Source organism: Mycobacterium fragae, assembly GCF_002102185.1.
In the GTDB taxonomy this organism is placed as follows: domain Bacteria; phylum Actinomycetota; class Actinomycetes; order Mycobacteriales; family Mycobacteriaceae; genus Mycobacterium; species Mycobacterium fragae.
The window spans coordinates 167,073-278,891 of the sequence record NZ_LQOW01000024.1 but is presented as its reverse complement, the minus strand read 5'-3'; the positions used below and the strand labels follow the sequence as shown (position 1 = coordinate 278,891).

At 67.3% G+C, this 111,819-nt stretch carries 122 protein-coding genes and 1 pseudogene (2 of these 123 running past the window's edge); 70 read left to right on the top strand and 53 right to left on the bottom strand.

What is annotated here, in order from left to right:
* Positions 1–1,769 carry the 5' portion of a prolyl oligopeptidase family serine peptidase gene (locus AWC06_RS12375; protein ID WP_085197710.1) on the bottom strand. 226 nt of this gene lie to the left of the window's left edge, so the window shows 1,769 of its 1,995 coding nt (coding positions 1–1,769); it begins with the start codon at positions 1,767–1,769; the stop codon falls past the left edge of the window.
* Positions 1,769–2,608 (bottom strand): class I SAM-dependent methyltransferase, encoded by an 840-nt coding sequence (locus AWC06_RS12370; RefSeq protein ID WP_085197708.1) that lies wholly within the window; start codon positions 2,606–2,608, stop codon positions 1,769–1,771. The genes AWC06_RS12375 and AWC06_RS12370 overlap by 1 nt, the downstream gene beginning before the upstream one ends.
* A gap of 81 nt (positions 2,609–2,689) precedes the next feature.
* Between AWC06_RS12370 and adh the strand changes: the two genes are divergently transcribed.
* From adh to AWC06_RS12335, 7 genes are all read left to right on the top strand, one after another.
* Complete coding sequence (adh, locus tag AWC06_RS12365; RefSeq protein ID WP_085197706.1) at positions 2,690–4,213, top strand: aldehyde dehydrogenase; 1,524 nt, start codon at positions 2,690–2,692, stop codon at positions 4,211–4,213.
* The gene (locus AWC06_RS12360) at positions 4,213–4,701 is read left to right on the top strand and encodes a DUF779 domain-containing protein (protein WP_085197704.1); all 489 of its coding nucleotides are present in this window, start codon (positions 4,213–4,215) and stop codon (positions 4,699–4,701) included. Before adh ends, AWC06_RS12360 begins: the two co-directional genes overlap by 1 nt.
* Before the next feature lie 29 nt (positions 4,702–4,730).
* The gene (locus AWC06_RS12355) at positions 4,731–5,009 is read left to right on the top strand and encodes a putative holin (RefSeq protein WP_085197702.1); all 279 of its coding nucleotides are present in this window, start codon (positions 4,731–4,733) and stop codon (positions 5,007–5,009) included.
* 10 nt (positions 5,010–5,019) lie between these two features.
* A complete protein-coding gene (locus AWC06_RS12350) occupies positions 5,020–5,469 on the top strand; it encodes a hypothetical protein (protein WP_085197700.1) in 450 nt (149 codons plus the stop codon).
* A 65-nt stretch (positions 5,470–5,534) separates the two neighbouring features.
* Entirely contained in the window at positions 5,535–6,227 is a 693-nt protein-coding gene (locus AWC06_RS12345; RefSeq protein WP_211281956.1) for an ArsR/SmtB family transcription factor, read from the top strand.
* An 18-nt stretch (positions 6,228–6,245) separates the two neighbouring features.
* Complete coding sequence (lpdA, locus tag AWC06_RS12340) at positions 6,246–7,652, top strand: dihydrolipoyl dehydrogenase (RefSeq protein ID WP_085198090.1); 1,407 nt, start codon at positions 6,246–6,248, stop codon at positions 7,650–7,652.
* Positions 7,653–7,656: 4 nt separating this feature from the next.
* Positions 7,657–7,929, top strand: coding sequence for a hypothetical protein (locus tag AWC06_RS12335; protein ID WP_227371081.1), 273 nt, complete (start codon positions 7,657–7,659; stop codon positions 7,927–7,929).
* Here AWC06_RS12335 and AWC06_RS12330 read toward each other — a convergent pair.
* Together AWC06_RS12330 and ramB are read right to left on the bottom strand one after the other, a co-directional pair.
* Positions 7,920–8,462, bottom strand: coding sequence for a carboxymuconolactone decarboxylase family protein (locus AWC06_RS12330; RefSeq protein ID WP_085197698.1), 543 nt, complete (start codon positions 8,460–8,462; stop codon positions 7,920–7,922). The two genes, AWC06_RS12335 and AWC06_RS12330, sit on opposite strands and share 10 nt — an antisense overlap.
* Positions 8,459–9,874, bottom strand: a complete 1,416-nt coding sequence (gene ramB / locus AWC06_RS12325; RefSeq protein WP_085197696.1) for an acetate metabolism transcriptional regulator RamB — start codon at positions 9,872–9,874, stop codon at positions 8,459–8,461. Before ramB ends, AWC06_RS12330 begins: the two co-directional genes overlap by 4 nt.
* Before the next feature lie 131 nt (positions 9,875–10,005).
* Here ramB and AWC06_RS12320 point away from each other — a divergent pair, with 131 nt between their 5' ends.
* The 4 genes from AWC06_RS12320 (at position 10,006) to AWC06_RS12305 (ending at position 14,291) form a co-directional block, all read left to right on the top strand.
* Entirely contained in the window at positions 10,006–10,803 is a 798-nt protein-coding gene (locus AWC06_RS12320; RefSeq protein WP_085197695.1) for an acyl-[acyl-carrier-protein] thioesterase, read from the top strand.
* Between the two features lie 252 nt (positions 10,804–11,055).
* The gene (gene aceA, locus AWC06_RS12315) at positions 11,056–12,342 is read left to right on the top strand and encodes an isocitrate lyase (RefSeq protein ID WP_085197693.1); all 1,287 of its coding nucleotides are present in this window, start codon (positions 11,056–11,058) and stop codon (positions 12,340–12,342) included.
* Between the two features lie 152 nt (positions 12,343–12,494).
* Positions 12,495–13,346: a 3-hydroxybutyryl-CoA dehydrogenase gene (locus tag AWC06_RS12310; RefSeq protein WP_227371080.1), complete on the top strand. Its 852-nt coding sequence runs from the start codon at positions 12,495–12,497 to the stop codon at positions 13,344–13,346.
* An 84-nt stretch (positions 13,347–13,430) separates the two neighbouring features.
* Complete coding sequence (locus tag AWC06_RS12305; protein ID WP_085198085.1) at positions 13,431–14,291, top strand: cyclopropane mycolic acid synthase family methyltransferase; 861 nt, start codon at positions 13,431–13,433, stop codon at positions 14,289–14,291.
* Between the two features lie 23 nt (positions 14,292–14,314).
* Here the strand turns inward: AWC06_RS12305 and AWC06_RS12300 are convergent, their stop codons facing one another.
* On the bottom strand, positions 14,315–15,223 hold the full coding sequence (locus tag AWC06_RS12300; RefSeq protein ID WP_085197689.1) for a cyclopropane mycolic acid synthase family methyltransferase: 909 nt from the start codon (positions 15,221–15,223) through the stop codon (positions 14,315–14,317).
* Between the two features lie 156 nt (positions 15,224–15,379).
* Between AWC06_RS12300 and kasB the strand changes: the two genes are divergently transcribed.
* Together kasB and AWC06_RS12290 are read left to right on the top strand one after the other, a co-directional pair.
* Positions 15,380–16,630: a 3-oxoacyl-ACP synthase KasB gene (gene kasB / locus AWC06_RS12295; protein ID WP_085197687.1), complete on the top strand. Its 1,251-nt coding sequence runs from the start codon at positions 15,380–15,382 to the stop codon at positions 16,628–16,630.
* 83 nt (positions 16,631–16,713) lie between these two features.
* On the top strand, positions 16,714–17,595 hold the full coding sequence (locus AWC06_RS12290; protein WP_085197685.1) for a cyclopropane mycolic acid synthase family methyltransferase: 882 nt from the start codon (positions 16,714–16,716) through the stop codon (positions 17,593–17,595).
* Here AWC06_RS12290 and AWC06_RS12285 read toward each other — a convergent pair.
* Complete coding sequence (locus AWC06_RS12285; protein WP_085197683.1) at positions 17,590–18,600, bottom strand: prenyltransferase; 1,011 nt, start codon at positions 18,598–18,600, stop codon at positions 17,590–17,592. The two genes, AWC06_RS12290 and AWC06_RS12285, sit on opposite strands and share 6 nt — an antisense overlap.
* Positions 18,593–19,309 carry a TetR/AcrR family transcriptional regulator gene (locus tag AWC06_RS12280; protein ID WP_085197681.1) on the bottom strand — a complete coding sequence of 239 codons (717 nt, stop codon included), beginning with the start codon at positions 19,307–19,309 and terminating at the stop codon, positions 18,593–18,595. The genes AWC06_RS12285 and AWC06_RS12280 overlap by 8 nt, the downstream gene beginning before the upstream one ends.
* Before the next feature lie 109 nt (positions 19,310–19,418).
* On the opposite strand from AWC06_RS12280, the gene AWC06_RS12275 reads away from it, so the two are divergent.
* The 6 genes from AWC06_RS12275 (at position 19,419) to deoC (ending at position 23,405) form a co-directional block, all read left to right on the top strand.
* Positions 19,419–20,762: a DUF445 domain-containing protein gene (locus tag AWC06_RS12275; RefSeq protein WP_085197679.1), complete on the top strand. Its 1,344-nt coding sequence runs from the start codon at positions 19,419–19,421 to the stop codon at positions 20,760–20,762.
* A gap of 90 nt (positions 20,763–20,852) precedes the next feature.
* Positions 20,853–21,257 (top strand): helix-turn-helix domain-containing protein, encoded by a 405-nt coding sequence (locus tag AWC06_RS12270; protein ID WP_085197678.1) that lies wholly within the window; start codon positions 20,853–20,855, stop codon positions 21,255–21,257.
* 60 nt (positions 21,258–21,317) lie between these two features.
* On the top strand, positions 21,318–21,929 hold the full coding sequence (locus AWC06_RS12265) for a heparin-binding hemagglutinin (RefSeq protein WP_085197676.1): 612 nt from the start codon (positions 21,318–21,320) through the stop codon (positions 21,927–21,929).
* Positions 21,930–22,064: 135 nt separating this feature from the next.
* A complete protein-coding gene (locus AWC06_RS12260) occupies positions 22,065–22,286 on the top strand; it encodes a DUF2516 family protein (RefSeq protein ID WP_085198082.1) in 222 nt (73 codons plus the stop codon).
* 7 nt (positions 22,287–22,293) lie between these two features.
* Positions 22,294–22,734, top strand: coding sequence for a DUF2599 domain-containing protein (locus AWC06_RS12255; protein WP_085197674.1), 441 nt, complete (start codon positions 22,294–22,296; stop codon positions 22,732–22,734).
* Positions 22,734–23,405, top strand: a complete 672-nt coding sequence (gene deoC, locus AWC06_RS12250; RefSeq protein WP_085197673.1) for a deoxyribose-phosphate aldolase — start codon at positions 22,734–22,736, stop codon at positions 23,403–23,405. The genes AWC06_RS12255 and deoC overlap by 1 nt, the downstream gene beginning before the upstream one ends.
* Positions 23,406–23,411: 6 nt before the next feature.
* On the opposite strand, the gene AWC06_RS23805 is transcribed toward deoC, so the two are convergent.
* The 4 genes from AWC06_RS23805 to AWC06_RS12230 are packed head-to-tail and all read right to left on the bottom strand — an operon-like array spanning position 23,412 to position 26,913.
* Positions 23,412–24,587 (bottom strand): LmeA family phospholipid-binding protein, encoded by a 1,176-nt coding sequence (locus AWC06_RS23805; protein ID WP_085197671.1) that lies wholly within the window; start codon positions 24,585–24,587, stop codon positions 23,412–23,414.
* Between the two features lie 34 nt (positions 24,588–24,621).
* Positions 24,622–25,557: an LmeA family phospholipid-binding protein gene (locus tag AWC06_RS12240; protein WP_085197669.1), complete on the bottom strand. Its 936-nt coding sequence runs from the start codon at positions 25,555–25,557 to the stop codon at positions 24,622–24,624.
* Positions 25,554–26,369 (bottom strand): carbon-nitrogen hydrolase family protein, encoded by an 816-nt coding sequence (locus tag AWC06_RS12235; RefSeq protein ID WP_085197667.1) that lies wholly within the window; start codon positions 26,367–26,369, stop codon positions 25,554–25,556. The genes AWC06_RS12240 and AWC06_RS12235 overlap by 4 nt, the downstream gene beginning before the upstream one ends.
* Before the next feature lie 22 nt (positions 26,370–26,391).
* Complete coding sequence (locus AWC06_RS12230) at positions 26,392–26,913, bottom strand: DUF2505 domain-containing protein (protein WP_085197665.1); 522 nt, start codon at positions 26,911–26,913, stop codon at positions 26,392–26,394.
* 17 nt (positions 26,914–26,930) lie between these two features.
* On the opposite strand from AWC06_RS12230, the gene AWC06_RS12225 reads away from it, so the two are divergent.
* Positions 26,931–28,004, top strand: a complete 1,074-nt coding sequence (locus AWC06_RS12225; RefSeq protein WP_139820031.1) for a UDP-N-acetylmuramate dehydrogenase — start codon at positions 26,931–26,933, stop codon at positions 28,002–28,004.
* Positions 27,992–29,377: a L,D-transpeptidase gene (locus AWC06_RS12220; RefSeq protein WP_372458197.1), complete on the top strand. Its 1,386-nt coding sequence runs from the start codon at positions 27,992–27,994 to the stop codon at positions 29,375–29,377. Before AWC06_RS12225 ends, AWC06_RS12220 begins: the two co-directional genes overlap by 13 nt.
* Here the strand turns inward: AWC06_RS12220 and AWC06_RS12215 are convergent.
* Positions 29,361–30,101 (bottom strand): SDR family NAD(P)-dependent oxidoreductase, encoded by a 741-nt coding sequence (locus tag AWC06_RS12215; RefSeq protein ID WP_085197659.1) that lies wholly within the window; start codon positions 30,099–30,101, stop codon positions 29,361–29,363. The genes AWC06_RS12220 and AWC06_RS12215 overlap by 17 nt on opposite strands.
* Positions 30,102–30,276: 175 nt before the next feature.
* Between AWC06_RS12215 and AWC06_RS12210 the strand changes: the two genes are divergently transcribed.
* The 7 genes from AWC06_RS12210 (at position 30,277) to AWC06_RS12180 (ending at position 37,248) form a co-directional block, all read left to right on the top strand.
* A complete protein-coding gene (locus AWC06_RS12210; protein WP_085197657.1) occupies positions 30,277–31,563 on the top strand; it encodes an ROK family transcriptional regulator in 1,287 nt (428 codons plus the stop codon).
* 46 nt (positions 31,564–31,609) lie between these two features.
* The gene (gene mshA / locus AWC06_RS12205) at positions 31,610–32,911 is read left to right on the top strand and encodes a D-inositol-3-phosphate glycosyltransferase (RefSeq protein WP_169715340.1); all 1,302 of its coding nucleotides are present in this window, start codon (positions 31,610–31,612) and stop codon (positions 32,909–32,911) included.
* Positions 32,908–33,435 (top strand): type III secretion system chaperone family protein, encoded by a 528-nt coding sequence (locus AWC06_RS12200; protein ID WP_085198080.1) that lies wholly within the window; start codon positions 32,908–32,910, stop codon positions 33,433–33,435. Before mshA ends, AWC06_RS12200 begins: the two co-directional genes overlap by 4 nt.
* 13 nt (positions 33,436–33,448) lie before the next feature.
* Positions 33,449–34,189, top strand: coding sequence for a phosphoglyceromutase (locus AWC06_RS12195; RefSeq protein ID WP_085197655.1), 741 nt, complete (start codon positions 33,449–33,451; stop codon positions 34,187–34,189).
* A 202-nt stretch (positions 34,190–34,391) separates the two neighbouring features.
* Positions 34,392–35,624: a sensor histidine kinase gene (locus AWC06_RS12190; RefSeq protein WP_139820030.1), complete on the top strand. Its 1,233-nt coding sequence runs from the start codon at positions 34,392–34,394 to the stop codon at positions 35,622–35,624.
* Complete coding sequence (regX, locus tag AWC06_RS12185) at positions 35,624–36,307, top strand: two-component sensory transduction protein RegX (protein ID WP_085197651.1); 684 nt, start codon at positions 35,624–35,626, stop codon at positions 36,305–36,307. The genes AWC06_RS12190 and regX overlap by 1 nt, the downstream gene beginning before the upstream one ends.
* Positions 36,308–36,336: 29 nt before the next feature.
* On the top strand, positions 36,337–37,248 hold the full coding sequence (locus AWC06_RS12180) for an oxygenase MpaB family protein (RefSeq protein ID WP_085197649.1): 912 nt from the start codon (positions 36,337–36,339) through the stop codon (positions 37,246–37,248).
* Here the strand turns inward: AWC06_RS12180 and AWC06_RS12175 are convergent.
* Entirely contained in the window at positions 37,245–37,817 is a 573-nt protein-coding gene (locus tag AWC06_RS12175) for a TetR/AcrR family transcriptional regulator (RefSeq protein ID WP_085198076.1), read from the bottom strand. The genes AWC06_RS12180 and AWC06_RS12175 overlap by 4 nt on opposite strands.
* Before the next feature lie 139 nt (positions 37,818–37,956).
* Between AWC06_RS12175 and AWC06_RS12170 the strand changes: the two genes are divergently transcribed.
* Positions 37,957–39,081, top strand: coding sequence for an oxygenase MpaB family protein (locus AWC06_RS12170; protein ID WP_085197647.1), 1,125 nt, complete (start codon positions 37,957–37,959; stop codon positions 39,079–39,081).
* Here the strand turns inward: AWC06_RS12170 and AWC06_RS12165 are convergent.
* The 4 genes from AWC06_RS12165 to AWC06_RS12150 are packed head-to-tail and all read right to left on the bottom strand — an operon-like array spanning position 39,002 to position 42,715.
* Positions 39,002–39,583 carry a DUF6624 domain-containing protein gene (locus tag AWC06_RS12165; RefSeq protein WP_085197645.1) on the bottom strand — a complete coding sequence of 194 codons (582 nt, stop codon included), beginning with the start codon at positions 39,581–39,583 and terminating at the stop codon, positions 39,002–39,004. The two genes, AWC06_RS12170 and AWC06_RS12165, sit on opposite strands and share 80 nt — an antisense overlap.
* Positions 39,580–41,442 (bottom strand): GMC family oxidoreductase, encoded by a 1,863-nt coding sequence (locus AWC06_RS12160; protein WP_085197643.1) that lies wholly within the window; start codon positions 41,440–41,442, stop codon positions 39,580–39,582. Before AWC06_RS12160 ends, AWC06_RS12165 begins: the two co-directional genes overlap by 4 nt.
* Positions 41,439–41,768 (bottom strand): hypothetical protein, encoded by a 330-nt coding sequence (locus AWC06_RS12155; protein WP_085197641.1) that lies wholly within the window; start codon positions 41,766–41,768, stop codon positions 41,439–41,441. The genes AWC06_RS12160 and AWC06_RS12155 overlap by 4 nt, the downstream gene beginning before the upstream one ends.
* Positions 41,765–42,715 carry a hypothetical protein gene (locus tag AWC06_RS12150; RefSeq protein ID WP_085197639.1) on the bottom strand — a complete coding sequence of 317 codons (951 nt, stop codon included), beginning with the start codon at positions 42,713–42,715 and terminating at the stop codon, positions 41,765–41,767. Before AWC06_RS12150 ends, AWC06_RS12155 begins: the two co-directional genes overlap by 4 nt.
* A 26-nt stretch (positions 42,716–42,741) precedes the next feature.
* Between AWC06_RS12150 and AWC06_RS12145 the strand changes: the two genes are divergently transcribed.
* Positions 42,742–43,467 carry a FadR/GntR family transcriptional regulator gene (locus AWC06_RS12145; RefSeq protein WP_085197637.1) on the top strand — a complete coding sequence of 242 codons (726 nt, stop codon included), beginning with the start codon at positions 42,742–42,744 and terminating at the stop codon, positions 43,465–43,467.
* A gap of 4 nt (positions 43,468–43,471) precedes the next feature.
* Here AWC06_RS12145 and AWC06_RS12140 read toward each other — a convergent pair whose 3' ends face one another.
* Positions 43,472–44,266: a DUF3109 family protein gene (locus AWC06_RS12140; RefSeq protein ID WP_085197635.1), complete on the bottom strand. Its 795-nt coding sequence runs from the start codon at positions 44,264–44,266 to the stop codon at positions 43,472–43,474.
* Positions 44,267–44,314: 48 nt separating this feature from the next.
* Between AWC06_RS12140 and AWC06_RS12135 the strand changes: the two genes are divergently transcribed.
* The 9 genes from AWC06_RS12135 to AWC06_RS12095 all read left to right on the top strand — a co-directional run bounded on the left by AWC06_RS12135 (position 44,315) and on the right by AWC06_RS12095 (position 51,894).
* On the top strand, positions 44,315–45,337 hold the full coding sequence (locus AWC06_RS12135) for a Ppx/GppA family phosphatase (RefSeq protein WP_085197633.1): 1,023 nt from the start codon (positions 44,315–44,317) through the stop codon (positions 45,335–45,337).
* Positions 45,334–46,335, top strand: a complete 1,002-nt coding sequence (locus AWC06_RS12130) for a hypothetical protein (protein ID WP_085197631.1) — start codon at positions 45,334–45,336, stop codon at positions 46,333–46,335. Before AWC06_RS12135 ends, AWC06_RS12130 begins: the two co-directional genes overlap by 4 nt.
* A gap of 19 nt (positions 46,336–46,354) precedes the next feature.
* Positions 46,355–47,191, top strand: coding sequence for a sugar phosphate isomerase/epimerase family protein (locus AWC06_RS12125; RefSeq protein WP_085197629.1), 837 nt, complete (start codon positions 46,355–46,357; stop codon positions 47,189–47,191).
* A gap of 15 nt (positions 47,192–47,206) precedes the next feature.
* Positions 47,207–48,010, top strand: a complete 804-nt coding sequence (locus tag AWC06_RS12120; protein WP_085197627.1) for a thioesterase family protein — start codon at positions 47,207–47,209, stop codon at positions 48,008–48,010.
* Between the two features lie 87 nt (positions 48,011–48,097).
* Positions 48,098–48,973: a pyrroline-5-carboxylate reductase gene (gene proC / locus AWC06_RS12115; RefSeq protein WP_085197625.1), complete on the top strand. Its 876-nt coding sequence runs from the start codon at positions 48,098–48,100 to the stop codon at positions 48,971–48,973.
* A gap of 138 nt (positions 48,974–49,111) precedes the next feature.
* On the top strand, positions 49,112–49,375 hold the full coding sequence (locus tag AWC06_RS12110) for a helix-turn-helix domain-containing protein (RefSeq protein WP_085197623.1): 264 nt from the start codon (positions 49,112–49,114) through the stop codon (positions 49,373–49,375).
* 156 nt (positions 49,376–49,531) lie between these two features.
* Entirely contained in the window at positions 49,532–49,633 is a 102-nt protein-coding gene (locus tag AWC06_RS12105) for a 30S ribosomal protein bS22 (RefSeq protein WP_003402602.1), read from the top strand.
* A gap of 67 nt (positions 49,634–49,700) precedes the next feature.
* Positions 49,701–50,804, top strand: a complete 1,104-nt coding sequence (locus AWC06_RS12100; RefSeq protein ID WP_085197621.1) for an SDR family oxidoreductase — start codon at positions 49,701–49,703, stop codon at positions 50,802–50,804.
* 22 nt (positions 50,805–50,826) lie between these two features.
* Positions 50,827–51,894, top strand: coding sequence for a lysophospholipid acyltransferase family protein (locus AWC06_RS12095; RefSeq protein WP_085197619.1), 1,068 nt, complete (start codon positions 50,827–50,829; stop codon positions 51,892–51,894).
* Positions 51,895–51,909: 15 nt separating this feature from the next.
* Here AWC06_RS12095 and AWC06_RS12090 read toward each other — a convergent pair whose 3' ends face one another.
* The 9 genes from AWC06_RS12090 to AWC06_RS12035 form a co-directional block, all read right to left on the bottom strand.
* On the bottom strand, positions 51,910–52,782 hold the full coding sequence (locus AWC06_RS12090; RefSeq protein WP_085197617.1) for a cyclopropane mycolic acid synthase family methyltransferase: 873 nt from the start codon (positions 52,780–52,782) through the stop codon (positions 51,910–51,912).
* Entirely contained in the window at positions 52,779–53,339 is a 561-nt protein-coding gene (locus tag AWC06_RS12085) for an FAS1-like dehydratase domain-containing protein (RefSeq protein WP_085197615.1), read from the bottom strand. The genes AWC06_RS12090 and AWC06_RS12085 overlap by 4 nt, the downstream gene beginning before the upstream one ends.
* Before the next feature lie 46 nt (positions 53,340–53,385).
* Positions 53,386–54,324, bottom strand: a complete 939-nt coding sequence (locus AWC06_RS12080; protein WP_085197613.1) for an HAD family hydrolase — start codon at positions 54,322–54,324, stop codon at positions 53,386–53,388.
* A 127-nt stretch (positions 54,325–54,451) separates the two neighbouring features.
* Positions 54,452–54,874, bottom strand: coding sequence for a hypothetical protein (locus AWC06_RS12075; protein ID WP_085197611.1), 423 nt, complete (start codon positions 54,872–54,874; stop codon positions 54,452–54,454).
* Positions 54,871–57,234 (bottom strand): ADP-ribosyltransferse, encoded by a 2,364-nt coding sequence (locus AWC06_RS23415; protein ID WP_211281954.1) that lies wholly within the window; start codon positions 57,232–57,234, stop codon positions 54,871–54,873. The genes AWC06_RS12075 and AWC06_RS23415 overlap by 4 nt, the downstream gene beginning before the upstream one ends.
* 4 nt (positions 57,235–57,238) lie before the next feature.
* A complete protein-coding gene (locus AWC06_RS12050) occupies positions 57,239–57,529 on the bottom strand; it encodes a WXG100 family type VII secretion target (RefSeq protein WP_085197601.1) in 291 nt (96 codons plus the stop codon).
* On the bottom strand, positions 57,522–57,833 hold the full coding sequence (locus AWC06_RS12045) for a WXG100 family type VII secretion target (RefSeq protein WP_085197599.1): 312 nt from the start codon (positions 57,831–57,833) through the stop codon (positions 57,522–57,524). Before AWC06_RS12045 ends, AWC06_RS12050 begins: the two co-directional genes overlap by 8 nt.
* 97 nt (positions 57,834–57,930) lie before the next feature.
* Positions 57,931–58,860 carry a hypothetical protein gene (locus tag AWC06_RS12040; protein WP_227371165.1) on the bottom strand — a complete coding sequence of 310 codons (930 nt, stop codon included), beginning with the start codon at positions 58,858–58,860 and terminating at the stop codon, positions 57,931–57,933.
* Positions 58,861–58,874: 14 nt separating this feature from the next.
* A complete protein-coding gene (locus tag AWC06_RS12035) occupies positions 58,875–59,981 on the bottom strand; it encodes a DUF5632 domain-containing protein (RefSeq protein ID WP_139820028.1) in 1,107 nt (368 codons plus the stop codon).
* A gap of 816 nt (positions 59,982–60,797) precedes the next feature.
* Here AWC06_RS12035 and AWC06_RS23015 point away from each other — a divergent pair.
* Complete coding sequence (locus AWC06_RS23015) at positions 60,798–61,016, top strand: hypothetical protein (protein ID WP_139820027.1); 219 nt, start codon at positions 60,798–60,800, stop codon at positions 61,014–61,016.
* A gap of 65 nt (positions 61,017–61,081) precedes the next feature.
* Here the strand turns inward: AWC06_RS23015 and AWC06_RS12030 are convergent, their stop codons facing one another.
* The 4 genes from AWC06_RS12030 to AWC06_RS12015 all read right to left on the bottom strand — a co-directional run bounded on the left by AWC06_RS12030 (position 61,082) and on the right by AWC06_RS12015 (position 65,297).
* Positions 61,082–61,366 carry a hypothetical protein gene (locus AWC06_RS12030; protein WP_139820026.1) on the bottom strand — a complete coding sequence of 95 codons (285 nt, stop codon included), beginning with the start codon at positions 61,364–61,366 and terminating at the stop codon, positions 61,082–61,084.
* Between the two features lie 420 nt (positions 61,367–61,786).
* Entirely contained in the window at positions 61,787–62,608 is an 822-nt protein-coding gene (locus AWC06_RS12025; RefSeq protein WP_227371164.1) for a hypothetical protein, read from the bottom strand.
* Positions 62,609–62,616: 8 nt separating this feature from the next.
* Positions 62,617–64,998, bottom strand: a complete 2,382-nt coding sequence (locus AWC06_RS12020) for a putative alpha/beta hydrolase (RefSeq protein WP_085197593.1) — start codon at positions 64,996–64,998, stop codon at positions 62,617–62,619.
* Positions 64,980–65,297: a DUF2563 family protein gene (locus AWC06_RS12015; protein ID WP_372458191.1), complete on the bottom strand. Its 318-nt coding sequence runs from the start codon at positions 65,295–65,297 to the stop codon at positions 64,980–64,982. Before AWC06_RS12015 ends, AWC06_RS12020 begins: the two co-directional genes overlap by 19 nt.
* A gap of 94 nt (positions 65,298–65,391) precedes the next feature.
* On the opposite strand from AWC06_RS12015, the gene AWC06_RS12010 reads away from it, so the two are divergent.
* The 8 genes from AWC06_RS12010 to AWC06_RS11975 all read left to right on the top strand — a co-directional run bounded on the left by AWC06_RS12010 (position 65,392) and on the right by AWC06_RS11975 (position 71,979).
* Complete coding sequence (locus tag AWC06_RS12010; protein ID WP_085197591.1) at positions 65,392–65,652, top strand: glutaredoxin family protein; 261 nt, start codon at positions 65,392–65,394, stop codon at positions 65,650–65,652.
* A gap of 96 nt (positions 65,653–65,748) precedes the next feature.
* Positions 65,749–67,104, top strand: coding sequence for a glutamyl-tRNA reductase (locus AWC06_RS12005; RefSeq protein WP_085197589.1), 1,356 nt, complete (start codon positions 65,749–65,751; stop codon positions 67,102–67,104).
* A gap of 13 nt (positions 67,105–67,117) precedes the next feature.
* Positions 67,118–68,047, top strand: a complete 930-nt coding sequence (gene hemC, locus AWC06_RS12000; RefSeq protein ID WP_085198068.1) for a hydroxymethylbilane synthase — start codon at positions 67,118–67,120, stop codon at positions 68,045–68,047.
* A 23-nt stretch (positions 68,048–68,070) separates the two neighbouring features.
* On the top strand, positions 68,071–69,699 hold the full coding sequence (locus AWC06_RS11995; protein ID WP_085197587.1) for a bifunctional uroporphyrinogen-III C-methyltransferase/uroporphyrinogen-III synthase: 1,629 nt from the start codon (positions 68,071–68,073) through the stop codon (positions 69,697–69,699).
* Positions 69,700–70,680 (top strand): porphobilinogen synthase, encoded by a 981-nt coding sequence (hemB, locus tag AWC06_RS11990; RefSeq protein ID WP_085197585.1) that lies wholly within the window; start codon positions 69,700–69,702, stop codon positions 70,678–70,680.
* Positions 70,677–71,165 carry a hypothetical protein gene (locus AWC06_RS11985; RefSeq protein ID WP_308066241.1) on the top strand — a complete coding sequence of 163 codons (489 nt, stop codon included), beginning with the start codon at positions 70,677–70,679 and terminating at the stop codon, positions 71,163–71,165. Before hemB ends, AWC06_RS11985 begins: the two co-directional genes overlap by 4 nt.
* A gap of 26 nt (positions 71,166–71,191) precedes the next feature.
* Positions 71,192–71,740, top strand: coding sequence for a DUF3093 domain-containing protein (locus AWC06_RS11980; protein ID WP_085198062.1), 549 nt, complete (start codon positions 71,192–71,194; stop codon positions 71,738–71,740).
* Complete coding sequence (locus AWC06_RS11975; protein WP_085197583.1) at positions 71,737–71,979, top strand: hypothetical protein; 243 nt, start codon at positions 71,737–71,739, stop codon at positions 71,977–71,979. The genes AWC06_RS11980 and AWC06_RS11975 overlap by 4 nt, the downstream gene beginning before the upstream one ends.
* On the opposite strand, the gene AWC06_RS11970 is transcribed toward AWC06_RS11975, so the two are convergent.
* Both AWC06_RS11970 and AWC06_RS11965 read right to left on the bottom strand, forming a co-directional pair.
* Positions 71,976–74,099 carry an acyltransferase family protein gene (locus AWC06_RS11970; protein ID WP_085197581.1) on the bottom strand — a complete coding sequence of 708 codons (2,124 nt, stop codon included), beginning with the start codon at positions 74,097–74,099 and terminating at the stop codon, positions 71,976–71,978. The genes AWC06_RS11975 and AWC06_RS11970 overlap by 4 nt on opposite strands.
* A 32-nt stretch (positions 74,100–74,131) precedes the next feature.
* Positions 74,132–74,983, bottom strand: coding sequence for an alpha/beta hydrolase (locus tag AWC06_RS11965; protein WP_085197579.1), 852 nt, complete (start codon positions 74,981–74,983; stop codon positions 74,132–74,134).
* Between the two features lie 113 nt (positions 74,984–75,096).
* Between AWC06_RS11965 and AWC06_RS11960 the strand changes: the two genes are divergently transcribed.
* From AWC06_RS11960 to AWC06_RS11950, 3 genes are all read left to right on the top strand, one after another.
* On the top strand, positions 75,097–75,945 hold the full coding sequence (locus tag AWC06_RS11960) for an oxygenase MpaB family protein (protein WP_085197578.1): 849 nt from the start codon (positions 75,097–75,099) through the stop codon (positions 75,943–75,945).
* Positions 75,923–76,525 carry a TetR/AcrR family transcriptional regulator gene (locus AWC06_RS11955; protein WP_085197576.1) on the top strand — a complete coding sequence of 201 codons (603 nt, stop codon included), beginning with the start codon at positions 75,923–75,925 and terminating at the stop codon, positions 76,523–76,525. Before AWC06_RS11960 ends, AWC06_RS11955 begins: the two co-directional genes overlap by 23 nt.
* A 62-nt stretch (positions 76,526–76,587) precedes the next feature.
* Positions 76,588–78,405 (top strand): amino acid permease, encoded by a 1,818-nt coding sequence (locus AWC06_RS11950; protein ID WP_085198059.1) that lies wholly within the window; start codon positions 76,588–76,590, stop codon positions 78,403–78,405.
* 6 nt (positions 78,406–78,411) lie between these two features.
* Here AWC06_RS11950 and AWC06_RS11945 read toward each other — a convergent pair whose 3' ends face one another.
* Together AWC06_RS11945 and AWC06_RS11940 are read right to left on the bottom strand one after the other, a co-directional pair.
* Positions 78,412–79,050, bottom strand: a complete 639-nt coding sequence (locus AWC06_RS11945; RefSeq protein ID WP_085197574.1) for a class I SAM-dependent methyltransferase — start codon at positions 79,048–79,050, stop codon at positions 78,412–78,414.
* A 3-nt stretch (positions 79,051–79,053) separates the two neighbouring features.
* Positions 79,054–79,449, bottom strand: a complete 396-nt coding sequence (locus tag AWC06_RS11940) for a nitroreductase family deazaflavin-dependent oxidoreductase (protein ID WP_085197572.1) — start codon at positions 79,447–79,449, stop codon at positions 79,054–79,056.
* A gap of 11 nt (positions 79,450–79,460) precedes the next feature.
* On the opposite strand from AWC06_RS11940, the gene AWC06_RS11935 reads away from it, so the two are divergent.
* The gene (locus AWC06_RS11935; protein ID WP_085197570.1) at positions 79,461–79,856 is read left to right on the top strand and encodes a nitroreductase/quinone reductase family protein; all 396 of its coding nucleotides are present in this window, start codon (positions 79,461–79,463) and stop codon (positions 79,854–79,856) included.
* Here AWC06_RS11935 and AWC06_RS11930 read toward each other — a convergent pair.
* On the bottom strand, positions 79,843–80,709 hold the full coding sequence (locus tag AWC06_RS11930; protein ID WP_085197568.1) for a hypothetical protein: 867 nt from the start codon (positions 80,707–80,709) through the stop codon (positions 79,843–79,845). The two genes, AWC06_RS11935 and AWC06_RS11930, sit on opposite strands and share 14 nt — an antisense overlap.
* 97 nt (positions 80,710–80,806) lie before the next feature.
* Here AWC06_RS11930 and hemL point away from each other — a divergent pair, with 97 nt between their 5' ends.
* The 7 genes from hemL to AWC06_RS11895 are packed head-to-tail and all read left to right on the top strand — an operon-like array spanning position 80,807 to position 87,956.
* On the top strand, positions 80,807–82,111 hold the full coding sequence (hemL, locus tag AWC06_RS11925) for a glutamate-1-semialdehyde 2,1-aminomutase (RefSeq protein WP_372458190.1): 1,305 nt from the start codon (positions 80,807–80,809) through the stop codon (positions 82,109–82,111).
* Positions 82,111–82,719, top strand: coding sequence for a histidine phosphatase family protein (locus tag AWC06_RS11920; protein ID WP_085197565.1), 609 nt, complete (start codon positions 82,111–82,113; stop codon positions 82,717–82,719). Before hemL ends, AWC06_RS11920 begins: the two co-directional genes overlap by 1 nt.
* A gap of 2 nt (positions 82,720–82,721) precedes the next feature.
* Positions 82,722–83,339, top strand: coding sequence for a TlpA disulfide reductase family protein (locus AWC06_RS11915; RefSeq protein WP_085197563.1), 618 nt, complete (start codon positions 82,722–82,724; stop codon positions 83,337–83,339).
* On the top strand, positions 83,336–84,094 hold the full coding sequence (locus tag AWC06_RS11910; protein WP_085197561.1) for a cytochrome c biogenesis CcdA family protein: 759 nt from the start codon (positions 83,336–83,338) through the stop codon (positions 84,092–84,094). Before AWC06_RS11915 ends, AWC06_RS11910 begins: the two co-directional genes overlap by 4 nt.
* On the top strand, positions 84,094–85,665 hold the full coding sequence (gene resB / locus AWC06_RS11905) for a cytochrome c biogenesis protein ResB (protein WP_139820025.1): 1,572 nt from the start codon (positions 84,094–84,096) through the stop codon (positions 85,663–85,665). Before AWC06_RS11910 ends, resB begins: the two co-directional genes overlap by 1 nt.
* Entirely contained in the window at positions 85,662–86,630 is a 969-nt protein-coding gene (gene ccsB / locus AWC06_RS11900) for a c-type cytochrome biogenesis protein CcsB (RefSeq protein WP_085197559.1), read from the top strand. Before resB ends, ccsB begins: the two co-directional genes overlap by 4 nt.
* A 33-nt stretch (positions 86,631–86,663) precedes the next feature.
* Complete coding sequence (locus tag AWC06_RS11895; protein ID WP_085198054.1) at positions 86,664–87,956, top strand: MinD/ParA family ATP-binding protein; 1,293 nt, start codon at positions 86,664–86,666, stop codon at positions 87,954–87,956.
* On the opposite strand, the gene AWC06_RS23010 is transcribed toward AWC06_RS11895, so the two are convergent.
* A complete protein-coding gene (locus tag AWC06_RS23010) occupies positions 87,949–88,113 on the bottom strand; it encodes a hypothetical protein (protein WP_139820024.1) in 165 nt (54 codons plus the stop codon). The two genes, AWC06_RS11895 and AWC06_RS23010, sit on opposite strands and share 8 nt — an antisense overlap.
* 47 nt (positions 88,114–88,160) lie before the next feature.
* Between AWC06_RS23010 and AWC06_RS11890 the strand changes: the two genes are divergently transcribed.
* Together AWC06_RS11890 and AWC06_RS11885 are read left to right on the top strand one after the other, a co-directional pair.
* Positions 88,161–88,481 (top strand): DUF4229 domain-containing protein, encoded by a 321-nt coding sequence (locus tag AWC06_RS11890; RefSeq protein ID WP_085197557.1) that lies wholly within the window; start codon positions 88,161–88,163, stop codon positions 88,479–88,481.
* 117 nt (positions 88,482–88,598) lie between these two features.
* On the top strand, positions 88,599–88,943 hold the full coding sequence (locus AWC06_RS11885; RefSeq protein WP_085197555.1) for an ester cyclase: 345 nt from the start codon (positions 88,599–88,601) through the stop codon (positions 88,941–88,943).
* Here AWC06_RS11885 and AWC06_RS11880 read toward each other — a convergent pair.
* Entirely contained in the window at positions 88,932–89,804 is an 873-nt protein-coding gene (locus AWC06_RS11880; RefSeq protein ID WP_085197554.1) for a 1,4-dihydroxy-2-naphthoate polyprenyltransferase, read from the bottom strand. The two genes, AWC06_RS11885 and AWC06_RS11880, sit on opposite strands and share 12 nt — an antisense overlap.
* A gap of 37 nt (positions 89,805–89,841) precedes the next feature.
* Between AWC06_RS11880 and AWC06_RS11875 the strand changes: the two genes are divergently transcribed.
* Both AWC06_RS11875 and AWC06_RS11870 read left to right on the top strand, forming a co-directional pair.
* A complete protein-coding gene (locus tag AWC06_RS11875) occupies positions 89,842–90,618 on the top strand; it encodes an S-methyl-5'-thioadenosine phosphorylase (protein WP_085197552.1) in 777 nt (258 codons plus the stop codon).
* Entirely contained in the window at positions 90,615–91,649 is a 1,035-nt protein-coding gene (locus AWC06_RS11870; protein ID WP_085197550.1) for an NAD-dependent epimerase/dehydratase family protein, read from the top strand. The genes AWC06_RS11875 and AWC06_RS11870 overlap by 4 nt, the downstream gene beginning before the upstream one ends.
* Here the strand turns inward: AWC06_RS11870 and AWC06_RS23615 are convergent.
* Positions 91,646–93,143 (bottom strand): annotated as a pseudogene (locus AWC06_RS23615) (DUF7937 domain-containing protein). The gene AWC06_RS11870 and the pseudogene AWC06_RS23615 overlap by 4 nt on opposite strands.
* Positions 93,144–93,339: 196 nt before the next feature.
* Here AWC06_RS23615 and AWC06_RS11860 point away from each other — a divergent pair.
* The 3 genes from AWC06_RS11860 to AWC06_RS11850 are packed head-to-tail and all read left to right on the top strand — an operon-like array spanning position 93,340 to position 96,599.
* Positions 93,340–95,235 carry a DUF7159 family protein gene (locus AWC06_RS11860; protein WP_085197548.1) on the top strand — a complete coding sequence of 632 codons (1,896 nt, stop codon included), beginning with the start codon at positions 93,340–93,342 and terminating at the stop codon, positions 95,233–95,235.
* A gap of 45 nt (positions 95,236–95,280) precedes the next feature.
* Positions 95,281–95,937 carry a glycosyltransferase family 2 protein gene (locus AWC06_RS11855; protein ID WP_085197546.1) on the top strand — a complete coding sequence of 219 codons (657 nt, stop codon included), beginning with the start codon at positions 95,281–95,283 and terminating at the stop codon, positions 95,935–95,937.
* Complete coding sequence (locus AWC06_RS11850; RefSeq protein ID WP_085197544.1) at positions 95,934–96,599, top strand: TIGR04282 family arsenosugar biosynthesis glycosyltransferase; 666 nt, start codon at positions 95,934–95,936, stop codon at positions 96,597–96,599. Before AWC06_RS11855 ends, AWC06_RS11850 begins: the two co-directional genes overlap by 4 nt.
* Here AWC06_RS11850 and AWC06_RS11845 read toward each other — a convergent pair whose 3' ends face one another.
* The 14 genes from AWC06_RS11845 to AWC06_RS11780 form a co-directional block, all read right to left on the bottom strand.
* Positions 96,600–97,952, bottom strand: a complete 1,353-nt coding sequence (locus AWC06_RS11845) for a hypothetical protein (protein WP_085197542.1) — start codon at positions 97,950–97,952, stop codon at positions 96,600–96,602. It abuts the gene before it with no gap.
* An 11-nt stretch (positions 97,953–97,963) separates the two neighbouring features.
* A complete protein-coding gene (locus AWC06_RS11840) occupies positions 97,964–98,890 on the bottom strand; it encodes an HTTM domain-containing protein (RefSeq protein WP_085197540.1) in 927 nt (308 codons plus the stop codon).
* Positions 98,887–99,402 carry a hypothetical protein gene (locus tag AWC06_RS11835; RefSeq protein ID WP_085197538.1) on the bottom strand — a complete coding sequence of 172 codons (516 nt, stop codon included), beginning with the start codon at positions 99,400–99,402 and terminating at the stop codon, positions 98,887–98,889. Before AWC06_RS11835 ends, AWC06_RS11840 begins: the two co-directional genes overlap by 4 nt.
* 46 nt (positions 99,403–99,448) lie before the next feature.
* Positions 99,449–100,528 carry an o-succinylbenzoate--CoA ligase gene (gene menE / locus AWC06_RS11830; RefSeq protein ID WP_211281960.1) on the bottom strand — a complete coding sequence of 360 codons (1,080 nt, stop codon included), beginning with the start codon at positions 100,526–100,528 and terminating at the stop codon, positions 99,449–99,451.
* Positions 100,529–100,587: 59 nt separating this feature from the next.
* Positions 100,588–100,887: a DUF3349 domain-containing protein gene (locus AWC06_RS11825; protein WP_085197536.1), complete on the bottom strand. Its 300-nt coding sequence runs from the start codon at positions 100,885–100,887 to the stop codon at positions 100,588–100,590.
* Positions 100,888–100,947: 60 nt separating this feature from the next.
* Positions 100,948–101,232: a hypothetical protein gene (locus tag AWC06_RS11820; protein ID WP_085197534.1), complete on the bottom strand. Its 285-nt coding sequence runs from the start codon at positions 101,230–101,232 to the stop codon at positions 100,948–100,950.
* Positions 101,229–102,455 carry an inorganic phosphate transporter gene (locus tag AWC06_RS11815; protein WP_085197532.1) on the bottom strand — a complete coding sequence of 409 codons (1,227 nt, stop codon included), beginning with the start codon at positions 102,453–102,455 and terminating at the stop codon, positions 101,229–101,231. The genes AWC06_RS11820 and AWC06_RS11815 overlap by 4 nt, the downstream gene beginning before the upstream one ends.
* 95 nt (positions 102,456–102,550) lie before the next feature.
* Positions 102,551–102,958 (bottom strand): VOC family protein, encoded by a 408-nt coding sequence (locus AWC06_RS11810; RefSeq protein ID WP_085197530.1) that lies wholly within the window; start codon positions 102,956–102,958, stop codon positions 102,551–102,553.
* 13 nt (positions 102,959–102,971) lie between these two features.
* Positions 102,972–103,865 (bottom strand): SDR family oxidoreductase, encoded by an 894-nt coding sequence (locus tag AWC06_RS11805; protein WP_085197528.1) that lies wholly within the window; start codon positions 103,863–103,865, stop codon positions 102,972–102,974.
* 33 nt (positions 103,866–103,898) lie between these two features.
* Positions 103,899–104,801, bottom strand: coding sequence for a 1,4-dihydroxy-2-naphthoyl-CoA synthase (locus AWC06_RS11800; RefSeq protein ID WP_085197526.1), 903 nt, complete (start codon positions 104,799–104,801; stop codon positions 103,899–103,901).
* Entirely contained in the window at positions 104,798–105,490 is a 693-nt protein-coding gene (locus AWC06_RS11795) for a hypothetical protein (protein ID WP_085197524.1), read from the bottom strand. The genes AWC06_RS11800 and AWC06_RS11795 overlap by 4 nt, the downstream gene beginning before the upstream one ends.
* A 4-nt stretch (positions 105,491–105,494) precedes the next feature.
* Positions 105,495–105,944, bottom strand: a complete 450-nt coding sequence (locus AWC06_RS11790; protein ID WP_227371032.1) for a nitroreductase family deazaflavin-dependent oxidoreductase — start codon at positions 105,942–105,944, stop codon at positions 105,495–105,497.
* A 98-nt stretch (positions 105,945–106,042) separates the two neighbouring features.
* Complete coding sequence (fadD8, locus tag AWC06_RS11785) at positions 106,043–107,644, bottom strand: fatty-acid--CoA ligase FadD8 (protein ID WP_085197522.1); 1,602 nt, start codon at positions 107,642–107,644, stop codon at positions 106,043–106,045.
* A 55-nt stretch (positions 107,645–107,699) separates the two neighbouring features.
* Positions 107,700–108,107: a YciI family protein gene (locus AWC06_RS11780; RefSeq protein WP_085197520.1), complete on the bottom strand. Its 408-nt coding sequence runs from the start codon at positions 108,105–108,107 to the stop codon at positions 107,700–107,702.
* A 97-nt stretch (positions 108,108–108,204) separates the two neighbouring features.
* Between AWC06_RS11780 and AWC06_RS11775 the strand changes: the two genes are divergently transcribed.
* The 4 genes in view from AWC06_RS11775 to AWC06_RS11760 are tightly spaced (at most 54 nt apart) and all read left to right on the top strand, a layout consistent with a single transcriptional unit that may run on beyond the window.
* Positions 108,205–109,809: an amidohydrolase gene (locus tag AWC06_RS11775; RefSeq protein ID WP_085197518.1), complete on the top strand. Its 1,605-nt coding sequence runs from the start codon at positions 108,205–108,207 to the stop codon at positions 109,807–109,809.
* Positions 109,806–110,765: an o-succinylbenzoate synthase gene (locus AWC06_RS11770; protein WP_085197516.1), complete on the top strand. Its 960-nt coding sequence runs from the start codon at positions 109,806–109,808 to the stop codon at positions 110,763–110,765. The genes AWC06_RS11775 and AWC06_RS11770 overlap by 4 nt, the downstream gene beginning before the upstream one ends.
* Positions 110,766–110,819: 54 nt before the next feature.
* A complete protein-coding gene (locus AWC06_RS11765) occupies positions 110,820–111,782 on the top strand; it encodes a GlxA family transcriptional regulator (RefSeq protein ID WP_085197514.1) in 963 nt (320 codons plus the stop codon).
* A gap of 14 nt (positions 111,783–111,796) precedes the next feature.
* Positions 111,797–111,819, top strand: partial view of a DJ-1/PfpI family protein gene (locus tag AWC06_RS11760; protein ID WP_085197512.1) — the 5' end (the start) only. It continues 709 nt past the right edge of the window; 23 of the gene's 732 nt are visible here — the first part of the coding sequence; the start codon lies at positions 111,797–111,799; the stop codon falls past the right edge of the window.

Genomic DNA, 111,819 nt, shown 5'->3' with positions numbered 1-111,819 from the left:
GAAATATTGTGATACGGCGAGTATTCGGAGATGAACTCCCAGTCGGCGGGATCATCGGGATCGCCGTACTCGGCCACCCAGGACGCGCCCGCCAGCAGCAGATGGAACCGGCGCATGTCCAGCAGCGGCACCTGGCAGACCAGTGCGCCGAACAGCTGCGGGTAGCGGGTCAGCATGATACCCATCAGCAGGCCCCCGTTGCTGCCGCCGATCGCGCCCAGCTGCGGCACGGTGGTAATGCCGCGGTCCACCAAATCCATTGCCACCGCGGCGAAGTCTTCGGCGACCAGGTGCCGGCCGGCGCGCATCGCCTGGGTGTGCCAGCGCGGCCCGTACTCGCCGCCACCGCGGATATTGGCCAGCGCATAGGTGCCGCCGCGCGCCAGCCACAACCGGCCCAGCAACCCGTCGTAACCGGGGGTGCGGGACACCTCGAAACCGCCGTAGCCGCCCAGCAGCGTCGCCCCGGTGGCATTCGGTGGGCGCACCACGAAGTAGGGGATCGAGGTGCCGTCCTTCGACGTGGCGAAATATTGTGCGACGGTGATGTTTTCGGCGTCGAAGAACGCCGGCGCGGACTTGATCTGGTGCAGCGGCCCGTCCGCGGCCCCGTGCAGCAGCCGCGACGGTGTGTCGAATCCGCTGGAATCAAGGAAGATCTCGTCGCCGGCGTCATCGGTGGCGACGATGACCGTGTTGGTGTTGGCCGGTACGTCGGTGATCGGTTGACGCTGCCAGCTGCCCGGGGTGACGATCTCGACGCGGCTGGCCACGTCGGCCAGCGTGACGACGACCAGCCGGTCACGCGTCCAGGCGTACTGATGCAGGCTGGTGTGCTCGTCGGGCTCGAACACCACGCGCAACTGTGCTGCGCCGCCAAGGAACTCGTCGTAGTCGGCGGCCAACAGCGACCCCGCGGCATACGAAGCGCCGCCGGTGGACCAGTCGGTGCGCAGCTCGATCAGCAGCCATTGCCGATGCGCCGACACCGTCGCGTCGGTGGGGGCCTCGATGCGGACCAGCTCGTGGCCGCGCAGTTCGTAGACCTCGTCGTTGAAGAAGTCGACGGCGCGCCGCAGCAGCGTGCGCTCGAAACCGGGCGTGCGGTCTGCGGACGCCACCGCGACCACGTCGCCGGCCGAGCCGGCGAAGACTGTCACCGCGTCGGCCAGCGGCGTTCCCCGGCGCCACCGCTTGACTATCCGCGGGTAGCCGGACTCGGTCAGCGAGTCGGCGCCGAAGTCGGTGCCGATCAGCAGAGTGTCCGGATCGGCCCAGCTGTAGTACGACTTGGCCTCCGGCAGCGCGAACCCGCCGTCGACGAATTCACGTGTGCCCATGTCGAATTCACGCATGATGGCCGCATCGGAGCCGCCTCGGGAGAGCCCGATCAGGGCGCGCGTGTAGTCGGGCTCGATGACGTTGGCGCCCGCCCATACCCAGGACTCGTCGTCGGCGCGACTCAGCGCGTCGACGTCGATCAGCACGTCCCAGTCGGGGCTTTCGGCGCGGTAGCTGTCCAGTGTGGTGCGCCGCCACAGCCCGCGCGGGTTGTCGGCGTCGCGCCAGAAGTTGTAGAGGTAGTCGCCGCGGCGGCGCACGTAGGGGATTCGGGTATCGGTGTCCAGCACCTCGAGCGCCTCGGCGCGCATTGCCTCGAAGTCGTCGCCGCCAAACTCCGCCACCGTCGGCTCATTGCGGGCGCGCACCCAGTTCAGCGCCTCGTCGCCGGTGACGTCCTCCAGCCACAGATACGGGTCGTCGGGCATCAGGAGACCCTGGTGGCGACGGCCATCCAGGGGAGTTCCAGCGCCCCGTCGCGTTCAAAGGGCGCGAGCGAAGGATCGAGGGTGTCGCGAATGGCCGTGACCTGGTCGCGGTCTAGCGAGCCGACCAGTTCTGCCACGGGTCCTGCGACAGCAGTGTTGTAGGCCCAGTAGTCGTCGGGTCCGTCGAAACGCATTGTGCCGGTGAGCTCTTCGACAATGACATCCGCGAAGCTGCCAGCCGCGAGGGCGCGATTGCTTTCCGGCGTGGCGAGCGAGAAGAGACCACCCGGAGCGAAGGCGTCACCCGGCGGTGGGAGGCCATTCTGGAGCAGCGCCAACACGAGCTGGAAAATCCACGGGTTGCGGTCGGGCGGTCCCCACGTCGCGTACGCGCACCGGCCGCCCTGCCGCAGCACCCGTCGGATCTCTGCGATTGCTCGCTGCTGCTCAGGCATGAGCATCAGCCCGAAACGCGAAATGACCCCGTCGACACTGCTGTCGGGCAGGTCGATCTGCTGCGCGTCGAGAACGCGGTACTCGATATTGTCGAGCCCCAGCTCGCCGCCCCTCCGGCGGGCCGCTTCCACCATCGCAGGGGCGAAGTCGCTCAGGATGAGGTGGCCGGTCGAACCGAGTAAGGCGGCGGCGAGAAAGCCGGTCTCGCCAGGACCCGCCGCCAGCTCCAACATGGTCTGACCCGGCTGCGGGTCGACCTGCTCGACGAGCCACTCCGACACCGACCGCACGCTTTCGAAGAGCCGGTCTCGATACCTGTCCCAGGCCGGCGCAACCGCGCTCCAGTGACGCAGGGCCTCCTCGGTCGAATTGATCTCGGGCATCCTCACCTCCGGGCCTGACTCTACGGCTGGCGCCAGCGGTAGTGTGAGTTGTGTCACGCAAAGTAACGAGGAGCTGATTCGATGACCGTCTACGCACGTCCGGGGTCGGCGGGGGCGCTGATGTCGTATGAGTCCCGGTACGAGAACTTCATTGGGGGCGAGTGGGTGGCGCCCGCGCACGGCCGGTATTTCGAGAACCCGACGCCGGTGACCGGGCAGACGTACTGCGAGGTGGCGCGCTCCGACGAGGCCGACATCGACAAGGCGCTCGACGCCGCGCATGCCGCCGCACCGGCGTGGGGCAAGACCGCCCCTGCCGAGCGGGCCGTGATCCTCAACAAGATCGCCGACCGCATCGAGCAGAACCTGGAGTCGCTGGCACTGGCCGAAGCCTGGGACAACGGCAAACCGATCCGCGAGGCGCTCAACGCAGATCTCCCTTTGGCGGTGGACCATTTCCGGTATTTCGCCGGCGCGATCCGCGCCCAGGAGGGGTCGCTGTCGCAGATCGACGAGGACACCGTCGCCTACCACTTCCACGAGCCGTTGGGCGTTGTCGGGCAGATCATTCCGTGGAACTTCCCGATCCTGATGGCCACCTGGAAGCTGGCGCCGGCGTTGGCCGCCGGCAACGCGGCGGTGCTCAAGCCCGCCGAGCAGACCCCGGTGTCGGTGCTGTACCTGATGAGCCTGATCGGTGACCTGCTGCCGGCCGGAGTGGTCAACGTAGTCAACGGATTCGGCGCCGAGGCCGGCAAGCCGCTGGCGTCGAGCAACCGCATCGCCAAGGTCGCGTTCACCGGGGAGACCACCACCGGGCGGCTGATCATGCAGTACGCGTCGCAGAACCTGATCCCGGTCACCCTGGAACTCGGTGGCAAGAGCCCCAACATCTTCTTCTCCGATGTGATGGCCGCCCACGACGACTTCCAGGACAAGGCGCTGGAGGGGTTCACGATGTTCGCCCTCAACCAGGGCGAGGTGTGCACCTGCCCGTCGCGCAGCCTGATCCAGGCCGACATCTACGACGAGTTCCTGGAACTGGCGGCCATCCGCACCAAGGCGGTGCGCCAGGGCGACCCGCTGGACACCGAGACCATGATCGGCTCGCAGGCCTCCAACGACCAGCTCGAAAAGGTGTTGTCCTACATCGAGATCGGCAAGAGTGAGGGCGCCAAGATCGTCACCGGCGGCGAGCGCGCCGAGCTCGGGGGCGACCTGTCCGGCGGCTACTACGTGCAGCCGACGATCTTCACCGGCAACAACAAGATGCGGATCTTCCAGGAGGAGATCTTCGGGCCGGTCGTGGCCGTCGCGTCGTTCAAGGACTACGACGACGCCATCTCGATCGCCAACGACACCCTCTACGGGCTGGGGGCTGGGGTGTGGAGCCGCGACGGCAACACGGCCTACCGGGCCGGCCGCGACATCCAGGCCGGCCGGGTGTGGGTCAACTGCTATCACGTCTATCCCGCGCACGCGGCGTTCGGCGGGTACAAGCAGTCCGGTATCGGCCGGGAGAACCACAAGATGATGCTCGACCACTACCAGCAGACCAAGAACCTGATGGTGTCCTACAGCAACAAGGCGCTCGGGTTCTTCTGATGATTCCCCGGGTGCTGATCACCGCCGACGCGGCGAAGCTGCTCGGGCAGCTGACCGAGCAGCACGGCCCGGTGATGTTCCATCAATCCGGCGGCTGCTGCGACGGGTCGTCGCCGATGTGTTATCCGCTGGGGGACTTCATCGTCGGCGACCGCGATGTATTGCTCGGCGTGCTCGACGTCGGTGATGGTGTGCCGGTGTGGATTTCGGGGCCGCAGTTCGAGGCGTGGAAGCACACCCAGCTGGTCATCGACGTGGTGCCCGGCCGCGGCGGCGGGTTCAGCCTGGAGGCACCCGAAGGGATGCGGTTTTTGAGCCGCGGGCGGGCGTTCAGCGACGCCGAGAACACCGAGCTGGCGGGCACGCCGGTGATCACCGGCGCCGACTACGCCCGCGGCGAGCGCCCGGCGCAGCGCGCACCGGTGGTCGTCGAAGCAGTGGAAGCTTGCCCGATACCGGCGAGGCACGCCGAGCGCTTGCCACGGTAGACCGCAGTACCGCAGTAAGGTCGTAAGGCGTGATTCCACTGCCGCGGACCTGGCTGCTGACCAGCGCGATGCTGGTCGGAACCGCGGTCGGGCTGGTGGCGGGAACCGCGGCGACGCTGCTGGTTCACGCCCGCGTCCGCCCCGACGTCGTCATCGCGCTGGTGGTCGGAATCCCCAGTGCCATCGGTCTGCTGGTGATTTTGCTGTCCCGACGTCGATGGGTAACGGCGCTGGGCGCGTTCATCTTGGCGTTGTCGCCGGGATGGTTCGGCGTGCTCGCCGTTATCGAGGTGATGACCCCTGCCTGAGGAGGACCGCGTGGACACCTCATCGCTGCCGAAGACCGAGCCGTACACGCCGACCTTCAACACCGGCGCGCACCGCAAACCCGAGCCCGACGAATCCGAACCCCTATCGATCACCGTGCCCGGCCGGTACCACTACGTGAAGTGGTGGCAATTCGTTCTGATGATCCTCGCGGTGTGGGTGCCGGCGGCGGCGATCGGTCCGGGCCTGTTCTATTGGTGGACGCAGGACCACTCACTGCACAAGACCGCGGTTGTCTTCGTTGTCTTCGTCTATGTCGTGGTGTGTACCGTCGCCGGTTTGATGCTGGCGATGGTGCCGGACCGGCCGCTGGTCTCCGCGCTGGGGATCGCGATGATGTCGGCGGTGTTCGCATCCGTTGCCGCGGCCGCCCCGTTCTACGGCGCCTTCTATTGCGACCACACCTCCGGCCCGTGTCTGATGGGCATCATCCCGCACTGACCTGCGTCGACGTGGCCGGGGAAGCTTTGATTCGGGCCCAAATATCGTTGTGAGAGGCTGTCGGGGTGAGCGACGTCTCGACCCCCGAACGCGACTTCGGCTCGGTCGCGAATCTGATCGGGGATCCGGCGCGCGCGGCGATGCTGGCGGCGTTGGCCGACGGGCGGGCGCTGCCCGCGACCGAATTGGCCAGGCGCGCCGACGTGCACCCCGCCACCGCCTCCACGCACCTGCGCCGCCTGGTCGAGGGCGGGTTGATCCGGGTACGGGCTCAAGGCCGGCACCGCTACCACGAGATCGTCAACCCGGAAGTCGCCGCGGTGCTGGAGGCCATCGCCCACGTCGCCCCGGGTGCTCCGGTGCGCTCGCTGGATGAGCCGCGCGCCACCACCGGGCTGGCTGAAGCGCGGACCTGCTACGACCACCTGGCCGGGCGCCGCGGCGTGCAATTGCGCGACCGTCTGCTGGCCACCCGCGCCCTCCGCCGCCTCGACGACCGGGACCACGAGCTCACCGACCGCGGGCAACGCCTGCTCGTCACGCTGGGCATCGAGCTGGCATCGGTGCGGGCGAGCCGACGGGTGTTCGCCCGGTGCTGCGTCGACTGGACCGATCGCCGGTTCCACCTGGCCGGGGCCCTGCCGGCGGCGATCACGTCGGCGTTCATCGCCCGCGGCTGGCTCACCCGGGGGCCGGGCCGCAGCCTTCGCGTCGCCGACGACTACGACGACAACCTTGAGAAATGGCTGGCCACATAACCAACTAGGGTGGGCAACGTGACTTCCCACTATGACGTCGTCGTCCTCGGAGCCGGCCCCGGCGGATATGTGGCGGCCATCCGCGCCGCCCAATTGGGACTCAATACCGCGGTCGTCGAACCCAAATACTGGGGCGGAGTCTGCCTCAACGTCGGTTGCATCCCGTCCAAGTCGTTGCTGCGCAACGCCGAGCTCGCCCACATCTTCACCAAGGAAGCAAAAACCTTCGGCATCAGCGGCGAGGCGACATTCGACTACGGCATCGCATTTGACCGCAGCCGCAAGGTGGCCGAGGGCCGGGTCGCCGGTGTGCATTTCCTGATGAAGAAGAACAAGATCACCGAGATTCACGGCTACGGCAGGTTCACCGACGCCAACACGCTCGACGTGGAGCTCAACGACGGCGGCACTGAAAACCCTGTGACGGTCACGTTCGACAACGCGATCATCGCCACAGGCAGCAGCACCCGGCTGGTCCCGGGCACGTCGCTGAGCCAGAACGTCGTGACGTATGAAGAGCTGATCCTGTCCCGCGAGTTGCCGGAGTCGATCATCATCGCCGGCGCGGGCGCCATCGGCATGGAATTCGGTTATGTCCTGGCCAACTACGGCGTCGACGTGACCATCGTCGAATTCCTGCCGCGGGCCCTGCCCAACGAAGACGCCGAGGTGTCCAAGGAGATCGAAAAGCAGTTCAAGAAGCTCGGTGTCAAGTTGCTCACCGGAACAGAGTGCGCGGGGATTTCCGACGACGGTTCCAAGGTGACGGTCACGGTCAAGAAGAGCGGCGAGTCCCAGGAGCTCAAGACCGATAAAGTCTTGCAGGCCATCGGATTTGCGCCTAACGTCGACGGCTACGGGCTGGACCGGGCCGGGGTGGCGCTGACCGACCGCAAAGCCATCGGCATCGACGACTACATGCGCACCAATGTGAGCCACATCTACGCGATCGGCGATGTCACCGGGTTGCTGCAGCTGGCGCACGTCGCCGAGGCCCAGGGGGTGGTCGCGGCCGAAACCATCGCCGGCGCAGAGACTTTGGCGCTCGGGGACTACCGCATGTTGCCGCGCGCGACGTTCTGCCAACCGCAGGTGGCCAGTTTCGGGCTGACCGAGGAGCAAGCCCGCGACGAGGGCTACGACGTGAAGGTGGCCAAGTTCCCGTTCACCGCCAACGGCAAGGCGCACGGCCTCGGCGATCCCAGCGGTTTCGTCAAGCTGGTTGCCGATGCCAAGCACGGCGAATTGCTGGGCGGACACCTGATCGGCCACGACGTCTCCGAGCTGCTGCCGGAGCTCACGCTGGCCCAGAAGTGGGATCTGACCGCAAATGAGCTGGCGCGCAACGTCCATACTCACCCGACGATGTCGGAGGCGCTGCAGGAGTGCTTCCACGGCCTGACCGGGCACATGATCAACTTCTGACATTGTGCGCACCGAAACCGTGATGGGTGTGGTCGGCGGGGTGATCGCCGGCTATGTCCTGTGGCTGCTGGCGTATTCGATCGGAAAGGCCACCAGCACGTTGAGCGTGTGGGGCCCGGTTGTGCTCGTCCTTTCGGCGGCGCTCACGCTGTGGGCGATGCTATATGGACGGCGGCTGCTGGAGCGGCGCAACTACACGTTGGCGTCGTTTGTGTTTGCGCTGCCGGCCGTTCCGGTTCTGCTGAGTGTGCTGGTGCTGGTCGACAGCTACCTGTGATCCGGGTGGTCCAGCGGAATGTCTAGGGCCGACATCGTTGCGGCCAGACCATCGTATTGCCCTGCCAGCATGCAGAATTCGATCAGCTGACGACGATGTAGGTGACTCGACAGCTGCTGCCAAGTGTCGGCGCTGATCGTCCGGTCGTTGACGAATTCGTCGGTGGCACGCAGTAGCGCCTGCTGCCGGTCGGTGAGCCTGTCGGACGCCTCGGGCCAGGCGAAGATCGCCTGCTGCATCTGCTCGTCGAGTCCGGCACGGCGCGCCAACCAACGGTGGTGCTGCAGTTCGTATTCGCACTGACGCAAGTGCGCCACCCGCAAAATCACGAGTTCGGTGTCTATCCGCGGCAGCCGGCCGCGCAGCAATCTGCTGCTGAATAACAGCCAGGTCCAGAACAACAACTGCCGCTGACCCAGCGTGGTGAACAGATGCATCTCCGGCGCCCGGACCGTGCGCGCACCGGCCTTGGCCAAGACCCAGTTGACCGGCCCCAGCTCGCGGAATCCGCCGGACGGAATCCGCGTGCTCACGGCTGCTTCACCAGATAGGGCGAGACCGTGCTGCGATGCTCGTTGAGGTCGAGTGCGCGGCCCAACGCCGGGAACGCCCGCTGTGGGCAGTTGTCGCGTTCGCAGACCCGGCAGCCCGCGCCGATCGGTGTGGCGTTATCCCCCGACAAGTCCAGTCCTTCCGAGTAGACGAGCCGGTGGGCGTGCCGGAGTTCGCAGCCCAGCCCGATCGCGAAGGTTTTACCGGGCTGACCATACCGTGATGCCCGTCGCTCAACGGTGCGGGCCACCCACATGTAGTTCCGCCCGTCGGGCATCTGGGCGATCTGCACGAGAATCTTGCCGGGATTGGCGAAGGTCTCGTAGACGTTCCACAGCGGGCAGGTGCCGCCGCTGGACGAGAAATGAAAACCGGTGGCGGACTGGCGTTTTGACATGTTCCCGGCCCGGTCGACACGGATGAACGAAAACGGCACGCCCCGCATCGACGGCCGCTGCAACGTGGAGAGCCGGTGCCCGATGGTTTCGTAGCTCACCGAGTAGAACGCCGAGAGCCGCTCGATGTCGTAGCGGAAGTTTTCGGCCATGTCGTGGAACTGCCGATACGGCAGAACCGCGGCGGCGGCGAAGTAGTTGGCCAGCCCCAGCCGGGCCAGGGTGCGCGACTCGTCAGAAGTGAACTTGCCCTCGGTGACCATGCGGTCGATCAGCTCGCCGAATTCCAGATACGCCAGTTCGGCGGCCATCTTGAACACCTGCTGACCCGACGAGAGGTGAGTGCTGATCTCCAGCGTCTTGGTTTCCGGGTCGTAGCGGTGCAACACGGTGTCACCGAGGTCGATGCGTTTGTTGATGTGTACGCCATGCACCTCGGTGAGGCGCCGGGCGATCTCCCCGGCCAAATCGCCGCGATGCAGCCGCATGCGGGTGGTCAGGTCCTCGGCGGCGGTGTCCAGCTCGTGCAGGTAGTTCTGGCGCTGGTAGAAGTAGTCGCGCACCTCCTCGTGCGGCATCGTGAGCAGGCCCGTGCCGCTGCCGTCGGAGTAGCGCTCCTCGGTGGCGGCGGCCAACTGGGCGGTGGTGAGCCGGTAGCGGCGATGCAGGTTGACCATGGCGCGGGCCAGCTTCGGGTGAGCGTTGACCATTTCGGCGACCTCGGGCAGGTCGACGTCGATGTCCAGGTCGCGGTCCATGGTCACCTCCCGCAGCTCGGCGACCAGCCGGGTGTCGTCTTGGGAGGCGAAGAACGTCGCATCGACGCCGAAGACCTCGGTGATCCGCAGTAGCACGGCCACCGTCAGCGGGCGGACGTCGTGCTCGATCTGGTTGAGGTAGCTCGGTGAGATCTCCAGCATCTGCGCCAGCGCGGCCTGGCTGAATCCGCGCTCGCTGCGCAGCTGCCGAACACGGGACCCGACGAACGTTTTGGGCACCCGGCCAGCGTACCCGTGTTGCGAAGGACAGGTTCGCAGAGTTGGCATGGCGTGCTCGATTGGCGCCTCGGCAAGCTCTTTTGGCATGATCCCCCCGGGGGCGGGTGGATCAACAACCGGGGAGTGGAGTCGTGAGCCTGGACAAGACAATGATGCCGGTGCCTGACGGCCACCCCGACGTCTTCGATCGGGAATGGCCGCTGCGGGTGGCGGACATCGACCGCGAAGGCCGGCTGCGTTTCGATGCGGCCACCCGCCACATCCAGGACATCGGCCAGGATCACTTGCGCGAGTTGGGGTTTGAAGAGACCCATCCGCTCTGGATTGTCCGGCGCACGATGATCGATCTGATCCGCCCGGTTGAATTCCAGGACATGCTGCGGATGCGCCGGTGGTGTTCGGGCACGTCGAACCGGTGGTGTGAGATGCGGGTGCGCATAGATGGGAAGCGCGGGCGCGGCCTAGTCGAGTCCGAGGCCTTCTGGATCAACATCAACAGGGAGACTCAGGGCCCGGCGCGGATCGCCGACGACTTCATCGAGGGCCTGCGACGCACGACGAATGTCGACCGGCTGCGGTGGAAGGCGTATTTGACCGCCGGTGATCGCGAGGACGCCACGGAAATCCACGAATTCCCGGTCCGAGTCACCGACATCGACCTGTTCGACCACATGAACAACTCCGTCTACTGGAGCGTGATCGAGGACTATCTGGCGGCGCACCCGGAAATCATGAAGGTGCCGCTGCGGGTGACCATCGAGCACGACGCCCCGGTGGCGCTGGGCGACAAGCTGGAGATCATCTCGCACATCCACCCGCCCGGCTCCACCGACCAATTCGGTCCTGGCCTGGCCGATCGCACTGTTACAACGCTCACATATGCCGTCGGCAACGAGACCAAGGCGGTCGCGTCGATCTTCGAGCTATAGCAAAACTGTAGCCTCCGCAAACACCCCTGCTGACCTGCGCAATTGGGTTACCGTCGGGTAACTTCTGAACCGGTTCAGCTGCGGCCTAACTTCGCAGACTTTGCAAAATCGGGCTAACCCATAGCCAAACTTGGCAAGTGAAACGGCTGGACCTGCGCAGCTAAGCTGTGCCATGGTCGGATTAGCAGACCAGTGAAGTTGCTGCGGGGTTGGCAAGATCCGCGGCGACGAAGAATTTGAAGGAGCACCTGAATGTCGACCGTCGGCACGCCGAAAAGCGCTGAGCAAATCCAGCATGACTGGGACACCAACCCGCGGTGGAAGGACGTCACCCGCACCTACACCGCCGAGGACGTGGTGGCTTTGCAGGGCAGCGTGGTCGAGGAGAACACGCTGGCTCGCCGCGGCGCCGAGGTGCTGTGGGAGCAGCTGCACGACCTGGAGTACATCAACGCGCTGGGCGCGCTGACCGGCAACATGGCGGTCCAGCAGGTGCGCGCCGGCCTGAAGGCCATCTACCTGTCCGGTTGGCAGGTTGCCGGTGACGCGAACCTGTCCGGCCACACCTACCCGGACCAGAGCCTGTATCCGGCCAACTCGGTGCCGCAGGTGGTGCGCCGGATCAACAACGCGCTGCTGCGGGCCGACCAGATCGCCAAGGTCGAGGGCGACACCTCGGTGAAGAACTGGCTGGCGCCGATCGTCGCCGATGGCGAGGCCGGCTTCGGCGGGGCGCTCAACGTCTTCGAATTGCAGAAGGCGATGATCGCGGCCGGTGTTGCCGGCTCGCACTGGGAGGACCAGCTGGCGTCGGAGAAGAAGTGCGGCCACCTGGGCGGCAAGGTGCTGATCCCGACCCAGCAGCACATCCGCACGCTGACCTCGGCCCGGTTGGCCGCCGACGTGTGCGACGTGCCGACCGTCGTCATCGCGCGCACCGATGCGGAGGCCGCGACGTTGATCACCTCCGACGTCGACGAGCGCGACCAGCCGTTCATCACCGGCGAGCGGACCAAGGAAGGCTTCTACCGGGTCAAGAACGGCCTCGAGCCGTGCATCGCGCGGGCCAAGGCCTACGCGCCGTACGCCGACCTGATCTGGATGGAGACCGGCACGCCCGACCTCGAGCTGGCCCGGAAGTTCTCTGAGGCGGTGAAGGCCTCCTACCCCGACCAGATGCTGGCGTACAACTGCTCGCCGTCGTTCAACTGGAAGAAGCATCTCGACGACGCGACCATCGCCAAGTTCCAAAAAGAGCTTGCCTCAATGGGATTCAAGTTCCAGTTCATCACGCTGGCCGGCTTCCACGCGCTGAACTACTCGATGTTCGACCTGGCCTACGGCTATGCCCGCAACCAGATGAGCGCCTACGTGGAGCTGCAGGAGCGCGAGTTCGCGGCCGAGGAGCGCGGTTACACCGCGACCAAGCACCAGCGCGAGGTCGGCGCCGGTTACTTCGACCGCATCGCGACCACCGTGGACCCGACATCGTCGACGACCGCTCTGACCGGCTCGACCGAAGAGGGCCAGTTCCACTGATGACGAGCGGGCTTTGGCCCGCGAGGAGGAGGTGGAACCGAAGGCTTGAGCCACTGATGTAGCGTCAAGCCCCGGCCAACGTGTAACCATGGCGATTTTCCGGCCGATTTTTCGCCCTGAGTGCACGCTCGGCGCGCAGTGGGAAGGGAACAGTGATCGAACGAGTAGGGGTCATCGGGGCCGGCCAGATGGGTGCCGGCATCGCCGAAGTATCGGCCCGCGCAGGCGTCGACGTGCTGGTCTACGAGACCACCGAGGCGCTGACCACCGCCGGCCGCAATCGGATCGTCAAATCCGTCGAACGCGGTGTGAGCGCTGGCAAGATCACCGAGCGCGAGCGCGACGCCGCCGTCGCCAAGCTGAAGTTCACCACCGACCTCGGCGACCTCGCCGACCGGCAGCTGGTGATCGAGGCCGTGATCGAGGACGAGGACGTCAAAACCGGCATCTTCGCCGAACTCGACCGCGTGATCGCCGACCCGGACGCCGTCCTGGCGTCCAACACGTCGAGCATTCCGATCATGAAGTTGGCCGCCGCCACCAAGCACCCGGAACGGGTGCTGGGCTTGCACTTCTTCAATCCGGTTCCGGTGTTGCCACTGGTGGAGTTGGTCAGCACGCTGGTCACCGACGACGCCGCGGCCGCTCGCACCGAGGAATTCGCCAGCTCAGTGCTGAGAAAACAAGTGGTGCGGTGTTCGGACCGGTCCGGCTTCGTGGTGAACGCGTTGCTCGTGCCCTACCTGTTGTCGGCGATCCGGATGGTCGAATCCGGTTTTGCCACGGTCGAAGATGTCGACAAAGCGGTTGTTGCCGGACTGTCGCATCCGATGGGGCCGCTGCGACTATCCGATCTGGTCGGCCTCGATACTTTGAAGCTGATCGCGGACAAGATGTTTCAGGAGTTCAAGGATCCTCAATACGGCGCGCCGCCGCTTTTGCTGCGGATGGTGGAGGCTGGTTTGCTGGGCAAGAAATCAGGTAAGGGCTTCTACTCCTATTGAGACCTGCCTCCCGGAGGGCGGGTCTCGGCTGCGGTATGGTGCTACCCGGACAACCGGGGGATGGGCCTGGACAGGTAAGTGATGGTGGCTGAATTACGACCGTTCTACGAAGAGTCGCAATCGATTTACGACCTTTCCGACGAGTTCTTCTCCCTATTCCTCGACCCGGCCATGGTCTACACCTGCGCGTACTTCGCGCGCGATGACATGACGCTGGCGGAGGCCCAGACCGCCAAGCTGGATCTGGCGCTGGACAAGCTGAACCTCGAGCCGGGGATGACGCTGCTCGACGTCGGCTGCGGCTGGGGCGGCGCGCTGGTCAGGGCCGTGGAGAAGTACGACGTCAATGTCATCGGCATCACGCTCAGCCGCAACCAGTACCAGTACAGCAAGGCCAAGCTGGCGAGCATCCCGACCAACCGCACGGCGGAGGCGCGTCTGCAGGGGTGGGAAGAATTCGACGAGAAAGTCGACCGGATCGTCACCATCGAGGCCTTCGACGCATTCAAGAAAGAGCGCTACGCCGCATTCTTCGAACGCGCCTACGACATCATGCCCGGCGACGGCCGGATGCTATTGCACAGCCTTTATACGCATCCATGGACTTATTGGTCCGAGCATGGCGTCCCGGTAACGATGAGCGATTTGCGGTTCATGCGATTCATCGCAGAGGAAATCTTCCCCGGCGGCCAAATGCCGGCCAAAGAAGACATCCTCGGGTATTCGCAAGCTGCCGGGTTCTCGGTGGAACAAATCCAAGAACTGCGCCCGCACTATGCCCGAACCCTGGACACCTGGGCGGCCAATCTGGAAGCCAATCGTGACCGCGCCATCGCCGTCCAGTCCGAAGCCGTTTACGACCGCTATATGCGGTACCTGGTCGGCTGTGCCGACTTCTTCCGCCGGGGGATCACCGAAGTCGCCCAGTTCACGATGACCAAGTAGAGGACCAAGTAACGGCTCAAGCGTTACGCGGCCGATTTTTCCATCGTGAATTGGCAGACGTTGGTGTAGCCGTCGCGGAAGAGCTCGCGACAACCGGTCAGGTACTTGATGAAGGTCTCGTACATCTGCTCGCCCTTGAGCTCAATCGCTTGCTCCTTGTGCGCTTCCAGGCCCTTGGCCCAGGTATCCAGCGTGCGCACGTAGTTCTTTCCAATGAAGTGGTGGCGGGTGATGTCGAAACCAGCCTCTGTGGCGTACTTGTCGACGATGTCGACCTGTGGCAAGCGGCCACCGGGGTAGATCTCCTTGCGGATGAAGCTGATGAACCGCATCAGCGACATCGTCCTTTTGAGCCCGAGCTTTTCGCCTTCTTCGGCACTGGGCACGACGATCGTATGCAGCAGCATGACGCCGTCGTCGGGCATCACGTTGTAGCACATCTTGAAAAAGTCGGAGTAGCGCTCATAGGTGCCGACGCCGTCCGCGAAATGCTCGAAGGCGCCCAGCGACACGATGCGGTCCACCGGTTCGTCGAACTCCTCCCAGCCCTGCAGCCGAACCTCTTTGCGCCGCGGGCTGTCCATTTCGTCGAACTTTTGCCGGCAGTGCGCCAACTGGTTCTCGCTGAGCGTCAGCCCGATCACGTTGACGTCGTACTTCTCGATCGCATGCCGCATGGTCGAGCCCCAGCCGCAACCGATGTCGAGCAGCGTCATGCCGGGCTTTAACCCAAGCTTGCCTAGCGCCAGCTCACGTTTGGCGTACTGCGCCTCTTCCAGCGTCGTGGCGCCCTCTTCCCAGTACGCGCAGCTGTATGTCATCGAAGGGTCGAGCCAGAGTTTGAAGAATTCATTCGACCGGTCGTAGTGCGACTGGATGTGGTCGACATCTGGCTTCAGTTCGGCGTTCCCCGCGTCTTTCACCCCACTCATAGCCGCCGACCTTATACGCCCGTTCTGACCGCTGCAATTGGCTCGCTCTGTTAGTTTGCGGCAGCCACATCGGGCCGGGTTTAGGCTTGATCGGTACCCGATTTTGGGTAATTGGCGGTGGGAAGGGCCATCGAGGGAAAGGGATAAAGCAACGCTATGGCGGCGCTCTCGACCGGAAATGGTTTTCCCAATGTGGTTGTCACCGGCGTCGCGATGACGACAGCGCTCGCCACGGACGCGGACAGCACCTGGAAGAAGCTGGTGGACGGGCAGAGCGGCATCCGCAAGCTCGACGACCCCTTCGTCGAACGGTTCGACGCCCCGGTTCGCATCGGCGGACATCTGCTCGAGGACTTCGACTCCGAGCTGACGCGGGTCGAGCTGCGCCGAATGATGTTTCTGCAGAAGATCTCCGTCGTGCTTGGCCGCCGAGTATGGGCGAACGCCGGCTCACCCGAGATCGACCCTCACCGGTTGATGGTGTCCATCGGCACTGGGATGGGCTCCACCGAGGAAATGGTCGTCGGCTACGACGACATCCGCGAGCGCGGCATGAAGGCCGTGAACCCGGTGGGTGTGCTGATGATGATGCCCAACTCGGGCGCCGCGTGGGTCGGGCTTGAACACCAGGCCAGGGCCGGGGTCATCACCCCCGTGTCGGCCTGCGCCTCCGGGGCCGAGGCCATCGCTCGAGCCTGGCAGCAGATCGTGCTGGGCGAGGCGGACATCGCGATCTGCGGTGGCGTCGAGACCAGGATCGAGGCGGTGCCCATTGCGGCGTTCGCGCGGATGGGCATCCTGTCGACGAATAATGACGACCCTGCGGGTGCGTGCCGGCCCTTCGACAAGGATCGCGACGGCTTTGTGTTCGGCGAAGCGGGAGCGCTATTGGTCGTCGAGACGGAGGAGCACGCGAAGTCCCGCGGCGCCACCATCCTGGCCCGGCTGATGGGTGCGGCCATCACCTCGGACGGGTACCACATTGTGGCCCCGGACCCGAATGGTGTGCGGGCCGGTCATGCGATGACCCGGGCGATCCAGCTTGCCGGTCTGAGTGCTACCGACATCGACCACGTCAACGCCCACGCCACCGGCACGGTCGTCGGCGATTTGGCCGAAGCGCAGGCGATCAACATCGCATTGGGCTCCCACCGGCCGGCGGTCTACGCACCGAAGGCGGCGCTTGGCCATTCGATCGGTGCGGTCGGCGCCGTGGAGTCGATTCTGACTGTGTTGGCGCTGCGCGACGGCGTCGTCCCGCCGACGCTGAACCTGCGCAACCTCGATCCGGAAATCGACCTGGATGTGGTGGCCGGGGAGCCGCGTGCGGGTGACTACCGGTACGCGATCAACAATTCGTTCGGTTTCGGCGGCCACAACGTCGCCCTGGTCTTCGGAAGATATTGATCACCACGCCGGTTTTGTGCCGGTATTGCCGGGTACCCCCGCATAGGATTCGATGTTGACCCTATGTCAGTAGGGAGACCGAGATGACCGATAGCATGTCGCGCTCGAAATTGCGGCCTTACTTCGAGGATGTTCAAGCGCATTACGACATGTCGGATGAGTTCTTCGGGCTTTTCCAGGACCAGTCCAGGACATACAGTTGCGCATTCTTCGAACGCGAGGACATGACACTCGCGGAGGCGCAGATCGCCAAGATCGACCTGAACCTGTCCAAGCTGGATCTACAGCCGGGCATGACACTGCTCGACATCGGCTGCGGTTGGGGTTCGGCGATGAAGCGCGCGGTCGAGAAATACGACGTCAACGTCATCGGACTGACGTTGAGCAAGAATCAATGCGTCTACAGCCAGCATCTACTCGACGAGATCGACACCCGCCGTACCCGAGAAGTCCTTCTTCACGGGTGGGAGGAGTTCGACGAGCCGGTTGACCGCATCGTCAGCATCGAGGCGTTCGAGGCATTCGGAAAGCCGCGCTATGGGCCGTTTTTCGAGATGGCCCACCGTGTTCTTCCCAGCGATGGCCGAATGGTATTGCAGACGATATTTTCTCATCCGCCCAGCTATTGGAAGAAGCACGGTATCCCCATAACGATGAGCGATCTGCGGTTTATGCGCTTCGTCAGCCGGGAGATATTCCCGGGCGGCGAGATGCCATCCGACGAAGACGTGCTCGAGTTTTCCCGCGGCGCCGGGTTTTCGGTGCAGGAAATTCAAAATATCAGCCCGCATTACGTGCGGACTCTCGATACCTGGGCGGCGAATCTATTCTCCAACCGTGAACACGCGATCGCCGTACAGTCCGAAGAGGTCTATGACCGGTACATGCGGTACCTGACGGGATGCGCCGACTTCTTCCGCCGCGGCATCACCGAGGTCGCTCAGTTCACCCTGACCAAGTCATAGGGCGTGCAGCACGGCTCCGATCGCCAGGCCGACCACCAGCAGGGCGCCGGCGAGGCGCACGTGCACGAAGGCGATGGCGGCGTACCACAACGGCCACACCGGGAAGTCCGCCGGCGGCTCGTCGGGCGGCGGGCGGCGGAAATACGGCCACACCTTCACCAGTCGGGGCAGTGCCCCGGCGACGAGTAACGCCGGCCACGGCATCGCTGCGGCCGCCACCGCGGCCACGACCAGCACGTAGAACCCGACCATCATGGCCAGCGTCGCCGCGCGGGCGCGGGCTTCCCCGAAGATCACCGGCAGCGTGCGGATACCCAGCGGCTCGTCGTAGGGGATCTTGTCGATGTGCTTACCCATCAACACCGTGGTGCAGAGCAGCCCATAGGGCAACGACGCCAGCAGGATGTCCCAGCCGACTGTGCCGACCGCCGAGTAGTAGGTGCCGCAGACCATCAGCGGACCCCACACCACGAACACATCGGGCTCGCCGAGACCACGCTTCTTCAGCCGAATCGGCGGCGCCGTGTACGCGACGCTCAGCACGAACCCCGACACCGCGAACGCCACCACCGGCCAGCCGCGCGCCCACGTCAGCACGATCAGGATCGCCAGGTCGGCCAGGTTCACCGCGGCAATCGCGATGAGCAGGGTCCGGCGGCTGACCAGACCCGACAACACTGGGTGCGGGGCGTACAGCGCGCGCGGATAGTTCGCGCTGTCGGTGCCGGTCTGCGTGTCGTAGAGGTCGTTCATCAGGTTATTGGCGATGTGCGCCAACGTGATTCCGGCGATCGCCAGCACCAGCCAGCGCCAATCCAGCCCGCGCCGGCCGACCGCCAGCAGCGCGGCGACCAGGCCGGCGAACAGCGTCATCGGCAGCACCGCGGCGCGAGTGACGACGAGCCAGCGGGTTACGGCGTCGACCGGTCCGTCCGGCGGCGGGTTGGTGGTCCGCAGGGCGTAGACCCACGAACTCACCCGGGAGCGCACTGTCACATCAGCCATGTCGAGACCCCTGCGGCAGTGGCGGCACGATCGGCGGTGGGTGCGGCTGCCCGCGGAACTTCTCCAGCGATCCGCCGACCTCGACGATCCCGCACAGCGCGCTCCAGCTCTGCATCGTCAGGTAGTCGATCAGCTCGTCGGCGCTCATCCGCGGGTCAAGCAGCCACGAGTGGGTGGCCAGCTGGACGCCGCCGACGATCATGTACGCCCACGGCTCCACGCCGCCGAGGTCCATTCCGACCTCGCGCATACGGCGGCGCAGCATCACCGCGAGCATGCGGGCAATGATCCGCTCGGAGTCGGCGATCACTTTGCTCTTGCTTGCCGAGCTGTTCGCCATCACGAACCGGTACGGCTCGGGTTCGGCCGCCACGGTCTCTACGTACACCCGGATGATCTCGCGGGTCAGATCGAAGCCGTCGAGGTTCGACGACAGTGCCGACGCCATGTTGGGGATCAGCGTTTGCTGCGCGAACCGCATCATCACCGCGGTGGTCAGGTCGTTCTTGTCCACGAAGTAGCGGTAGAGCACCGTCTTGGAGACGCCGATCTCGTGGGCGATCTCGTCCATACTGACAAAGCGGCCACGGCGCCGGATCGCCTCGATGGTCCCGTCGATCAGCTCGTTGCGGCGTTCCACCTTGTGCTGGTGCCAACGCCGCTTGCGGCCATCGGTTTTGATCGTCCCGGCGGGGACCTGGTGTGCCACTATCGCGGATTCCCATTCATCAGACGTCCCCGATACTACGTGCTTGCCCGCGCCCCGCAGCTGGGCCGGTAACACTTAACTACCCAATTTCATAGCGGATGATGGTGGGGTGGCACACAGACTCCCGGGCCCGCCGGTGCCGCCGCCCGCGGTGACGCACCGGACTCGCGTGTCCTTCGCGGAATCGTTCGCGGGGGCCGACCCGGTGGCCGACGCCGAGCGGCGCCGGGGACTGCGCCGGATGAAAGTGGTGGCGTTGGGTTTCCTGGTCGGCGCCACCGGGGTCTTTCTGGGCTGTCGATGGCTGCAGGCGGGCGGCGCGGCCGCCGCCTGGGTGGGCTACGTCAGGGCCGCCGCGGAGGCGGGCATGGTCGGTGCGTTGGCGGACTGGTTCGCCGTGACGGCGCTGTTCAAGTATCCGCTGGGCATACCGATCCCGCACACCGCGATCATCAAACGCAAGAAGGACCAGCTCGGCGAGGGCCTGGGAACCTTTGTGCGGGAAAACTTTCTGTCACCGCCCGTGGTGGAGACCAAGCTGCGTGACGCGCAGATACCGGGCCGGCTGGGCAAGTGGTTGTCGGAGACGGCGCACGCCGAGCGGGTGGCGGCCGAGACGGCCACCGTGTTGCGAGTGTTGGTGGAACTGCTTCGCGACGAGGACGTCCAGCACGTCATCGACCGGATGATCGTGCGGCGCATCGCCGAGCCGCAGTGGGGCCCGCCCGTGGGTCGGGTGCTGGCCACCCTGCTCGCGGAGAACCGGCAGGAGGCGCTGATCCAGTTGCTGGCCGACCGGGCGTTTCAGTGGTCGCTGAACGCCGGGGAGGTCATCCAGCGGGTCGTCGAGCGTGATTCGCCGAGCTGGTCGCCGCGGTTCATCGACCACCTGGTCGGCGACCGCATTCACCGCGAGCTGATGGACTTCACCGACAAGGTGCGCCGCAACCCGGATCACGAGCTGCGCCGGTCGGCGACCCGCTTCCTGTTTGAGTTCGCCTACGACCTGCAGCATGACGAGGCGACGATCGCGCGCGCGGAGGCGGTCAAGGAGCAGCTGATGGCTCGCGAGGAGATCACCAATGCCGCGGCGACGGCGTGGGCGACGCTCAAACGCCTGGTGCTCGAGGGGGTGGACGACCCGTCCAGCGCGCTGCGCACTCGAATTGCCGACACCGTGATCCGAATTGGCGAATCCCTGCGCGACGACGCCGATCTGCGCGACAAGGTGGACAACTGGATCGTGCGGGCCGCCCAGCACCTGGTTGGGCAGTACGGGGTGGAGATCACCGCGATCATCACCGACACCATCGAGCGCTGGGACGCCGAGGAGGCCAGCCGGCGCATCGAGCTGCATGTCGGCCGGGACTTGCAGTTCATCCGGATCAACGGCACCGTGGTGGGATCGCTCGCCGGCCTGGTCATCTACACCGTCGCGCAGCTGCTGTTCTGAGAGCCCTGCTAACTAGCGCTTGCAAAAGTTAGCACTAGGTCGTACTGTGGTGCGCGTTGCACCGAACTAGCCGATTTCAAGGAGTCACCCATGCCGCAGGACGAGAAGCTTGCCGCCGTGGTGTCTACCGCGGCGTCGGACATCGGCAGCTTCATCAGGGCGCAGCGTGAGGCGGCGCAAGTGTCGGTGCGACAGTTGGCGGAAAAGGCCGGTGTCAGCAATCCGTACCTCAGCCAGATCGAGCGCGGGTTGCGTAAACCGTCCGCCGACGTGCTCAATCAGATCGCCAAGGCGTTGCGAGTCTCTGCCGAAGTGCTCTATGTGCGGGCCGGGATTCTTGAGCCCGGCGTGACCAGCGAGGTCCGCGACGCCATCATCACCGACACGGCGATCACCGAGCGGCAGAAGCAGGTGCTTCTGGACATCTACACGTCCTTCGTCCAACAGAACGAACAACGGAACGTAGAAGCCCGTGAGGAGACGAAGCCTGCTTAAGCACTCGTGACATTGAGCAATACCAACAAGGCCGAAACATCATCCACGAAAGGAAACACCATGGCCGACAACCCGACCATCGATGACCTGAAGGCCCCGCTGCTTGCCGCGCTGGGCGCTGCCGACTTGGCCCTGGCCACGGTCAACGACCTGCTCGCCGAGCTGCGCGAGCGGGCCGAGGAGACCCGCACCGACACCCGCAGCCGGGTCGAGGAGAGCCGCGCTCGCCTGGCCAAGCGCCGCGAAGAGCTGCCCGAGCAACTGCGCGAGCAGCTGCGCGAGCTGCGCGAGCGGTTCACCGCCGACGAGCTGCGCACCGCCGCCGAGGGCTATGTCGAGGCGGCCACCAGCCGCTACAACGAGCTGGTCGAGCGAGGCGAGATCGCCCTGGAGCGGCTGCGCAGCCAGGCCGGCTTCGAGGACGCGTCGGCGCGGGCCGAGGGCTACGTGGATCAGGCGGTCGAGTTGACCCAGGAGGCGCTGGGCACCGTCGCGTCGCAGACCCGCGCGGTCGGCGAGCGCGCCGCCAAGCTGGTCGGTATCGAGCTGCCGGCTAAGAAGCAGCCCGCCAAGGCCAAGAAGGCCCCGGCCAAGAAGTCGGCGGCCAAGAAGACCGCGGCCAAGAAGGCTCCGGCCAAGAAGGCCCCGGCCAAGAAGGTCACCCAGAAGTAAGCAGTTCGACCCCCAACTCGACTCCGAGTCGTCCGTCCGGGCGGCTCGGAGTCGACGTTTTCCCCGCCGCCCGCTTACGCTTGCAGCGTGAACCTCGTCAATAACGTCGTGTTCGTCTTGCAGTTCGTGGTGGCGATGACGACCCTCTACGCGTTCGTCCATGCGGCGATGCAGCGGCCGGACGCCTACACAGCCGCCGACAAGATGACCAAGCCGGTGTGGTTGGTGATCCTCGGCTTCGGGACGCTGCTGGCATTGGTGCTCAGCGTGCTAGGGGCGGCGATGGCGGCCTGCGCGGCCGGCGTTTACCTGCTCGACGTTCGCCCCAAGCTGCTCGAGATTGAAGGCAAGTCCTAACAGCGGTATGCGAGCCCTGATCCTGCCCGCTGTGCTGGCAGCGGCGCTCGTCGCGTTGTTGGGCGCCGCTCCCGTGGCCGCGGATCCGGGGGTCGCAGGACCGAAATCGCCGTCGTACTCGCCGCCGTTCGTCGATCACACCGAATGGGCGCAGTGGGGCCGGCTGCCCAGCCTGCGGGTGTACCCGACGGCGTCCGGGCGCGCGGCCGCGCGCCAGCTCGGTGCGCCAGGCGCCGACGCCGATGAGGCATGGGCCGAGGTGCTGACCCTGGCGCCCGACGCCGGCACGCCCGGCATGCGCGAGCAGTTCCTCTGCCACTGGCAGCTGGCCGAAATCGCGGAGCCCGGCAAGCTCAGCTGGAACCTCGAGCCGTGGCGGCCGGTCGTCGACGCCGCCACGATGGTCGGTTCCGGATGTAACCCCGGCGGTTCCGAAGAGAATTTCTAGTGCCGGGCCGACCGACCCGCGAACAACTGGCTGCCCTCGTCGACCACACCCTGCTCGAACCGGAGGCCACTGCCGCCGAGATCGCCGCCGTCGCGGCCGAAGCCGCCGAGCTCGGCGTCCACGCCGTCTGCGTCTCCCCGTCGATGGTTGCCGCCGCGACCAATGCGGGGGTGCGGGTCGCCGCCGTCGCCGGGTTCCCGTCGGGTAAGCACCTACCGGAGGTGAAGGCGCGAGAAGCGGCGCTGGCCGTCGCGTCCGGCGCCAGCGAGATCGACATGGTCATCGACGTCGGTGCCGCGCTGGCGGGCGACATCGACGCGGTGCGTTCAGACATTGCGGCGGTGCGCGCCGCCGTACCCGCCGCGGTGCTCAAAGTGATCGTCGAGTCGGCGGTGCTGCTCAGCCTCGCCGACGAGCACACTCTGGCCGAGGTGTGCCGCGCCGCCGAGGACGCCGGCGCGGATTTCGTGAAGACCTCCACGGGTTTTCATCCCGCGGGCGGGGCATCGGTGAGCGCGGTCGCGATCATGGCCGACACCGTCGGCGGACGGCTCGGGGTCAAGGCCAGCGGCGGGATTCGCACAGCGGCCGTCGCGCTCGAGATGCTCGACGCCGGAGCCACCCGGCTGGGGTTGTCCGGCACCCGGGCCGTGCTCGACGGCCTGGGGTAGACCTCGTCAGAGGTTGGCGAAACAGGGGTTCTGGTTATTGCCGCTGCTGGCCGGGATCGTGGCGTTGTTGCTCGAGAACGTCGCCTGGACACCGTTGTCGGTGACCTTGAACGTGTCGGCGTGCAGGCCCAGCGGGTAGTGCCTGGTCGCTTTCTCCATGAGGTCGTCCAGGTGTTTTTGCGCCGACTCCGTCGAGATGTCGTCGCCCAGCGCGTTCAACTTGACCAGCTGCAGGGACAGCCCGTTGTTGACGATCTGCGGCTTGACCGTCGCGCTGCTCAGCACGCCCTTGAGCTCAACGGTCCCGTCGCCGGTGTTGGTGGTGACGCTTCTGCTGACAAAGCCGCCGAGCACCGGGATGGCGTCCCGGATCGACTCCTTGATGCCATCCGAGGACCAGTTGACGGTGCCGTTGATCGAGCCGATCGTGCCGTTGGAGTCGCTGGTCTTGTTCAGCTTCACGTCGTGTAGCGAGAACGTCACCTGCATGCCCTTGGCCTTGCGCACCTGATTCCCCGCGGTCTGGACGGAGATGTTGGTGTAGTGCTTGGTCACGTACTGCCACAGCACCGGTGGCGCCGGGTCGAAGGACACGCTGGCGCTGTCCTGCACTTCGCACTGCACCGCGTCGGTCACCTTGCTGTCGGCGACGTGGCGGGTGTACAGCTCGGCGCCGATCAGCCCGGCGAGCACTAGCAGCACGACGACGACCAGGATCAACGCGAGCGACATCCAGTTGCGGGAGAAACCGCGTTTGGTTTTCGCCGGGGCCTCCTTCGACTCGGACGGCGTGGACAGCCGCGTGGTGGCCGACTCCTGCGCGGGCGGCGGCGGGCCGGGCTGACGCGGCTGCGGGTTGGGCGGCAGGCCCGGCTGCTGCGGCGGGCCGGGCTGGTGCGGCGAACGACCCGGCGGCGGACCCGGATGCGCCTGGGGGCCCGGCCGGTACGGCGGCTGGCCCGGCGGGGGCCCTGGGGGCGGCGGACGGCCCGGCTGGGGCGCCCGCGGAACCTCGCGGGTGGGCTGCTCCGGCGGACGGCCGCGCTGGGGGAACTGACGAGTCGGTGACTCGGACGGCGCCGCACTGGGGCGCGGGGGCGCCGGCCTGTTCGGGTCGGCCGGTCGAGGCGGGCGAGCCCCGTGCGACGGGTCGCCCCCCGGAGGCCCTTGCGGATTCGTCACCAGCGCGATTGTGCCTTATCGGTTTGGCCGGGCGCTAGAGCTTCGCAAAGCAGGGGTCGTCCTGCGCCGACGGGATCGGGGCGTTACGCGTCGAAAAGTGTGCTACCACACCGTCATCGGTGACCTGCACGCTGTCGGCATGAATTCCCAGCGGGAAGTCCTTGGTGAGCGTCGAGGCGAAGATGTCCAGCGCCGACTGGGCCGTCTCGTGCGGTATCGGGGCCCCCATCGCGGTGACCTTGGTGACCTGCAGCGCCAGCCCGTTGTCGGCGACCTGCGGCTTGACCGTGACGCTGCCCAGGCCCAGCGCGCCGCTGAGTTCGACGGTGCCGGCACTGGGGTTGGTGGTGACGGTGTTGACCAGGCCGCCCACGAACGGAACCGCATGCTGCACGGTTTCTTTGATGCCCTCCGACGTCCAGGTGACGCCGGCGTCCAGCGCGCCGATGGTGCCCTTCGAGTTGGCGCTGCCGTGCAGGTCGACGTTGTCGACGTTGATGTCGGCCTTCATGCCCTTGGCGCTGCGCAACTGGTTGCCCGCGGTGTGGATCTTGATGTCCCCGTAATGCCCGCGTAGGTGCTGCAGCAGAAACGGGCTGGGGCCGAAGGACACGCTGACCTTGTCCTGCACCACGCATTCGGTGGCCGCGGCCACGACGTCGTCGGCGCGGTGCCGGGCGTAGAGTTCGGCTCCCACCAGGCCGGCGCACAGCAGCGCCACCACGATGACGAGAACCAGGGTGACGGATACCGCGTCGAGGCGGCGTTTGGTTTTCACTGGTGTGGTTTCCACGGGTGCGGCCACGTCCTGTGCGGGCGCAGGGTGGGGCTGCTCCGGCAGGTCCGTTGTGGGGGCTTCGGTAGGCGGTACGGGCTCGGTCGGCGTCGCAGGCTCGGCCGGCTGACTCTCGCTACCCGGACGAGCCCATACCGATGGCTCCTCGCCGGGTGGACCCTGCGGATTCGTCACCCGGGCGATTCTGCCTTATCCACATGAGCGAAAGCTGAGTGGTTGCGCAGCACCGCAATGGTGTCGCGGGCCGCGGCGACGCGCTCGAGATCGATGTCGGCGGTCAACAGCTGGGGGTCGGCTCCGGCGGCGGCAACCACCTCACCGAACGGCGAGACGACGAGGCTGCCGCCGACACCCGTCGGCCCCTTCGACGCCACCGGTTCGCCGGGATAGGCCTGCCCCGCCGCGGCGATGTAGCTGGTGGAGTCGAGCGCCCGAGCGCGGGCCAAAAGCGTCCACTGCTCGAGCTTCCCGGGCCCCGATGCCCACGACGCGCACACCGCGATCAGCTGGGCGCCGCGGCGCGCCAGAGTGGTGAACAGCTCCGGGAAGCGGACGTCGTAGCAGGTGGACAACCCCACCCCGACACCGTCGACGGTGATCACCACCGGCTCGCGTCCGGGTGCGACCGTGCGTGATTCGGTGAAGCCGAACGCGTCGTAGAGGTGGATCTTGTCGTAGTGGGCGTCGATGTCGGGGCCGGTCGCGAGCAGCGTGTTGGTGACGCGCCCGTCGTCGGCCGGGGTGAACATGCCGGCGATGACGGTGATGCCGGCGTCGGCGGCGATCCCGCGCACCCCGTCGGCCCACGGCCCGTCGACCGGCTCGGCGATCGGAGCCAGCGGCACCCCGAACCGGCACATGGTCGCTTCCGGGAACATCACCAGCGTCGCGCCGGCGTCGGCGGCCCGACCCGCATACTCCCGCACCAGCTCGAGGTTGTCGGCCGGGTCGGTGCCACTGAGGATCTGCGCCACCGCAATCCGCATGCCCGCCAGCCTAAAGCTTCGGTCACGCGTTCTCGGTGATCCACATGGTGGTGAAACGCTGTTCGGCGATCAGCAATTCGACCAGTTGGCTGCCGATGAAGTTCTCCAACTTGCCGCCGACCAGCGGAACGCGCACCTCGACTGTGGCCCGGAAGTTCAGCCGGGCGCCGCCCGACTCCACCGGCTCCAGCACCGCGGTGCCGGTCAGCGTCGCCGGTGCGTCCAGGATCGACCCGCTGACGGTGGCCGCGGCGGTGCCGTCGGCGGACGGCTCCCAGCGCTCCTCGCGGCGGATACACAGGTCCCCCCGGTGGAATTGGCTGACCAGGCCCGGCAGTCGATCACTGTGCAGCACCTGCGTGGTGATCACGTCGATACTGCCGTCATCCCCGGTCGGGCCGCCGAGCACCATCGAGTCCAGCGTCGCCTCATCGGCACCCGAAACGGCCAGTCGCTCCAGCCAATACGTCTCTTCGCTGAATGCCCGAAGCACCTCTTCGACGGTGGCCCCATAGTCGGTGGACATGTCGAATGAACGCGGCATAGCAGGTCAGGCTACCGTTGCGGCCTGTGGTGGGACCGCTATTCGCCGGTGCGCGCGTCGATGAAGACGTGCCGCTGGCGCCGCTGACCACATTGCGGGTCGGCCCGGTCGCCTCGCGGGTCATCACGTGCACCAGCACCGAACAAGTGGTCACGACGCTAAGGCAGCTCGACGGCCAGCGTTGCCGGCCGCTGCTGGTGTTGGCCGGCGGCTCCAATCTGGTGATCGCCGACACGCTCAGCGACCTGACCGTGGTGCGGCTGGCCACCACGAACATCAGCGTCGACGGCAACATCGTGCGGGTCGAGGCCGGCGCAGTGTGGGACGACGTCGTGACGGCGGCCATCGAGCATGGGTTGGGCGGGCTGGAGTGTCTCTCAGGCATTCCCGGGTCGGCCGGCGCCACCCCGGTGCAGAACGTCGGCGCCTACGGCGTCGAGGTGGCCGACACCATCACCCGCGTACGTTTGCTGGACCGGCGCACCGGCGCGGTGAACTGGATACCGCCCAGCAAACTGTATTTCGGATACCGCAGCAGTGTGCTCAAACACTCCGAGGAGGCCGTCGTCCTGGAAGTGGAGTTCGCGCTGGACGCTTCGGGTCGCAGCGCCCCGCTGCGATACGGCGAGCTGATCACCGCGCTGGACGCTGCAGCCGGTGACCGCACCGACCCCGCGGTTGTTCGGGAGGCGGTGCTGGGCCTGCGCACCCGCAAGGGCATGGTGCTCGACCCGGCCGACCATGACACCTGGAGTGTTGGATCGTTTTTCACCAATCCCGTTGTGGCACCGGAATTTTACGAGCGGCTGGCGCAGCGCGCCGAGCGGCCTGTGCCGCACTATCCGGCGCCGGCCGGCGTCAAGCTGGCCGCCGGATGGCTGGTTGAGCAAGCCGGTTTCGGCAAGGGTTATCCAGACCTCGACGCCGCCCGATGCCGACTGTCCACCAAGCATGCGCTTGCTTTGACGAACCGCGGCGGCGCCACCGCCGCGGACGTGGTGTCGCTGGCGCGCACCGTGCGCGACGGGGTCCGCGATGTGTTTGGCATCACACTTACACCCGAACCGGTGCTGGTCGGCTGCGTACTCTAGCTGCGGCTGCGCGGGACAGGTCGTTTTCGCCGGTATCTTGTTGTGTCGTGGACACTTCGCGCGACCTGTCGCCGATCAACCGGCGCCGGGCATTGACGGCCCTCGCCGTGGGGATCCTCGCGCCGAACGTGCTGGCCGCCTGCTTCGGGGGATCGAGCAAACAAGCCGCGAAGCCGAAGGAGCCGTCGGGGCCCAAGCTGATGTTCCAGCCGGCGCCGGGCACCGCGGCCGCCAAGAACATCGTGCCCACGGCACCGGTCAGCGTCGAGGTGCGCGACGGCTGGTTCCAGCGGGTTGCGTTGACGAATTCCGCCGGCAAGGTGGTGCGCGGTGCGCTCAATCGGGATCGCACCGTCTACAGCATCACCGAACCGCTCGGCTACGACGCGACCTACACCTGGAGCGGATCGGTGGTGGGCCACGACGGCAAGACGGTTCCGGTGGCGGGCAAGCTCAGCACCGTCACGCCCACCAAGACCATCGACGGTGGTTTCCAGCTGGCCGATGGGCAGACCGTCGGCGTCGCGGCGCCGATCATCATCCAGTTCGACGCACCGATCAGCGACAAGGCCGCCGTCGAGCGGGCGCTGAAGGTCACCACCGACCCGCCCGTCGAGGGCAGCTGGGCGTGGCTGCCCGACGAGGCTCAAGGCGCCCGCGTGCACTACCGCACCCGCGAGTACTACCCGGCAGGCACCAAGGTCAAAGTCGAGGCCAAGCTGTACGGAGTGGCGTTCGGCGACGGCGCCTACGGCGCACAGGACATGAGCCTGCACTTCGATGTCGGGCGCCGCCAGGTGGTCAAGGCCGAGATCTCCTCGCACCGCATCCAGGTGGTCCGCGACGAGGGCGTGATCATGGACTTCCCGTGCAGCTACGGCGAGGGCGACCAGGCGCGCAACGTCACCCGCAACGGCATCCACGTGGTCAGCGAGAAATACGCCGACTTCTACATGTCCAACCCCGCCGCCGGTTACAGCAACATCCACGAGCGCTGGGCCGTGCGCATTTCCAACAACGGTGAATTCATCCACGCCAACCCGGCAAGTGCTGGCGCGCAAGGCAATAGCAACGTCACCAACGGTTGTGTGAACCTGTCGACGGCCGACGCCCAGCAGTACTTCAACAGCGCGATCTACGGCGACCCGGTCGAGGTGACCGGCAGCCGGATCGAGTTGTCCTACGCCGACGGCGACATCTGGGACTGGGCGGTGGACTGGGACACCTGGGTGTCGATGTCGGCGCTGCCGCCGCCCAACGGGACCAAGCCCTCGCCGGCGTCGATGCCGCGCAGCGCGCCCGCCACCCCGAGCAACGCGCCGACGTTGTCGGGCACCCCGACCACGACGACGCGGCCTAGACCCGGCGGCTAGCGGTGGCCTGATCGCGCGGCCGGATGACGATCTGGTCGAGGTTGACGTGCGGCGGCCTGGACGCCACGAACCCGATCACCTCCGCGATGTCCTCGGCCACCAGCGGCGTCATGCCCGCATAGACGGCGTCGGCGCGTTGCTGGTCGCCGCCGAACCGGACCAAGGAGAACTCGGTTTCGACTGCCCCCGGCGCAATCTCGGTGAGCCGCACCGGTTTTCCAAGCAGCTCGCCGCGCAGGGTGCGATGCAGCGCCCCTTGTGCGTGTTTGGCCGAGGTGTAGCCCGAGCCGCCGTCGTACACCTCCAACGCCGCCACTGAGGTGATGGTGACGATCAGCCCGTCGCCGGATTCGATCAGCTTGGGCAGTAGCGCCCGGGTCACCCGCAGGGTGCCCAGCACATTGGTCTCCCACATCCAGCGCCAGTGCTCCAGGTCGGCGTCGGCCACCGACTCCAGCCCCTTGGCGCCGCCGGCGTTGTTGACCAGCACATCTACCCGCTCCAGCCCACGTGCCAGCTCGTCCACCGCTGTGTCGTCGGTCACATCGGCGACCACCGCGGTGCCGCCGATCTCGTCGGCCAGCGCGGCGATCCGCTCTGCCCGGCGCGCCACCGCAACCAAGTGAAAGCCTTGGGCGGCAAGGATTTTCGCGGTCGCCTCGCCGATTCCGGAGCTGGCGCCGGTGACCACGGCGACTCTTTTGCTCGTTTGCGCTGCTTTCATCGGCTCAACTCTATAAGCGTGCTAAATTCCTCTCGTGTACTCCAGTGCCCTGTTCGGGTGTGCGTCCGCGTGTCTGTTCGCGGACTGCGCGTGTTGTTGCTGCGCAACTAGCCGCGCCTGACGCATTGCCAGGTGTGGCCATGGCCCGCCAGCAAAACTCGAACTAAGGACACTCATGCGCACGTCTACTCTCACCTCCCACAGCCACAAGCGCCCGTTGCCGGCGCGCCCCAACGTGCTGCCGCCGTCGCTTCAGCTGCCGGAGGCCGCCGCCGCGTCGGTCTTCCGGGCGGTGCGGCTGCGCGGCCCGATCGGCCGCGACGTCATCGCACAGGCCACCTCGCTGTCCATCGCGACGGTCAACCGCCAAGTCATCGCCCTGCTGGAGGCCGGCCTGCTGCGGGAGCGCGCCGATCTGGCCGTCGCGGGGGCGATCGGGCGTCCGCGGGTGCCCGTGGAGGTCAACCACGAGCCGTTTCTGACGCTGGGCATCCACATCGGGGCGCGAACCACCAGCATCGTGGCCACCGACCTGTTCGGCCGCACGCTCGACGCCGTCGAAACTCCGACACCGCGCAGCGGTCAGGGGCCGGCGCTGGCGTCGCTGGCCGACGGCGCCCGCCGCTACCTGAGGCGCTGGCACCGGCGGCGGCCGTTGTGGGTCGGGGTGGCGATCGGCGGGGTGGTCGACGGCGGCACCGGGCACGTCGACCATGCGCGGCTGGGCTGGCGGGAGGCGCCGGTGGGGCCGGTGCTGGCCGACGCGCTGGGCCTGCCGGTGTCGGTGGCGTCCCACGTCGACGCGATGGCCGGGGCCGAGTTGCTGCTGGGGATGCGCCGCTTTGCGCCCAACGTACCGACCAGCCTGTACGTCTACGCCCGCGAGACGGTGGGCTATGCGCTGATGATCGGCGGGCGGGTGCATACCCCGGCCAGCGGGCCGGGGACCATCGCCAACCTGCCCGCGAGCTCGGAGCTGCTCGGCGGCTCCGGACAGCTGGAGTCCACCGTGAGCGACGAGGCCGTGTTGGCCGCGGCGCGCCGGCTGCGCATCCTGCCTGCGCGCAGGGGTGCGCAGGCGGCTGCGATCACCGAGCTGCTGAAGTTGGCGCGCGGCGGCAACGCACAGGCCAAGGAGCTGCTCGCCGAGCGGGCCCGGGTGCTTGGTGAAGCGGTGGCCTTGCTGCGCGATCTGCTCAACCCCGACGACCTGGTGGTCGGGGGGCAGGCGTTCACCGAGTACCCGGAGGGCATGGAGCACGTGGAGGCGGCGTTCGCCGCCCGTTCGGTGCTGCCGCCGCGCGACATCCGGATCACGGCATTCGGCAATCGGGTGCAAGAGGCCGGGGCGGGCATCGTGTCGCTGGGCGGGCTGTACGCCGACCCGCTCGGTGCCATGCGCCGCACCCACGGGGCCCCGTCGGTGGCCACGCTGCAAGTCGCCGACGAGACACCCGCCTGACCTGCGTTGTCGGGGGAGGGTCGGAGGGCCCTGCAAAGATGACGATGTGGCCCACACTGATCTTGCTTGGCTGGACACTTCCGCGCTGACCCAGCCGCGCCGCGTGGCGGTGCTTTCGGTGCACACCTCGCCGCTTGCCCAGCCGGGCATCGGGGACGCCGGCGGGATGAACGTCTACGTGCTGCAGACCGCATTGCATCTGGCTCGCCGCGGGGTCGAGGTGGAGATCTTCACCCGGGCCACCGCGTCCACCGATCCGCCGATCGTGCGGGTGGCGCCCGGTGTGCTGGTGCGCAACGTGGTGGCCGGGCCGTTCGAAGGCCTGGACAAATACGACCTGCCCACCCAGCTGTGCGCCTTCGCCGCCGGGGTGCTGCGCGCCGAGGCCGCGCACGAACCCGGCTACTACGACATCGTGCACTCGCACTATTGGTTGTCCGGGCAGGTCGGCTGGCTGGCCCGGGACCGCTGGGCGGTGCCGCTGGTGCACACCGCGCACACGCTGGCCGCGGTGAAGAACGCGGCGCTGGCCGACGGTGACACACCCGAACCGCCGCTGCGCACGGTCGGTGAGCAGCAGGTGGTCGACGAGGCGGACCGGTTGATCGTCAACACCGAAGACGAAGCCGCACAACTGGTTTCGCTGCATCAAGCCGACCCGGCCCGGATCGACGTAGCCCATCCCGGTGTCGACCTGGACGTGTTCCGCCCCGGTGATCGCGGCGCCGCCCGGACTGCGTTGGGGCTACCGCTGGACGAGCGGGTGGTGGCGTTCGTCGGCCGGATCCAGCCGCTGAAGGGGCCTGACATCCTGCTGCGCGCGGCGGCCAAACTGCAGCGGGTGCGCATCGTGGTCGCCGGCGGCCCGTCGGGCAGCGGCCTGGTCGCCCCGGACGGTTTGGTTCGGTTGGCCGAGGAACTGGGTATCGCTGAGCGGGTGACGTTCCTGCCGCCTCAGGACCGCGAGGATCTGGCCCGCCTCTTTCAGGCTGCCGACCTGGTGGCGGTGCCCAGCTATTCGGAGTCGTTCGGTCTGGTCGCGGTGGAGGCGCAGGCGTGCGGGACGCCGGTGGTGGCCGCCGCCGTCGGCGGGCTGCCGGTGGCGGTGCGTCACGGCGTCAGCGGCACCCTGGTGTCCGGTCACGACGTCGACCAGTGGGCACGAGCCATCGACGAGCAGTTGCGACACGGCGCCGGGCCGCGGGCCTGGGCGATGAGCCGCTCGGCCGTCGAGCACGCGGCGAGGTTCTCCTGGGACAACACCGTCGACGCGTTGCTGGCCAGCTATCGGCGCGCGATCAGCGAGTTCAGCGCTCGTGGCCCGGTGCGCGATGTGGCGTGGGCATGACCACCGCGGCTGACGACGTGCAGCAGGTGATCGAGGATGCGCTGAACGCCAGCCACCTCACCTACTCGCGGCACGAGGGCGCCCACGGCGGGCTGCCGGGGCTGATCGTCGAGCTGCCGGGCGAACGCAAGCTCAAGACCAACACCATCCTCAGCATCGGCGAGCACTCGGTGCGCGTCGAGGCGTTCGTGTGTCGCAAGCCCGACGAGAACCACGAGGGCGTCTACCGCTTTCTGCTGAAGCGCAACCGCCGGCTGTACGGGGTTGCCTACACGTTGGACAACGTCGGCGACATCTACCTGGTGGGCCGAATGTCGTTGGCCTCGGTGACGCATGAGGAGATCGACCGGGTGCTCGGACAGGTGCTCGAAGCGGTGGATGCCGACTTCAACACGTTGCTGGAGTTGGGTTTTCGCTCGTCGATCCAAAAGGAGTGGGACTGGCGGGTGTCACGCGGCGAATCGCTGAAGAACCTGCAGGCGTTCGCGCATTTGATCGACGACGAGGACTCAGGCCGCGCGTGAGAGACTTTCCGGCATGGCCACGCTGGTGTTGCTCCGCCACGGCGAGAGCGAATGGAACGCGCTGAATCTGTTCACCGGCTGGGTCGACGTCGACCTGACCGACAAGGGGCGGGCCGAGGCGGTGCGCAGCGGCGAGCTGATGGTCGAGCACAATCTGCTGCCCGACGTGGTGTACACCTCGCTGCTGCGGCGAGCCATCACCACCGCACACCTGGCGCTGGACACCGCCGACCGGCTGTGGATCCCCGTGCGGCGCAGCTGGCGGCTCAACGAACGCCACTACGGCGCGCTGCAGGGCCTGGACAAGGCCGAGACCAAGGCCCGCTACGGCGACGAGCAGTTCATGGCGTGGCGGCGCAGCTATGACACTCCGCCGCCCCCGATCGAGAAGGGCAGCCAGTTCAGCCAGGACACCGACCAGCGCTATGCCGACATCGGCGGCGGTCCGCTGACCGAGTGCCTGGCCGACGTGGTGGCCCGGTTCCTGCCGTATTACACCGACGTGATCGTGCCGGACCTGCGGGTCGGCAAGACCGTGCTGATCGCTGCGCACGGCAACTCGCTGCGCGCCCTGGTCAAGTACCTGGACGGCATGTCCGACGAGGAAGTGGTCGGGCTGAACATCCCGACCGGGATCCCGCTGCGCTACGACTTGGACGCCGACCTGCGGCCCACGGTCGTCGGCGGCAGCTATCTCGATCCGGAGGCCGCCGCCGCGGGCGCGGCGGCGGTGGCCAGCCAAGGCGCCCGCTAAGGCGCCGAGGCCGCCGAGCGTGCAACCATGGCGAAAAGTCGGCGGAATTTTCGCCGTGAGTACACGCTCGCCGCATAAGGTGGAGTGTGCTGGGCGAATTCCACGTGAACTGTCGGCGAATACCTGTCTCGCGACGTGTGACATGTCCGATTTCGGCCTCGTGCTGCTGGGTCCGCGTTCACCCGATTTGTAGGATTTTTATGTGACTGTGTTCTCGGCCGTGTTGCTGGCCGGGGTGTTGAGCGTGTTGGCCTTGGCCGTCGGTGTCGCCGTCGGCGCGCGGCTGGCACCGCGGGTCGTCGAACGACGGCAGCGGGTGGCCGCCGAATGGGCCGGAATCACCGTCGCGCAGATGCTGGAACGCATCGTCGCGCTGACGCCGCTGGGCACGGCAGTGGTGGACAAGCACCGCGACGTGGTCTATCTCAACGACCGAGCCACCGAGCTCGGCCTGGTGCGCTCCCGACAGCTCGACGACGAGGCCTGGAAGGCCGCTCAGCAGGCGCTGGACAGCGGCGAGGATGTCGAATTCGACCTGTTGCCGGGCAAGCGGGCGGGGCCGGGTCGGTCGGAGTTGTCGGTGCACGGGCAGGCGCGGCTGCTGAGCGAGGAGGACCGCCGGTTCGCCGTCGTGTTCGTCTACGACCAGTCCGAGTACGCCCGCATGGAGGCGACCAGGCGCGATTTCGTGGCCAACGTCAGCCACGAGCTCAAGACGCCGGTTGGCGCGATGGCCGTGCTGGCCGAGGCGCTGCTGGCCTCGGCGGAGGACCCCGAGACGGTGCGCCGCTTCGGCGAGAAGGTGCTCGTCGAGGCCAACCGGCTGGGCGACATGGTCGGCGAGCTGATCGAGCTGTCCCGGTTGCAGGGCGCCGAGCGGCTACCCAACTTGGGTGCCGTCGACGTGGATACCGTTGTCTCCGAGGCGATTTCGCGGCACAAAGTGGCTGCCGACAACGCGGATATCGAGGTCCGCACCGACCGGCCGAGCGGCTTGCGGGTGCTCGGCGAGCAGAGCTTGCTGGTCACCGCGTTGGCCAACCTGGTGTCAAACGCCATCGCCTACTCGCCGCGCGGGTCGCTGGTCACGATCAGCCGCCGTCGCTGCGGCGCGCTCATCGAGATCGCCGTCACCGACCGCGGCATCGGGATCGCCCGCAAAGACCAGGAGCGGGTGTTCGAGCGGTTCTTCCGCGCCGACAAGGCGCGCTCCCGGGCCACCGGCGGTACCGGGCTGGGCCTGGCCATCGTCAAGCATGTGGCGGCCAATCACAACGGCAACATCCGATTGTGGAGCCAGCCCGGTACCGGGTCGACGTTCACGTTGTCGATCCCGGCGTATCAGGACAACGGCGAAGCGGCCGACCAAGCGCCGGAACGCGAGGCCCGGCCCCTTCGATCATTAGCACCCCGAGGAGAGGAAGAATCACGCTGATGACCAGTGTGCTGATCGTGGAAGACGAGGAGTCGCTGGCCGATCCGCTGGCGTTTCTACTGCGTAAGGAAGGCTTCGAGGCCACCGTGGTGACCGACGGGGCTTCGGCGCTGGCCGAGTTCGACCGGGCCGGCGCAGACATTGTGCTGCTCGACCTGATGCTGCCGGGCATGTCCGGCACCGATGTGTGCAAGCAGCTGCGGGCCCGTTCCAGCGTGCCGGTGATCATGGTCACCGCGCGCGACAGCGAAATCGACAAGGTCGTGGGCCTGGAGCTGGGCGCCGATGACTATGTGACCAAGCCGTATTCGGCGCGCGAGTTGATTGCCAGGATCCGGGCGGTGCTGCGCCGCGGCGGTGACGACGATTCTGAAATCGCCGACGGCGTGCTGGAATCCGGGCCGGTACGAATGGACGTCGAGCGCCACGTCGTCTCGGTCAACGGTGAGCCGATTACGTTGCCGCTCAAGGAATTCGATCTACTGGAATACCTGATGCGCAACACCGGGCGGGTGCTGACTCGCGGGCAGCTCATCGACCGGGTGTGGGGCGCCGACTACGTCGGCGACACCAAGACGCTCGACGTGCACGTGAAGCGGCTGCGCTCCAAAATCGAGGCCGACCCGGCCAACCCGACACATCTGGTGACCGTGCGCGGCCTAGGCTACAAACTGGAGAGCTGACCACGCCCGTAGCTGCTCGAGGCTGAATCATGGACGGCCAAGGGGACATTCGAGCCGACGGGCAATTGCACCTCGGGCCCCACTCGCTGCACTGGCGGTGGGCCGGCGACATGCGAATCGCATTCGAGGGCGGCACCGCGGGCCTGTTACAGACCATGCACCCCGCGATCGGGTATGCGCTGATCGAGCACTCCAACTTCTTCGACGATCCCGTCGACCGGGTATTCCGTTCGCTGCCAGGGATACTCGGGACCGTCTACGACGGCCCACAGGCGGACGCCACCGGCAGACAAGTCCGCGACTTCCACCGCGACATCAAGGGCGTCCAGCCGGATGGAACGCGCTATCACGCCCTCAACCCCGAGACGTACTGGTGGGCGCACGCCACTTTCCAACGGATGGTGGAGCGCGTCGCCGAGCATTGGGATGGTTACCCGCTGAGTGACGCCGACCGTGACCGGCTCTACCGCGAGGGCAGTGAATGGTATCGCCGTTACGGCATGACCGAATCCGTTCTGCCCGCTGACCGTGCCGAGTTCGACGCGCAATGGGTTCGTTACTGCGAGGAGGTCCTCGAGCCGAACCCGGCGTCGGATTACCTCATCGAATTCATCAACCGCAGAACGATTCCCGACATGAGCACGTCGCCGTTCTTTCCAGCGCCACCGGCGCTCAAGCCGATCGCGAACCGGTTGCTGCCCACCTGGCCGGTGCGGGCGCTACTGGCGCCGCCCATGCGACTGGTCATCTTCGGCGGGTTGCCCGCAGGCGTGCGGGAACGTTTCGCGATCTCGTGGACGACATACGACGAACGCGCCTACACCGCCGTGCGCGCCGCTATCCGCTCGGCGTGGCCGTATGTGCCCGCGTCGCTGAAATGGCACTACACCGCCCGCAAGGGGTGGCTTCGCGAGACGGGGAAGTTGCCGCGGCGGTTCTAGTACTGGCCCGACTCGCTGTGTAGGCGGAAGTACCCGATGATGAGTGCGGTGAGCTCACCGAGGAATTCGTCGCGTCCGATCGGCGGTCGGTCCAGTAGGTAGCGGGTGGTCAGATGCTCGACGGTCCGCACCAGCAGCCAGATCGTGGTCTGTGCATGACGGACCGGCAGCGAGCGCAGCCGGAGGTGGGCCGCCGCCAATTCGCCGACGCGGTCTTCGAACGCGGTGATTTTGTTCCCGAGTCCCAACCGCGGCGTCTGCTCGATCAGGGCCCGTAGCAGCCCCGGCTCCTCTTCCATCGCTTCCAGGAGAATGTCGAGGGTAGCGTAAATGCGCTGGGGCTCTTCGGGTTCGCCGATGTGCGCTGAGAGGTGGGCGGTGACGCGCTCGGCGATGTGGTCGGTGTAGCGATCGATCACGGCGGCAATGATCGTTTCTTTGTTCGGGAAGTACTGGTAGAGCGATCCTGGGCTGATACCGGCGGCTTCGGCGATGTGGTTGGTTGTCGCGTCGCCATAGCCCCGTTCGATCAACACCGTTTTCGCCGCGTCGAGGATCCGCTTGACCATCAAACGCGAGCGCTGTTGCTGGGGGACGCGCCCAGGAGCAACGGGGCCGCTGGTAGAGCGTGCCATCAGAACGCGAATTGAATGCGAGTATTTACTTGCGTCGTGATGAAATCATCCTCGTATACGAAAGGCCGGAATCATGGCGATTCTGCAAAATCCCGCGGCAGTGATTTTCGACAGGATCTTCGCGCAGGCGGTGCGGAGCCGATTTTTCCAAGGTCTCGATTTTGCGGAGCCCAAGGGCGATCAAGGATGGTTCGGCCCGGATAGCGCGGTTTGGTACGTGCACTCGCACATGCCGCTGGTGGCGCTGGGTCTGTTCTCCTCGGCGACGATGGAACAGCTTGACCCCTCGACGATTTCCGGCGGCTATCACCACTCGCGCGCGGTGAAACGCGACGGCGAGGGCAATCCGACCTTCGCCATCGACCCCGAAGGAGCTGCCGTTCGGTTCGGCCACTCGCTGGCGTTCTTTCTCGGTGTGGCCTACGGTCCCACCGACACCGCGGAGAAGTGCGTGCGCATCGTGCGGGCCATGCACGGAACGGTGCACGGGGTGAGCGCGTTGACCGGAATGCGTTACGACGCGCGCGATCCCGAGCTGCTGCGGTGGAACTACGCCAACGTCGTCTGGGGGTTGGCCACCGCGCACGAGCGTTACCATTTCGCGCCGCTTCGTGGCGCCGAACTGGACCGCTACTATCGCGAGTTCACCAGGGTGGGCTACGCCCTGGGTGGGACCGACCTACCGGCCAGCAAGGCTGAGGTGCTCGAGGTCCTCGACGCTTGGGTGCCGAAGCTCGCGATGTTGCCGGCGGTCTCGCGAGCGCTCTGGCCGAACAACCGTCACGCCATACCGGTCTGGCAGTGGCCGCCCCACGCACTGCTCAACTGGATCATCCGCGACATGCAACCGCGATGGGCGCGCAACCTGTACATGCATACCCGGCCCGACCCGCTGACCCTGTGGTCCACCCGGCAGGCGTTGAAGGTGATGCTCAACAGCGCACACCTGTTGCCCGGACCGTTACCCGAATTCCGCCAGGCGCAGGCACGGGTCACCGGGGTACCCCTGCAGCCAATTCGCTTCGATCCAGACAAGATTGCCGCGGAATCCAAGCTGAGTCGCGGCGCCATCGAGCGGCTGGCGGACGGCGAGCCTGCTCAACCCGTGCGACGAAGGTCTACCAGCCCACGCGGCGACGCCACTTTTCGTATTCCGCGCGATGCTCGGCGGGATCTCCCGGCGGCCGTTCGCCGTTAGTGACGGCTCGCTGACGCTGGTGCGCAATCGCTTCGGCCAACGGGCCGAGCCCGACGCTCGCGCGCCGAAGGTCAACGTCCTCAGGATCGCTGATGGGACTCGGCGACAGATGTCCATCGTCGTCCCACTCGAATTGAGTTCCGTAGAGCTGTACCCGACCTTCTAGACACCTGATCCGATCGGTGAGCATCGCGAGCTGCTTAGGGTCGGCTTCGCCGGCGGCGACCGCAGCTTGCAGCAATTCGCGGCAGCGCCGCTGGAAATCGGGCCGGCTGATGGCATGTTGCGCGATGCGAAACGCCGCGTCGGCGCCGTCGGCGCCAACCTGGGCAACGGCGGGCCAACCACCTTCGAGCAGTTGCGCCAGCCGATCGGCGTTGCGGTTGTGGACCTCCTCCATCTCCGGGTGATAGCCGTCGAACAACGAACCATCGGCGGCGAGGCGAGCGCTAACCGAATCGTCCTCGCCGATCATCGCCAAGAGCTCGTCTCGTAATGTCATGCGGCAGCGACGATCTCGTCAGCCACTGCCTGCGCCAGCCCCATGATCGACACTTGTGGGTTGACCTCCGGACAGCTGGGCAGGATCGACGCGTCGGCAACCCAAACGCCGTCAACGCCGCGCAGCCGGCCGCTACCGTCGACTGGACAGCGCTGCTCGTCAGCGCCGGCCGCCGCCGTGCCCGTCGGGTGAAAAGCGGCCAGGTGCAAGGCTTTCGGGTCGGTGCGACGTAGCACCTCCTGCAGTGCGGGCTGCGACGTCACCGTCGTCCCGGCCGGCAACCCGGTGAGCACCTCGACCGCGCCGGCGGCGAACAGCAACCGGCCCATCGCTTCCAGAGCCGTCATGATCTTGGCGGTGTCCGCCGGGGTGATGTCGTAACGCAGCAGCGTCTCGCCGCGCACCGAATGCACCTGGCCGACGCCCTGGTCGGCCACCATTGCACCGAACGTCGCCACCTGCGGGGCCCGGTCCAGCCAGCCGAGCAGCTCGTCGCCGTAGCCGGGAAACACCATCGACCCCATGCCCGGTGGCGTCGACGTCGCCTCGATCAGCACGCCGTGCGACGCGTGCAACTCGTCGACGGCCGCGCTCTGCAGCACGCCATGCCAGGCCGTGATGTCCTCCTCGAAGCGTCCGGCCAGGATGGCCGCCGGATGCAACGCGAGGTTGCGGCCGAGCCGCGGATGGTCGCCAAGACCGCTGCGCCGCAACAATCCCGGGGTCTCGGTGGCACCGGCCGCGACCACCACCGTATCGGCCAGCACGTCCACCGCTGTGCGGTCTGGCCGGCGGGCGCGCACCCCTCGGGCACGACCGCCGGCGTGCAGCACCCGCTCGACGCGAGCGTTCGAGATGATCCGCGCGCCGGCCGCGCAGGCCTGCGGCAGCGCGTTGAGGTGCACGCCGAACTTGGCGTTGCGCGGGCAGCCGATCGCGCATTGGCAACAGCCGTCGCATCCCGGTGCGTTGCGCGGGATCGGCGCCGACTGCCAGCCCAGCGCCGCGGCGCCCTCGAGCAGCAGCCGCCCGTTACGGCCCATGATGTCCAGCGGCACCGGCGCCACCTGCAGCGTGCGCTCGACGTCGTCGAGGTGTCCGCCCAAGCGGTCCGGATCGGCCAATTCCAAACCGAATTCGTCGCGCCAGCGCCGCTGCACGGCCTGCGGCGGCCGGTAGCAGGTGCCGGAGTTGACGACCGTGGTGCCCCCGACGGCTCGGCCGATCGGTAGCACCACCGCCGGGCGCCCCAGCGCGACGGTCGCGCCGGCGCCGCGGTACAGCCCGGCGTACCGGTCAATCGGATGCGTGCTGCGGAACTCGTCGACCGTCCAGCGCCGTCCCTCCTCCAGCACGACGGTGTCCAGGCCGGCGCGCGCCAGCGTCCGGGCCGTCATCGCGCCGCCGGCCCCGGAGCCGACGACCACCGCATCGGCCTGTACGACCGATGGGCTGTCCATAGCCGAGATCACGGTCAGCGCCGCGTCGGGGCGGGCCACGTCGTGCTCCCGAGCACGCGCAAAAAGCTCCGCCGCGTAGCTGTCGGCGCCATTGGCCAGCAGCACAATGGCCTTCAACCCCTCGACCGCCGCACCGACCTCCGGGCCGAGTCCACCGACCCGGCGCAGCACCGCCGCTCGCGCATCGGGCTCCAGCCTCGACATCGACCGGCCGGTGGTGAGATAGCTTGCGGCCGCGAGCGATAACAGCCCGGCGCGCAGCGCCAGCCGCGACATCGCCGGCAACCGGGCGACATAGCGGTCGACCCGCTCGACCAGCTGAGCCGCCGACGGGCCGCCGCGCTCCTCGGGGAGCAGCGCGGCGCCGAACGAGGCGGCGGCCCGCTGGGCAACGCTCATAGCAGGCGCCCGAGCCGCCGGCCGAGCTTGATGAAGAACGGATACGTCGCGAAAATGGCGCCCGCCGCGGCGTGCATCGGCCAGCGCAACTCATCGGTCTTCACGCCGAAAACGCCGCTGTTCCACATGAAGTCGCGCCCATTGTGGGCGCGAAACGGGCGCCACAGCAGACCCAGGCCCGGCACGTTGTTGTAGAGCCCGAACGATCCGCCGAAGAACACTCCGAGGGTGGCGGCCTCGGCGACATCACGCTGCTCGTCGGGCAGGGCGGTCTCGATGAGGACGCCGGAGGCAACCAGCATCGGCGGATCGAGCAGAAAACTCATGACGGAATCCCTTCTGTAACAGGCGGTGCCGCGGCACCGCGTAAACCGACCTCGGCGTGACCGCAGCCCAGCACCGACCACCGCCTGTCGCCGACCTCGACATGAATGTCGGCCTGCTCAGTGTTTGTGCACACCGCGGTGGCGCCGTCGGGATCGGTGTATCCCAGGCTCACACACCGTTTTTCGGGCTGGTCGACGCGGATCAACACATCCCGACGACCGATATGCCCCTCAAGCTGCCAGTGTCGCAAGCCCAGCGTGGTCCGCATCCGCAGCGATGGCAAACCGCCTGCGGGCCAATCCTTTCCGTCGAGGCGGAACCGGACGAACGCCATCGGCGCAAGCCTGCGCAGTCCGGGCGAGTGCGATACCGCGGTGACCACCTCAAGCACGTCGCCGCTGCCGAGGTCGGCGTGAATCCAGCCCCACCGTTTGGCATTGCCGCGCCCGTAGATGTGGGCCACCCCGCCCCGCCACCCGTCCAGACGGTGGACGCTCTCGCCGACCGATACCGAACCGCTGAAATCGGCCGTGGGAGCCAGCACCACCTGCGCGCCGGGCAGCAGCTCGCGCTCCCACGCCGCCCGCGGGAAGGTCCACAGCGGTGTACCGGTGTCCTTCCAACGCAAATCCCAGGACAGCGACCCGGCCTGACCGGCAAGCTCTTCCAGCGCGATGCGCGTGTCGGCGGTACGAAACCAAACCGGCCCGTCGGCGCGCTCGACTGGCTCTGGGCCGAAGCGTTCGGTGCGCGGCGGTCCGTCGGCCGGAAACCAGGTCACCCAGCCGTGCCCGTAGGCGGCCCCGGACGTCGCCGCCACCGTTTCGTAATGCACCCACAGCCCGGCCCGCGTCACCGGGTCGGACAGGGTCGCGTACCACACCTCGAGGCGCCCGGCCTGACCGCGCCAGCGCGGCGCGGCGGCCGTCCGCAGTTCCTCGTCCATGGCCGTCCACTATATTGGTTGAGCCAATGAACCAGTCAAGTCCGCTTTCGCCGCCAGACCGCCAACGGCTGGACGAGCAGATCGCCGCGTCGATCGCCGACGCGATCCTCGACGGCGCGTTCGCGCCCGGGTCGACGCTGCCGCCCGAGCGGGAACTCGCCGAGCAGCTAGGCGTCAACCGCACGTCGCTGCGGCAGGGTTTGGCCCGCTTGCAGCACATGGGCCTGATCGAGGCCCGGCACGGCAGCGGCAACGTGGTCCGCGACCCGGAAGGCCTCACCCATCCCGCCGTGGTCGAGGCCCTGGTCCACCGGCTGGGTCCCGACTTCCTCGTCGAGCTGCTCGAGCTGCGGGCGGCGTTCGGCTCGTTCATCGGCCGGCTGGCCGCTGAGCGTGCCGCGCCCGACGACGCCGGGGCGCTACAGGCGGCCCTGGACGCAGTGCGCGCGGCGGAAACGCCCGAGGCACGCCAGGAGGCCGACCTTGCCTTCTTCCGGGTGCTGGTCCATGCCACCCGCAACCGCGCGCTGGGCTTGCTGTACCGCTGGGTCGAGCACGCGTTCGGCGGTCGCGAGCACGAACTGACCGCCGCCTATCAGGACGCCGACGCGGTGGTAAGCGAGCTGGCGGCGATCGCAGCGGCCGTCTCAGCGCACGACGCACCGACGGCCGCCGCAACGGTCGAGGCATACCTGCGGGCCAGCGCGATGCGCATGGTCGACTCCTACAAGGAAGCCCACCCGCAGGACTGACCGCCTACTCGGCCGCTCGCGTGGCCGGGTGGACCGCGATGAGCCCTAAGGCGCTGCGCCGCTTGCACATTGCCGCCAGCTCGGCGTAGGCCTTCTCGCCGAGCAGCTCGGTCAGTTCGGCGGAAAGGCTCACCCACACCGGCTCGGCGCCGACGTGCGCGGCCGGATCACCGCTGCAATACCAGTGCAGGTCGGCACCGCCGGGCCCCCAGCCGCGACGATCGTATTCGGTCAGCGTGGTCTTGAGGATTTCCGTGCCGTCCGGGCGGGTCACCCATTCCTGGCTGCGCCGGATCGGCAACTGCCAGCAGACGTCGGGCTTCATCGTCAACGGGTGCACACCCAGCCGAAGCGCGGCGGTGTGCAGCGCGCAGCCCGGCCCGGCCTTGAACCCGGGCCTGTTCAAGAAAATGCAGGCGCTCTTGTGTTTGCGGGTGCGCCAGGCCTTCTCGCCGTCGTGCTCGTCGCGTTCCAGATAGCCCTTGGCGCCCAAGCCCTTCTCGCGAAACTGCCAGTCGTCGTCGGTCAGCTTGGACACCGCGTCGTCCAACCGGGCGCGGTCCTCGTCGTCGCACAGAAACGCTCCGTGCGAACAACACCCGTCGTGCGGACGTCCGGCCACGGTGCCCTGGCAGGCCGGTGTGCCGAACACGCACGTCCAGCGTGACAGCAGCCACGTCAGGTCGGCCGCGATCAGATGTTCGGGATTGTCCGGGTCATAGAACTCGACCCACTCACGAGCAAAATCCAATTCAACTTCGCCGGGGTGGTCGGGCTGAGAACTTGCCACAGTTGTCACGGTAGTCCAATCATTGGTTCACGCGGCTCACCCGTTAGGTTGTGTTTCGTGCGGCTAGGCGTGCTCGACGTGGGCAGTAACACGGTCCATCTGTTGGTGGTGGACGCGCATCGCGGCGGGCACCCGACGCCGATGAGTTCGACGAAGTCGACGCTGCGGCTGTCGGAGGCCACCGACAGCTCGGGCAAGATCACCCGCCGCGGCGCCGACAAGCTGATTTCGACCATCGAAGAGTTCCGCAAGATCGCGGTCAGCTCGGGCTGCGCCGAACTGATGGCGTTCGCGACCTCCGCGGTGCGCGACGCGGAGAACTCCGAGGACGTGTTGGCCCGGGTGCGCAAGGAAACCGGCGTCGAGCTGCAGGTGCTGCGCGGGGTCGACGAGTCGCGGCTGACATTCCTGGCGGTACGGCGCTGGTACGGGTGGAGCGCAGGCCGGATCATCAACCTCGACATCGGCGGCGGCTCGCTGGAGCTGTCCAACGGGGTGGACGAGGAACCCGAAGTCGCGTTGTCGCTGCCCCTGGGCGCCGGGCGGCTCACCCGCGAATGGCTGCAAGACGATCCGCCCGGCCGGCGCCGGGTGGCTATGCTGCGTGATTGGTTGGACGCCGAACTCGCCGACGCCAGCGTCGCGCTGCTGGAAGCCGGCAGCCCCGACCTTGCGGTGGCGACGTCGAAGACGTTCCGTTCGCTGGCGCGCCTCACCGGTGCGGCGCCCTCGGCTGCGGGACCGCGGGTGAAGAGGACACTGACCGCCAGTGGCCTCAGACAACTCATATCTTTTATCTCTAGGATGACGACTGCTGATCGCGCAGAACTGGAAGGAGTGAGCGCCGAGCGGGCGCCGCAGATCGTGGCGGGAGCTCTGGTGGCGGAGGCAACTATGCGAGCGCTCTCGATTGAAACGGTGGACATTTGCCCGTGGGCGCTGCGCGAGGGTCTGATTCTGCGCAAACTCGACAGCGAAGCCGACGGAACGGCCCTTGTGGAGACGTCCGTACGGGATGCTGGTAGCAGCCAGCGAGTTGATCGGATTGCGGTTGACCGATCGAGAGGCGGCACACCATGACTGGACCACAGGACAGCACGAATACCCGGCCCATTTCGGTGGCCGAGTTGTTGGCCAAGAACGGCACCATCGGTGCGCCCCCGCCGGTCACCGGGCGCCGTCGCCGTCGCCGCGGCAACGACGACGCCGTGACTGTCGCCGAGCTGACCGGTGAGATCCCCGTCATCGAGGACGACGCCGAACACGACGAGACCGAGCAGCGCGGCCCGGGCACACGGCCCCGTCTCGCCAACGGGGCGGCCCGGATCGACGAAGCCGAAGTCGATGAGCCGCAGGGCAAGACGCCGTACTGGGCCGAGCCGGGTCCGCGGTGGCCGCAGTCCCCGCCGCCTCGCGTGCGCGATACCCGCCCCGAGCGCAGTCCTTTCCCACTACCGACGCGCAACTCCGTGCGGCCCGACGCCCGTGACCCGGCCGACCGGCCGGCGCCGCGATCCGGTGCCGAGGGCATGAACCCGGACCCGCTGGAGGACTACGCCGGCATGCCGGTCGACGTGATGGACACCGACGTGCGGGACGCCGAGCCGGTCGCTGAGGATTCCGCCTACGTGCGCTCCTACCTGGGTGCGCCGGAGGGTCGGGCGCCGCGGGCCGAGCCCGATGACGTCGCGGACCTGGCCGATATCGAGGACGAGGACTACCGGGACGACGAGGACTACGCGGCCGACGATGACGCCGAGGATTTCCACGATGACGTCGATGACGTCGAGCACTTCGAGGAGTGGCCGAGTCGCACCGAAATCATGCTGCGCGGCGGTGCCGTTGTCCTGCAGTCGTTTCTGGCGGTCGCGTTCGGCGCCTTGCTGTTCATCGCGTTCGACCAGCTGTGGCGATGGAACAACATCGTGGCGTTGGTGCTCTCGGTGCTCGTCATCCTCGGACTGGTGGTCGGGGTGCGGGTGGTCCGCAGGACCGAGGACATCGGCAGCACGCTGACCGCGGTCGCGGTGGGGGCACTGGTCACGCTGGGGCCGTTGGCGTTGTCGCAATCGGGCTAGCCGCCGGCCAGAAATCCGCGTGCGCCCAGCAATCAAGGTCGGTCTGTCGACGGCCTCGGTCTACCCGATGAGGACCGAGGCCGCTTTCGAGTTCGCGGCCCGGCTGGGCTACGACGGCGTCGAGCTGATGGTGTGGGGCGAGTCGGTCAGCCAGGACATCAACGCCGTCAAGAAGCTCTCGCAGCGTTACCGGGTGCCGGTGCTGTCGGTGCATGCGCCGTGCCTGCTGATCTCGCAGCGGGTGTGGGGCGCGAACCCGATTCCCAAGCTGGAGCGCAGCGTGCGCGCCGCCGAACAGTTGGGCGCGCAGACCGTCGTCGTGCATCCGCCGTTTCGCTGGCAGCGCCGCTACGCCGAGGGGTTCACCGAGCAGGTCGCCGAGCTGGAAGCAGCCAGCGAGGTGCTGGTGGCCGTGGAGAACATGTTCCCGTTTCGGGCCGACCGCTTCTTCCGACAGGCCAGCGAGCGGATGCGCAGGCGCGGCGGCGGCCCAGGCCCGGCGATCTCGGCGTTCGCGCCGTCCTATGACCCGCTGGACGGCAAGCACGCGCACTACACGCTGGACTTGTCGCACACCGCGACCGCGGGCACCGACGCGCTGGAGATGGCGCGGCGGATGGGCTCGGGCCTGGTGCACCTGCACTTGTGCGACGGCAGCGGGCTGCCCGCCGACGAGCATCTGGCGCCGGGGCGCGGTACCCAGCCGGTAGTGGAGGTGTGCGAGATGCTGGCCGGCAGCGACTTTGCCGGCCACGTCGTGCTGGAGGTGTCGACGTCGGGAGCGCGTTCGGCGTACGAGCGCGAGTCCATGCTGGTCGAGTCGTTGCAGTTCGCCCGCGCGCATCTATTGCGCTGAGCGCCAAGGAAATCCATGAACGCGTTATTCACCGATGCGATGCGGCTGCGCGAGGTCGGCCCCGGCGTCTTTGACGGCGAGCTGGACAAGCACTGGACCATCGGGCCCAAGGTGCACGGTGGGGCGATGCTGGCGTTGTGCGCCAACGCCGCCCGCACGGCCCTCGGGCAACCGGGCGTGCAGCCGGTGGCGGTGTCGGGCAACTACCTGTGGGCGCCCGATCCCGGGCCGATGCGGCTGGTGACGTCGATCCGCAAGCGCGGGCGGCGGATCGGCGTCGTCGACGTCGAGCTCAACCAGGGCGAGCGCACCGCCGTGCACGCCGTGATCACCCTCGGCGAGCCCGAGCACAAAGTGGCGCCACTGCTGTCGGCCAATCCGGTGGTGGACCTGATGGCGCCCGAGCCGCCCGCCGACGTCGCGCCGATCGGCCCCGGCCATCGGCTGGCGGGGCTGGTGCACCTGGCCGACGGCTGCGATGTGCGGCCACTGGTCTCGACGCTGGAGCCCACCGACGGCCGGCCGCCGGTGATCCAGATGTGGGTCCGGCCCCGCGGCACCGCGCCCGACGTGCTGTTCGCGCTGATGTGCGGCGATGTGTCGGCGCCGGTGAGCTTCGCCGTCGACCGCACCGGCTGGGCGCCGACCGTGCAGCTCACTGCCTACCTGCGCGGGCTTCCGGCCGACGGTTGGCTGAGGGTGGTCTGCACCTGCATGCAGATCGGGCAGGACTGGTTCGACGAGGACCACACCGTGGTCGACTGCGAGGGCCGCATCGTCGTACAGAGCCGTCAGCTGGCGATGGTGCCCGCTACCTAACCGGGCCGTCTGCGGGCGACCCGCTACGCCCGGCTGCGCCCGCGCTTGCGATCGCCCGTGGGCCGTCCATCTGCCATGCTTTGACGCATGGCCAGAATCGCGATCGTCGGCGGCGGCAGCATCGGCGAAGCTCTGTTGTCGGGCCTGCTGCGGTCCGGGCGCCGGGTCAAGGACCTGGTGGTGGCCGAACGGCTGCCCGACCGCGCCCGCTACCTCGCCGAGACGTATTCGGTGCTGGTGACCTCGCTGAGAGACGCCGTCGAGAATGCGACGTTCGTCATCGTCGCGGTGAAGCCCTCCGACGTCGAGTCGGTCATCGGGGAGATCGCCCAAACGGCCGCCGAGGCCGGTGACGACAGCCCGGAGCAGGTGTTCATCACCGTCGCGGCCGGGGTCACCACCGGCTACCTGGAATCCAAGCTGCCGGCCGGAACGCCGGTCGTGCGGGTGATGCCGAACGCGCCGGCCCTGGTCGGCGCCGGAGTCAGCGCGCTGGCCAAGGGCCGCTTCGTCACGCCCGAGCAGCTCAAGGAGGTGGGCGCGCTGTTCGACAGCGTCGGTGGCGTGCTGAGCGTGCCCGAGGCGCAGCTGGACGCGGTGACGGCGGTGTCCGGCTCCGGCCCGGCGTATTTCTTCCTGATGGTCGAGGCGTTGGTGGACGCCGCCGTGGGCGTCGGGTTGAGCCGCCCGGTGGCCACCGATCTGGTTGCGCAGACCATGGCCGGGTCGGCGGCGATGTTGCTGGAACGGATGGAGCAGGACCGTGCACCGGCCGGCGAGGCAGCCCCCGACCTGTCGGTGGACACCACCGCGGCGCGGTTGCGCGCGACGGTCACATCGCCCGGGGGGACGACCGCCGCCGCGCTGCGTGAGCTGGAACGACGGGGTTTTCGGGCGGCGGTCGACGAGGCGGTCCGAGCGGCAAAAACCCGGTCTGAACAGCTGAGAATTACATCAGAGTAATATACAAATTTTCCCTTATTTGCCCCCACCCGTCGCAGTAACCCCACTAGTCCCGCTATTCTCCAAGTGGTATGCACCTGTGGGTGCCAGCGGAGGGGAAGCCGCTGGGACTGCAGGAGCCTGACTGATTGGGTTGCGATGACGTCTATGAACGGGCCATCGGCACGGGATTCAGCTGGCGGTAAATCGGCACGGGACACGGGCGCCGCTGACGGCCAGCAGCCCAGGACGCAATTCCTCACCGTGGCGGAAGTGGCGGCGCTGATGCGGGTCAGCAAGATGACGGTCTACCGGTTGGTTCACAACGGTGAGCTGCCCGCAGTCCGAGTCGGGCGATCCTTCCGGGTGCACGCCAAGGCCGTGCACGACATGCTGGAGAGCTCTTACTTCGACGCGGGTTAGCGAGCGGCACCTCGACGTGACGCCCGGGCGCGACGGTCACCCCAACGTGACGTTCGCCGACTCGTCGCGGGCGCATACCGGCCGTTGGGTAGAGTGTGCGGGTTATTGCACATACCGGCCACGGCGGAGTCGGTTCGCCACACAGATAGCGGAGTTATGGGTTCAGTAATCAAGAAGCGGCGCAAACGGATGTCGAAGAAGAAGCACCGCAAGCTACTTCGCCGTACCCGGGTGCAGCGCAGGAAGCTCGGAAAGTAAACTCCGCCGACGCCGGACGTAGTTAGCTGGAAATGCTGCAGTAGCTTAAGGCCGTTAGGCTATCGGGGTGGATTCGTCGGGCGGTCAATCGGGTGGCACGGGCAGTGACGCCGTGCATTACCCCAAAGTCGTGCTGGTCACCGGCGCGTGTCGGTTCCTGGGCGGTTACCTGACGGCCCGGCTGGCGCAGAACCCGATGATCAACCGGGTTATTGCGGTGGACGCGATCGCGCCGAGCAAGGACATGCTGCGGCGGATGGGCCGTGCCGAATTCGTCCGCGCCGATATCCGCAACCCGTTTATCGCCAAGGTGATTCGAAACGGCGACGTCGACACCGTCGTGCATGCGGCGGCGGCGTCGTACGCGCCGCGCTCCGGTGGCGGTGCCGCGTTGAAGGAAATCAACGTGATGGGCGCGATGCAGCTGTTCGCAGCCTGCCAGAAGGCGCCGTCGGTGCGCCGGGTGGTGCTCAAGTCCACCTCTGAGGTCTACGGCTCCAGTCCGCACGATCCGGTGATGTTCACCGAGGACAGCACCAGCCGTCGTCCCTTTCGCGACGGCTTCCCCAAAGACAGCCTCGACATCGAGGGCTATGCCCGCGGGTTGGGCCGGCGCCGACCCGACGTCGTCGTGACCATTCTGCGGTTAGCCAACATGATCGGTCCGGCGATGGAGACCACGTTGTCGCGGTATCTGGCTGGGCCTTTGGTGCCGAAGGTGGTGGGTCGCGACGCCCGGCTGCAGTTGCTGCACGAGCAGGATGCGCTGGGCGCGCTGGAGCGCGCCGTGATTGCCGGCAAGGCGGGCACTTTCAACATCGGCGCCAGCGGCATCATCATGCTGTCGCAAGCGATCCGCCGCGCGGGCCGAATCCCGCTGCCGGTTCCCGGCTTCGGGCTGTGGGCGCTCGATTCGCTACGGCGCGCCAATCGCCATACCGAAATCAACCGTGACCAACTCGACTATCTGAGCTACGGGCGGGTGATGGACACCACCCGGATGCGTGAAGAACTCGGCTACCGACCGAAATGGACGACGGCCGATGCGTTCGATGACTACGTGCGTGGTCGGGGTTTGACTCCCATTATCGATCCAGAGTGGGTACGCTCCTTGGAAGGTCGAGCCGTAGCAGCAGCGCAGCGCTTTGGTGGCCGTTCGGGGATCAACTAAAGGGTGGGGGGAGGTTAATACGTTGGCGGGCGATTCGAAGGCGAAAGTCATTCCGCTGCACGCGAATACGGGTCGTGCAGCGGCGCAGCGGCGCGCCAGTCAGCGCGCAGATGCGTCTCGCCGGCACCCCTCGCTGCTCTCCGAACCCGGTACCCGGGCGTCGGCCGAGCAGATCGCCGCCGTCGTCCGCGAAATCGACCGGCACCGCCGAGTCGCCGGCGGCAAGCCGGCCGCCGAGGAACCCACCAACGAGCTCGCGCAGCGGGTGAGCGCCGTCGCCGATTTCGTGCGCCACCGGCTGGCCGGCGACTACAGCGTCGACGAGTTCGGATTCGACCCGCACTTCAACGACGCAATCGTGCGGCCGGTGCTCAGGTGGTTCTTCAAATCGTGGTTCCGGGTCGAGGTCAGCGGGGTCGAGAATTTGCCCGACAAGGGCGCCGCCCTGGTGGTGGCTAACCACGCCGGGGTGCTGCCGTTCGACGGGCTGATGGCCTCGGTGGCCGTGCACGACGAGCATCGGGCTCATCGTGACCTGCGCCTGCTGGCCGCCGACATGGTGTTCGACCTGCCGGTGATCGGGGAGGCCGCCCGCAAGGCCGGTCACACCATGGCCTGCACGGCCGACGCGCATCGGCTGTTGGCGGCCGGCGAGCTCACCGCGGTGTTCCCCGAGGGCTACAAGGGTCTGGGCAAGCGCTTCAAGGACCGCTACAAGCTGCAGCGATTCGGCCGAGGCGGCTTCGTGGCGGCGGCGCTGCGCACTAAGGCCCCGATCGTGCCGTGCTCGATCATCGGCTCCGAGGAGATCTACCCGATGCTGGCCGACGTCAAGTTGCTGGCCCGGCTGTTCGGTCTGCCCTACTTCCCGATCACCCCGCTGTTCCCGCTGGCCGGTCCGGTGGGGCTGGTGCCGCTGCCGTCGAAGTGGCGCATCGCGTTCGGCGAGCCGATTCCGACCGCGCACTACGACGTCACCGACGCCGAGGACCCGATGGTCACCTTCGAGCTGACCGACCAGGTGCGCGAGACGATCCAGCAGACGCTGTATCAGCTGCTGGCCGGCCGCCGCAACATGTTCTTCGGCTGAGCTTCGCGCGCTTGGTCAGGCGGCCGGCTTGGCCAAGGTGAACTGGCAGACGTCGGTGTTGCCGTTGCGGAACAGGTTGGCGCAGCCGGTCAGGTACTTCATGTAGCGGTCGTAGACCTCTTGCGACTGGATCGCGATGGCCTCGTCCTTGTGGGCCTGCAGATTCTCGGCCCAGGTGTCCAGCGTCCGGGCGTAATGCAGCCGCAGCGGGTGAACGCGGGCTACCTCGAAGCCGGCCTTGGTGGCGTGCTCCTCGACTTTCGCCACAGTCGGCAACCGGCCGCCGGGGAAGATCTCGTCCATGATGAATTTGATGAAGCGCACCAGCGTCATCGTGGTCTTGATCTGACGCTGCTCGACCTCTTCCTGACTGGGGATCACGATCGTGTGCAGCAACATCGTGCCGTCGGCCGGCAGCGCCGTATAGGCCATCTTGAAGAAGTCGTCGTAGCGGTCGAAGCCGAAGTGTTCGAACGCGCCGATCGAGACGATTCGGTCCACCGGCTCGTGGAACTGCTCCCAGCCCTGCAGCAGTACCCGCTTCGATCGCGGGCTGTCCATCTCGTCGAAGCTCTTCTGCACGTGTGCGGCCTGGTTCTTGCTCAACGTCAGCCCGATGACGTTCACGTCGTACTTCTCGATCGCGCGGCGCAACGTGGCGCCCCAGCCGCAGCCGACGTCGAGCAGCGTCATTCCGGGCTGCAGACCCAACTTGCCCAGCGAAAGGTCGATCTTGGCCAGCTGAGCCTCTTCGAGCGTCATGTCCTCGCGCTCGAAGTAGGCGCAGCTGTAGGTCTGGGTGGGGTCGAGGAAGAGCCGGTAGAAGTCGTCGGACAGGTCGTAATGCGATTGGACGTCGTCGAAGTGCGGCGTCAGATCGGTGCTCATTGGTTGGTCGCCCCCTGATTGATGACGTTCATGGCGGCAGGTGCTGCGCCGCCTCGGATGGATGCGATTGCGGCGATTGTCGCGGCCGTCGTTTCGGCGTCAGAGTGGACGGATTCGCCGAGCATGGTGACGATGCTGGTGACGACCGGCTTGCCGTCGGCGTCGGTGACCTCACTGCGGATCTCGGCGACGACGGTGCCGTGGGACTCGATGACCGAGTCCAGATACGTGTCGAAGTACAACCGGTCACCGGCCACGATCGGGCGGTGATATTTGAACTTCTGGTCCCGATGGAACACCCGCGCGATGTTGATCGGGATGTCGAACTTGGTGAACACCTCCAGCTGGACCCGCCGTCCAGCCACCGCAAGGAACGTCAGCGACGCCACCAGCGACGAGTAGCCCGCATCGGTGGCGCTGGCCTCGTCGAAGTGCACGGGGTGGTTGTCTTTGACCGCCCGCGCGAACTCGCGGATCTTCTCGCGCCCGACCTCGAAGTAATCCGGGTACCGGTAATGGGTGCCGAGGAGTCCTACGGCCTCTTGGGGGACTGTCATGCGGCTACTGCTCTCCACTCATAAAGGTGCTCAGCGGCGCAGCTTATCAGCGTGATTGCCGTCGAGACGCGACGGCGGCCAGTGCGCCGCCCGCGGCGCCGAGCGCCAGAGCCGACGGCACCCCGATCCGGGCGGCTTTACGGGCGGTCCGGAAGTCGCGGATCTCCCATCCCCGCTGGCGCGCCAGGGCGCGCAGTCGGGCGTCGGGGTTGATGGCGACCGCGGTGCCGACCAGCGAAAGCAGCGGGACGTCGTTGTAGCTGTCGGAGTAGGCGGTGCAGCGTTTGAGGTTGAGCCCCTCCCGGATGGCCAGCGAGCGTACGGCGTGGGCCTTGCCGGCGCCGTGCAGGATCTCGCCGACCAGCCTGCCGGTGAACACCCCGTCGACCGATTCGGCGACGGTGCCCAGCGCGCCGGTCAGTCCGAGCCGACGGGCGATGGTCGCGGCCAGCTCGTAGGGCGTGGCGGTGACCAGCCACACCTGCTGGCCGGCGTCGAGGTGCATCTGGGCCAGCTCTCGGGTGCCAGGCCAGATTTTGTCGGCGATGATCTCGTCGTAGATCTCCTCGCCGAGCCTCACCAGTTCTTCGGTGGGTCGGCCTTCGATGAACGCCAATGCCTTGCGCCGGCCCGCTGCGACGTCGTCGCTGTTCTCCCGGCCGGTGAGCTGAAACTTGGCCTGCGCGTAGATGAATCCGAGGACATCGCGGTACGTGAAGTATTTTCGGGCGGCCAGGCCGCGGCCGAAATGCACGGCCGACGAGCCCTGCACCAACGTGTTGTCGACGTCGAAGAATGCGGCTGCTGTGAGGTCGACCGGGGGCTGTTCGGGGCCGGGCGTTTCGTCGCCGCGCACATCGATGAGCGCCCGGTCGGCGCTGGCGTTGGCGGCCAGCGTCTGCAAGTCGACGTGGCCGGGTCCAGCGTTGCGGCCGGGTTCGGCGGTGCCGCCGGGTTCTACCGTGCCCGGTTCGCCGGGAGCCATCACGGTTCAACAGTATCCGGCTTGGGCGGGTTGGGGCGGGACCGAAGGCACTGCGGTGAGGAAGGGCACAGAAATGCTCTCCACGTCTCGCGGTCAGGCATGTCTATCGTGCCGATCATCGAGATGCTTATGCATTAGGAGGACCGTAATATTTAGTTGCAAGTGTCTCCTCCAGGGCGGTAAGCGCTTCACAGGAGTGAGCGACTGAAGCCTCAGAAAAGAGTTCCGCGATCCGGCTGATATTGTCACGAATCCAACCTATTTCGTCCGCCCGCGATACGACATTCGTCTCATCGTAATTGTCGAGGTAGTGCCGAATGATCGATATCCGGAACCAATTTTCCGGCGATGCGGCGAACTGGGTTGGAGCCACAGCGAACCCTATTTGTCCTCGGTTATTATGCAGAGACCAGCTGATGACGGGCCCAGTTAAGGTGAAACCAGCATCGATCGTCGCCGCACCCGAAGTCCGTGAGTCCGTAATGCGGTATTGGGGGTCGAGGTAAAGAAAGTCGCAATACCTGAGAAAAAATTCGAGTAGTGTCTTCATCGTGGGGCTCCTCCAGTTGGCGGGCTGAGAATAGTATTACCTACTCGGTGATAGCCATGAGCTTCAAGGTATCGAATTTCTGCGGCTGTGAAGCTATCCGGACTGATTTTTCCAAAGGGTACCGAGAGCCTGATTGTGTCGCGGTTCGCGATTGCGATGTCGAGCAGATGCTGATTGGCGGCGAGTCGTTCGATGGGCGTCGCCCCATTCCATGCGTCGCCGATATCGAAGTAGCTGGCTCCGCGCTGCCTGGCGACATCAATGTAGGACGGGGCGCCACCGTCGGGCTGAAATGGTCCGAGCACGGTTTCGCCGCTACCAGTGAGATGTTGTTCGGACAGTGCCCGTAACTCGGGGCTCATGTGATCTAGGGGATTGTCCAAATTGAACTCAGGGCGACCAGGTTCGGCGCCGCCCTGCGGCAAGTCGTCAACCGATGGCTGCGATTCATGCGGATCACCCGCGCCGTCGGGACCGCTCGGTGGGACGTCGCGCGGCGGTGCCTCGGGTGGATGAGCACCTGGCGCGCCGTCGTGTGGGTACGGTCCTAGCGGATGGCCGCCGGGGGAGGGCGCCGGTGGTCGTTCGACCGGTGGCGGTTCGGGTGGGCGCCCTTCAGGTGGGAAGTGCGGCGCCGACGGCGCGGGTGCTGCGGGTGCAGCCTGTGGCGTGTGCGCGGCGACGGGTGGCGGATTGCTGATGGATGCGCCGGGTGAGGTGGGTGCGGGCGTTGAGGGGGCGACTCCCGGCGAATGTTCGCCATTGAGCGGCGCGTGACCGGGTGCTGATGGCGCTGCTGCCGGTAATTTGGGCACTCCACCTGCCGGCTCGTGGCCAGGTCGTGGTGTTGATGGCTCGACTTGCAACCTCGGCGCAGCGCCAGGCGGGGGCTTTTCGGTTACTGGCGGCTTGGAATCGGTTGGGCCTCGTGGCACGGGACCGTGAGGCGGTGGTGTGGGCTTGGACTGCGGCGCGGGCGCTGGGCGTCCTCCGTTGGGGGGTTCGTGCCGAGGCGGTGCCGGCTCGCCACGAACGGGCGGATTCGGCTTAGGTGGTTCAGCGTGCAGCGGTGGTGGCTTGGGCGTACGGAGTCCCTTGAGCCCTTTGGCGGCGTCCGCCGCGGCGCGGCCGAGCTTGGGTAGTTTCGATACCGGGCCGCCCGGGAGCCCTAAGGTGATGAGGTCAACAACAGTTTCGCCCCCCGCTTTGAAGGGGTTTGAACTCCACTCGTCCCAGTGGGTGACTTCCTTACCGAGATCCTTCCAGGCCTCGCCGAAGCCGGGTGCGCCGTCGCCGCCCAACCCGACCAGCGGCGCCATCCCATCAATCTGCTCTATCACGGAGTGGTACCAGCCGCTCGGGTCGATGATGGCCCGCGGCAAACTGTAGGTCCAGAAGGTGCCTTCGAGGATCCCGACGGCTTCCTGACCAACGCCTTCGTAAAACCGCTTCGCGGCGTAGCCGCCCATCGTGGTGATGATCGTCGTCGCCTCGGAGAGTACGGTCGCGATCTGCTGGCGCAGCGCATCGACCTCAGCGGTGAAGTTGTTGACGATCGTGCGAATGTCATTGGCGATCTTTTTGATCTCGTCTTCGTCTTGATCGGTCAAAAGCTCCCAGACCTCTTTTAGACCGGTCAATGGGTCACAGATGCGGGCCAGGAGATCCAGGATTGCCGCGTGGACCTTGTCGATCTTTGCCGCATACGCGGTGAGCTGGGTCGCGATCTTCGCGCATTGTTCTTGGATGCCAAGGCAACTGAGATATGAGTTGGTGAATGCTGCGTCGATGGCGGGGCCTTCAGGGATGTGCTGGCCGCGAATGGTCCCCATCGGCCGCCCTGTCCCGAGTATCTCGCTTATCAAGAACTTGGTGCCGGCCGCGTTCCATGCTGCTGCCGCGGATCGTAACCGCGCGGAATCCCCTGTCGGCCAGATCATCCCGATATATTTGGCTACCCAGCCCCAGCCCGGCGGAGCGCTAGTGCCCGTCCCAACGGCCGACGGCGGCGAGCCCGCCGATACGGAGCCGGTCGATGGCGGGACGGGAAGCGGGTCGCTGTGACCTGAGACATTTGACATCGCCTCAGCCACCGAATAGTTGTGCGCCGATATTCGCACCCCGTCACCCAGACGGCACAACCCATTTCGCGTGGTCGCCATCGCCTCGAGCAGCTTGGACGCCGAACCGTTATAGCTGCGACCGAATGCCGAACCGGCAGGATCGTCACCGGCCATGCCGCTGCAGCCAGCAAGCGCCGTCGTCAGCGTGGAGACAACCGATCCCAGACCTTCGCCAGCCGAAACGACCGAGGCGCCAGCGCCATCCAACGCAACTGGATCAACCGCAAGCGGCGCCATTAGCTCAGGACCACATGGTCGTATTCGTCGCCATCACGCCGGTGTAGTTGCGGTCCGCTGCTGTGCCCGCAGTCTTCAGCTGCGCCAAAGCCTCTCGCATCATGGCTTCGCCACGGGACCAGTGCTGATGTGCCTCAGCGTGGGCGGTCGCCGCCTGACCCCCCCACGTCGCGTGCAAATGGCCTACCAGCGAGTCGATTTCGCCGACCATGTTCTCGGTATGCCGTACGAATTCACCCATCCGCTGCACCGCGTCGGCCAATGCGTCCGGGTCCACACTGAACGCGTCAGCCATCGTCAAGACCGCTCAACGTTTGCGCCGATGCCGAATCGTTGGTATGAAACTCCATGCCGGCAATACCGACGGCTTTCGCCAATAACGACAGACCCAGTTGCACTTCACCCGCCCCGCGGTGCCACAGGTCCCACGCCGAGCCATACGCCCCGCCAGCGCCGCCGCGCCAGCTACCCAACATTTCGCGAACTTGGCCATCGAGCTCGATGAGCCTGCTGTGCCAGTCCTTTGCGGCGCCCGTCAACGCCTGCGAAAAGCCCTGCATCAGCTCAGGGTCGACGCGCAGTACTTCGCGATCAGCCATAGCGGCAAACCTAACCACCAGCCGCGGCGAGCACAATTCACCTCAGAGGCGCGGAAACCGCCTCAGCCACCACGTCTTCCGACGCTGGCGACTATTGTCAGCGGCCGGAGTCGGTCCCGTCGTCGTCCTCGGGTTTGTGATCGGGCGCCAAGATGCGCCGGCTTGCAACCGGCTTGCCGGCAACGCGTTTGACCACCTCTGGCGCGTTCTGCGGTGTGACGATACGGCCCTGCACGGGAGCGCCATTTTTCACCGAAGGAGCCACGACGCGCTTGGTATCGGCCTTCGCGTCACTGCCGGTCGGTCCAGCACCGCCCATCCCGGCCGGCGGCATCATCGGGTAGCCACCCATCGGGCCGCGCGATCCCGCCGATGGCTCGGGCGTGCTCGGCGGCGGCGCTGGTGTGCTCGGGGACGATGCGGGGTAGGTGCCGGCCGACGGTGTCGGCGGTGGCCCCAGGTACCCCGCCGGGGTCGTGCCCTCGGCAAGACCTGCAGCAGCACCGCCCGCGGCGCCGGCGCCGCCCAATGCTGCACCGCCAGCGCCGAGCGTGTCGCCAATGGCTTCGGCGGGTAACTCCCCGGCGAGCTCAGCACCTTGGCCGCCCTTGCCCAGCCCGCTGACGAGTTGCGTGCCGGCCTGCATGCCCTGTTGCATGCCTTGGTTGAGTGCTTGGAAGAAGCCGCCGAAAATGCCGCCGAAGCTCTGGCCTACGCCGGAGAGCGATTGGGGTAGCTGCTGGGCGCTGCCCATGAGCTGCTGGAACATCTGGGCTGATTGCTGGTCGCTGGCCGGGAATTTCGCCATCGCGTCGCCGGTTTGCATGCCGCGCTGCGCGTAACCCGCTTGGGCGGCGGCCATGTCGGCGGGGTCACCAGAGTTGCCCGCCATGCCCAAAGCCGCGAGCAGCTGGCTCATGATTGATCCCCCCGAAGCAATCTGGTCGGGCGTAAGCGGCGGCGGTGGCGGCAGCCCGAGCACCTGCGCGAGCTGGTTGAGGACGATCTGCAACTGTTGCGGGTCCATCGCGATCTTTCTTCCTATGGCCCGTGATTCAACGCCTGGAACCAGGCGAAGTGATAGTTGGCCCCGAGCTTGTCGGCGGCGGCCAGAGCATCGATCGAGGCCAACAGCTGCCAGTTGGCCACCGCAGCAGCATCGACATCATCGGGGTAGGTGTTGAGCACCCGCTCGCGAATTGAGGCGAGTTGCTCACGGAGAAGCTCGATTTCGGACTCGAGAACCCCAGTGCCGCTGGATGCGGCTTTGGCGAGCGTATGCGCGAGGCGGGGGAGCCCGTCGCGCCACTTCGTGGCTTGGCCGAGCTCCCAGCCCAATTCGTCGACGACGGGCCCTTGGCGGGGGCGCGGGGAGGTGGGGATTGGCTCCGTGTCATCGTCCGCGGGAGGCAGGTAGTGGACGGGCGTGTAGCCGGCGGTGACGGTCACTTCGCCGAGCAGCGTTTCGATGTCGCCGCGCCGTCGGGCCGGGTCCAGTAGTTGCACCGCAGCCGGGATTTCGATGTCGGGCGGGATCCAGCCGCTGGCCAGGTCGGTGACCAGCACCGTGGTGCCATCGGGCCGATCCCCGGCAGCCCATCGCAGCCGTGGTTCCTGACGGGCAACGAAGTCGACGAGCCGCTGCAGCCGGGCCTGTGCGGTGCTCTGCGCGGAGGCGGCGCCCGCAGCTGCTCCACCGGCGGTCGCGACGACGGCCTGCTCACCGATGCCTGCCGGTGTGGGTGCTGCGGTCGGCGCGGCTGGCGGCTGACGGATGACAGGCTGCGCGAGGCCGCTGGATCCGGCAGACGGGTTGACCGGTGCCGAGGCGGGCGCGGCCGCGGGCGGGCCGGCCGGTGCGGTCGGCGGCGACACCGCTGTCGGCGTTGGCGGTCGGATGTCGGCGCCGTAGGTCGGCAACGGTCCGGCCGGCGCGGGTGGCGGCGCTGCGGCCGGTGTCGCTGGTGCTGCCGGGCTTGCCAGGTACGCGGGGCCGGGTTCCGCCGTCGCGTGGGCGGTGCCCATCATTGGGTCGGTGGTTGCCGGGGGAACATCGAACACGGGCGCATTGACAGCCGACGGGACGGTCGACGGCGGGACGTCCGAAATTGCCGGCGCGGCGGGGGCTTGCGGTTCGACCGGGCTCATGGCTGGCGGCGGTACTGCGTTCAGTCCGGACGATATGGGAGCGCCGGACTGCAGTCCATGCTCGAAACTCTGCACCAGGTTGTTCGACGGCACCCCCTGCGGCAGACCAGGCGCAGACAACGTGGGCGCGCTGGTAGTTGGCATCGCCGTCGTCGGCACCGACGGGGCGCCCGCAGCCGGCACACCACTCGGCGCTACGGGGCCCGGGAGAGCGGGTCCGCCAGCTACGGCTGCGGGAGGTCGAGGGATGCCTGAGTTGAGGCCGCCGACCGGCTGTACCTGGGCCCCTTGCGGTACGGGGGCTGGCGGTCCTGCTGCAGGGGGTGTGCCGGCCTGGCCACCCATTCCGACCGGTTGTACCTGAGTGCCTTGCGGTACCGCGGGTGGCGCTGCCGCTGGAGGGGGTGTGTCGGCCTGGTTGAGGTTCCCGACGCCGTGCGGTGTGCTATCAGGCGGTGGCGCTTGTGGTGGGACGGGCCCGTTAAGAATGCCTTTCACCTGTTCCGTGACTGTTTCCTTATTCGGCGACCCGAACAGATGGTCGGGGACGCCGTGTTCTTGGGCAAACTGTCGGGCTGACTTGGGTATCCCTCGACGGTCGAGGATTGTCTGCATCGCTTCAAAGATGTTTTGAGCGTGAGGCGCCGCTGCAGTATTGGCCTCTTGTTGGCCCTTCATTACAACTTCAACGATTTGCTCGAGTTTCATCGGAGCCGGAGCTTTGGAGGTCTGGATCTCGTTGATCCTGGAGCTCACGTCCTCGGCAATCGGCGCTAGTTGAGAATTGAGCTCGGTTGCTGAATGGTAGGCAGAATCGTGAGCGCTGCTGATGCTGCTGTTCATCGCCGCGACGTCACCAGCCTGATTGGCGCCCCACTTGAAGGTCTCGCGGATGGTATCGGCCGTCACTCCCTTTTGAACATCGGGACTGATTGGCCCGGAGAGAGTTTGCCACAACTGGTCGGAAAAGTGTTGCCACGCAACGGCAGTAGTTCGCCGTTTGGTCGCTGCAGCACCAATAAGGTTGAGATCTGATTGTGGCGTCCACACCGGACCCACGGTCAATTGGCCCCAAACGCCGCCGGGCGGCACATCACTGGTCATTGGCACAGGTCCTGGACGCGCGCGAAAGTAGAGTTGGCTTCACTTCGAAGGGCTGCCTGGGCGGGATCGTCGTCGGTGGCGCCCGCTATGTAGTGGGCCCCGAGGTCGAGCAGAACGTCGGACAAGTGCTGGATTGCTGTGGCAAGTTTTGGCGGCGCGGCTTGGTCTAAACGAGCCTTCAAATACCACCCGCTTGAGATCGTCGCTAACCGTGCGTTCGCACCCTGGGCTTTTGCCATGGCAGGATCGCTGCTAATTTCGCCATTCGTCTGCAGCGTCACACCTTTATCCACGAGTCTGAATGCGTCGCACGCGCGGGCTTTTGCGTCGGCGATCTGCTGTTCGGTGTACGTCGGAGCCGCAGAGCGCGGCGACGGAGGCGGTGGTGCAGGTCGAAACCACCCCACGATGGCCAGCGCTGTAGCAATGAGGGCAACTGCAAGGGCGACGAACGTCAGCCAGCGGGAGGGTCTCGGCGGTGCGGGCGGCCAAGGAGGCGGTCCGGCCGGTGCCGCAGGAAACCCGGCTGGTGGCGCGGCGGGAAACCCGCTCGCACCTTGCGCGGGAGGGCCGCTCGAGGGCGTTTCCGACATGGGGCCGATGTTATCGCTGATCGGAGATTCCGCTATTCAGGGATTTGCCGCTGGTCATGCTCACTGCTGCCAGACGACGGGAAGCCATATCGTCAGTCACTCGCCCAATTAGTGGTTCGTTTTCGCCGCTGGCCAGCCGGGGGAGGCGGGCAGGGTGGGGAAGTACTCGCGCGGGTATTCACCTTCGCGCAATAAATCTCGGTGTGGCGGCGCCTTGGCATTGCACGCATCGTTGTCTCGGGCAGAGTTCGGCCATTCATTCTGCGTTGCGTAAAACTCGGCGAAGTACCCGCCTTGATGACTGGTGATCTTCCAACCGTTGAAAACGTCGACTGAAGGTGCGCGAGCCGGGCCCTGCTGCGGCGGTTGTTGCGGGCCGGCGTGATCCGGAGCGGTCATGACGAGCCGCATGGGGTAGATCCCTGCCATCGGGGCGGGCGCACTGACGTGGTTGCGGTACTTGCCATACGAGGTTGCCTCGGCGGTGCCGAACAGGTACTCGCAAACCACCACCGTGACATCATGATTCGACTTGTTCACCGACAGGATGTGCGCTTGTTCGGTGCCCACCCACGGGTCTCGGGGCGGGTGGTCGGTGTCTGGCCACCGGAACCGTTTGCCCGTCGGGTGCTCACGGCCTTGGTTGGGATCCACGGCCTGCTTGAATCCGGGGTAGAGGTATCTGTCGCCGCCCATGATCGTCGCGAGTAGATACGACTCGGTGTACGCACGCACCGCCACCGCGGGCCAGGCCGTTACGTCAATGCCGGGTTCAGCAGTCCAGACCGTGGTGAAGTCGTTGAGCACCGGTGGCCAGCCAGCCGGCGGCGGCGCGGGCGTCGGCGACTCCTGGTGGCTCCCTGACGAACATCCAGTGATCGAGGACGCCACGACAACCGACGACGCTGTGAGGGCGCACAGTGTGCGCACGAGGCCCTTCACTTCGGTGGAGGCGGCTGCAACGGGATGCCGACGATCTCGTCGTAGCGCCCGGCCATATACGAATCGGGTGCTCCGCCACTGGGCGCCCTGGGGCCGAGTGCACCCGTCAAGGCGTTGCCGACAACTTGGTTGTAGTCGCCAGGCTCAAGCCCAGGGATAAGCCGTTTAACCTCTTCCCATGTCGCGAGTCGACCATTGGGGTGCGTGGCGTCATGCGCGATGTACTGCGGTGGCAGTCCGGTGGGGTGCTGAGTGGCGAGCATCGCGTCGATGATCTCTCGGTCGGCAGTGTTGACGGACATCTGATGTATAGAACTGGCAGCCGGCGCGGTCGGTTCCGGGCCGAGCCAATCGTTTTCCAGGCTGTGTCCGAGCATGCCGATCCCCGGGCCGACTGCCTTGCCCGCACCGGGAACGAATCCGGCGCCCGTGCTCAATGCCTGCACAGTGTTCTCGTAAGCCAACTTGTTCGATTGATATGCCGAAAGTTGTTGGTGGTAGCCGTTATTCTCATTCGCTTGCCATGCGTTGTGCGTGCCGACGTCCACAAGTCCCCGAAGTGTAGCGGCGTCGTAGAGCTGCCCGCTGTAGTTCGGATGGCTGGGATCGTTGGCGAAGGCGTATTCGTGTTGAAGCGCTGCGGCATAGGCCTTTTCGCTGAAGTATTGGGACGCGTTCTGGTCGCTGGATAGGACCGAGAAGATGTTCTTGGCCGTGGGCAGCACGCCATCCTCGGGCCGGCGGGGCGGATCGGCGGAATCGAGTGGATCGCCGAACTCCGGCAGTCCGCCCGTCATCGCGATGTTCTCGACGTAGGGCGAGAGCCCGTGCGCCATCGCTTGAACCAGTTTCGGATTCCATTCGCCGAGTGTGTGATTCCCGGGCAATTTGAGTAGGTCGTTGGTATGACCAAGGTAGTCCGCATAGGCGTGAGCGGTTTGCCCCGCGATCTGCGCTTCCGGCCCCGTCGCCGCGCTTTCGGTCCAGCTGAACAACGACCCAACGCCTGCACCGTTATCCGCCCAGGCGTGGTGCGTGATGTTTTTCAGGAACTTCTCGTGATCGGGGCCGGTCAGTGTGTCGTGCACTACCTGGTGGTCCGGGGACACCGCAGATAAGAGGTTCGAGACAGCCGGGTCCAGGGCGGGATCGCGCTCGACCTTGCGCCCACTGCTGGCGGGGTCCTGTTGCCAAATCGGCGTGTTCATCATTGCGGACGCTTTTTGGATCATCGCTCGATCCAACTCGGTATTCGTCTGGAAACCGTGATCGCCGTCCTTGACGATGTTGGCGATGTCATTCACTTGGCGCATGTATTCGACCCCGGATGACTTCAAAGAGTGCTGAACGCTCTCGGGCAGCTGCGCCAGGCCGCCCTTCAGGTTGTCCGATCCCTGTTGCGCGCCAACGGTTAACGGGGTTTTGGGGAATGTGAGGTTGGGGTTACTCATCAACTGCCACGAATTACCGATCAGGCCCCTCTCATCCCCGAGGCGTTGTTCGGCGTTCTTGAGCGCATCAATGGACATACCGTGCTCTTGCGCCTGCAACTGACTCAGCACCGAGGCCTGCTCGGGGGTCAACGGCGCCTTGCCGGCCAGCTGGTCGGGAGTGATTGAGCTGAGGACAGAGTTGACTCGGGCGGCCGCGCCCTGGTTACCGGCGAGCGCCTCCCGAACGTCTGTCTCCGCTTGGCCGGGCGTCTCGGTCAGGTGGCTGTCGAGACCCCAGAGCCGAGTCGGGTCGTACCCCTCGCCGCGAAGCTTGCTTTCTGCGTTCTGCAAGACGTGCGAATAGTCGTCGCGGAGATGCTCGAGCTGCTGCAGTGCCGCCTTGGTGTCGTCAACGGCGTCTCTTTCCCACGCGTCGATGTCGTCTTGAAGGTCGGATATGTCGGCTTTGAGGTCATTGATCTCCTCCTGATCGTCGGACTCGGCGATCATCTGTTCGTCTTCATTGATGGCCGCTTCTGCCCAGCCGATCTCGTCGTCAAGGACTTTCAGCTTTGATTCCAAGTCCGCGATATAGCTGTTGCCGGTCGCTTGTGCCTGCGCAAGCGCCGCCGCGATGTTCTCCAAATCGGCACCGATGTTGGGCAGCTGGGTGGCCTGCAGGCCCAGTGCCGCAATGGTCTGCTGCACGTCGGGCGCCTCGTTGATGGGGTGTTGCCCATTGTCGCGGGTCCAGGTTTGCAGGCGCCGTCGCGCCTCCGCGAACGCGTTGTCGGCTTCTTGCGTGGATTGACCGGCGTCGTGAAAAGCCTGCGCCAGATCGCCGATCCGACCGGGCTGTCCGGCCTGCAGTGTGGCGTTGATCTTCCAGGGATCCCCGTGGGCGAATACGATCAGCAGGAATTTGCTTATGTGGTTGAATTCCACTGCACCGCTTTCAATTCCGCGGCGTTGTGGTTCTCCATCTCAGTGAACGCCGTCGCTGCGGTGTGGGCTTTGTGGCCGACGCTGTTGAGCGTCTCGCCGTGGGCCCGCAACATGGTGACGTGCTGGGTATGCGCTTGCGCGATCGCTTCATGGAACATCTCGGCGGCGTCGAAGTCGCCGAACATCCCTGCCGCCGGCGAGGTGCGTGTCAGGTGGTTTGCTCCGTCGTCGGCGTGCGAACCAGCGCGACGAGATTCGTCGGCCCCTGAGTGCAGCAAACCGGTGTCGACGTGCATCATTACCCCTTCCTGAGCTGTCAATAACGCTACTATCGCGCGCTCGGTGGTCAATTCACTTTTTGTCGGCGGACGCGTCCACCAGCACACTAAGGGCATGACCCGCCCCCAGGTGCAACTGCTCACCCGCGCCGGCTGCACGATCTGCGCGCGGGTGCACGCCCAACTGGCAGAGCTGGCCGCCGAACTCGACTTCGACCTGGAGGACATTGACGTCGACGCCGCCGCGGCGGCAGGCAACAGCGCCCTGCGCGCCGAGTTCGGTGACCGGCTGCCCGTCGTCCTGCTCGACGGCCGCGAGCACAGCTACTGGGAGGTCGACGAGGCGCGGCTGCGCCAGGACCTGGCCGATCGGTAACGGCTAGGCAAATTTGGTAGCCCACCTGGTAAACGTCTACCGTGGAAGCAGTTCGTTCACTGGTGAAAGCAAGGGAGCAGGCCAGGTGATTCAGCCGTGAGCGTCCTGCTCTTCGGTGTTTCGCACCGCAGCGCACCGGTCTCGGTTCTGGAGCAACTCAGCACCGACGAATCCGACCAGATCAAGATCGTCGACAAGGTGCTGCAGTCTCCACTGGTGACCGAGGCGATGGTGCTGTCCACCTGCAACCGCGTCGAGGTCTACGCGGTGGTCGACGCCTTCCACGGCGGCCTGGCGGTCATCGGCCAGGTGCTTTCCGAGCATTCCGGGATGTCGCTAAGCGACCTCACCAAATACGCCTACGTCCGCTACAGCGAGGCCGCCGTCGAGCATCTGTTCGCGGTGGCCAGCGGCCTGGACTCCGCGGTCATCGGCGAGCAGCAGGTGCTCGGCCAGGTGCGTCGCGCCTACGCCGCCGCCGAGGCCAACCGCACCGTCGGGCGGGTCCTGCACGAGCTGGCCCAGCGCGCGCTGGCGGTCGGCAAACGGGTGCATAACGAGACCGCGATCGACGCCGCCGGCGCGTCGGTGGTCTCGGTGGCCCTCGGGATGGCCCATAGCAAACTCGACGGCCTCAAGGGCAAGACCGCGGTCGTGGTCGGCGCCGGCGCGATGGGCGCCCTGTCGGCGGCCCACCTGAGCAGGGCCGGCGTCCGCGAGATCCACGTGGTGAACCGCTCGGTGCCCCGCGCGCAGCGGCTGGCCCGCAAGATCCGCGAAGCGAGCGAAGCAACCGAGGCCCACGCCCACGCCCTGGACCGGCTGCCGACCGCGCTGGCCGACGCCGACGTGGTGGTGAGCTGCACCGGAGCGGTGCGCCCGGTGGTGTCGCTGGCCGACGTGCACCACGCGCTGGCCGCCGCGCGCCGCGACGAAACGGCCCAGCCGCTGGTGATCTGCGATTTGGGCATGCCCCGCGACGTCGACCCGGCGGTCGCCGGGCTGCCGGGCGTCTGGGTCGTCGACATGGACCGCATCCAACATGACCCCTCGGCGCGTGCCGCGGCCACCGACGTGGACGCCGCCCGCCACATCGTGGCCGCCGAGGTCGCCACCTACCTGGCTGGGCAGCGGATGGCCGAGGTCACTCCGACCGTGACCGCGCTTCGCCAGCGGGCCGCCGACGTCGTCGAGGCGGAGTTGCTGCGCCTGGACAACCGGTTGCCCGGGCTGGACGCCACCCACCGCGACGAGGTGGCCCGCACGGTACGGCGGGTGGTGGACAAGCTGCTGCACGCGCCCACCGTGCGAATCAAACAGTTGGCCAGCGCGCCCGGCGGTGACAGCTACGCCGAGGCGTTGCGCGAACTGTTCGAACTCGACCAGACCGCCGTCGACGCCGTCGCCACTGCAGGCGAATTGCCCACGGTACCAACCGATTCCGCCGAGTAGCTGTTTGGCCGACGTGATCCGGATAGGAACCCGGGGCAGCAAGTTGGCCACCACCCAGGCCGGCGCCGTCAGGGACGCGCTGATCGCCAATGGCCATGCCGCAGAACTGGTAACCATCACCACCGAGGGCGACCGCTCCTCGGAGCCGATCGCCACCATCGGCGTCGGGGTCTTCACCGCCGCATTACGGGAGGCCATCCTGGAGGGCCGGGTCGACGCCGCGGTGCACTCCCACAAGGATTTGCCGACGGCCGACGATCCACGCTTCACGGTGGCCGCAATACCCCCGCGTGAGGACCCCCGCGACGCCGTCGTGGCCCGCGACGGGTTGGTGCTGGCAGAGTTGCCGAGCGGCTCGGTGGTGGGCACGTCGTCGCCCCGAAGGGCCGCACAGCTTAGAGCACTGGGTCTCGGTTTGGAAATCCGCCCCCTAAGAGGCAACCTAGATACCAGGTTGAACAGGGTAAGCAGCGGTGATCTCGACGCGATCGTGGTGGCCCGGGCGGGTTTGGCCCGGCTGGGGCGCCTCGACGACGTCACCGAGACGCTGGAGCCGGTGCAGATGTTGCCGGCCCCGGCTCAAGGAGCGCTGGCCGTCGAGTGCCGTGCCGGCGACACCGGCCTGGCGGCACTGTTGGCGGAGCTCGACGACGCCGACACCCGCGCGGCCGTCACCGCCGAGCGTGCCCTGCTCGCCGAACTGGAGGCGGGTTGCTCCGCGCCGGTGGGCGCGATCGCCGAGGTGGTCGAGTCCATCGACGAGGACGACTCACACGTCTTCGAGGAGCTGTCGCTACGCAGCTGCGTAGCGGCGCTGGACGGATCCGACGTGATCCGCGCGTCCGGCGTCGGCAGCCCGGACCGGGCACGAGAGCTGGGGCTCTCGGTGGCCGAGGAGCTGTTCGCTTTGGGCGCACGGGAACTCATGTCGGCTGCGCGGTGAGACCGCGCGAGGAGGAGTAGCACATGACGACGCGAGGCCGTAAGCCGAGGCCGGGCCGCATCATGTTTGTGGGCTCGGGCCCGGGCGACCCGGCTCTGCTGACGACGAGGGCCGCCGCAGTCCTGGCGAATGCCGCCCTGGTGTTCACCGACCCCGACGTGCCCGAGCCGGTGCTGGCGCTGATCGGCAAGGACCTGCCGCCGGTCTCCGGACCGGCCGAACCGGCTGAGGCAGCGAGCGACGAAACCGAGCCGCCCGTGGTGTCGGTCGGACCCGAAATCCGCCCGGCCCTGGGCGACGCCGCCGAGGTGGCCAAGACGCTGGTCGCCGAAGCCCGTTCCGGAGCCGACGTGGTGCGGCTGGTGGCCGGTGACCCGCTGTCGGTGGACGCGGTCATCACCGAGGTCAACGCCGTGGCACGCAGCCACCTGCACTTCGAGATCGTGCCCGGCCTGGCCCCCACCTCCGCGGTGCCGACGTATGCGGGCTTGCCGTTGGGCTCGTCACACACGGTTGCCGACGTGCGCGGTGACGTGGACTGGTCGGCGCTGGCCGCCGCGCCCGGCCCGCTGATTCTGCAGGCCACCTCCTCGCATGTGGCCGACGCTGCACGCACGCTGATCGAGTACGGCCTGGCCGACACCACCCCGTGCGTGGTGACGGGGTCGGGGACAACCTGCGCGCAGCGATCGGTGGAGTCCACGCTGGGCGGGCTGACGGAGTCGCCGGTGCTGGCCGGCACCGACTCCGCGACCCCGTCCCCGGTCGTCGTGACGATCGGCAAGACCGTCAACAACCGGGCCAAGCTGAACTGGTGGGAGAGCCGCGCGCTGTACGGCTGGACCGTGCTGGTGCCGCGGACCAAGGACCAGGCCGGCGAGATGAGCGAGCGGCTGACCGCGCACGGCGCGCTGCCGATCGAGGTGCCCACCATCGCCGTCGAGCCGCCGCGCAGCCCCGCGCAGATGGAGCGCGCGGTCAAGGGCCTGGTCGACGGCCGCTACCAGTGGGTGGTGTTCACCTCCACCAACGCGGTGCGCGCGGTGTGGGAGAAGTTCGGCGAGTTCGGTCTGGACGCCCGCGCATTCTCCGGAGTGAAGATCGCCTGCGTGGGTGAGGCCACCGCGGACCGGGTCCGCGCGTTCGGCGTGAGCCCCGAGCTGGTGCCCTCCGGTGAACAGTCGTCGCTGGGCCTGCTCGACGAATTCCCGCCCTACGACAGCGTTTTCGACCCGGTCAACCGGGTGCTGCTGCCGCGCGCCGACATCGCCACCGAGACGCTGGCCGAAGGGCTGCGCGAAAGGGGTTGGGAGATCGAGGATGTCACCGCGTACCGGACGGTGCGGGCCGCCCCGCCGCCGGCGGAGACCCGCGAGATGATCAAGACCGGGGGTTTCGACGCGGTGTGCTTCACGTCGAGCTCGACGGTGCGCAACCTGGTCGGCATCGCCGGCAAGCCGCACGCCCGCACCATCGTGGCGTGCATCGGCCCCAAGACCGCCGAGACCGCAGCCGAATTCGGTTTGCGCGTCGACGTGCAGCCCGACACCGCCGCGGTGGGCCCGCTGATCGAGGCGCTGGCCGAGCACGCCGCCCGGCTGCGCGCCGAGGGCGCGCTGCCGCCGCCACGTAAGAAGAGCCGCAGGCGCTAGATGCCGTATCCTCGGCAGCGCCCGCGTCGGCTCCGCTCGACCCCGGCGATGCGCCGCCTGGTGGCGCAAACATCGCTGGAGCCAAGGCATCTGGTGTTGCCGATGTTCGTCGCCGACGGCATCGACGAGCCGCGACCGATCGCCTCGATGCCAGGCGTGGTGCAGCACACCCGAGACTCGCTGCGCAGCGCCGCCGCCGACGCGGTAAACGCCGGCGTGGGCGGGCTGATGCTGTTCGGCGTGCCCCGCGAGCAGGACAAGGACGCATCCGGGTCGGCCGGATCGGATCCGGACGGCATTCTCAACGTGGCGTTGCGTGATCTGTCCAAAGATCTCGGCGACGCCACCGTGCTGATGGCCGACACCTGCCTCGACGAGTTCACCGACCACGGGCACTGCGGTGTGCTCGACGAACGCGGCCGGGTGGACAACGACGCTACCCTGAACCGATATGTGGAACTGGCGGTGGCCCAAGCAGATTCAGGCGCTCACGTGGTAGGCCCGAGCGGCATGATGGACGGGCAAGTCGGCACGATCCGCGACGGACTGGACGCCGCCGGTCACACCGACGTGGTGATCCTGGCCTACGCCGCCAAGTTCGCGTCGGCGTTCTACGGCCCGTTCCGCGAGGCCGTGAGCTCCAGCCTGTCCGGCGACCGCCGCACCTACCAGCAGGAGCCGGGCAACGCCCGCGAGGCGCTGCGCGAGGTCCAACTCGATCTCGACGAGGGCGCCGACATCGTCATGGTCAAACCGGCAATGGGCTATCTCGACCTGGTTGCGGCCGCGGCGTCCATATCCTCGGTGCCGGTGGCCGCCTACCAGGTTTCGGGGGAGTACGCGATGATCGCCGCGGCCGCCGCCAACGGCTGGATCGACGAGCGCGCAGCGGTACTCGAGTCGCTGACCAGCATCCGGCGCGCCGGCGCCGACATCGTGCTGACCTACTGGGCCGCCGGCGCGGCGGGCTGGCTGTCGTGACGGGCCCCGTCCCGCCGGGGCCGCCGAGCTGGCCCGGTACGCCGCCCGGACCGCCCGGACCGCCCGAGTCACCCACCCCGCCGGAGCCGAAGAACCGGCCGGTCGACGTCGACACGGGGTTTTGGTTATGGATGGTGGCGTTGCCGCTGATGGTGGTCGGCTACCTCGCCGACCTGGTCGGGTCGGGGTCCGGGGGCCGCTCGGCCCTGCTCTACGCCGCATCCGGGCTGTTCACCGCGGTGGTGTGCGTGATCGTTGTTACCTTCCTGCTCCTGATGCGGGCCGGCTACCGGTGGGCTCGCACCATATTGACTGGCGGCGGCATCGCCACCGTCGTCTATGTCGGCATCCGGCTGTTCACCGTGGACTGGCCGACGATGGTGGCGGTGATATGCGGCGTCACCGGGATCATCGGATCGGTGCTGATCGCGGGGGGCATGTTCCTGCTGCACCGCAGCGACGCCCACGCGTACTTCACCAGGTAAGCGCGTTAGGCTGGCCCATCATGTCAGTGACCGACCGCGCCGACACCAAGACCAATCCGTTGTTCCGCGAGGCCGGTGCCAGTTGGTACTGGGTGCTGGCCGGTCCGCTGTGCGCGGGCACCATGCTGTGGATCGAAAAATCCAGCGGCTACGGCTGGCAGCCCTGGATTCCGCTGCTGTTCTTGGTGCTGGTGTCCGGTTTCATCGCCCTGCAGGTGACGGCGGCCCGGATCCACACCTCGGTCGAACTGACCGCCGAGACCCTTCGCCAGGGCACAGAAACCATCAAAGTGGCCGAAATCGTCAGGGTCTACCCGGAACCCGAAAATCCGGTGGGATCCGAGAAGGAGCTGCAGCGCTGGCAATCGGCCCGCGCGCTCGGCGAGCTGGTCGGGGTTCCCAAGGGCCGGGTCGGCATCGGCCTGAGGTTGACCGGGGGCCGCACCGCCCAGGCCTGGGCGCGTCGCCATCGTCACCTGCGAGCGGTGCTGACGCCATTGGTCGAGGAGCGCGTCGGGCCTACCGACCCGCCTGCCGTGCCCGACGGCCCAGACGGCCCAGACGGCCCAGAGTGACCGCTCGCCTGGTCGCCATCGTCGAGCTCGTCCTGGCCTGCGGCGCGGCGGTCGGCTGTGCGATCAGCTGGTCCGGCGTGCGGTCGACGGTGACCGTCGCACCCGTCGCCGACGGCCAACCGGTCACCACGTCGGTGGTCTATGACCCACCACTGCTGCTGCTCACGCTGCTACTGGCAGCGGTCGCCGGGATCCTGGCCGTCATCGGCGCGGCCCGGTGGCGGCGAGTCGGCCGTTAACTCAGCGCCTGGTCGGCCAGCGCCCCGATCACCGGTGCCAGCGCCTGGGCGTAGGCGATCGTCACGTGGTTGTCGTCGCGGTACACCAGGTCGTTGCCGACGATGACCGGGCAGCGTTCGGCGGTGCAGAACAACGGCGTCAGGTCGGCGTAGCGACCGCCGGCCGCGGTCGTGGAGGCCTTCTCGGCCGCGATGCCTGCATCGTTGACCGCCACCGACCGCGCCGGCGAGCACGCGCCCGCGTCGGTCAGGTGCGCCGACAAGCAGGTGGGCACCGTGCTGTGCGGATCGGGTATCGCCCCGAGTACCAGCACCGCCGCACCGGTGCTGCGCAGCTGCGCCACCAACCGGCCCAGGCTGGCGATCCACGCGGGATCGTAAGAAGTGAAGCCGAAGTCGGCCGCGTAGCGCCGACCCGACCCGACCACGATCAGCCGCGGATGCTCGGCCCGCATCCGTTCGATGATCTCGGCGCGCCACTGCTCGCACTCGGTGTACTCGCGGCCCAGATACGGGCTGGTGATCGGCAGATCCTGCAGCGGGCAGGTGACCTTCCCAAGCGTTTCCAGCCGCCAATGCCGTTGCTCGGCAACCTGTTCCAGCGCGGGGTTCCACATCGCGGCATGCGAATCGCCGACCAGCGCCACCGTCGTCGCCGACGCGGTGTCGCCCGTCGCGCATTCGCTTTGCCCCACGTCACGCCAGGAGCGCACGCACCCGTTGACGAACACCGCCGGTTTGTCGCCCGCCGCGTCTGCCAGCGGTGGGGTCAGGTTCGACGGGACCGCCTTGAGGTCTGCCGACGCGGCGACCGCGGCCTGTGCCTGCGCGAAGCCCTGCTCGACGGCGGCGTCGACCGGGTTGGCGCCGCGGGTGGGCGGGGGTGCGGCGGAGATCTTGGGCGCCGCGGCGGCCACCCCACGGCCGACCGGCGCCGGCACCAGGATCAGCAGCGTCATGCCCACACAGACCGCGACTGCGGTGACGGCCCCGCCCAGCGCCAGGCTGCGGACCGGCGACCGGCGCATAACGGCGGCGAATCGAGCCGGGTTCTCCACCAGATGCAGGGTGATCACCGCGAGGCCCGCGGAGATCATGGCGGCGGCCAGCCGCTCCGCCAGCCCCGCCCGATGACCGATCAGGTAGGGCATCAGCAGCAGCACCGGCCAGTGCCACAGGTACCAGGAGTACGACATCCGGCCCACGGCCCGCATCACCGGCATGGACAGCGCGCGGCCGACTCCGGCTTCGCCGCCTGCGCAGCCCGCGCCGATCACCAGCGCGGTTCCCAGCACCGGCAGCAGCGCGGCGGTGCCCGGGAATGGGGTGCCGGTGCCCAGCGCGACGCAGCTGAGCACGATCACGCCCAGCCCGCCCCAGCCGGCGATCGCGGCGGCCAGGGCGCCAAGCCGCCGCCAATGCGCGGCCGAGAGCGCCACCAGGCCGCCGACGGCCAGCTCCCAGGCCCGGGTGGGCAGCGAGAAGAACGCCCACGGCGGCGAGCTATGGGTCCACGCCAGCGACAGTGCGAAAGACATCAAGGCGAGCGCGGCGAGGACCAGCCAATACGGGTTGCCCCGGATATGCCTCCGCCGGGCCAGCCACGCCGTGCCGATGATCAACGCCGGCCACAGCAGGTAAAACTGTTCCTCCACGCCCAGCGACCAGTAATGCTGGAACGGCGACGGCGGGGCGTCGGCGGCCAGGTAGTCAGTGCCCTGGATGGCGAATCGGTAGTTGCCGACGTACAACGCGCTGGCGATGCCGTCACCGAGCACGCTTCGCGCCTGCAGCGGCGGCAGCAGCAGCGCCGCACCGATCGACGTGGCGACGCCGACCGTCGTGGCCGCCGGCAGCAGCCGTCGCGCCCGCGCCCCGTAGAAGCGGCCCAGCCGCACGGTTCCAGACCCGGTGACCTCCCGCCAGAGCAGCCCAGTGATCAGGAAACCGGAAATGACGAAGAAGACGTCCACCCCGACGTAGCCGCCGCCGACGCCCGGCATCTCAGCGTGGAACAGCACGACGGCCAGCACGGCGACGGCCCGCAGGCCTTCGATGTCACCGCGGAACCCTGCTCGCGGCGTCCGTGAATCCGGCTCCGCCCCGCGGGACGGGCTGATGGTGCTGGCCGGCTGTGAAGCGCCACCTGAGGTCAGGACGCCAACCAGGCTAGCTCCCCGGGCAGCTGCTCACGCCAGAAGGTTACGTCGTGTCCGCCCGGCGAAAACCCGCCCGCCGGCGGTGTGCGCAGCTGGGCGACGAATTGCCGGGTCGCCGGGCAGAAGCGGTCGCTGGTGCCGCAGTCCACCCGCAGCGGGATCGACGCCAGCGCCGGAAGCCCCCACACCGTGTTGCGCTTCCAGTCGTCATAGCTGTCGAAGGCGCCGCGGGTACTGCCGGTGAACGACGTGAACAGCGCCGGGCTGACCGCGCAGATCCCGGCGGTGCGCTGCGGGCCCAGGCGAGCGCCCAGCAACAACGCGCCGTATCCGCCCATCGACCAGCCGAGGAACCCAACCCGGGAGGTATCCAGACCTTTCGTCGCCAGCATCGGTATCAGCTCGTTCAGCACCATGGCTCCGGCATCGGTGCCGTCGGCTCGTCGATGCCAGTACGACTGAGCGCCTCCGTCGACGCTGACCACCGCGAACGGGGGCCGGCCGGCCTTGGCCAGCTCGGCGAGTCCGTCCTCGACACCGAGATCCATCACGCCTTTCGCGCTGCCGTCCTTGCCGTGCAGCGCGATCACCGGGCGCAACACCCCGGTCTGGCCGGGTGGGCGCGCGATGATCCAGTTGGTCTCCACCCCACCGCGTGCCGCCGAGATGAACGAGCCCGAAAGCCGAGTCGGCGTGGCACTGCCGGCGGGCACAGGCTCGAATTTGCTTGGCGACGCTTTCAATTCGAGTGGATCCAGCCAAGCGCCGAGCGCCCAAACGGCCGCAGCGCCTGCGGCGGCGCCAGCGCCCAAACGCAGTGCGCCGCGGCGGGAAAGGTCAGGCATGGCGACATCATGCCGGGCGGTGGAGCCGCGCCCGTTGCGGCACGCCGGAGCCGTTATCCGTGTGTGACCAGCAGCGGTTGGTACAAAGTGCAAAATATGTAACACTGTGCCACGTGACTGAACTTTCTGAGGTGCGCGCCGAGGCCCTGCCGTTGGGGCACCAGTCGCTGGTGTGGCGCTATTTCGGCGACAACCGGATGTTTCTGATCGGGCCGCGGCCGGCGGTGTTGCAGAACATGCTGGCCGAACTGGGACAGGGCGTGTTGGACCATTCGGTGTTCTTCAGTGACACCGCGGCGCGGGTCAAGCGCTCGCTGCGGCCGATCTTCATGACGGTCTACGGTTCCGACGACGACCATCCGGGCCAGCAGGTGCGCGACTTCCACCACGAGATCAAGGGCGAGATGCCGGGCGGGGAGCGCTATCATGCGTTGGATCCGGAGACCTATTACTGGGCGCATGCGACCTTCGTCGAGCAGGTGCTGTATTTCGCCGACACATTCGTCAAACGGCTCACCGACGAGGAGAAGGAGCAGATCTACCTCGAGTCGAAGACCTGGTATCGCCGCTACGGTGTCAGCGAGCGACCGATGCCGGCCGATTACCAAGAGTTCCAGCGCTACTGGGAGCACATGCTTGACCGGGTCATGGTCGCGCATCCGACCGCCAAATACGGCGTCGGCTATGTCACCAAGGGATTCCCTTGCCCCAAAGGCGTTCCGCCGCTGCTGTGGCGGGTGATCTCGCCCGCGTTCAACCCGGTCGCCGCGTTCCTGACGACCGGTGGCCTGCCGCCGCGGGCCCGCGCCCTGCTCGGTCTGCCCTGGAGTGACCGGCAGGAACGGCGCTATCAGCGGTTCGCCGCATTCTGGCGGTCGCGGCCGGTCAACTGGCTGTGGGATCATCTACCGATGCGGCTGCGCTACAACAGGTTTGCCCGTGCCGGCTACGCTCGGGGATGACCCCGCCACCCGTGCCATCCTCGACGCGGCCATCGTCGAGTTCGAGCAGCACGGCTTTCGCCGGGTCGCGCTCGACGACGTAGCCCGCCGCGCCGGGGTCAGCCGCACCACCATCTACCGCCGGTTCGCCGGGCGCGACGAGCTGGTGGCCGCCGTGATAGACCGCGAGAACGCTGTGCTTTTCGCCGAAATCGCCGATGAGCTGAAAAACCGTGGGCCGCAGTCGAATTACTATGTCGAGGCGTTCACCCTGTCGATCATGCGGTTTCGGCAGCACCGCGTGCTGACCCGGATGCTCGCCGACGAGCCCGGCCTGATGCTCGAGTTGGCTCATCAACACTGGGACGCCGCGGTCGAGCGGATGGCGGGCGCGCTGCGGGTGATTTTCCCCGAGGGCTTCGCCGAGCGTATCGGCGCATCGGCTATCGACGAGCTGGCCGACACCATCCTGCGCTACGCGGCGATGACACTGTTGTTACCCAGCCGTGAAACTTTGCTCACCGCCGACGATGTCCGAGCCTTCGCCACCCGGCACTTCCTGCCAAGTCTGCCCGCGGCGTTGCGCGCCGCGCCGGTCTGAAACGGGCGGTAGCGCCGAACGGGTGTTAGCGTCCCGGCATGCTGCAGACGCAGGACGCCCGCATGAGCTCGACATCGACGCTGCGCCGCGGGCTCTCGCAACGGCAGCTCAATATGATCGCGATCGGCGGTGTGATCGGCGCGGGCTTGTTCGTCGGATCAGGTGTCGTCATCGGTGAGACCGGCCCTGGCGCGTTCATCACGTACGCATTGTGCGGAGTGGTGGTCGTTCTGGTGATGCGGATGCTCGGCGAAATGGCCACTGCCAACCCGTCGACCGGTTCGTTCGCGGACTACGCCCGCCAGGCATTGGGCGGCTGGGCGGGCTTTTCGGTCGGTTGGCTGTATTGGTACTTCTGGGTGATCGTGGTCGGTTTCGAGGCGGTGGCGGGCGGGAAGGTCATCGGTTACTGGTTCGACGCCCCGCTGTGGCTGCTATCGCTGATCCTGATGGTGACGATGACAGCGACCAATCTGTTCTCGGTCGCGGCTTTCGGCGAGTTCGAATTCTGGTTCGCCGGAATCAAAGTCGCCACCATCGTCGTCTTCCTGGGTCTCGGCTCGCTGTTTGTGCTCGGCGCGTGGCCGCGCCACGGCATCGACTTTTCCAACCTCACCGCACACGGCGGATTCTTCCCGCACGGTGTGGGCACGATATTCGGTGCCGTTGCGGTCGTCATCTCGGCGATGGTCGGCGCGGAGGTCGCCACGATCACCGCAGCCGAGACCGCGAATCCGGAGCGCGCGGTGGCGCGGGCGACCAAGTCGGTCGTCGTCCGGATCGTGATCTTCTACCTGGGATCGGTGTTCCTGCTCGCGGTGATCGTGCCGTGGGACTCGCATCGACCGGGCGCCTCGCCCTACGTTGCCGCCTTGCGAGAGATGGGAATTCCCGCCGCGGGTCACGTCATGAATGTGGTCGTGCTCACCGCGGCGCTGTCGTGTCTGAACTCGGGCCTGTACACCGCGTCCCGGATGTTGTTCGTGCTGGCCGCCCGCCACGAGGCGCCGGTTCAACTGGTCAAGGTCGGCCGGCGCGGCGTGCCCTACATCGCGATCATGTGTTCGTCGGTGGTGGGTTTCTTGTGCGTGATCATGGCCTGGATCGCACCCGGCGCCGTGTTCGTCTTCCTACTGAAATCCTCTGGCGCCCTGGTGCTCTCGGTGTATCTGTTGATCGCGCTCTCCCAGATCGTGCTGCGCCGCCGGACCCCGCCTAAAAGGCTGCGGGTCAAGATGTGGTTGTTCCCCGGACTGTCGATCCTCACCCTGGCCGGGCTCGTCGCAGTGCTGGCGCTGATGGCTGTGGACCCGAACGCGCGCACCGAGTTTTGGCTGGGCCTGCTGGCCTGGGCGGTGGTGTTGGCGCTGTACTTCGGGCCTCGATGGCGGCGCGGGCCGGCCAAGCCGGAACCTGCAGCGTCGCCGAGCGGCAAGGCAACCCGGGTGTTGGTGCTGGCCAACAAAAACGTCTCCACGAGTGAGCTTTTCGACGTTGTGCGCCGCGTCGACGCGCAACATCGCGCCGAATACTTCATCTGCGTTCCGGCCAACCCGGTCGACACCGGTCAGGCCGAGCGCACGGGTCCGCTCTACGTGCTGGACGCCACCGTTCAGGCGGCCCACCGACGACTGGACGCCATCCTGGCCGCGATGCGCGACATCGGTCTGCCCGCCGACGGCGAACTCGGCGACTACCGGCCATTGCGCGCCCTGGCTGCAGCGGTGCAAAGCTTCCGGCCGGATCAACTCGTGATCGCCGAGGCCCGGTCGTCGTGGCTGCGGCTGGGGCTGGTCGACAAGGCGCGTTCGGCGTATCCAATACCGGTCACCCACGTCGTCCCGCGCCAGCAGGCAACGGATTTGGCCGTCGCGCCGTAGTCGCGGTCAGCGGGGCCGCGCCCGTCCCAGGATGTGCGCATGGCGCGGGTAAAACCTCAGCGGCGCATAGTAAACCCGGTCCAGTTCCTCGATGTCGAAACCGGCGGCTCGGATCGCCGCGGCGGTGTCGCGGTTGGGGTGACAACCACCTGCGGCGCGGGCCTGGATTGGCGTGAACGCGTCCTGAAGCAGCCCGAACCACGGCTTCTCGGAGCGGACGTGTTCGAAAAAGCGAAGCTCGCCATCGGGTTTCAGCACCCGCCGTATCTCGGCCAGCGCGGCGCTGGTATCCGAAATCGAGCACAACACCAGCGAGGCAACCGCCGCATCGAATCCGTCGTCCTCGACCGGAAGCGCTAACGCATGACCGGCCAGCACCCGCACCGGCACCGGCGCCTCGGCGGCGGCCCGTTCGGCCAACCCACGCAGGTGATCTTCCGGCTCGACGGCGACCACCTCGGTGACCGTGTTCGGATAGTGGCTGAAGTTCATCCCGTTGCCCGCGCCGACCTCGACCACCCTGCCCGTCAGCCCGGCCAGCGCCCGGTCCCGATACATCGCCGTTCCGCGCCGCTCGGATTCGGCGCTCATCCGCTCATACATCCGCGCAAAGCGTGGATGCTGAAACTGCGATAGATCGGTCATCGGCTAGTCGGTCTTGGTCAGCAGCACCGCCTGCTCGAACGGCAACCGGGCGAAGATCGGCCGCGCCCGACGGCTGACGTGTTCGGCCGCTTCGGCCTTGGTGACCGTCCGGGGGTCGGCGACGCCGAAGGTTTTGCCGTTGCGTCGCATTCGCCCACCGCCGGCCGCGTTGAGGTTCTTCAGCCAATCGCGGTCCGGGCCGTAGGTCAGCAGGATCGCCACCCCCGGCTTTCCGTCGACTTCGGCGGTGAACACATTCAACGGTGTGCGATACGGTTTGCCGGAACGCCGTCCGACGTGTTCGAGAATGCCGAACGAGGGGAGCCAGCCGGCCCACATCCGCTGAATCGGGTTGGTGACGTGGCGATTGAATCGGGCGAGCCGTTGCGGTAGTTGCATACTCGTACCTTATGGCCTACCTCAAGCCGCCGTGGTTCACCGTCAAGATTTTCAACCGCATCGCGTTGGCCACCGGCGTCAGCAACAGCGAAACCCTCACGGTGACCAAGCGGGGCAGTAAGGAACCGCAGCACATTCCGGTCGTCACCGTCGACGTGGGCGGGACCAGATATCTGGTATCCACCCGCGGTGAATCGCAGTGGGTCAAAAACGTCCGCGCCAATCCGACCGTCACGGTGACCAACAAGTCCGGCGCCGTGACCTACGTGGCCCGCGAAACCCCGGTGCCGGAGCGCCAGCCGATCCTGACCGCGTACCGGAAGAAAGCTGGCAGGGCTGTCAATGGCTACTTCCGCAAACTGCCCGACCCGGCGGACCACCCGGTGTTCGCGCTCACCGCGACGTAGCGGGCAGCACCCTGCGCGCTAGCCGGGCCACGCGGGACGGGGCTGGGTCCCATGGTTGTTGGTCCGCCGCGGGCCAGGCGTAGCACGGGGTTTGGCCGCTCACCAGCTGTCGCAGGCCGGGCATATCGAGCTCATCCGCAGACCACGCGTAGAGGCGTTCGACCCGGGGCTGGATGACTCCGACGTCGAGCAGGTGTCCCATCCCGTGTTCGGCCTGCGCATACGGGGTGACGTCGTCACCGAGCGGATAGCGATCGGGCAGTACTCGCGTGAGCGACAGGAAGATGCCGGTCATGCCCAGCCGAGGATCGCCGAGTAACCGGCCGGCCGGAGCCAGCCAGCCCAGCGCCAGCCGCGGCGCGGCGACCAACGCGTGGGCGTAGAGGACCCGGACCAGCACCAGGTTGATGAAGAATCGTTCGACCCGGCGTTCGCGCGACGCCAGGTGTTCGTGTTCCAGATAAGCGCTGACGACGCTCATGTTGTGGGCCCGATACCAGCTCGCCGCGGTGGGATGGCGAACGAACTCCAGCCAGGCGCCAACCGTGGGCGAGCTCGCCGGTCCTGGATGACCGAAGGCCAGCGCTCGGGCTTCGCACCCGTCGCGCAGCAGGCGTTCGTTCATCGCCCGCCACCACGGGCTGCCCGGCCTCGGCGAGTCAGCCGGGTTGAGGAGGCCACGGCGCAGCTGCCATTTCATGAAGGCCGACGCCGCCTGGCGAAACGGTAGATAGCCGCGGTCCACGTCGGACGGCACTCGGTATTCGTCGCGCAAGAGGGCCAGCCGGGCGTCCGGGTCGTCCCGAACCGCGCCGACGCGCGCGAGGGCAAGCGCGCTGGCCGATTGCCGCATCACCGGTCGATTCTGTCAATAGCAGTCCCACCGATCTCGACGCACTCGTCGACAACTACACCCCGTAGTTATCCGCCCGCGACCGGCTGGGACACTAGTGGACGTGCATGGTACGGCCATCTCGGCGAAGCTGTTCGACGACGCCTGCGCGGTCATCCCCGGCGGGGTGAACTCGCCGGTGCGGGCCTTCAAGGCTGTCGGCGGCACCCCCCGCTTCATCACTGAAGCGAGCGGCTACTGGCTCACCGACGCCGACGGCAACCGGTATGTCGACCTGGTCTGCTCCTGGGGGCCGATGATCCTCGGTCACGCCCACCCCGCGGTGGTGGACGCCGTCGCCAAGGCCGCCGCAACCGGGCTGTCCTTCGGGGCGCCGACCCCGGCCGAGACCGAACTGGCCGGCGAGATCATCGCCCGGGTGGCGCCGGTGCAGCGGGTCCGGCTGGTGAACTCCGGCACCGAGGCGACCATGAGCGCCGTGCGACTGGCCCGCGGCTTCACCGGCCGCGCCAAGATCGTCAAATTCTCCGGCTGCTACCACGGCCACGTCGACGCGTTGCTCGCCGACGCGGGCTCCGGGGTCGCGACGCTGGGCCTGCCGTCCTCGCCCGGCGTCACCGGCGCGACCGCCGCCGATACGATCGTGTTGCCCTACAACGACATTGACGCCGTCGAGCAGAGCTTCGCCCGGTTCGGCGACCAGATCGCCGCCGTGATCACCGAGGCCAGCCCAGGCAACATGGGCGTCGTCCCGCCCGCGCCCGGATACAACGCCGCGCTGCGAAAGACCACCGCCGAGCACGGCGCGCTGCTGATTGTCGACGAGGTCATGACTGGATTCCGGGTCAGCCGAAGTGGTTGGTACGGAATCGATCCGGTGGACGCCGACCTGTTCACGTTCGGCAAGGTGATGAGCGGCGGGCTGCCGGCCGCGGCGTTCGGCGGGCGCGCCGAGGTGATGGAACGGCTGGCGCCGCTGGGCCCGGTGTATCAGGCCGGCACGCTGTCCGGCAACCCGGTGGCGATGGCCGCCGGGCTGGCCACGCTGCGTGCCGCCGACGACGGGATATACGCGGCACTGGACGCCAACGCCGACCGGCTGGCCGCCCTGCTGTCCGAGGCCTTGACGGATGCCGATGTGCCGCACCAGATCCCGCGGGCCGGCAACATGCTCAGCGTGTTCTTCACCGACCACCCGGTGACGGACTTCGCGTCCGCGCGGGCAAGTGAAACCTGGCGTTACCCAGGCTTTTTCCACGCCCTGCTGTCGGGCGGTGTGTACCCGCCGTGCAGCGCCTTCGAGGCATGGTTCGTCTCGGCCGCGCTCGACGACACCGCGTTCGCCCGGATCGCCGACGCTTTGCCCGCCGCCGCCACCGCAGCCAAGGAGAGCAAACCCTGATGGCCGAACAGACCCGAATTCATATGGTGCGTCATGGCGAGGTGTACAACCCCGGCGGCGTGCTGTATGGACGGCTACCCGGGTTTCACCTGTCGGACAAGGGCAATCGGCAGGCACAGGCGGTGGCCGACGCGCTGGCCGACCGTGATGTCGTCGCAGTGATCTCCTCCCCGCTGCAGCGCGCGCAAGAGACCGCCGCGCCCATCGCAGCGCGTCATGACATATCCGTGGACACCGACCCAGACCTGATCGAATCGACCAATATCCTGCAGGGCCGCGGTATTTCGCCGGGTGATGGCGCGTGGCGCGACCCACGGGTGTGGTGGCATCTGCGCAACCCGTTCACCCCGTCATGGGGCGAACCCTATGCGCAGATCGCCGCGCGGATGGCGACGGCGGTCGACAAGGCCAGGGCGCGCGCCGCCGGCCACGAGGCGGTATGTGTCAGCCACCAGCTTCCGATCTGGACGCTGCGGCTGTCGCTGACCGGCAGGCGGCTGTGGCATTGGCCCACCCGCCGGCAATGCGCAATCGCCTCGGTGACGTCGCTGGTTTATGACGGCGACCGGCTGGTCGACGTGGAGTACAGCGAGCCGGCGGGCGGTTGACGATGCGCCGCCTGGCGTTCGTCGCCGCATTGGTGGCCGGCCTGTTGGCCGGCTGCGCGAGCGGCGATGACGCAGTCGCGCAGGGCGGCACCTTCGAATTCGTCGCGCCCGGCGGCAAGACCGACATCTTCTACGACCCACCCGACCACCGCGGCCGACCCGGCCCGGTGGCCGGCCCGGACCTGATGAATCCGACGCGCACCCTCTCGGTTGACAACTTCGCCGGCAAGATCGTCGTCATCAATGTGTGGGGGCAGTGGTGCGGTCCCTGTCGCGCTGAAGTCGCCCAGCTGCAACGGGTTTACGACGCCACCCGAGCCGACGGAGTCGCATTCCTGGGCATCGACGTGCGCGACAACAACCGCCAGGCCGCCCAAGACTTCGTCGCCGACCGGCATGTGACGTACCCGTCCATCTACGACCCGGCAATGCGGACCATGATCGCGTTCGGCGGCAAATACCCCACCTCGGTCGTCCCGTCCACGCTGGTGCTCGACCGACAGCACCGGGTCGCGGCGGTGTTCCTGCGCGAGCTGCTAGCCGAGGACCTGCAGCCGGTGGTGCAACGGCTGGCGTTGGAAAAGGGCACAGCAGACCGCCCGGCACCGGGGCCGCAATGACCGGGTTTACCCAGATCGCCGCTGCCGGCCCGCTTTTGGTGGCGCTGGCGGTGTGCCTGCTGGCGGGTCTGGTGTCGTTCGCGTCGCCGTGTGTGGTGCCGCTGGTGCCCGGCTACCTGTCGTATCTGGCCGCGGTCGTCGGCGTCGACGAACCGCGCATGCAGGCCGCGCGCTGGCGGGTGGCCGGGTCGGCGGCGCTGTTCGTCGCGGGTTTCACCGCGGTCTTTCTGTTCGGCACCGTCGCCGTGCTCGGCATGACCACCGCGTTGATCACCAATCAGCTTCTGCTGCAACGGGTCGGCGGCGTGCTGACCATCCTGATGGGCCTGGTGTTCGTCGGCTATGTCCCGGCGCTACAGCGTCAACTGCGGTTCACTCCGCGGCAGCTCTCGACGGTGGCCGGGGCGCCGCTGCTGGGTGCGGTGTTCGCGCTGGGGTGGACGCCGTGTCTGGGGCCGACGCTGACCGGGGTGATCACCGTGGCCTCGGCCACCGACGGCGCGAGCGTGGCCCGCGGGATCGCACTGGTGATCGCCTACTGCCTCGGCCTGGGAATCCCGTTCGTACTGTTGGCATTCGGGTCGGCGGCCGCCGTCACCGGGCTGGGCTGGCTGCACCGGCACACCCGGGCGTTGCAGATCTTCGGCGGCGTCCTGCTGATCATCGTGGGCATCGCACTGGTCAGCGGAGCCTGGAACGACTTCGTCTCCTGGCTGCGCGACGCATTCGTCTCCGACGTGAGGTTGCCGGTCTGATGTCGCTCGCGCAAAAAGCCCGCAACACCTGGCGCGCGCTGACCTCGATGGGCACCGCGCTGGTGCTGCTGTTGCTGCTGACCCTCGGCGCGATACCCGGCGCGCTGCTGCCACAACGCAGCCTCAACGCCGGCAAGGTCGACGACTACCTGGCGGCGCACCCACTGATCGGGCCGTGGCTGGACCGACTGCAGGCGTTCGACGTGTTCGGCAGCTTCTGGTTCACCGCAATCTATGTGCTGTTGTTCGTGTCACTGGTCGGCTGCCTCGTGCCGCGGACGATCGAACACGCTCGCGGCATGCGGGCCACGCCGGTGCCCGCACCCCGCAACCTGGCCCGGTTGCCCAAAAACGCGACCGCCACAGTCGCCGGCAATCCTGACGACGTGGCCGCCACGATCGCCGACCGGCTGCGCGGCTGGCGCAAAGTAACCCGCGGGACCGGCATCGTCGAAATCTCCGCCGAAAAGGGCTATTTGCGCGAATTCGGCAACCTGATCTTTCACTTCTCGCTACTGGGCCTGCTGATCGCGGTGGCCGTCGGCAAGCTGTTCGGCTACGAGGGCAACGTGATCGTCATCGCCGACCGCGGGCCCGGCTTCTGCTCGGCGTCACCGGCCGCGTTCGACTCGTTCCGGGCCGGCAACACGGTCGACGGCACGTCGCTACACCCAATTTGTATCCGGGTCAACGACTTTCAGGCCTACTACCTGCCATCCGGTCAGGCCACGTCGTTCGCGGCGAATATCGATTACCAGAGCGGCCGCGACCTCAGCACAAACACCTGGCGGCCTTACCGGCTACAGGTCAACCACCCGCTGCGGCTCCAAGGCGACCGCGTGTATCTCCAGGGCCACGGCTACGCGCCGACGTTCAGCGTGACCTTCCCCGACGGGCAGATCCGCACCTCGACCGTGCAGTGGCGGCCCGACAATCCGCAGACCCTGCTGTCGTCGGGCGTTGCCCGCATCGACCCGCCGGCCGGCACGTATCCCGACCCGGACCAGCGCCGCAAACACCAGATCGCCATCCAGGGCCTGCTCGCGCCGACCGAGCAGCTCGAGGGCACGCTGCTGTCGTCGAGCTTTCCCGCGTTGAACGCGCCCGCGGTCGCCGTCGACATCTATCAAGGCGACACCGGCCTGGACACCGGCCGCCCGCAGTCGCTCTACACGCTGGATCCTCGCCTCATCGACCAGCACCGGCTGACCAAGCTCAAACGCGTCAACCTGCGCGCCGGCGAACAGGTCCGGCTCGATGACGGCACGGTGGTGCGATTCGACGGCGCCGTCCCGTTCGTCAACCTGCAGGTCTCCCACGATCCGGGCCAGGTTTGGGTGCTGGTGTGCGCTGTGACGATGATGGCCGGGCTGTTGGTTTCGCTGCTGGTGCGACGGCGGCGGGTCTGGGTGCGGATCGCGCCCACCGGCGCGACCGATACGGTGAACGTCGAGCTTGGCGGGCTGGCGCGCACCGATAACTCCGGTTGGGGCGACGAATTCGAGCGGCTGACCAGCCGGCTGTTGGCCGGATTCGACGCGGGCGAGCGAAGGGAGCTGAGCGTCCGATGAACACCGTGCACGTGCACATCGGGCTGGCGCGCAACTCCGATTGGGCGTTCACCTCCGCGGTCGTGGTGCTGGTGGTCGCGTTGCTGCTGCTGGCCATCGAACTCGCCTACGCCCGCAGCCGCCGGGCCGGTGAGCTAGTGACCGCGGGAGTCGCCGCCGATAGCACCACGCCGGGCGTCGTCCCCCAGGCACCACGGCGGCCGTTTGACGAACGTGTCGGGCGGGCCGGGCTGGCCTTGGTGTACGCCGGAAGCGGGTTGTTGGCGCTGTGCATCGTGCTGCGCGGTCTGGCCACCGCGCGCGTGCCCTGGGGCAACATGTACGAGTTCATCAACCTGACCTGCTTTTGCGGGCTAGTCGCCGGCGCGATCGTGTTGCGCCGACCGCAATACCGGCCGCTGTGGGTTTTCCTGCTCTTGCCGGTCCTGATTTTGCTGACGGTGTCCGGGCGCTGGCTCTACGCCAACGCCGCGCCGGTGATGCCGGCGCTGCAGTCCTACTGGCTGCCCATCCACGTCTCGGTGGTCAGCCTCGGTTCTGGGGTGTTTCTGGTCGCGGGCGTGGCCAGCATCCTGTTCCTGCTGCGGACGTCGCGGCTGGGCGAGCCCGATGCGCCCGGGGCGTTGGCCCGGATGGTGCAGCGGCTGCCGGACGCGCAGACGCTGGATCGCATCGCCTACCGGACGACGATCTTCGGGTTCCCGGTCTTCGGTTTCGGGGTGATATTCGGCGCGATCTGGGCCGAGCAAGCATGGGGTCGGTACTGGGGATGGGATCCCAAGGAGACGGTGGCGTTCATCGCGTGGATGGTGTATGCCGCCTACCTGCATGCCAGGTCAACGGCGGGATGGCGGGACAGAAAGGCCGCCTGGATCAACGCCGCCGGATTCGTGGCAATGGTCTTCAACCTGTTCTTCGTTAACCTGGTGACTGTGGGCCTGCATTCATATGCCGGTGTGGGCTAACCGACTCGAGTACCGCAACGAGGGGAAGTGCACGTGTCTGACCATCCAACCCACAGTGCGGAGGTAGCGCGCGGCCGCGAAGACCCTCCGACAACTGAGTTGCCACCCCAGCCGCCAGCGCCCCCGCCGCCCCCGCCGGCCGACGCGAGGAACAGCGAGGCCGAAACCAAGGCGTTCGCCGGATTCCGGACCGACCGGCGCATCAGCGAATCTCAGACGCGGGCCGTGCCGCCACCCCCCACTCGCGCCGAACCGCGGGCCTGGGCAGCCACCTCCGCCAGAGGCATGCCACGGGTCGTCGATGCGCCGGCGCCGCCGACCTACGGCGGCTACTACGGGGATCAACCGCCGGCCGACACGTCGCAGCCGCATGGGATCCACCCGTATCCGGAACTTTCCACCAGCACCCTGCTGAGGCAGGTGAAGCCCCCGCCGTCGGAGGGTTGGCGTCGTTGGCTCTACCTGTTGTCGGGTCAGTTGATCAACGTCGGCGAAAGCCCCCGCGTCATGCGGCTGAACGACCTGATGGTCCAGGTCAACCAGCCGCTGAAGGGCTGCTACCGCATCGCGATGCTCTCGCTGAAGGGCGGGGTCGGTAAGACCACCATCACCGCCACCCTGGGGGCAACCTTCGCGTCCATCCGCGGTGACCGGGTGATCGCGGTGGACGCCAACCCCGATCGGGGCACGCTGAGCCAGAAGGTGCCATTGGAGACGCCGGCCACCGTGCGTCACCTGCTGCGCGACGCCGAGGGCATCGAGCGGTACAGCGATGTCCGCAGCTACACCTCGCAGGGTCCCAGCAGGCTGGAGGTCTTGGCATCGGAAAGCGATCCGGCCATGTCCGAGGCGTTCAGCGCCGAGGACTACACCCGCACCCTGGACGTCCTGGAGCGGTTCTACGGCTTGGTGCTCACCGACTGCGGGACCGGGCTGTTGCACTCGGCGATGTCGGCGGTGCTGAGCAAGGCCGACGCCCTGATCGTCGTCAGCTCGGGATCGATCGACGGCGCGCGCAGCGCGTCGGCAACCCTGGACTGGCTGGACGCCCACGGGCACGAGGAATTGGTCCGCAAGTCGATCGCCGTCATCAACGCGGTGCGACCTCGCTCAGGCAAGGTCGACATGCAGAAGGTGGTCGATCACTTCTCCCGGCGCTGCCGGGCGGTGCGGCTGGTGCCGTTCGACCCGCATCTCGAGGAGGGCGCCGAGATCAGCCTCGACCGGTTGAAGCGAGAGACGCGAGAAGCCCTCGTCGAACTGGCAGCCGTTGTCGCCGATGGTTTTCCGAATGATCAGCGGCGATACAACGAGCGCTTCATCTAGGCGGGTTGTTGTCACCGTGGCTTAGGCGCCACAGGAACTCCGGATCGTCGTCGGGTCCGATAACGCGAGTCTTCGGCCGGTTGACCTGTGAGCGGACCGCGCGCCAGCCGATGTAGATCAGCGTCCCCAACACCAGGACGAGGAGCAGGTATAACACTCAACACCTCCTTGGTCCGAATATACGCGGCGCCGTACGCTCGGACCGTGTCAGGAGGTCCGAACCCGGCGCGCCGCGCCGTCGTCGACGTTCTGCTCTACACCGCGGCTCGGCTGGTCCTGGTGGTGGCGCTCAGCGCGGTGATCTACGGCGCGGCGCGACTGCTGGGCGTGCGCGAATTCCCGATCGTCGTCGCGGTGTTGTTCGCGCTCATCATTGCCATGCCGCTGGGCATCTGGTTGTTCAGCCCCCTGCGACGCCGGGCCACCGCCGGACTGGAGGTGGCCACCGAACGTCGGCGCCGCGACCGCGAACAACTGCGGGCCAGGCTGCGCGGTGAGGCGCCCAAGGACGACACTGCGGACTAAGCCCTTCTTCCGTCGACTGTGCATCCACGGCGGCAACACGCCGGTGAGCGCCGCCCTCAGCGCACGCTCGACGCCGTCGGCGCACACTCGACGGCGCGAAAATGGCACGCTGGCGCTATGAGCAACGCACACGACGCATACCGCCGCTGGATCCATGAGCTGTGGACCGGCAAGCCGATCGCGTCCGAGCTGGTCGCCGACGACTTCGTCGGCCACTGGCCCGATCACGACGTGCACGGTCCGGCCGAGCTCGAGTCGACCATCGAAAGAACCCACAACATGTTCGACGAGTTGACGTTCCAGATTGAGGTCGGGCCGCTGGTGGACGGCGAATTGGTCGCCGGACGGTGGAACGGGCGAGGCAAGAGCGGCGACAGCCTGACCGTCTTCTACGGCAACGACATTCTGCGATTCGCCGACGGGCGGTTCGTCGAGTATTGGACGGGGACGTCAACCGGCTAACGCCAAGGCCGCTGCGACGGCGATCGACCAAACCAGCATCGCCAGCCCGGTATCGCGCAGCACCGGAATCAGCTCGGCGCCCACCCGCCCGGATCGCACCGGTGCGGCGGCACGAATCGCCAACGGCGCTGCCAGTAATCCGGTTGCGCACCACGGCGTCGCCGCCGTCAGCGCCAGGGTCAATACTCCTGCGATCACCAGCAGCGCCTGGTAAAACGTCCGTGTCCCGGTGTCGCCCAGCCGCACCGCCAGGGTCAACTTTTGCGATTGCGTGTCGGTGGGAATATCCCGCAGGTTGTTGGCCACCAGCACCGCTGACGACAGCGCGCCCGTCGTCACAGCCAGCACCAGCCCCACCCAGTCCACCCGCAACGCCTGGGTGTACTGGGTACCGAGGACGGCGATCAGCCCGAAGAACACGAATACCGCCAGTTCGCCAAAACCCGCATAGCCGTAGGGTTTTGACCCGCCGGTGTACAACCAGGCCCCGGCGATGCATGCCACGCCGACGACGATCAGCCATGGCCGGCTGGTCAACGCCAGCGCCAATCCGGCCGCCGCGCCGACAGTGAGGCTCAGCACCGCAACCGTCAGCACCGACCGCGGTGCCGCCAGCCGCGAGCCCACCAGCCGCACGGGGCCCGCCCGGTCGTCGTCGGTGCCGCGGATGCCGTCGGAGTAGTCGTTGGCGAAGTTGACCCCGATAACAAAAGCGCACGCCACCAATACCGCGAGCAGCGCCTTCCACCACACCGCGGCGTGCAGCCACGCGGCCGCGCCGGTGCCCGCGATCACCGGTGCGAACGCATTCGGCAGCGTCCGGGGCCGCGCGCCCGCAATCCACTGCGCAAGACTGGCCACGGCTCGATCGTTGCAGACGCTGTACCACAATGGGCGGATGCTGGGAGTGATCGGCGGGAGCGGCTTCTACACCTTCTTCGGAGCAGACGCGCGCAGCATCAAGTTGGACACCCCGTTCGGCGAGCCGAGCGCGCCGATCACCGTCGGCACGGTCGGCGAGCATGAGGTCGCGTTTCTGCCCCGGCACGGCGCCGGCCACGAGTATGCGGCGCACAAGGTGCCGTATCGGGCCAACATGTGGGCGCTGCGGGCGTTGGGGGTGCGACGGGTCTTCGCGCCCTGCGCGGTCGGCAGCCTGACGCCCGAACTCGGGCCGGGCACAGTCGTGGTGCCCGACCAGCTGGTGGACCGTACCCGCCGTCGCGCCGACACCTACTTCGACTCCGGCCCGGCACACGTGTCCTTCGCCGACCCGTACTGCCCGACGCTGCGCTCAGCAGTCACCGGCCTGCCCGGGGTGGTCGACGGCGGCACCATGGTGGTCATCCAGGGCCCGCGGTTTTCCACCCGCGCGGAAAGCCAGTGGTTCGCCGCCGCAGGCTTCACGCTGATCAACATGACCGGTTACCCGGAGGCGGTGCTGGCCCGGGAACTCGAAATATGTTATGCCACAATCGGTTTAGTTACCGACCTGGATGCCGGCATCGACGCGGGCAGCGGAGTTAAGGCCGTCGACGTGATCGCCGAATTCACGAGGAACATCGAGCCGTTCAAGAAACTCGTCCACGAGGCGATCCGCCAGGTCGCCAGCGAGCTCACCTGCACCGACTGCCAGTCACACACCGGTGTCCAACTGCCGTTCGACGAGCCGTGAGGGTGCTGCTGACCGGCGCCGCCGGCTTCATCGGGTCGCGAGTCGACGCGGCGCTGCGGACCGCGGGCCACGACGTGGTCGCCGTCGACGCCATGCTCCCGGCGGCCCACGGCGACAACGCGGCTGTGCCGCCCGAATGTCGACGGGTCGACATCCGCGACGCCGACGCGCTGGCTCCGCTGCTGGCCGGCGTCGATCTGGTGTGCCATCAGGCGGCGGTGGTCGGTGCCGGCGTCGACGCGGCCGACGCGCCTGCCTACGGCAGCCACAACGATTACGGCACCGCCGTGTTGCTGGCTCAGATGTTCGACGCCGGCGTGCGGCGCCTGGTGCTGGCGTCATCGATGGTGGTCTACGGGCAGGGCCGCTATCACTGCGTCCAGCACGGCCCTGTCGATCCGCTGCCGCGGCGTCGCGAAGATCTTGACGCCGGCGTGTTCGAGCACCGCTGCCCGGTCGGCGGCGAGGAACTGGCCTGGCAGCTGGTCGACGAAGACGCTGCGCTTCGGCCGCGCAGCTTGTACGCGGCCAGCAAGACCGCGCAGGAGCATTACGCGCTGGCGTGGTCGGAGTCGACGGGCGGCTCGGTGGTGGCTTTGCGTTATCACAACGTCTACGGCCCGGGTATGCCACGCGACACCCCGTATTCGGGAGTCGCCGCGATCTTCCGCTCGGCCCTCGAAAAGGGTCAGCCGCCACCGGTTTTCGAAGACGGCGGCCAAATGCGCGACTTCGTCCACGTCGACGACGTGGCCGCCGCCAACCTGGCTGCGATCGCGTCTGACCGCCAGGGCTTCACTGCCGCCAACGTTTGCTCCGGGCAGCCGATTTCGATCCTCGAGGTGGCGACGCGGCTGTGTGAAGCCCGGGATTCCGTTGTGTCGCCGGTGGTCACCCTCCAGTACCGCAGCGGCGACGTGCGCCACATCGTCGCCGATCCGGCCCGGGCCGCCGAGGTGCTGGGTTTCCGGGCGGATATCGAGCCGCGCCAAGGGCTGCGGGAATTCGCGTTCGCCCCGCTACGCGGCTAGCTCTCGGGTGGGGGAGCTGTACCGCTGCCCCGAAAGATCTTGGGCCGCTCCGCACTTGGGCGATGGATCCGCGGCGCGCGTGCGGCCTGCGCCGGCGGGCGACTGGGGGCGGCGGGAAGGGCACGTCGAGCGATCCGGCGAGCGCGTCGCCCCGCGAACAGGACCACAGCCAGCACGCCGAGGGCCAGCCCGCATAGCACGACATCGAACGTGCTGGTGATCTGCTGGGCGAGATTGTTCCCGTAGACCGAGCTGTTCACCCCGATGGGGTGCTTGGGCTCCAAGAATCGAGGAGCCAGCGCGATGCCCACCACGATGCGGGCAACGGTGAGCCCGAACAGGATTCCACTCGCGGCCGAGAGCAGCCTGGAGCTCAGCGACGGGTTGACCAGGTTGACCCGCAGCCATCCCGCAACGACGGCGGTGATCAGATCGAATGCGGCCAATGCCATGCTGTCGTAGCGAGAGAACGGAAAGTTCAGGCTCACCGCGACCAGAAGGTCGGTGATTCTCATCAGCATCGAGCCCGCACACCATACGATGATGAGTAGCAAGCCTTTTCGGGCAGCCTCTCGCCACACGTTCTGGTCGATCGGTCGGTTGGCCACCGATTCAAGCAATGCCAGCGGCGCAAGAATCGCCGCGGCCGCGGCCCACGCCAGATAGCCCTCGAAGCCCACCCCGGCCGTCGACGTGTTCTGCGCGATGCCGTGGAATCCGTCGATCTCCCGGCCGACTGGAAGAAGCCAGACGATCACCCCCGGCGACCAACGTCGAGGCCCCCAGCGCCACCGTCACCAGCCGGAATGGCTTGCTGCCCTGGACAATCCACCTCGACGCTACGATGACGGCAGCCAGCGCCACGGCCCCGTAGACCACCGCGGTCGCAATCACGGCGGCGTTCTGTTTGCCGAACCCGGATGAGCTGGATGAATCGGGCATGGCATAGCGCACTCGCCAATACAGGACGAACACGAAGCTCAGCGCGGCGGCGACGATCGACGCATAGCCCACGACCCGGTTCGCTCGCAGCCACCGGGCGAATCCGCCGTCGTCCGCGGCTGTTCCGGTGATTACCGGCTGCGCGCACAACAACGAGCCGGCCACCCCGAGCCATGCACCAGGGCCGACGCCGCCCGGCACTTTCACGCTGCCGCCGTATCGGACGGTTTGCACCGCGTCGAACGCCACGAAGCCGACGACCAGCAGGAGATACGGGATGTTCAGTGCCAGGCGCAGCCGTCCCGCCACCCGCGGGTCGTCGGGGCCGATAAGCGTTGCGGCGACCGACCCAAGAGAAAGGAGTGTGGCCGCAATCAGCAGCCAGAAAACGGTTCCGTTGCTATTGGGGATCCCGACGCCGAAATACAGGTTCCACGGGAACACCAGTGCAAGGAGCAGCAGGACCACGCCGGCGATGTCCCTGCCGATATTCCACCGCCGCGTCGGCCCGCCGGGCGCGTTGTCAGCCGTGTCGTTGTAGCTTTCGCTCACCGGTTCCCCTGGGATCGTGGCAGTTAGCCGTCGACGCTCGGTCGGCCCAGCGCCCAGTCAACACCTCGGTTAGCGGTTGTGCTGGGCTTATCGGCCGAATGGCCGATACTGCCGACGTTGTGGGAGTCTAATGCTGCTAAGACAATCTCGTCGCCCGTCGCGGTGAGGCGTTCGGTTCTACACAAGGGGAGTCCCCGTGGACGCAGTTCTGGGGGTAGCGGTCACCGGCCCGGTCGCCCATTTGGCGCTGGTCGGTTCGACCCCTCAGGGATTCGACGTGCTCGACCAGTCGACGGTCGACGTGGCGGCCAACCCGGTCGGGGCGTTGACCGACACCGTGGTCGGCACCCACCGGTTACTCGCCGACGATCAGCACCGGCTGGTCGGAACCGGGGTGTGTTGGTCGGATCAGCAGTTGGCCGATGAGTTGCGGCGTCTATTGACCGAGGCCGGCATCGACGTCGCGCTGCTGTCGGAGGTGGAGGCAACAACGGCGTTGGTGCGCAACGCTTCTCAGGGTGGCAGCGAGCAGACAGCGCTGCTGTCGGTCGACGGCCGGACGGCGACGTTGTCGACGGTGGGAGCCGATGACCAAGCGCCGCCGACGGTTCTGGGCGCCCAGCCGATCGAGGGCTCCGACGCTACCTCCGCCGCCGCCACGTTATTGGGCCGGCTGGGCGCGGGAGCCGGCGCCGCGGGCGGCGTCTATCTGATCGGAAAGTCGTCTGACTCATCGACCGACCTGCATACCGTTGCCAACAAATTGCAGGCCACATCGGCGCTGCCGGTGCAGGTTGCGGACGAATTCGCGATCGCCCGCGGTGCGGCGCTGGCGGTGGAACCGACGACGATGACGCACTCATTCGCGGCAGGTGGCGCGGGTGGCGACGCGACGGCGATGGCCCCGGCGGCAGACATGACGCAGGCAGCGGCGATACCGCCCGCGGCAGAGATGACGCAGGCGAGTGCGCAGCAGGGAGAGCAGCTGGCCTACTCGATGGCCGACGATTCCGAACTGCTTCCGATGGAAGCGATGGACGAGTCCGAAGGCGAGTACGCCGAGGAGGGCGCCGCTCCGCGGCTGAGCTCGCGGTCGTTGCTCATCAGCAATGCCGTCGTAGCTTTCGCTGTGGTGGGCTTCGCGGTATTGGCGGTCGCGGTGGCGATCACGATTCGCCCGACCGCCAGTCAACAGCCGGTTCAAGGACATCCGAATGCGGCGCCGGGAAAGTTCATGCCGCCCTTGCCAACTCAACAGCAGGCGCCGCTGCCGCCGGTGCCGCCCACCGCTAATCCCGCTGCGGTTCTTCCGCCGGGCAGCGGCCTGCCGGTGGTGTCGGGTCCTCAGCAGGGCATCGCCCCGGCCCCGGTGGCGCCGGCTCCCGCCCCGGCCCCTGCCCCAGCCCCGGCTCCGGCGAACCCGCCAAACCCGAACGTGCCGATCCCGATACCGATCCCGATCCCAATCCCGTTCCCTAACACGACCGGGACGACGACGGGCACCACCGGCACCACGACCGGTGCGACGACGGGCACGACCGGTACCACCGGTACCACGGGTGCGACGACGGGTACGACGGGCACCACGACCGGTGCGACGACGGGCACCACGGGTACGACCGGTGCGACAACCGGTACCACCGGCGGCACGACGGGAACGACGGGTGCGACGACGGGCGGTACCACGGGTGCGACAACCGGCGGCACGACGGGCGGTACGACCGGTGGCGGTACGACCGGTGGCACGACGGGCGGTACGACCGGTGGCGGTACGACCGGTGGCGGCACGACCGGCGGCGGTACGACCGGTGGCACGACGGGCGGTACGACCGGTGGCACGACGGGCGGTACGGGTGGGACCACTGGCGGTACGACCGGTGGCGGTACGACCGGCGGCGGCACAACGGGTGGCGGTACCACCGGCGGTACCGGGGGCACGACCGGTGGCACGACTGGCGGCGGCACCACCGGTGGCACGACTGGCGGCGGGACAACCGGTGGCGGTACGACGGGCGGCGGCACGACTGGCGGCGGCACGACTGGTGGCGGCACCACGGGCGGTGGCGGCACGACGGGCGGCTTCCACTTCTGATATCCCGAGCGGTGTCAGGGACCAGATCCCTTACTGTCGGAAACCATGCCCGACGGTCTGGTCACGGTGGTGCTGCCCTGCCTGAACGAGGCCGAGTCGCTGCCGTCCGTGTTGGCGGCCATGCCAGCCGGCTACCAGGCTTTGGTGGTCGACAACAACAGCACCGATGACACCGCCGAAGTAGCCCGCCGCCACGGCGCGAGGGTGGTTGCCGAATCGCGACCCGGCTACGGCTCGGCGGTGCACGCCGGGGTAGAAGCGGCGACGACTCCGATCGTCGCCGTCATCGATGCCGACGGGTCACTGGACCCCGCCGACCTGCCCCCGCTGGTCGCCGAATTGGACCGCGGCGCCGACCTGGCGATCGGCCGGCGCCGCCCGGTGCCCGGACTGCGCTGGCCCTGGGTCGCGCGGCTGGGCACCGTGATGATGAGCTGGCGGCTGCGCACCCGCCACGGCTTGCCGGTACATGACATCGCGCCGATGCGGGTCTTCCGGCGCGACGCCCTACTGAGCCTGGACGTCAAGGACCGCCGATCCGGATACCCGCTGGAGCTGCTGGTGCGGGCGGCCGCGGCCGGCTGGCGGGTGGTCGAGCACGACGTCGCATACGGGCCCCGCACCGGCGGCAAATCCAAGATCAGCGGCTCGCTGCGGGGCAGCGTGACCGCGATCCTGGACTTCTGGAAAGCGATCTCATGAGCGTCCTGCCGCTGACGTTGCTGGTGGTGGCGAAGGCCCCGGTGCCCGGCCGGGCCAAGACTCGGCTGGCGGCGAAGGTCGGCGATCGGGTCGCCGCCCAGATCGCCGCGGCCGCACTGATCGACACTCTCGACGCGGTGGAGGCCACCCCGGTCGCCGCGCGGGTGGTGGCGCTCACCGGCGAGCTGCATGACGCCGTCGACGCCGCCGAGATCCGCGACCGGCTCACCACGTTTACCGTTATCGGGCAGCGCGGCAACGACTTCGCCGACCGGCTGGCCAACGCGCATGCCGACGCCGCAGTCGACGGGCATCCGGTCTTGCAGATCGGGATGGACACCCCGCAGGTGACCGCCGAACTACTGGCCGACTGCGGCCGGCGCTTAGCCCAAGCGCCGGCCGTGCTCGGCTTGGCCAGTGACGGCGGCTGGTGGGCGCTCGGCGTGCGCACCGCGGCGCTCGCCGAGCACCTGCGCGGTGTCCCGATGTCCCATCGCAACACCGGAGCGTTGACGCTAAAAGCCTTACGCAGCAACGGCGTTAGCGTGTCACTGCTCGAAGAGTTGGCCGACGTCGACGTCGTCGACGACGTGGCCGCGGTGCGCGAACGCTGTCGGCCGGACAGCCGGTTCGCGCGAGCCACCCGGCAAGCGGGTCTTTGACTACCAGTGGGTGAAGATCAGGCTGTTCAGCAGCAGCGCCCCGACGATGTTGACGGCCAGCCACAACCGTTGTGACCGCGGCGGCAGCAGCGCCGGCGCGGCGGTCAGCCACACCGTGAACGGTAGCCAAATCCGCTCTGTCTCGGCCTTGCTCAGCATGCTCAGGTCCGCGCAGACGATCGCGACCAACACCGCCAGGATCAACAGATGAAGGCCAGAGCGGCGACGAATCGCCGTCCAGTCGAATGCCCTGGCGAGCCCTGCCACGCTGCCCAACCCGATCGCGCACACCACCGCGGCCAGGTTCCCCCAGCTCCAGTACTGAAACGGCCGATCGCTCGCAATGCCTTGCCAATATCGTTGCTGCACAAGGTTATAACCTTCGAACCACGAGAACCCTGAGGCGGCGAACACCGCTGCAATCGCGAATGCGGCCAAAACGGCCGGGCTGAGTGCCCGCAACGCGGGACGCCATTGCGGCGCCGACACCAGCACGGCCAACACCGGAAACGCCAGCAAGGTCAGCCCGTAGCTGAGAAACACCGCCCAACCGAGCAGCAGCCCCGCCCCGGCCGCGATCAGTGCGGGGAATCGGACCGCACCACGCGCCGCCAACGCCAGCAGCGCGATACCCCAAGCGGCGACCCCGGCGAAATACCCATCCGCGGAGACCGCGACCCAGATCGCCGTCGGCGCGACCGCGACGAACGGCGCGGCCCGGCGCGCGGTCAGCTCGTCGGCCAATGCCCGCACCGCGATCACGATCGCGGCCGCTGCGCTCGACCCGACCAGCAGGCAGAACACTCCGCCCCAAGCTCCGCCACCGAGGCCGAGCCGGTCCAGCCACACGAACGTCAGCAGCGCGCCCGGCGGATGCCCGGACACATGGGTGATCCAGGAGTCCGGCTGGAAGTCGAGGATCCGGCTGGAGAACGTGCGCACCGCCTTGCCGATGTCGGTGATCCCCGGCACCTGCGGCAGATACTCGTCTTTGTCCGTGAGCCGTCCGGCGAAGCCGCGCTGCCAGCCGTCGATCATGGCCAGCGACAGCGCCCACAAGCAGGAAGTCGCCCAGCTGGCCAGCGTCAGCACCGGCCAGGGCGGCCGCTGGGCGACGGCAGGCCCCCACACCACCGCGGCCAGACCGAGCAGGATCGCCGGCCCGGTACCCCAGCCGACGTGGGCATCAAACCAGCCGAAGATCGGTGCGGCTGCGGCGTGCCAGGCGGACCGGTCCGGTTCGGCGTGGATACGTGGCCGGGGCCCCCAGTGCACGCGCGGCAATACGAACGCGGCCGCGACCAGCAACAGGCCTGCTGTGACAGCGAGCGCCTCCTTGCGACCAAGCTTCACGATCGCTCAGCCTATTGAGCGGTCGCGTCGTCTTCCGCCCGCCGGTGGCGAAACAGATGTTCCACAGTTTCGGGTGGGACGAATGCCAGGTAGAGCACGAACATGGCGAGCGTGAAAAACCCGACGGCGATGGTGATCATGATCAGCGTGTGCATCACCACGCCAGCGCCGAGCACCCATGGTCGTAATCGGTTGTTCCAGACCAGAATTGCGATCGAAAACTCGACGGCGAGTATTGCCCAGGTGACGGCGTTCATCAGCAGCGCGCTGCCGGCGAACCAATGCGGGACGGGCAGCAGCAGCATGTCCTGCAGTCGCAGGGCGTAGGACACTGCCGTGCCCTGCGGCCACGAGGCGCCGCTGAGCTTGCTCAGCGCCGACGCCAGATAGATCAGCGACAGTTGCACTTGCAGCAACCGCACCGGCCAGCGTGGCCGCTGCTGCGCCGACCAAAAGGTTCCGCCACCGCGTTTCTGATCGAGCGACAGCGCCGCACCGCACGGCGAAATCGCAAGGAACAGAGCCTCGATGCGTATCGCAAGGTCACCGGAGTTGAACACCCACGGATTGCGGTGTTCGAAGGAAATGATGAGCACGAATGCCCCCAGCGCGGCCAGCCGGCTGTGCCAGCCGATCGCCAGCGCCACCGAACACACCAGCAGCACGGCCCAGCCGATCAGTAGCGCACGATCACTGGTCCAGACTTCAAAAACGCCCCATCCGAAGACGCCCCCGGGCTGTTGCGGCACAACCCCGTGCGGACCGAACAGCTGGTACAGATCGGGTAGCAGCGAAACAGTCCAGCCGATCGCGAGCACGCCGAACGCCATCCTGACCAAGCCGAGCGGGTAGGCCGGCTGCGGTTGGAACCAAAACGTCCGCCATGCCTGCACCGCGGCCGCAAACCACGGCCGCCCACCGCTTTCCGGCTCGGTCATCGCCGTCCGGTGAGGATCTCGTCGTAGAGAATCTCCTGCCCGCGGGTTATCGGACCGCCGCTGCCCGGCGCTGGTAACAACTCGGTACGCAACAGCATCTGCACGCGTACCGCGCGCTCCGAGGGTCCGGTGAGCCGGTGAACAACCCAATGCGCCACGCCGGCTCGGATCGCGGGCTGACGGACCAGGTTCTCCTTGAGCTTCTGCCAGCGATACCAGGCGAATGCCCCCACCACCCGGTCACCGCGCGGATTCGTCCACACCCGCTGGTCGCCGTCGGCCATGATGACCCGCACTTCGACGAACTCCAAGCGCCGCAACGGTTCCGGGGCATACACTCGCCAGTCCTGCTCCAGCCCCGTCGCCGATGCAACCGGCTGCAGGACGGGCGCAACCCGCCGCTTGAGTTCGGCATCGGGCAGACTCCACACCACGCCGATGAGCAGCACCACCACGACCAAGACGCTGATCGCTGCCTCGCCGGCCCGCGACCCTTCGAATCGCTGCCCCAACGTCGACAACTTCCAGCGGTCCAGCGCCAGCTCCTTTCCGGCCTTGTCATCGGTCGAACCGGCGTGTCAGCGCCTGCCGATCCACCTTGCCGATGCCACGCATCGGAAGCGTATCGAGGATATGCAGTTCGCGTGGCGCAGCAGTGACGTCCAGCGTCTGTGTCACGTGTGCGCGCAGCGTGTCGAGTGCCAGTTGCTCATAACCATCTGCGACCACCACGGCCGCCACCACCCGCTGACCCAGCCGGTCGTCGGCGACGCCGAACACCGCGCAGTCGGCCACCGCGGGGTGGCTGCGCAACGCCGCCTCCACCGGCTGCGGCAGCACCGTCAACCCGCCGGTGCTGATCGCCTCGTCAGCTCGGCCCCGCACCATGAGCACACCCGAATCATCCACAGCCCCAATATCATCGGTGCGAAACCAGCCCGGCTCGGCGAACGGGTCGGGATCCGGCCGGTTGCGATAACCCTTGGCCAGAGTCGCGCCGCCGATCACGATGCGGCCATCGCCCTCCAGCCGCAGCCGCACCCCGTCGAGCGGGATCCCGTCGTAGACGCAGCCGCCGGCCGTCTCGCTCATCCCGTACGTGCGCACCACCGTGATACCCGCGCTCGCGGCGGCCTCCAGCATCGGCCGGGGGGCCGGGCCGCCGCCGATCAGCACGGCGTCCACCTCAGCGAGTGCGGCAGTCGCTGCCCGATCGGTCAGCGCCTTGACCAACTGCGCTGCGACCAGCGCGGTATAGCGCCGACCGGAGCCGAGTTCCCTTACCGCAGAAGGTAATTCGGTCACATCGAACCCAGCCGAGACATCCAATTCGACGGGAACACTACCGGCCAGCAGGCTGCGCACCAGCACCTGCACACCCGCGATGTGATGCGGCGGCAACGCCAGCAGCCACCGGCCCGGTCCGCCGAGCCGGTCATGGGTGGCCGCCGCGCTGGCAGTCAGCGCAGCGGCGGTCAACATCGCGCCCTTGGGCGCGCCGGTGGTTCCGGACGTCGTCACCACCAGGGCGATGTCGTCGTCGATCTCCTCGCCGACCCGCAATGCCGATAGCTCAGGGCGACTGTCTGCGGCTATGGGGACAAAGGCGGAATCGCGGCCATCCAAGACTCGTTCCAGCGCGGGTAGCAGCGAGTGCGCCGAGAGGCCCGGCGCTACCGGGAGTGCGCGCAGGACGGCTATCCGGCCTCCTCGTCGCGCGCGTTGTCTAACGGCCAACCTTTGGCGGCCAAACGTTCCCGAACCCGTTCGATATCCGCCGGGTTTGGCAGCTCATCGGTGAACTGGGTGATCACCACCCCGATGTCGATGTGATCGAAGTCGCCGCGCTGCATCAACTCCCGGGCCACGTCCTTGACCTCGTCGTTGGTCAGCCGACGCGACAGCAGCGCGAGCAGCGGGAAGTAGTCCGTGGGCGGAACGCCGTCGGGATATCCGGCGCGCAACCACGCGACGATCGTGTTCAGGAAACGATTCACACTGCGTCAACTTCCCCGCGGAGGCCTCCGCCACGCCTGTGCAGCCAATAAACTTCGATCCTACGTAGGTTTCGCGCCCATGATGTACCACCCGGTGTGGTATCCGATGAAGTCCCGGGCGATGAACAACACGCCGACGATGACCGCCGTCAGCACCAGCGCGTAGCACAGCCAGCTCAGCGCGGTCAGCACCGGACGTTTCCGCGTAATGGCGTCGCCGCTGATACCGGCGCCCGCGGTGCCGACTCGCACCCCGAGTGCGAACAACGCCGGCAGCGCCGCGCCGACGAGCAAGCCGAACACCAAGATCCGGAGTGTGGCGTGGTAGTTGAACCAGGTCGTCATGGGATGCGCGCGTTCTCCGTAGCGGTGGCGTCGAGGACAATTTTCGGGATTTGCGGGTCGAGCTCGGGCGTCTGCCCGTTAGGCGATTCGAGCCCCGCGGTCAGAGTGCCCTCCCACTCGTGATTGACGTTGTTGTGGTCGATGCGCACCTTGCGCGACTGCAGCCAGATGGCCAGTGCAGTTCCAGACAGCAGGATGAAACCGACGATCACGCCGAGGTAGCCGCCGATGTGGTGCACCAGCACATAGGTGACGGCGCCGACGATGCCGGCCGACGGCAGGGTGATCAGCCAGGCGGTCACCATCCGGCCGGCCACTCCCCAGCGCACTTCCGCTCCGGGTTTGCCCACGCCGCTGCCCAGCACGGATCCGGTTACCACCTGAGTCGTGGAAAGCGCGTACCCGAAGTGCGCGGACAGCAAAATGATTGCCGCCGAAGACGATTCGGCGGACATGCCTTGGGGCGGCTTGATCTCGACAATTCCCTTGCCCATGGTGCGGATGATTCGCCAGCCGCCGAAGTAGGTGCCCGCCCCCATCGCCAACGCGCAGGCCACGATGACCCACAGCGGCGGCAGGGCGGCGGTCCTGCTGACCGCGCCGTATGAGATCAGCGCCAGAAAGATCACGCCCATGGTCTTCTGGGCGTCGTTGGTGCCGTGTGCCAACGAGACCAGCGACGCCGAGAAGATCTGCCCGCGGCGGAAGGCTGCCTCGCTGCGCTTCTCCGGGACGCCGCGATTGAGCCGGTAGACCAGCCAGGTGCCGACCGCACCGACCACGGTGGCCAGTACGGCTGCGATGACGGCCGGTATCAGCACCCGCGACACCACTCCGGTCCAGATCACCCCGTGTCCGCCGACCGCGGCGATCATGGCACCGACGATGCCACCGATCAGGGCATGCGAGGAACTCGACGGGATGCCGAGCAGCCAGGTCAGCAGGTTCCAGACGATGCCACCGACCAGCCCGGCGAAGACCAGTTCCAGGGTCACCAGATGACCGTTCACCAGGTCCTTCGCGATCGTCGCAGCGACAGCGGTGGACAGGAACGCTCCCAATAGGTTCAGCACCGCCGACAGCGTTACCGCAACCTTTGGCTTTAGCGCGCCGCTGGCAATGGAGGTGGCCATGGCGTTGCCGGTGTCGTGGAACCCGTTGGTGAAGTCGAATGCGAGTGCTGTGATCACGACGATGATCAGAAGGAACAACTCAAGGTTCACGGGGCCAATTCTGGGGGTCCGCGCGTCCGAATGTCGATCAAACCGCGCTGTGAATTACGGGTGGCTCCGATTCGTCGCCCGAAGTTCGCTTCCGGTTAACCTTCGACCTGGCGACGTTCACCGCGGGTGTCGCGGCGCAGCGGGTGGTCCGGCGGTATCTGGACGAAGATCAGCGTCACGCCGTCGGGATCGGTCACGTGCATCTCGTGCAGACCCCACGGCTCGCGACGGGCCTCGCGGGTGATCGGCACACCCCGGCTCTCCAGCTCGGCCTGCGTCGCGACCACGTCGCGCACCTGGAGCCACAGCGCCCCGGGAAACGGCCCGCCGGGTTGGTCCGGCGCGCCGTGGCCCGCTAGCTCGATCAGCGATTGTCCGGCGTAAAACACTGTGCCCGAACCGTATTCGCGGGCGATCGCCAACCCTACCTCGTCTCGGTAAAACCTCAGCGAGCGCTGATAGTCCGCCGGCCGAAACAACGTCCGGCTGGCCAGGATCTCCATGTCCTCGTGTCTATCACGCGGTGTCCGTCGTGGACTGCATGTTGCGGCGTTTCATCAGCGAGGTCGCCCCCTCCGGACTCACCATGTCGAGCGCTTTGATCGCAAGCGCCATCCGCGGTGCGATCCGGATCGGACGTCGGCGGGCCGCGGTGATCATCCACTCCGCGGCCTCCTCGGCCGTCAGCCCCGGCCGGTTGGCGAAGGCTTTCGTCGGCGCCACCATCGGGGTGTGCACCAGTGGGTAGTACAGCGTGGTCGAGTGCACGCCGTGGCGCGACCACTCGGTTTCGATCACCCGACTCACCGATGCCAGCGCCGTTTTCGATGCGTTGTACACCGCGAAAAGCGGTGACGCTTCGCTGAACACCCCCCACGTCGCGACGTTGATGATGTGCCCGTCGCCGCGCTCGATCATCCCGGGTGCGATGCCGCGGATCAGCCGCAGCGGCGAATAGTAGTTGAGCACCATGGTCCGCTCGACGTCGTGCCAGCGTTCCAGCGACTCGGCCAGCGGGCGGCGGATGGACCGGCCGGCGTTGTTCACCAGGATGTCCACCCCGCCGAGGCGGTCCTGGACGTCGGCGACCAGCCCGTCGACGGCCTCCATGTCGGACAGGTCGCAGGGGATGGCGATCGCGGCGCCGCCGGCGTCTTCGATGCGGCCCACCACCGCATCCAGCAGCTCTTTGCGGCGGGCCACGGCGACCACTGTCGCGCCGTGGCGGGCGAACTGCTCGGCGCCGCTTTCCCCGATGCCGGAGGAGGCGCCGGTGACGAGGATGCGCTTGCCGGCGAGGTCGATGGGCTTGGCCGCGGGCCGGTAGAGCTGCAGGTGCGGCGTGATGGGTGGCCGCATGGTCGTCAGGGCGATCTGCTCGGCGACTCGGCGCAGCGGACTCTTACTCATGCTTCGAGAGTCTATGCATCACACTCGAGCGCCTCAGAAGTAGCGGGGGAACCGGCTCCAGTCCGGTGGTCGCTTCTCCAGGAATGCGTCGCGGCCCTCGACTGCCTCGTCGGTCATGTACGCCAACCGGGTGGCCTCGCCGGCGAACAGTTGCTGGCCCACCAGGCCGTCGTCGATCAGGTTGAATGCGTACTTCAGCATCCGTTGCGCCTGAGGCGATTTCGCGTTGATCTCGGCCGCCCACTGCACACCCGTCGACTCCAATTCGGTGTGGTCGACAACGGCGTTGACGGCGCCCATCGCGTGCATCTGCTCGGCCGTGTAGTCGTGGCCTAGAAAGAAGATCTCCCGGGCGAACTTCTGGCCCACCTGCCGGGCCAGATAGGCGCTGCCGTATCCGCCGTCGAAGCTGCCGACATCGGCGTCGGTCTGCTTGAACCGGGCGTGCTCACGGCTGGCCAGGGTGAGGTCGCAGACCACGTGCAGGCTGTGGCCGCCGCCGGCCGCCCACCCGTTGACCAGGCAGATCACCACCTTCGGCATGAACCGGATCAGCCGCTGCACCTCGAGGATGTGCAGCCGGCCGGCGCGGGCGGGGTCCACGGTGTCGGCGGTCTCACCGGAGGCGTACTGATAGCCGCTGCGCCCGCGGATGCGTTGGTCGCCCCCGGCGCAGAACGCCCAACCGCCGTCTTTCGGCGACGGCCCGTTTCCGGTCAACAGCACCACGCCGACGTCGGGGGACATCCGGGCGTGGTCGAGCACCCGGTACAGCTCGTCGACGGTGTGGGGGCGAAAGGCGTTGCGCACCTCCGGACGGTTGAATGCGACCCGCACGGTGGCGTCGCTGACGTGGCGGTGGTAGGTGATATCGGTCAACTCGGCGTATTCGTCAACCGGCCGCCAGTCATCGGGATGAAATGGGTTGTCGCTCAAGGCTCTTGGACTCCATCATGGTCGATACTGAGGCTGCCGCAGGTTATCGTCTGGGCGGCGGTCACCGCCGGATCCTGCGCAGAGCGCGCGGTTACGGTGTCCGAGCGGCCGATGCTGGCAATCGTGCCGTTCAGGTTGATTTCGGTGCGCCGGACCGTCCACTGGTCATTGTGTTGCAGTGCTTGCAGTCCGGCCAGGCGGGGCCCGTCGCCGAGATCGGCGCAGCCGACGCCGGTGCCGGTGCCGCGCCGGTTCTCCAGGTCGAACAGGAATGGCGCACCTTGGTTGTCGACGACGGTTTGGATTCGGCAGTCGGCGAATCCGTACAGGTGCGCGCCGCGGCCGTCGCTGACGATGATCTGGTGGCTGCCGTCCTGTTGTGCGTCGATAGCCAAGGCGCGCAGCGGAAGTGGGCTGGCGGTCGTGATCTCCACGTCGCTGACGGCCCCGCTGGCGGTGCTGACGCCGACGAACCGGTGGGTCGCCCCGTCGGTTTTCCGCACGCCGCCGATCCACAACGCGTCCGGCAGCCCATCGCCGTCGAGGTCGTCGACCTGGAGTTGCACGGCCCGCGGCGGCGGAGGCTCCCCTCCGGCGGGGCAGGCCGCGGCGGCGGCGGGTGGCGCGGTTCGCACCGCGGTTGCCAGCGCGGCTAACGCGAGTGAGGCAGCCAGGAGCCGGGGCAGCATCGGATCAGGCCGGGTCCAGGCGGAACACCGCGCAGCGGCCGGCCAGCGCCTCGAACTCCTCCGGTCGGCCGTCGGTGACCAGACCGGAGCGCTTCATGAAGCCGACGCCGGTGGGCACTTCGGTGGGCCATAGCCGTAACAGCGGGCGGGCCTCATCGGCGGGAAGTTCGACCAGGCGAACGTGCTCGTGGCGTCGCCCGCGCCTGACCGTCGCTTTCTCGGCGGCGCGGACGTTGGCCACCCAGTCCGCACCGGGGAAGCCGCCGACGATGTATTCCTTGCCGTCGACCGTCATCGGGGTGACCGGTGTCGAGCGGGGCTGCCCGGATTTTCGTCCTGGCACGGTCAACACCACCGGCCCTTCACCGCCGAATCGCATACCCAGCCGCGACATCTGGATGAATACCTTGTTGGCCGGCTTGAGCCACCACGGCGGCCTGATGCGCTCAGTCACGGCACCGACGCTACCGCCCCGGCCACTTAAGCGCCGAGTGTGCGCCTAGCCGCACGTTCGGATGCCAATGTGCGGCCAGCGGCACATTGGCCGAGCTTCTAACCGACCGCCCGGCCCGCACCTTCCCAGAACTGGGCGCGCACCGACTTCTTGTCCGGTTTGCCCAGCCCGGTCAGCGGCAGCGAGTCGACGACCACCACCCGCTTGGGCGACTGCACCGAGCCCTTGCGCTCCTTGACCGCGGCCTGGATCTTGGCGGTCATCGCCTCGATCGCATCGTCATCGCGGGGGGCATCGGAGCGCAACACCACCACCGCGGTGACGGCCTCGCCCCATTTGTCGTCCGGCGCCCCGACCACGCACACCTGCGCGATCGCCGGATGCTCGGCCACGACGTCCTCGACCTCGCGGGGGAACACGTTGAACCCGCCGGTGACGATCATGTCCTTGACCCGGTCGACGATGTAGTAGAAGCCGTCCTCGTCCTCGCGGGCCATGTCGCCGGTGTGCAGCCAACCGTCGCGGAAGGTTTCGGCAGTCGCTTCGGGCAGATTCCAGTAGCCGCCGGCCAAAAGCGGTCCGCTGACGCAGATTTCACCGACTTCGCCCTGCGGCACTGGTTTGCCGTCGAGGTCCAACAGCGCGGTGCGGGCGAACAGCGTCGGGCGCCCGCACGACGTCAGCCGCTTCTCGTCGTGATCGCTCTTAGCCAGGTAGGTGATCGCCATCGGCGCTTCGGACTGCCCGTAGTTCTGGGCGAAGATCTTGCCGAACCGCCGGATCGCCTCGGCCAGTCGCACCGGGTTGATCGCCGACGCGCCGTAATAGACCGTCTCCAGCGACGACAAGTCCCGGGTGTGCGAATCCGGGTGGTCCATCAGCGCGTAGAGCATCGACGGCACCACAAACGTGGCCGTAATGCGCTTCTCCTCAATGGTTTTCAACACCTCAGCCGGGTCGAACTTGGGCAGCACGTACATCTGGCCGCCCTTGACCAACGTCGGCAGAAAATACGCCGCCCCGGCATGAGACAGCGGAGTGATCATCAAAAACCTTGGCTCCTCCGGCCATTCCCATTCGGCGAGCTGAATCGTCGTCATAGTGGCGATCGACTGCGCGGTGCCCATCACGCCCTTGGGTTTGCCGGTGGTGCCGCCGGTGTAGGTCAATCCGATGACCTGGTCCGGCGGCAGGTCCGCGGCCACCAGCGGCTGCGGGTCGTACTTGGCTGCCTCCGCGGACAAATCGACGGCCACATCCTTGAGCTCATCGGGCACCGGGCCGATGGTCAGGATCTGCTTGAGCGAGTCCACCCGCTCCAGCAGCCGCTGCGCGCGCTCGACGAACATCGGGTTGGGGTCGATGATCAGCGAGCTGATCCCGGCGTCGGAGAGCACATAGGCGTGGTCGTCCAGCGAGCCCAGCGGATGCAAAGCGGTACGCCGATAACCCTGGGTCTGGCCGGCGCCGATGATCAACAGCACTTCGGGACGGTTGAGCGACAACAGCCCCACGGACGCGCCGGTGCCGGCGCCCAGCGCCTCGAACGCCTGGGTGTACTGGCTGATCCGCTCGGCCATCTGGCCGCCGGTCAGCGTGGTGTCTCCAAGGAACAGCACCGGCTTGTCCTTGTGGCGCTTGAGCGCGCCGACCAGCAGGTGGCCGTTGTGGGTCGGGTGGCGCAACAGCTCGTCGTTCATGACGCTAAGACTAGAACGTGTTACAGAATCAGCCGAGCCCCGCCCGAAAATCGGCTTACGTCGCAGCTTGGGCGCGCCATTGGATTTCCTTCTGGACGTATTCGTTGTCCTGCGGGAACTCGTCGGTCTCGTGGACGCGGCGGACCTCCAGGCTGGTGCCCGGGCCCAGCGGGCAGCGGGTGGCCCACTGCTGAGCTTCTTCCTTCGAGGACACTCCGATGATCCAGAACCCGTTGAGCAGCTCACCGTGATACGGCTCGTCAGATACCGTGGGCGTCGCGGAACAGAAGTCGACGACGAAGCCCTCCTCTGGTCCGGCCAGTCCCTCGCCGGCCAGCAGCACCCCGGCCTCGATAAGCGACTCGTTGTAGCGGCCCATCGCGGTCAGGATCTCGTCGAACGGGACGTCCTTGGCGGCCTCCTGCGCCTCAGGGTTCGACCGCATGATCATCATGTAGCGCATCGCTGACTCCTCTCATTCTCGAATGTTCACCACTACTGACTCGCACTGGCGCCGTTTCTCATCGCGCGCAAGTGGGCCGCAAGTAGGATCGCCGCTCATGGCGGACGCCGACATCGTGGTCACCGGCACCGTGCTGACTGTCGACGACGCGCAGCCCACTGCCGAGGCGCTCGCCGTTGCCGAGGGCCGGATCATCGCCGTGGGCAGCCGCTCGGATGTAAGCAGTCTGGCCGGCTCCAGGACCCGGACCATCGATGTCGGTGACGGCTGCGTCATGCCGGGTTTCGTTGAGGCGCACGGTCATCCGCTGATGGAGGCGGTCGCTCTGTCGGATCGCATCGTCGACATCCGCCCGGTCACCGTCCGCGATGCCGACGAAGTCGTCGACGCCATCCGCCGCGAAATCACCAAACGCGGATCGGCCGGGGCCTACCTGAACGGCTGGGATCCGTTGCTGCAACCCGGACTTCCCGAGCCGACGCTGAGCTGGCTCGACGACATCGCGCCGGACGGGCCGCTGGTGATCCTGCACAACTCCGGGCACAAGGCGTATTTCAACTCGCACGCCGCCCGCAAAGCCGGCCTCAACCGTGACACGCCCGACCCCAAGGGCGCCCGATACGGCCGCGACGCCGACGGCGAGCTCGACGGCACCGCCGAGGAGACCGGCGCGGTGTTCCCACTGCTGGGCGCAGCCATCCAGCCCGGCGACTATCCGGCCATGCTGCTTGCCGAGTGCGCCCGTCTCAACCGCGCGGGGCTGACCACCTGCTCGGAGATGGCGTTCGACCCGGGATTTCGGCCACTGGTCGAGAACCTGCGCGGGCAGCTGACGGTGCGGTTGCGCACCTACGAAATCTCCAACCCGCAGCTGACCACCGACGCCAAACCGGGCGACGGCGACGACATGCTGCGCCAGGTCGGCATCAAGATCTGGGTAGACGGCTCACCGTGGATCGGCAACATCGATCTGTCGTTCCCGTATCTCGACACCGCCGCGACCCGCACCATCGGAGTGCCGCCCGGCTCCTGCGGGCACGCCAACTACACCCGCGAACAGCTGGCCGAAATCGTCGAAGCCTACTTCCCGTTGGGCTGGCCGATGGCCTGCCACGTCATGGGCGACGCCGGCATCGACACCATCCTCGACATCTACGAACAGGCACTGCAGCGCTGGCCCCGCCCCGACCACCGATTGCGGCTCGAACACGTCGGCGCCATCCGGCCCGACCAACTGCACAGAGCTGCGGGACTCGGCGTCACCTGCAGCATTTTCGTCGACCAAATCCACTACTGGGGCGATGTCATCGTCGACGGACTGTTCGGCATGGAGCGCGGATCTCGTTGGATGCCAGCAGGGTCCGCGGTTGCCACCGGGATGCGCATCTCACTGCACAACGATCCACCGGTCACTCCGGAGGAGCCGCTGCGCAACATCAGCGTCGCCGCGACAAGGATCGCGCCGAGCGGTCGAGTGCTGGCGCCTGAGGAGCGGTTGACCGTCGAGCAGGCCATCCGCGCGCAGACCATCGACGCCGCCTGGCAGCTGTTCGCCGACGACGTGATCGGCTCGCTTGAGGTCGGCAAATACGCGGATCTGGTTGTGTTGTCAAAGGATCCGCGGACGGTCCCAACTGAAGAGATCGCCGACCTCGACGTGCGCGCCACCTTCCTGGCGGGACGGCAGGTCCACGGGGAGTGAAGCCGCCGCTGGACGACATCCTGGACCGGCTGCATGTGGTGGCACTGCCGATGCGGGTGCGCTTCCGCGGCATCACCACCCGCGAGCTTGCGCTGATCGACGGCCCGGCCGGCTGGGGAGAATTCGGCGCCTTCCTCGAATACGACCACCCCGAAGCCGCGCACTGGCTGGCCTCGGCGCTCGAATCCGCCTACAGCGCACCGCCGCCCCCACGACGTGACCGAATCCCCATCAACGCCACAGTCCCCGCCGTGCCCGCCGCTCAGGTTCCCGACGTGCTGGCCCGCTTCCCGGGCGCGCGCACCGCCAAGGTCAAGGTCGCCGAACCCGGGCAGACGCTGGACGACGACGTCGCCCGCGTCGACGCCGTCCGTGCCCTGGTACCCACCGTTCGGGTCGACGCCAACGGCGCCTGGACCGTCGCGCAGGCCGTCGAGGCCGCTCGAGCGCTCACCGCGACCGGGCCGCTGGAATACCTCGAGCAGCCGTGCAAAACCGTGGAAGAGCTGGCCGAGCTGAGGCGCCGCATAGATGTGCCGCTTGCCGCCGACGAAAGCATCCGCAAGTCCGACGACCCGTTGAAGGTCGTGCGCGCGAAAGCGGCCGATGTCGCGGTGCTGAAAGTTGCTCCGCTGGGCGGTGTTTCAGCTTTGCTGAAAATCGCCGCGCAGATCGACATCCCCGTCGTGGTTTCCAGCGCACTGGACTCGGCGGTCGGGATCGCCGCAGGGTTGACGGCGGCCGCCGCACTGCCGGAACTGAACCATGCCTGCGGGCTGGGCACGGGCGGCCTGTTCGCCGAGGACGTCGCCGAGCCGATGACGCCGCGCGACGGCTATCTGCCCGCCGCATCTGTCACTCCCGATCCGGCGCGGCTGCAGGTATTGGCGGCCCCGCCGCCGCGACGCCAGTGGTGGATCGACCGGGTTAAGGCCTGCTACCCGCTCGTGTCCTAATCTGTGGGATACCCGACCTAGACGACACGACCCAGGTCCTCGACACTGACAGCTATGACCCGCAACCTCTTGTTTCTTGGCTTTCCCGGGATGCAGACCCTGGACGTCGTCGGCCCGCTGGAGGTGTTCGCCTCGGCGTCACAGCTGCTGGCGGCCAAAGGCCACGACGGCTACCAGACCGTCGTGGTCTCCGGCGACGGTCAACCCGTGACGACGAGTTCCGGGTTGACCATCGCGACCACCGAACTGCCCGATCCAGGCCAACCGGTCGACACCGTAGTGCTGCCCGGCGGAGCCGGTGTGCACGCCGCCCGGGCCGACTCGCGCGTCATCGAGTGGATCCGGGCGGCCGCGGCCGGCAGTCGGCGGGTGGCCAGCGTGTGCACCGGGGCCTTCCTGGCCGCGCAAGCCGGGCTGCTGGACGGCTGCGTCGCCACCACGCACTGGGCGTCGGCCGACCGGCTGGCAAGCGAATTCCCTTCCATCGTCGTCGATCCCGACCCGATTTTCGTGCGCAGCTCCGAGAAGGTGTGGACGGCGGCGGGTGTGACCGCGGGCATCGACCTGGCCCTGTCGCTCGTGGAAGACGACCACGGCACCGAGCTGGCGCAGACCGTCGCCCGGTGGCTGGTGCTCTACCTGCGTCGGCCCGGTGGCCAGACCCAGTTCGCCGCGCCGGTGTGGATGCCGCGCGCCAAGCGAGAGCCGATACGCGACGTCCAGGAGGCCATCGAGGCCGAGCCTGGGGGCGAGCACAGCATCGCGGAGCTGGCCCGTCGAACCGACATGAGCCCAAGGCATTTCACCCGGGTGTTCACCACGGAGGTCGGCGAATCACCCGGGGCCTACGTCGAACGTGTCCGCACCGAGGCCGCACGCCGCCAGCTCGAGGAAACCGATGACACGGTGGCGACCATCGCGGCGCGTTGCGGCTTCGGATCCGCAGAAAGTATGCGGCGCAACTTTGTTCGTCGCATCGGCATATCGCCCGACCAGTATCGCAAGACCTTTGCCTAACCAGAGGAGAACCTATGCAAATCGCGATCGTGCTCTA

Excerpts from the sequence above, each read along its gene's own strand:
- AWC06_RS12235 (WP_085197667.1), bottom strand. The coding sequence starts at position 26,369 with ATGCGGATTGCGGTGGCGCAGATCCTCAGTGGCACCGACCCGGCCGAC.
- AWC06_RS12285 (WP_085197683.1), bottom strand. The coding sequence starts at position 18,600 with ATGGCTGATGTGACAGTGCGCTCCCGGGTGAGTTCGTGGGTCTACGCC.
- AWC06_RS11795 (WP_085197524.1), bottom strand. The coding sequence starts at position 105,490 with ATGCTGCCCCGGCTCCTGGCTGCCTCACTCGCGTTAGCCGCGCTGGCA.
- AWC06_RS12040 (WP_227371165.1), bottom strand. The coding sequence starts at position 58,860 with ATGGACCCGCAACAGTTGCAGATCGTCCTCAACCAGCTCGCGCAGGTG.
- AWC06_RS11805 (WP_085197528.1), bottom strand. The coding sequence starts at position 103,865 with ATGAGTAAGAGTCCGCTGCGCCGAGTCGCCGAGCAGATCGCCCTGACG.
- hemB (WP_085197585.1), top strand. The coding sequence starts at position 69,700 with ATGCCGTATCCTCGGCAGCGCCCGCGTCGGCTCCGCTCGACCCCGGCG.
- AWC06_RS11940 (WP_085197572.1), bottom strand. The coding sequence starts at position 79,449 with ATGCAACTACCGCAACGGCTCGCCCGATTCAATCGCCACGTCACCAAC.
- aceA (WP_085197693.1), top strand. The coding sequence starts at position 11,056 with ATGTCGACCGTCGGCACGCCGAAAAGCGCTGAGCAAATCCAGCATGAC.
- AWC06_RS11855 (WP_085197546.1), top strand. The coding sequence starts at position 95,281 with ATGCCCGACGGTCTGGTCACGGTGGTGCTGCCCTGCCTGAACGAGGCC.
- AWC06_RS12300 (WP_085197689.1), bottom strand. The coding sequence starts at position 15,223 with ATGAGTGGGGTGAAAGACGCGGGGAACGCCGAACTGAAGCCAGATGTC.
- AWC06_RS12180 (WP_085197649.1), top strand. The coding sequence starts at position 36,337 with ATGGACGGCCAAGGGGACATTCGAGCCGACGGGCAATTGCACCTCGGG.
- regX (WP_085197651.1), top strand. The coding sequence starts at position 35,624 with ATGACCAGTGTGCTGATCGTGGAAGACGAGGAGTCGCTGGCCGATCCG.
- AWC06_RS12010 (WP_085197591.1), top strand. The coding sequence starts at position 65,392 with ATGACCCGCCCCCAGGTGCAACTGCTCACCCGCGCCGGCTGCACGATC.
- AWC06_RS11950 (WP_085198059.1), top strand. The coding sequence starts at position 76,588 with ATGAGCTCGACATCGACGCTGCGCCGCGGGCTCTCGCAACGGCAGCTC.
- AWC06_RS11820 (WP_085197534.1), bottom strand. The coding sequence starts at position 101,232 with ATGACGACCTGGTTCAACTACCACGCCACACTCCGGATCTTGGTGTTC.
- AWC06_RS12155 (WP_085197641.1), bottom strand. The coding sequence starts at position 41,768 with ATGAGTTTTCTGCTCGATCCGCCGATGCTGGTTGCCTCCGGCGTCCTC.
- AWC06_RS11995 (WP_085197587.1), top strand. The coding sequence starts at position 68,071 with ATGACGACGCGAGGCCGTAAGCCGAGGCCGGGCCGCATCATGTTTGTG.
- AWC06_RS23415 (WP_211281954.1), bottom strand. The coding sequence starts at position 57,234 with ATGGCGCCGCTTGCGGTTGATCCAGTTGCGTTGGATGGCGCTGGCGCC.
- AWC06_RS11885 (WP_085197555.1), top strand. The coding sequence starts at position 88,599 with ATGAGCAACGCACACGACGCATACCGCCGCTGGATCCATGAGCTGTGG.
- AWC06_RS11910 (WP_085197561.1), top strand. The coding sequence starts at position 83,336 with ATGACCGGGTTTACCCAGATCGCCGCTGCCGGCCCGCTTTTGGTGGCG.
- AWC06_RS12230 (WP_085197665.1), bottom strand. The coding sequence starts at position 26,913 with ATGCCGCGTTCATTCGACATGTCCACCGACTATGGGGCCACCGTCGAA.
- AWC06_RS11935 (WP_085197570.1), top strand. The coding sequence starts at position 79,461 with ATGGCCTACCTCAAGCCGCCGTGGTTCACCGTCAAGATTTTCAACCGC.
- AWC06_RS12035 (WP_139820028.1), bottom strand. The coding sequence starts at position 59,981 with ATGAGCCCGGTCGAACCGCAAGCCCCCGCCGCGCCGGCAATTTCGGAC.
- AWC06_RS12170 (WP_085197647.1), top strand. The coding sequence starts at position 37,957 with ATGGCGATTCTGCAAAATCCCGCGGCAGTGATTTTCGACAGGATCTTC.
- AWC06_RS12050 (WP_085197601.1), bottom strand. The coding sequence starts at position 57,529 with ATGGCTGACGCGTTCAGTGTGGACCCGGACGCATTGGCCGACGCGGTG.
- AWC06_RS11780 (WP_085197520.1), bottom strand. The coding sequence starts at position 108,107 with ATGCGCTACATGATGATCATGCGGTCGAACCCTGAGGCGCAGGAGGCC.
- AWC06_RS12145 (WP_085197637.1), top strand. The coding sequence starts at position 42,742 with ATGAACCAGTCAAGTCCGCTTTCGCCGCCAGACCGCCAACGGCTGGAC.
- AWC06_RS12110 (WP_085197623.1), top strand. The coding sequence starts at position 49,112 with ATGACGTCTATGAACGGGCCATCGGCACGGGATTCAGCTGGCGGTAAA.
- AWC06_RS11765 (WP_085197514.1), top strand. The coding sequence starts at position 110,820 with ATGACCCGCAACCTCTTGTTTCTTGGCTTTCCCGGGATGCAGACCCTG.
- AWC06_RS11965 (WP_085197579.1), bottom strand. The coding sequence starts at position 74,983 with ATGCCTGACCTTTCCCGCCGCGGCGCACTGCGTTTGGGCGCTGGCGCC.
- AWC06_RS12255 (WP_085197674.1), top strand. The coding sequence starts at position 22,294 with ATGCGAGCCCTGATCCTGCCCGCTGTGCTGGCAGCGGCGCTCGTCGCG.
- AWC06_RS12090 (WP_085197617.1), bottom strand. The coding sequence starts at position 52,782 with ATGAGCACCGATCTGACGCCGCACTTCGACGACGTCCAATCGCATTAC.
- AWC06_RS12265 (WP_085197676.1), top strand. The coding sequence starts at position 21,318 with ATGGCCGACAACCCGACCATCGATGACCTGAAGGCCCCGCTGCTTGCC.
- AWC06_RS11875 (WP_085197552.1), top strand. The coding sequence starts at position 89,842 with ATGCTGGGAGTGATCGGCGGGAGCGGCTTCTACACCTTCTTCGGAGCA.
- AWC06_RS12290 (WP_085197685.1), top strand. The coding sequence starts at position 16,714 with ATGACCGATAGCATGTCGCGCTCGAAATTGCGGCCTTACTTCGAGGAT.
- AWC06_RS11840 (WP_085197540.1), bottom strand. The coding sequence starts at position 98,890 with ATGACCGAGCCGGAAAGCGGTGGGCGGCCGTGGTTTGCGGCCGCGGTG.
- AWC06_RS12195 (WP_085197655.1), top strand. The coding sequence starts at position 33,449 with ATGGCCACGCTGGTGTTGCTCCGCCACGGCGAGAGCGAATGGAACGCG.
- AWC06_RS11810 (WP_085197530.1), bottom strand. The coding sequence starts at position 102,958 with ATGGAGATCCTGGCCAGCCGGACGTTGTTTCGGCCGGCGGACTATCAG.
- AWC06_RS12120 (WP_085197627.1), top strand. The coding sequence starts at position 47,207 with ATGAACGCGTTATTCACCGATGCGATGCGGCTGCGCGAGGTCGGCCCC.
- adh (WP_085197706.1), top strand. The coding sequence starts at position 2,690 with ATGACCGTCTACGCACGTCCGGGGTCGGCGGGGGCGCTGATGTCGTAT.
- AWC06_RS12160 (WP_085197643.1), bottom strand. The coding sequence starts at position 41,442 with ATGAGCGTTGCCCAGCGGGCCGCCGCCTCGTTCGGCGCCGCGCTGCTC.
- AWC06_RS11945 (WP_085197574.1), bottom strand. The coding sequence starts at position 79,050 with ATGACCGATCTATCGCAGTTTCAGCATCCACGCTTTGCGCGGATGTAT.
- AWC06_RS11920 (WP_085197565.1), top strand. The coding sequence starts at position 82,111 with ATGGCCGAACAGACCCGAATTCATATGGTGCGTCATGGCGAGGTGTAC.
- AWC06_RS11915 (WP_085197563.1), top strand. The coding sequence starts at position 82,722 with ATGCGCCGCCTGGCGTTCGTCGCCGCATTGGTGGCCGGCCTGTTGGCC.
- AWC06_RS12175 (WP_085198076.1), bottom strand. The coding sequence starts at position 37,817 with ATGGTCAAGCGGATCCTCGACGCGGCGAAAACGGTGTTGATCGAACGG.
- AWC06_RS11850 (WP_085197544.1), top strand. The coding sequence starts at position 95,934 with ATGAGCGTCCTGCCGCTGACGTTGCTGGTGGTGGCGAAGGCCCCGGTG.
- AWC06_RS12210 (WP_085197657.1), top strand. The coding sequence starts at position 30,277 with ATGCGCACGTCTACTCTCACCTCCCACAGCCACAAGCGCCCGTTGCCG.
- AWC06_RS12015 (WP_372458191.1), bottom strand. The coding sequence starts at position 65,297 with ATGATGCACGTCGACACCGGTTTGCTGCACTCAGGGGCCGACGAATCT.
- AWC06_RS12130 (WP_085197631.1), top strand. The coding sequence starts at position 45,334 with ATGACTGGACCACAGGACAGCACGAATACCCGGCCCATTTCGGTGGCC.
- resB (WP_139820025.1), top strand. The coding sequence starts at position 84,094 with ATGTCGCTCGCGCAAAAAGCCCGCAACACCTGGCGCGCGCTGACCTCG.
- AWC06_RS12370 (WP_085197708.1), bottom strand. The coding sequence starts at position 2,608 with ATGCCCGAGATCAATTCGACCGAGGAGGCCCTGCGTCACTGGAGCGCG.
- AWC06_RS12360 (WP_085197704.1), top strand. The coding sequence starts at position 4,213 with ATGATTCCCCGGGTGCTGATCACCGCCGACGCGGCGAAGCTGCTCGGG.
- AWC06_RS12045 (WP_085197599.1), bottom strand. The coding sequence starts at position 57,833 with ATGGCTGATCGCGAAGTACTGCGCGTCGACCCTGAGCTGATGCAGGGC.
- AWC06_RS12165 (WP_085197645.1), bottom strand. The coding sequence starts at position 39,583 with ATGACATTACGAGACGAGCTCTTGGCGATGATCGGCGAGGACGATTCG.
- kasB (WP_085197687.1), top strand. The coding sequence starts at position 15,380 with ATGGCGGCGCTCTCGACCGGAAATGGTTTTCCCAATGTGGTTGTCACC.
- AWC06_RS12150 (WP_085197639.1), bottom strand. The coding sequence starts at position 42,715 with ATGGACGAGGAACTGCGGACGGCCGCCGCGCCGCGCTGGCGCGGTCAG.
- AWC06_RS12085 (WP_085197615.1), bottom strand. The coding sequence starts at position 53,339 with ATGACAGTCCCCCAAGAGGCCGTAGGACTCCTCGGCACCCATTACCGG.
- AWC06_RS12105 (WP_003402602.1), top strand. The coding sequence starts at position 49,532 with ATGGGTTCAGTAATCAAGAAGCGGCGCAAACGGATGTCGAAGAAGAAG.
- ccsB (WP_085197559.1), top strand. The coding sequence starts at position 85,662 with ATGAACACCGTGCACGTGCACATCGGGCTGGCGCGCAACTCCGATTGG.
- AWC06_RS11930 (WP_085197568.1), bottom strand. The coding sequence starts at position 80,709 with ATGCGGCAATCGGCCAGCGCGCTTGCCCTCGCGCGCGTCGGCGCGGTT.
- AWC06_RS12200 (WP_085198080.1), top strand. The coding sequence starts at position 32,908 with ATGACCACCGCGGCTGACGACGTGCAGCAGGTGATCGAGGATGCGCTG.
- proC (WP_085197625.1), top strand. The coding sequence starts at position 48,098 with ATGGCCAGAATCGCGATCGTCGGCGGCGGCAGCATCGGCGAAGCTCTG.
- AWC06_RS12075 (WP_085197611.1), bottom strand. The coding sequence starts at position 54,874 with ATGAAGACACTACTCGAATTTTTTCTCAGGTATTGCGACTTTCTTTAC.
- AWC06_RS12080 (WP_085197613.1), bottom strand. The coding sequence starts at position 54,324 with ATGGCTCCCGGCGAACCGGGCACGGTAGAACCCGGCGGCACCGCCGAA.
- fadD8 (WP_085197522.1), bottom strand. The coding sequence starts at position 107,644 with ATGAACGACGAGCTGTTGCGCCACCCGACCCACAACGGCCACCTGCTG.
- AWC06_RS12215 (WP_085197659.1), bottom strand. The coding sequence starts at position 30,101 with ATGAAAGCAGCGCAAACGAGCAAAAGAGTCGCCGTGGTCACCGGCGCC.
- AWC06_RS12260 (WP_085198082.1), top strand. The coding sequence starts at position 22,065 with ATGACGACCCTCTACGCGTTCGTCCATGCGGCGATGCAGCGGCCGGAC.
- AWC06_RS11775 (WP_085197518.1), top strand. The coding sequence starts at position 108,205 with ATGGCGGACGCCGACATCGTGGTCACCGGCACCGTGCTGACTGTCGAC.
- AWC06_RS12270 (WP_085197678.1), top strand. The coding sequence starts at position 20,853 with ATGCCGCAGGACGAGAAGCTTGCCGCCGTGGTGTCTACCGCGGCGTCG.